Origin of the sequence: Pseudoxanthomonas sp. J31 (assembly GCF_000510725.1) — a bacterium.
Lineage (GTDB): Bacteria > Pseudomonadota > Gammaproteobacteria > Xanthomonadales > Xanthomonadaceae > Pseudoxanthomonas.
In genome coordinates this window covers 1-110,460 of the sequence record NZ_AZNZ01000007.1, presented here as the reverse complement: position 1 = coordinate 110,460, position 110,460 = coordinate 1, and the positions used below count along the sequence as shown (strand labels likewise).

Genomic DNA, 110,460 nt, shown 5'->3' with positions numbered 1-110,460 from the left:
GCCGTGCCAGCGCGCCAGCACGCGCTTGACGTTGCCGTCCAGGATCGGGAACGGATCGCCCCAGGCCTGGGCCAGGATCGCGCCGGCGGTGCTGCGGCCGATCCCGGGCAGGGCCAGCAGGGCCTCGAAGTCGCGCGGCAGGTCGCCGCCATGCAGTTCGACGCAACGCTGCGCGGCTGCGTGCAGGTTGCGGGCGCGGGCGTAGTAGCCCAGGCCGGCCCAGTGCGCCATCACCTGGTCGGTGGAGGCGGCGGCCAGGTCGGGCAGGGTGGGGAAGCTGTCGACGAAGCGCAGGAAGTACGGGATGACCGTGGCCACCTGGGTCTGCTGCAGCATGATTTCCGACAGCCACACCCGGTAGGGCGTGCGCGGGTGCTGCCAGGGCAGGTCGTGGCGGCCGTGGCGGTCGAACCAGGCTAGCAGCGGTGCGACGAAGCGGTCGGGCGTCTCAGCGGCCACGGCGCGGCTCCTGCGCGATGGCGCGCACGGCGGGGCAGGCAGGCGCCCGTCCCGCGCTCGCGGTCGCAGCGTGCATGCGCGGGCTCAGGCGCCCAGCGCCTCGGGCAGCAGCGCGTCGACGAAGGCGTCCGGATCGAACACGCGCAGGTCCTCCGGGCGCTCGCCGATGCCGGCGAAGCGGATCGGGATGCCGAACTCGCGCGCCAGGGCGAACACCACGCCGCCCTTGGCGGTGCCGTCGAGCTTGGTCACCACCAGGCCGGTCACGCCGACGGCGGCATTGAACTGGCGCAGCTGGTTGAGCGCGTTCTGGCCGGTGGTGCCGTCGATCACCATCAGCACCTCGTGCGGCGCGGCCGGGTCCAGCTTCTGCAGCACGCGCTTGATCTTGCCCAGCTCGTTCATCAGTCCGACCTGGGTGTGCAGGCGGCCGGCGGTATCGGCGATCAGCACCTGGGTGCCGCGCGCCTTCGCCGCCTGCAGTGCGTCGTAGGCCACCGAGGCGGCATCGGCGTTCTGGCCTTGCGCGATCACGGTCACGCCGTTGCGCTCGCCCCAGGCCTGCAGCTGGGCCACGGCCGCGGCGCGGAAGGTGTCGCCGGCAGCCAGCATCAGGCTGCGGCCTTCGTCCTTGAAGCGGCGGGCGAGCTTGCCGATGGTGGTGGTCTTGCCCACGCCATTGACGCCCACGGTCAGCAGCACGAACGGGCGGGTGGCCGGGTCGATCTGCAGCGGCACCGACACCGGCTTCAGCATCGCCACCAGCTCGGCGCGCAGCGCCGCCAGCAGCGCGGCCGAGTCGGCGAACTCACGCGCCTTCATGCGCTTGCGCAGCCCCTCCACCAGTGCGGTGGTGGCGGTGACGCCGACGTCGGCGGTGAGCAGGGCGGTCTCGATCTCGTCCAGCAGGTCGTCGTCGAGCTTCGGGTTGCGCGAGAACAGGCCGCCGATGCTGCGCGCAAAGGCGCTGTTGCGCAGGCGCTCGCGCCAACCCATGCGCCCGGGCGCGGCCGCCGGCTGCACGGCGGCGCCGCCGTCCACCGGCGTGCCGGCTTCGGCGGGCACCACGACGGCCTCGCCGGCCGGCGCCTGTTCCACCACTGCAGGGGCCACCGGGGTGGCGCCAGCCGCCGGGTCGACGGCATCGCCGCCGGTCGCCTCCGGCGCGGCGGGCACGGGTGCCGGGACCTCGGCGGGGGCTGCCGGAGTGGCGGCGTTCGGGGCCTGGGGGAACGCGGCGGCGAGCTCTTCGGCGCTGAAGCGGCTTCCGGATGGCGTGGCAGGGGCGCTTTCGGGCTTCTTTCGGCGGAAGAAACTGACCATTTCGCAGGGATGTCGGAGAATGTGCACATGCTAGCACCGCACCCCGTCACAGCTTCTGAAACCGGCCGCCGCCGGCCCCGTCCATGAGCCGCCGCATGCCGCCGCGTCCGGGTACCCGTGCCGCCGCCGCTCCCGGGGTGGTGCGGATCATCGGCGGCCGCTGGCGCGGCACGCGCCTGCCGGTGGCCGACGTCGCCGGCCTGCGTCCGACCTCCGATCGCGTCCGCGAGACCCTGTTCAACTGGCTGATGCCGGCGCTGCCCGGTGCGCGGGTGCTGGACCTGTTCGCCGGCAGCGGCGCACTGGGACTGGAGGCGCTCTCGCGTGGCGCCTCCAGCGCGGTGCTGGTGGAGCGCGACCGCGGCGCCGCGGCCGCGCTGCGCGCGAACGTCGCGCGGCTTGGGGCGCAGGCACGGGTGGTCGAGGCCGATGCCCTGCAGTGGCTGGGGTCCACCGATGCGGCCGGCGCCGGCCCGGTGGACATCGTGTTCGTCGACCCGCCGTTTTCGGCCGGCCTGTGGGACGCCGTGTTGCGCGTGCTGCCCCCGCTGATGGCGCCGGATGCATGGCTCTACGTGGAAAGCCCCGCGGGCAGCGAACCGGCGCCACCGCCGGGCTGGCACCTGCACCGCGAGCTGCGCACCTCGCAGGCCCGCGCGGCGCTGTATCGTGGCCGAGGCGCCGGGGGCGCTGATACACTCGGCGGCGCCAATCCGGCCCCCTGAAGACGACCCGAACCGTGGCCCATCGCCGCATTGCCGTCTATCCCGGCACCTTCGATCCGATCACCAACGGCCACATCGACCTGGTCGACCGAGCCGCGCCGCTGTTCGAGAAAGTCATCGTCGGCGTGGCCGAAAGCCAGGCCAAGGGCCCGACCCTGCCGCTGGAGCTGCGGGTGGGGCTGGCGCGCGAGGCGCTGGCGCGGCACCCCAACGTGGAGGTGCGCGGCTTCGACACCCTGCTGGCGCACTTCGTGCGCGAGGTCGGCGCCGGCGTGCTCCTGCGCGGCCTGCGCGCGGTGTCGGACTTCGAGTACGAATTCCAGATGGCGAGCATGAACCGCCACCTGATCCCGGAGGTCGAGACCCTGTTCCTGACCCCGGCCGAGCAATACAGCTTCATTTCCTCGTCGCTGGTGCGCGAGATCGCCCGTCTGGGCGGAGACGTCTCGGGCTTCGTGACCCCGGCTGTGGCCGCGGCGCTGAAGGCGGCACGGCGGGGCGATGGTTCCCAGTGACTTTACGAACCCAAGGGAGGATTTCCTGATGAACAAGACGATGCGCGCGCTCCTGCTCGCCAGCCTGGTGGCGTCCCCGCTGCTGCTGGCCGGCTGCGGCAACAAGGAAGAGGCGGTGGCCAACGAGGCCACCGAGGCGAAGAAGCTGGCCGCCCCGGCCCGCGACGACGACGCCGGCTGGAAGGCCTACCTGCCGCAGGTGGTGCAGGAGAACATGGGCACCATCACCAACAACCCGTTCCTGTACTACCTGCCGCCGGAGTCGGATCCGGAGTTCGAGGCCAAGTACGAGCGCCAGGTCGAGGCCGCCACCACCGCGATGAAGCGCGGCGTGCAGAAGGGCAACCTGCTGGCCTTCGGCTCGCCGGCGTCCTCGCGCATGGCCGGCCTGATCGAGACCGCGTTCGCCGACGTGCAGCCGGACTCGCTGAAGGGCGTGCGCATCGTGTTCATCGGCGACGCCTCGGACAACCCGCGCGTGCACGCCGTGGTCGCGCCGACCGGTGCCGACTACGTCTTCGTCGAGGCCAAGTAATTTCCCCGAGCCCGGCCGCGGCCACGCGGCCGGGCGCCGGCGGGAAGGTCTCCCTGCCCACGCGGGGCCGGTGCCGCCAGGTACCCCGGCCATGCCCCGGACCGCTGTGCGATGTCACTGAAGATCAACGAATTCTGCGTCAACTGCGATGTCTGCGAGCCGGCCTGCCCCAACCAGGCCATCTCGATGGGCGAGACGATCTACGTGATCGACCCGGCGCGCTGCACCGAGTGCGTCGGCCATTTCGACGAGCCGCAGTGCGTGGCGGTATGCCCGGTCGAGTGCATCGACCCAGACCCCGACCATCCGGAAAGCCAGGAGGCGCTGCTGGAGAAGCTGCGGCGCCTGCAGCGCGAGCATCCGGAACTGTATGCCCCGGAGGCTGCACCATGAGGCTGAGCGCGCGCCTGCTGGCACTGGCGTTCCTGTTCCTGTCCGCGGCCCCGGCCGCGCTCCTGGCCGCCGATGGCGGCGACGCGCCGCAGGCGGCGCGCCCGCCGGGCGCGGCCATCGCCAGCGCGCACGAGCTGGCCACCGCCGCCGGCTTCGAGGTGCTGGAGCAGGGTGGCAACGCGTTCGACGCGGCGGTCGCGGTCTCGGCCGCGCTGTCGGTGGTCGAGCCGATCAGTTCCGGCCTCGGCGGCGGCGGCTTCTTCCTGCTGCACGACGCGGCCAGCGGCCGCGATGTGTTCGTCGACGCGCGCGAGACCGCGCCGGCGGCGGCCACCCCCGAGCGCTACCGCGACGCCAACGGCAAGCTCGACCGCGACCGTTCCCAGAACGGTCCGTGGTCGGCCGCCATCCCCGGCCTGCCGGCGGGCCTGGTGCACGTGGCGGAGAAGTACGGCCGGCTGCCGCTGAAGACCAGCCTGGCGCCGGCGATCCGCCTGGCGCGCGAGGGCTTCCCGGTGTACGCGCGGCTGGAGCGTGGATACGCCGCGCGGCGCCAGGTGATGGAGCGCTATCCTGGCACCCGCGCCGTGTTCCTGGCCGGCGGCAAGCCGCCGGTGGAGGGCCAGCTGCTGCGCCAGCCCGACCTGGCGCGCACCCTGGAGGCGCTGGCCGAGCGCGGCTTCGACGGTTTCTACCGCGGCCCGGTGGCGAAGAAGCTGCTGGCCGGCGTGCGCGCCGAGGGCGGGCAGTGGACCGCCGAGGAGCTGGCCAGCTACCAGGTGCACGAGCGCGAGCCGCTGCGCTTCTGGTACCGCGGCTGGGAGATCGTGACCGCGCCGCCGCCGTCCTCCGGCGGCGTGGCCCTGGCGCAGATGCTGCAGGTGCTGGCCGGCTGGAACCTGTCCAGCCTGGACCCGGCGCAGCGCGCCCACCTGACCATCGAGTCGATGCGCCGCGCCTTCCGCGACCGCACCTTCTACCTGGGCGATCCTGGCTTCGTGCACGTGCCGGTGGAAGTGCTGGCCAGCCGCGACTACGCCGCCGGCCTGCGCTCCACCATCAATCCGCAGAAGGCCACCCCCAGCGACGTGTTCTCCGGCCTGCCCACGCCGCTGGAGGACGAGGAGACCACCCACTTCTCGATCATCGACGCCGAGGGCAACCGCGCCGCGGTCACGCAGACGGTGAACCTGCTGTTCGGCTCGGGCCTGGTGCCGCCGGGCACCGGCGTGCTGCTGAACAACGAGATGGACGACTTCGCCCTGCTGCCGGGCCAGCCCAACGCCTTCGGCGTGATGGGCTACGAGGCCAACGCGCCGGAGCCGGGCAAGCGCCCGCTCAGCTCGATGACCCCGACTTTCATGGTTTCGCCGGACCGCGTGGCGGTGCTGGGCACCCCGGGCGGCAGCCGCATCATCACCATGGTCCTGCTGGGCGTGCTCGGCTACGCCGACGGCCTGGACGCGCAGGCGGTGGCGGCGCTGCCGCGCTACCACCACCAGTGGCAGCCGGACGTGGTCGAGGCCGAGACCGGCGCATTCAGCCCGGAGGTGGCCGCGCGCCTGCGCGCCATGGGCCACACCCTGGACCTGCCGGACGGCGAGGTCTCCAGCGGCGCCTCCAGCCACTTCTGGGGCAACCTGCAGACGGTGATGTGGGATCGCCGCGGCAACGCGCTGCAGGGCGGAACCGACCCGCGCAACCCGGTGGGCAAGGCCGAGGTGCGCCTGGTGCGCGCGGCCGAAGCCGTGCCCTGAGCGGGCGCGGCCGAGTTCCGGATTCTTAACGGATGCAGCGCTAGCATTCGTTCATGAAACTCTGGTCCATCCGCGGCAATTCGCAAAAACTCGACGGCGGCTCCATGTTCGGCAACGCGCCGAAGGCGATGTGGGAGAAGTGGGCCCGCCCCGACGAGCACAATCGCATCGACCTGGCCTGCCGCGCGCTGCTGGCCAGCCCGCTGAACGGCAAGACGGTGCTGTTCGAGACCGGCATCGGCGCGTTCTTCGAGCCGAAGCTGCGCGAGCGTTACGGCGTGCAGGAAGACCGCCACGTGCTGGTGGAATCGCTGCGCGCGGCCGGTTTCGAGCACGAGGACGTGGACGCGGTGGTGCTCAGCCACCTGCACTTCGACCACGCCGGCGGCCTGCTGGCGCCGTGGACCGAGGGCAGGGCGCCGGAACTGCTGTTCCCCAACGCCACCTACCTGGTCGGCGCCGCGCACTGGGAGCGCGCGCGCAACCCGCACCCGCGCGACCGCGCCAGCTTCATCCCCGAACTGCCGGCGCTGCTGGAGGCCAGCGGCCGCCTGGAGATCGTCGACGGGCCGCACTCGCAGGCGCTGGGCCAGGCGGTGCGCTTCAGCTTCAGCGACGGCCACACCCCGGGCCTGATGCTGGCCGAGATCCTCGGCCCGGAACTGGTCGACGGCCAGCCGCACGGCGGCGTGGTGTTCTGCGCCGACCTGATCCCCGGGCGTTCCTGGGTGCACCTGCCCATCACCATGGGCTACGACCGCAACGCCGAGCTGCTGATCGACGAGAAGCGCGCCTTCCTCGAGGACAAGCTGGCGCGCAACGTGCACCTGTTCTTTACCCACGACCCGGGCTGTGCCCTGGCCCAGGTGGCGCGCGACGAGAAGGGCCGCTACCGCACCATCCACGAGGTCGCCGAACTGGTCGCGCGGCCGCTGGGCGCGCACAGCCTGGCAGCCTGAGCCGCCGCGCCGCATCCGCCGGCGGTCTACCGCCGCGCGCGCATCGCCGCTACCTTTCCGCCCGGGAGAAACGCCGCAAGGCAAAGGGGGAACGATGGAGGTAACGGCTTCGCGGCAGTGGATGCAGGCCTTGCTGGCCACGACACTGCTGGCGTTGGGGATCGGCTGCGACGCGGCCGGTCCGGGCGCGGCGCAGGCGCCGGTGCGCGCCAACCAGCTCGGCTATCCGCCGGCGGCCCGCAAGCTGGTGGTGGTGGAAACCTCCGCGCCGGCGCGGTTCCGGGTGGTGGCCGAAGGCCGGGACGAACCGCTGCTGCAGGGGCAGCTGCAGCCGGCCGGGCACTGGGAACCGGCCGCGCGCGACGTGGCCCTGGCCGACCTCAGCGCGCTCGCCACGCCTGGCCGCTACCGCCTGCTGGTCGATGGCATGGCGCCGTCCGACCCGATCGTGGTCGACGCCGGGGCCTATGCCGGCGTGGCCATGGGCGCGCTGAAGGGGTTCTATTTCCACCGCGCCAGCACGCCGCTGGCGCGCGGGCATGCCGGGCGCTGGGCGCGCAAGGCCGGGCATCCGGACGACAAGGTGCTGGTGCATGCCTCCGCGGCCTCGCCCGGGCGCAAGGCCGGCAGCCGCATCACGGCCCCGCGCGGCTGGTACGACGCCGGCGACTACGGCAAGTACGTGGTCAATTCCGGCATCACCCTGTGGACCCTGCTGGCGGCGTGGGAGCACTACCCGGAATTCTTCCGCGGCCGCGACGCCGGCATCCCGGAAAGCGGCGATGCGGTGCCGGACATCCTCGACGAAGCGCTGTGGAACCTGCAGTGGATGCTGGCCATGCAGGACCCGGCCGACGGCGGCGTGTACCACAAGCTGACCACGCTGCAGTTCTCCGCCATGGTGATGCCGCACCAGGACACCGCGCCGCGCTACGTGATGGCCAAGAGCACCGCCGCGACCCTGGACTTCGCCGCGGTGATGGCCATGGCCAGCCGCATCTACGCGCCGTACGAAGCGCAGTTCCCGGGCCTGGCGCGGCGCATGGCCGATGCCGCGCAGCAGGCCTGGGCCTGGGCCCTGGCCAATCCGCAGGTCGAGTACCGGCAGCCGGCGGACGTCGGTACCGGCGCCTATGGCGATGCCTACCTGGAGGACGAGTTCGCCTGGGCCGCGGCCGAGCTGTACCTGCTGACCGGCGAGCCCGGCTACTGGGAGGCATTCCACCAACGCGCCGGCGTGCCGGGCGTGCCCGGCTGGGCCGACGTGCGCGCGCTGGGCTGGATCTCGCTGGCCCAGCACCTGCCGCGGCTGCCGGACGACGCTGCCCGCGGACAGGTGCGCGAGGGCCTGCTGCAGGTCGCGCGCGGGCTGCAGGAGCGGGAGGCGCAGTCGCCGTGGAAGCTGGCCATGCGCGGCGAGGATTTCGTCTGGGGCAGCAATGCGGTGGTGCTCAACCAGGCGCTGCTGATGCTGCAGGGCTACCGCCTGGGCGGCGGGCGCGAATTGCTGGACGCCGCCCAGTCCCACCTGGACTGGGTGCTGGGGCGCAACCCGCTGGGCGTGTCCTTCGTCACCGGTTTCGGCCTGCGCACGCCGATGCACGTGCATGACCGCCTGTCGGTGGCCGACGGCGTGCGCGAGCCGGTGCCGGGCTGGCTGTCCGGCGGCCCGAACCCGGCGCAGCAGGACCGCCGCGACTGCCCGGTGTCGTATCCGTCGAAGCTGCCGGCGCTGTCGTGGCTCGACCACGAGTGCAGCTATGCCAGCAACGAGGTGGCGATCAACTGGAACGCGCCGCTGGTCTACGTGGCCGCGGCGGTGCAGGCGCTGACGCCGGTGGAAGAGTAGGGCGGATGCGCGGACGGCGGCCTGGTGGCCGCCGTCCCGGGTTTGCTGCATGGCCCGCGACGGGCCGGGGAGTGGCGCGCGAAGCCGCCGGATCCGGACGCCGGATCAGTCGACCCGGGTGCCGAAGATGCGGTCGCCGGCGTCGCCCAGGCCGGGCAGGATGTAGCCCTTGTCGTTGAGCCGCTCGTCGATGGCGGCGGTGTAGATCTGCACGTCCGGGTGCGCGGCTTCCACCGCCGCCAGGCCCTCGGGCGCGGCCACCAGGAAGATGCCCTTGATCCGGCGCGCGCCGGCGCGCTTGAGCATGTCGATGGTGGCGATGAGCGAACCGCCGGTGGCCAGCATCGGGTCCAGGATCAGCACGTCGCGCTCGTCCAGCCGGCCGGTCAGGCGTTCGAAGTAGGGGACCGGTTGCAGGGTTTCCTCGTCGCGCTGCAGCCCGACCACGCTCACGCGCGCGGCAGGAATCAGGGCGAGAACCCCAGGCAGCATGCCCAGCCCGGCCCGCAGGATCGGCACCAGGCTGATCTTGGCGCCGGCGATGCGTCGCACCTGCACCGGGCCGGCCCAGCCCTGGAGCGTCGCCTCCTCGGTGGCCAGGTCCGCCGTGGCCTCGTATGCCAGCAGGGTTGCCAGCTCGGTGACCAGTTCGCGGAAGCCCTTGGTACTCAGTTCGGCCGAGCGCAGCAGTCCGATCTTGTGCTGGACCAGCGGATGGTGGACTTCGACGGCTTTCATGGCGGGCCTGCAGGTATGGGGGCCTGGAAAGTCTGCAGCAAACGCGTCGATGCGGAAAGGCGAAGCCGGCGCTGCGCCGGCTCCACCCGGTGCGCGGCTCAGAACGCCATGCGCATCACCAGCTGGTAGCTGGGCCCGGCTTCCTCGGTCTCGAGCTCGTACTCGTCGTAGTCGCGGTCGAGCTGGTCCTCGAGGGTGTTGAACTTGTCGAAGAACTCGTCCTTGCTCGCGTCGAGCAGGTTGTTGGCCGACAGCCGCACCGAGAAGTTCCGGCCGAAGCGCTTCTCGACGAAGGCGTCCAGTTCCCCGCCGTACCGGATGATGGCTTCCTCGCCGAGGAACCGGGCGTAGGCGTCGCCCTGCTTGCGGTAGGTCAGGCCGAAGCTGGCGGCCAGGGCCGGCAGGTCCTGGATGAAGCCGATGTTGAAGGTGCTCTTGGCCTGGTCGTTGAAGCGCCGCCGGCCCATGAAGTCATCGACCCGGGAGTCGACCCATGAGTAGTTCAGGAACACGCCGGTGTCGTCCATGCCGAACGCGGACAGCGGGGTGGAGAGGTCGAACTCGAAGCCGTAGACCTTGCCGTCGCCGACATTGGCCGAGGTGAACAACCAGCTCTCGGCCTCGAACGGGTTGGCGGCGATGGCTTCGGCCTCGCTGGCGTAGTCGCCGTCGTCGACCATGTCGGCGATGTCGTCCTCGTAGTCCTCGACCGCCGCCTCGCTGGGCGCGCCGGTGTTGACCAGCTCGATCAGGTCCTTGACGTCGCGGTAGAAGAAGTTCAGGCCCACCACGCCGCGCCGGCCCAGGCGGTGCTCGAAGCCCAGGTCGATGCCATTGGCGGTCTCCGGCTCCAGTTCCGGGTTGCCGATGTAGTCGTTGTCGCCGAACTCGCCGTCCAGCAGGGCCGGGATCAGCTCGTTGAAGTTCGGGCGCTTGACCGTCTTGGCCAGCGACAGGCTGATGCGGTCGGCATCGGTCACGTCCCAGCGCAGGTTCACCGAGGGCAGCAACTGGTCGTAGTCCTTGTCGATGCGGCCCTCGCTTTCCTCGTCCTCGATGTACTCGACCTGGCCCCGGGTGGTCTCGTAGCGCAGGCCGGCTTCCCAGGCGAAGACCTCGCCGCGGCCGCTGAGCATGACGTACGGGTCCACGCGCTTCTCCTCGATCACCGAGGCCACGCTGCCGTCCAGGGCGTAGTCGGCCGGGAAGGCCGGCGCGGCCTGGCCTTCCTCGTCGGCCTCCCATTCGTAGCTGGTGACCAGGCTTTCGCGCTTCTTGTTGCGCACGTCGATGCCGAACTGCAGCTCGGCCCGGCCGAGCGGACGGGTATGCGCCAGGGTGAAGCCGGTCTCGCTGTCCTTGGCGTCGATGGCCTCGGCCTCGTAGACGGTCTCGTCCCACTCGGCGCCGTCGATGCTCCAGGTCTCGTCCCAGCCGGCCGCATCGCCGACGTAGACGTGCTCGCCCTCGGTGGTGCCTTCGTAATCCTCGAAACGGGCGTGGTCCAGGCTCAGCCGGGTGGTGCCGCCAGCCATGTCGAAGCGGTAGTCCAGGCCGATGCCGTAGTTCTTCTGGTCGTAGGGATTCAGGCCCGGCACCCGCTTGTTCTCGACCTCGTCGTCGTCCACTTCCTCCTCGAACGACACCTCGGTCACGTCGCGGTCGGTCTTGACGTAGAAGGCGTCGACGCCGAAGCGGCCGGTCTCGCCGACCTCGGCGGTGTAGCTCAGGTTGGCCGAGTAGTCGCGGCCGTCCTTGACCTCGGTCTGGTCCTCCCAGCTGACCTTCTCCTCCATCGTGTCGTCGGTGAAGCGGTAGGAGCGCTTGAACTTGGAGCGGTAGCGGTCCTGGACGTTGACCCCGGCCAGCAGCCGCCCGCCGAGCGCCTCGAACGAGGTCACCGCGCCGAAGGTCGGGTTCACCTCGCCGTCGTCCCAGCGGTTGGCGCCGATCCGCACGTAGCTGCCGTCGAACACGTAGGCGTCGCGCAGGACGATGTTGATCGCGCCGGCCATCGCGTCGCCGCTGCGGTTGGCGCTGGCGCTGCGCTTGATCTCGATGTGGTCGACCATCTCCGCCGGGATGCGGTCGACGTAGAACGAGCGGTCGTCGCCGGCGCCGGGCACCTTCTTGCCGTTGATCAGCACCTGGGTGTAGCCGCCGCCCAGGCCGCGCAGCTGGGCGCCGTCGTACTCCATGATGTCGCTGCCGACGAAGCCCACGCCGGGCACCCGCTTGAGCATGTCGCCGACGGTGTTGGGCTCGAAGCGCTGGAAGTATTCCAGGTCGTAGACCAGGGTCGGCTCGATGTCGGCGGCGCGGTTGCGGTAGGCGATCTCGCCCTGGACCACGACCGCGTCCAGCTGCTTGGGCTCGCCCGCGGCGGCGGCGTCCGGCCCCGGTGCCGGTGCCGGGGCGGCGAGCGCGGCGCACGGGGGCAGCAGGACCGCGCAGGCGAGGGCGCGCGAAAGGCAGATGGCGAGCGTGTTGCGTTTCATCGAAAGGAAGTTCCGTGGGTTGTAAATGAACGGAACTTTCACCGCCGGATATGGCGCCGGTGTGACACGTGGGCGGGCGATGACAGCGGCGTGTCGGTTCTCAGGATTGTCACAATCGTTTCATACGATGCGGCACCTGCCTTGGAACCATGCTGGGGAAACCATGAAGTTGCGCCTGTCTTCCTGCCTTTGGCTGGCTGCCATGCTGCCGCTGGCCGCCTGCTCGACTACGCCGACCGCCGCCGTGCCGGACCGCGAACCCGACCAGTACGATGCCGACGACGTCCTGCTGCGCGACCACCAGGTACCGCATGTGGTGGTGAAGGAAGCCTTCCTGACCCCGCCCACGCCGGAGGACAACATCGATTCGCCGGCCAGCTGGATCCAGGACGGCAAGCGGATGCTGGTCGCCAGCGCCAAGGCCACCGACCGGCTGGTGGTCTACGACGGCGACAACGGCCGGCGCCTGCGTACCGTCGGTGGTCCGGGCACGGGCCCGGGCCAGCTGGGCAGGCCCAACGGCGTGGCCACGATCGACGACCGCTACCTGTTCGTGGTCGAGCGCGACAACCGGCGGGTGCAGATGTTCTCCCTGCCGGACTTCGTTCCCCTGCTGAGCTTCGGCCAGGACGGGCTGCAGCAGCCCTACGGCCTATGGGTGCGCCACCGCGGCCAGGGCTACGAGGTACTGGTCAGCGACGCCTACATGGCCGGCGAGGACGCGCAGGGCGACGACATCGTGCCGCCGCTGGACCAGCTGGACCGGCGCTTCCGCCGCTACGAGGTGGTCCAGGCTGCGAACGGCTGGAGCGCGCGCGCCGCCGGTACCTTCGGCGACACCAGCGCCGCCGGCGCGATCCGGGTGCCGGAGTCGCTGTTCGGCGACGAGGCCCACGACCGCCTGCTGGTGGCCGAAGAGGACGTGCCAACCGGAACCCGCCTGCGCGAGTACGACCTGCAGGGTCGCTACCGCGGCCGCGACGTAGGCGCCAGCCAGTACCGGGCCCAGGCCGAGGGTATCGCCCTGCTGCGCTGTGCGGATGGCAGCGGCTGGTGGGTGGGCAGCGACCAGTTCGCCGACCGCACCGTGTTCCACCTGTTTGACCGCCGCAGCCTGGCGCACGCGGGCTCATTCGCGGGCGAGGTCACCGGCCTGACCGATGGCATCTGGCTGGACGAGCGCGGCGATGCGCGCTTCCCGCAGGGCGTGCTGTACGCCTCGCACCTGGACCAGGCCGTGGCCGCGTTCGACTGGCGCGATATCGCCGCGGCGCTCTCGCTGCCGGAGTGCCCGCGATGAGTCCGGCGGGCCGGCATGCATCGGCGGGTCTGCTGGCGCTGCTTCTGGCCGCGTGCCTGGCGCCGGTGGCCGTGGCAGGCGGGCCAGCGGTCCGCCATCCGCTGCACGTGGACCAGCCGGCAAAAGCGCCGGAGGAAGTGCTGCTGGCGGTGGAGATCCCCGCCGGCAGCGCGACCAAGTACGAGATCAACGACGAGGGCCTGGTCGAGGTCGACCGCTTCCTGTCGATGCCGGTGGCCTATCCGGCCAACTACGGCTCGATCCCGCGCAGCCTGGCCGGCGACGGCGATCCGCTGGACGCATTGGTGCTGACCCGCCAGCCGTTGCATCCGGGCACGCTGGTGCGGTTCCGCCCGGTGGCGGTGCTGCGCATGCGTGATCGCGGCGAGGAGGACGCCAAGATCGTCGGCGTGCCGGTGGACGCGGTGGATCCCGCTTTCGCGCCGATCCGCGACCTGGGCGACCTCGCACCGATGGAGCGAGAGCGGATCGAGGCCTTCTTCCGCGTCTACAAGCAGCTGCCCGCAGGCGCCGACACGGTGGAGCTTGCCGGATGGGGCGATGCCGGCGAGGCCCGTGCCACCGTCGCCGCAGCGCTGGCGCGCTACCTGGCGAAGTAGCCGGGTAGCCCGTCGACCCGGCCGGCGTCGCCGGCCGGGAAGCGTGGCTCAGGCCGCCGAGGCCTGCTCGCGGCGCGGGCCTTCGCGCAGGGCCCGGCCGACCATCGATACCAGCAGGTCCAGCTCTTCCTCGTCCATGGCGAAGTGCGGGGTGAAGCGCAGCGAGTTCTCGCCGCCGTGGATCACGTTGACCCCGTGCATGCGCAGCCATTCCTCGGTGGAACCGGCGCCATAGCACTTGAACTCTGGCGACAGCTCGCAGGAGAACAGCAGGCCGGTGCCCTGGACCTTGGTGATCAGCCCGCCCAGCTCGGCCTTCAGCGCCTCCAGCTTCTGCACGGCCTGGGCGCCGCGCTCGCGGATGTTCCGGCGCACCTGCGGGGTGAGCAGGCCCAGGGTGGCGCAGGCCACGTCCAGCGCACGTGGGTTGGTGGTCATGGTGTTGCCGTACACGCCCTTGCGGTACAGCGACGCCGCGTGCGCGGTCACCGCCAGCACCGACAGCGGGAACTGGGCGGCGTTGAGCGCCTTGGAGTAGGTCTCCATGTCCGGCGGGTCGATGCCCTCGAAGCCGGGGTAGTCGACGATGGACAGCACGCCGTGCACGCGCAGGCCGGCCTGGATCGAGTCCACCAGCAGCAGGCTGCCGTGGGCGCGGGTCAGTTCGCGCGCGGCGTTGTAGAACTCCACCGGCACCGCGCGGCCCGGGTCGCCTTCGCCCATCACCGGCTCCAGGAACACCGCCTCGATGAACCAGCCGTTGGCCTGGGCGTCGGCAAAGGCCTTGCGCAGGGCGGCGATGTCGTATGGCGGCACCACCAGCACCGAATCCTCGTTGCGGTAGCTGGCCAGGTGCTGGCGGTAGGTGCGGCGGGTGGAGTCCGAATACAGCGCCGGGCGGTCGGTGCGGCCGTGGAAGCTGCCCTTGACCACCAGGCGCTTGATGGTGGCGCCGGCGTGGCGCGCGCCCGGATCGGTCTGCAGCTTGGCGTTGATGTCGACGATGCGGCAGGCCAGGCCCACGGCCTCGGAGCCGGAGTTGAGGCACATGAAGCGCTCGAACGGGCAGCCGCCGCGGCTGTGCCCGATCTCGGCGCGCAGCGCCTGGACGAAGCGGCGCTGCGAAGGGCTCGGGGTCATGATGTTGGCCATGACCTGCGGCCGGCCCATCGCCTCCAGCACCTCCGGCGGCGCGTGGCCGAAGCCGAGCATGCCGTAGCCACCGGCGTCGTACAGCACCGCGCCCTTGAGGGTCACCACCCACGGGCCGCGCGCGGCCAGGGCGATGTACGGAGTCACGCAGTCATCGGCGTAGAAGTTGACGAAGCCTTCCTGCAGGGCGGCGATCTGCGCTTCCTCGTCCAGGTCCAGCAGGTCGGCCAGGTCCTGGCGCTGGCGGGCGTAGGCGGCGCCGGCGGCCTCGATCGCCGCGACCAGGTCCGGATGCCCGGCGGCCAGGCGTTCCAGGGTGGCGTCATCCAGGCCGGCGGTCAGGCGGGCGCCGGCATGGGCGCGCAGCGGGGCAAGGGGGGCGAGAACGGACATGGCAGGCCTCCGGTTCGGGCCGGGACGGCAGGGCGACAGGCTGTCGCTGGAGCCGGCCCCGGCGGGGCGGTGGTCGCCCGGCAGGATGCGCGGGGCGCGTTCACCCCCATCTTAAGGGGGCCGTATCGTCACTTGGCAGCGCTGATCAGGCGAATAAGCGGTAGGATTTCGTCGATCCGACGAAAAATGCTGTCGACATGAAACTATCTGCCGCCGACGAGCGCCTGCTGTCCCTGCTGCGCGAGAACGCACGCCAGTCCACCGCCGAGCTGGCGCGCCGGCTGGGGCTGTCGCGGACCACGGTGCAGAGCCGGATCGAGCGGCTGGAGAAGCAGGGGGTCATCCGCGGCTATTCGGTGCGGCTGGACGACGGCTACGAGCGCGACCGCATCCGCGCCCACATCCTCATCACCGTCTCGCCCAAGCGCATGCCGGCGGTGGTCAAGGCCCTGGCCGACATGCCCGAGGTGCGCGCGCTGCATTCGGTCAGCGGCGCCCACGACCTGGTGGCGCTGGGCGTGGCCGCCGACGTGGGCGCGATGGACGAGCTGACCGACCGCATAGGCGCGCTGGAAGGCGTGGAGCGCACCTCGTCCTCGATCATCCTGTCGACCAAGTTCGAGCGCTGAAGGCCGGCCGGGCGGGCGCGCGGCCGTACAATACCGGCCCCCCAAGCGCCGGCACTGCCTTGAAGAAGTCCGATTTCCACTACGACCTGCCCGAGGAACTGATCGCGCAGGCGCCCCTGGCCGAGCGCTCGGCCAGCCGGATGCTGGTGGTGCCGCCCGGCGAGGGCGACTTCGCCGACCTGCACGTGCGCGACCTGCCGGACCTGCTACAGCCCGGCGACCTGCTGGTGTTCAACGACACCCGGGTGATCCCGGCGCGCCTGTTCGGACAGAAGGAAAGCGGCGGCCGGGTCGAGATCCTGATCGAGCGCCTGCTGCCGGACGCGCAGGCGCGGGTGCAGATGCGCGCCAGCAAGTCGCCCAAGCCGGGTTCGCGGATCGTGCTGGACGGCGGCGGCCAGGCCGAGGTGCTGGGGCGCGAGGACGCGTTCTTCGTCGTGCGCTTCGAGGTCGGCGAGCCGCTGGAGCAGTGGCTGGCCCGGGTCGGGCGCCTGCCGCTGCCGCCGTACATCCAGCGCGAGCCGGACGCGGCCGACGCCGAGCGCTACCAGACCGTGTTCGCGCGCGAGGTCGGCGCCGTGGCCGCGCCCACCGCCGGCCTGCACTTCGACCACGCCCTGCTGCAGCGCCTGCGCGAGCGCGGGGTGGAGTTCGGCCACGTCACCCTGCACGTGGGCGCCGGCACCTTCCAGCCGATGCGGGTGGAGGACGTGCGCGAGCACACCATGCACAGCGAGTGGCTGAACGTCGGCGCCGAGCTGGTGGCCCAGGTGCGCCGCACCCGCGCCGCCGGCGGCCGGGTGATCGCGGTGGGCACGACCGTGGTGCGCGCGCTGGAAAGTGCCATGCGCGATGGGCAGCTGCAGCCGTTCGCGGGCGAGACCCGGATCTTCATCTTCCCAGGCTACAAGGTGCGCAGCGTGGACGCGCTGGTGACCAACTTCCACCTGCCGGAGAGCACCCTGCTGATGCTGGTCTCGGCCTTCGCCGGCAAGGAGCGGATCTTCGCCGCCTACCGCCACGCGGTGGAACGGCGCTACCGCTTCTTCTCCTACGGCGACGCGATGCTGCTGTGGGGCCTGAAGGACTGAGGTGGCGCCGGGGTCACAGCGGGCGCTTGCCCGGGTCGCCCTGGACCTCGCGCACCAGTTTCGGCACCAGGTAGCCGGACAGGCGCGCCGCCAGCTGCCGGTGCAGCGCGCGGGCGCGCTCGTCGTCGACCTCGAAGTGGGCCGCGCCCTGGATCCGGTCCAGCTGGTGCAGGTAGTACGGCAGCACCCCGGCGGCGTAGCCGCGCTCGCACAGCTCGGCCAGGGCGTCGACCGAATCGTTCACCCCGCGCAGCAGCACCGCCTGGTTGAGCAGCTGGGCGCCGGCGCGGCGCAGGCGCGCCAGGGCCTGGTCCACCGAGGCGTCGAACTCGTTGGCGTGGTTGGCGTGGACCACGAACGCCACCGGCCAGGGCAGGGCCGACATCCACTCCACGAAGGCCTCGTCGACGCGCTCCGGCAGCACCACCGGCAGGCGGCTGTGGATGCGCAGGCGGCGGATGTGCGGGATTGCCGCCAGCTGCGCGCTCAGTTCGGCCAGCTTGGGCGTGGCCAGCGACAGCGGGTCGCCGCCGGACAGGATCACCTCGTCGATGCCCGGATCGGCCGCGATCGCCGCCACCGCGCCGGCCCAGCCGTCGCGCGCGGCGGTCTCGTCGGCGTAGGGGAAATGGCGGCGGAAGCAGTAGCGGCAGTTGACCGCGCAGCTGCCGGTGGCCACCAGCAGGGCGCGGCCGCGGTATTTCTGGATCACGCCGTCGGCCTTCTTGGCCGCGCCGTCGCCGACCGCGTCCAGGGCGAAGCCGGGCACGATCCGCTCCTCGTCCACCACCGGCAGGACCTGGCGCAGCAGCGGGTCGTGCAGGTCACCGGGGCGCATGCGGGCAGCGAACCCGCGCGGCACGCGCATGGCGAACTGCGCCGCGGCGGCGTCGGAAATCCCGGCCGCGACCGCGTCCAGTCCGAGCATCGCCAGCAGCTCGCGCGGGTCGCGCACCGCCTCGCGCCACAGGCGCTGCCAGCGTGGGGTGGCGGGAACGGCGGCGGGGGCAGGCGCCGGCGCGGGGTCCGGCTGCATGGGCGTGGGGGCTGCGGGTATCATGTGCGGTCTGGAGGACGGCCCGCCGGCGACGGCGGGCGCCTACATTCTAACCGCCGCTTCCAACTGCCGGCCGCCAGGTGGCGGCCTCGCCATACCCAAGGAGTTCCCATGGCCTCTTACGGCATGAACGACGTCAAGAACGGGATGAAGATCCTGGTCAACAACGAACCCGCGATCATCACCGACACCGAGTACGTCAAGCCGGGCAAGGGCCAGGCCTTCACCCGCGTGAAGTACCGCCAGATCCGCACCGGCCGCGTGCAGGAAATCACCATGAAGTCGACCGATTCGGTCGAGGCCGCGGACGTCGTCGATACCGACATGCAGTACCTGTACAACGACGGCGAGTACTGGCACTTCATGCAGCCGGAGACCTTCGAGCAGGTCCAGGCCGACAAGAACGGCGTGGGCGATGCCGCCAAGTGGCTCAAGGGCGAGGAGCAGTGCGTGGTGACCCTGTGGAACGGCACCCCGATCCAGGTGACCCCGCCGAACTTCGTCGAACTGAAGATCGTCGAGACCGACCCGGGCGTGCGCGGCGATACCTCCGGCGGCGGCGGCAAGCCGGCCACCCTGGAGACCGGCGCCGTGGTCCGCGTGCCGCTGTTCGTCGGCCAGGACGAGGTGATCAAGGTTGACACCCGCTCCGGCGAGTACGTCTCCCGCGTGAAGTGACGATCCGGCCCGTGGCCGCCGCCGGCGGCCGCGGGCTTGCCGGATCGTCATCCCGGCGAAGGCCGCATCCGGCGCCTCTCGCCAGGCGCCCGCGACGCGGGTCCCGGATCGTCTTCCCCGCGAACGGCGCCGCCGCAGGCGGATGGCTTAGGCAGCGGGATTCCCGTGCCTTCCCGGGGCCCTGCGACGCGGGAACCCCAGGTTCCCGTCGTCCCGGCGCAAGCCGGAGCCAGTGGTCCTGGCTGGCACCAGGCGCGCAATCAGGCACCGACGGTGGCTTGCGGATCGGCTGCGCAGCTGCCCGACGGGCGCCAGTCCTTTGAAAGCCAATGGGCCCGGGTCTCACAGCCGTCCGGCTGCCGTGGGGCCCTTCGCCAGCGTGAAGCGACGTAGTGACGCATCCCGCCCGCGCTGGGATGATGTCCACCCGCAACAGGAATGAGTGAGCAGGAGCGCATGACCGATATTTCCCCCCAGGCCTGCGACCTTCTCATCGAAGCCGGCTGGGTCGTCCCGGTCGAACCGCACGGCGTGGTCCTGGAAGACCACGCCGTCGCCGTATCCGGCGGCAGGATCGTGGCCGTGCTGCCGACCGCCGAGGCGCGCGCGCGCTTCGCCGCGGCCGAGGTGGTGCAGCGCCCGGACGCGGCGCTGATCCCGGGCCTGGTCAACGCCCACACCCACAACCCGATGACCCTGCTGCGCGGCGTCGCCGACGACCTGCCGCTGATGACCTGGCTGCAGCAGCACATCTGGCCGGTGGAGGCCGCGGTGATCGGGCCGGACTTCGTCGCCGACGGCATGGCCCTGGCCATCGCCGAGATGCTGCGCGGCGGCACCACCTGCGCCAACGAGAACTACTTCTTCCCGGACGTGCAGGCCGCGGTCTACAGGAAGCACGGCTTCCGCGCCCTGGTCGGCCTGCCGGTGATCAATTTCCCCACCGCCTGGGCGCGCAGCGACGACGAGTACTTCGACAAGGCCGGCGAGGTCCACGACCAGTGGCGCGACGATCCGCTGATCGCCACCGCGTTCGCCCCGCACGCGCCGTACACCGTCAGCGACGCCAACTTCGAGCGGGTGCGGATGCTGTCCGACCAGCTCGACACCCAGGTCCACCTGCACACCCACGAGACCGCGCAGGAAATCGCCGACTCGCTGAAGGAATACGGCCAGCGCCCGCTGGCGCGGCTGGACCGCCTGGGCCTGGTCAACGACCGCCTGATCGCGGTGCACATGACCCAGCTGACCGAGGCCGAGATCCACCTGTGCGCCGAGCGCGGCGTGCACGTGGCCCACTGCCCCGAGTCCAACCTCAAGCTGGCCTCCGGCTTCTGCCCGGCCTGCGCCCTGCAGCGCGCAGGCGTGAACCTGGCGATCGGCACCGACGGCTGCGCCAGCAACAACGACCTGGACATGTTCGGCGAGCTGCGCACCGCGGCCCTGCTGGCCAAGGCCGTGGCCAACGACGCCACCGCCCTGGACGCAGCCACCACGCTGCGCGCCGCCACCCTCGGCGGCGCCCGCGCGCTGGGTTTCGGCGAGCGCATCGGCTCGATCGAACCGGGCAAGGAGGCCGACCTGGTGTGCGTGGACCTGTCGGCGCTGGAGGCCCAGCCGCTGCACCACCTGCTGTCGCAGCTGGTCTACGCGGTCGGCCGCCAGCAGGTGAGCGACGTGTGGATCGCCGGCCGCCGCAAGCTGGACGCGCGCGAGCTGGTGGACATCGACACCGCGGCCCTGATCGCCAACGCCCGCCAGTGGCGCCAGCGCATCGCCGCGCTCGGCCGCTGAATCCTGCAAACCGCGGCCGCGCCTCGCGCGGCCGTCGCGGCCGGCTGGCCTACAATGGCCGCCTCGCGGAGGAATGACGATGACGACCCACGCCGAAGCCGCCACCAGCGCCAACTACCACCAGGCCGAACTGGACAAGTTCGCCGCGCTGGCCAACCGCTGGTGGGACCCTGACGGCCCGCAGCGGGCCCTGCACGTGCTCAACCCGGTGCGCCTGGACTACGTCGCCAGCCGCGTGCCGCTGGCCGGCAGCACGGTGCTGGACGTGGGCTGCGGCGGCGGCATCCTCAGCGAAGCCCTGGCCCGCGCCGGCGCGCGCGTGACCGCCGCCGACCTGGCCCCGGAGCTGGTCAAGGTCGCGCGCCTGCACTCGCTGGAATCGGGCGTGCAGGTCGAATACCTGGTGCAGTCGGTGGAGGCGCTGGCCGGGGAACGCCCGGGCAGCTTCGACGCGGTGACCTGCATGGAGATGCTCGAGCACGTGCCGGACCCGGGTGCCATCATCGCCGCCTGCGCCAGGCTGCTGCGGCCCGGTGGCCGCCTGTTCCTGTCCACGCTCAACCGCACCCCGGCCGCGTTCGCGCTGGCCATCGTCGGCGCCGAGTACGTGGCGCGGCTGCTGCCCAAGGGCACCCACCGCTATGCCGACTTCATCAAGCCCTCCGAACTGGCGGCCTGGCTGCGCGATGCCGGCCTGCAGCTGGAGGACGTCAGCGGCCTGTTCTACGACCCGCTGCGCCAACGCGCGCGGCTGTCGCGGCAGACCTCGGTCAACTACCTGGCCTGCGCGGTGAAGCCGTGACGGCTGCGGTGGGGCAGGGCGGCGGGTTCCCGCCGGTGGCGCTGTTCGACCTGGACGGCACCCTGCTGGACAGCGCCCCGGACATGGTCGCCACCGCCAACCGCATGCTGGTAGCGCGCGGGCAGGGACCGGTGGATGCGGAGATGCTGCGCAAGCACGTGTCCAAGGGGGCGCGGGCCATGGTCTCGGTGCTGTTCCCGGATGCAGAGGGCGAGGCGCGCGATGCGCTGGTGGCCGAGTTCCTGGCGGTCTACCGCGAGGAGCTGGGCCGCCACAGCCGCCTGTTCGACGGCATCGAGCAGATGCTGGCCGCGCTGGAAGCCGCCGGTTCGCGCTGGGGCATCGTCACCAACAAGGCCGAGTACCTGGCCCGCGACGTGGTCGCCGGGCTGGGCTGGCAGGAGCGCTGCGCGGTGCTGGTCGGCGGCGACACCTACGCCGAGCGCAAGCCGCACCCGCTGCCGCTGCTGGAGGCCGCGCGCACGCTGGGCGCGGACCCGGCCGACTGCGTCTACGTCGGCGACGATGAACGCGACGTGCTGGCGGCCAAGGGCGCCGGCATGCCCTCGATCGCGGTGCTGTGGGGCTACCGCCTGGACGGCGAGGACCCGCTCACCTGGCAGGCCGACCGCGTGGCGGAACTGCCGCACGAACTGGTCGCGCCGGCCGCCTGGCCGCGCCGCTGACCCCACCGCCGGCGCCCGGCGCCGGCCCGCGGGCATGCCCGCCGGAGTTTCCATGAGCACACCCTCGGCCCTCGACAGTTTCCTGGACAAATGGCGGCAGCGCTGGCCGGAGTGGGCCGTGGCCGAGGTGTTCGTGCCGCAGGCCGAGCGCGGGCGCGTGCTGGCCTGGTTCGCCCTGCTGCAGGAATTCGACGACATCCTCAACATCGCCGGCGACCCGCTGCCGGCCGACGCCAAGCTGGGCTGGTGGGCCACCGAGCTGGCCGACTGGGCCGGGCACCGCTCGCGGCATCCGCTCGGGCGGATGCTGGAGCCGCTGCCGGCACCCTGGGAGCGACTGGCCGCGGCGCTGCCGGACCTGGTCGCCGCCCGTGCCCGCGCCGCCGATCCGCAGGCCGCGCTGGCCGCGCTGCAGGGCTATGCCGCGGCGGTGGCGGAAGTGGAGGCGGTGGTGCTGGGCGGGCCGGCCGCGCGTCCGCAGCAGCTGGCGGCGCAGGTGCTGGCCTCGCGCCTGGCCGAGGTCGGGCAGGCGGCGGTGCCGCTGAGCCTGCTGGGCGGGGAGGGCACGGCGGAGGCCGAGCGCGCCCAGCGGCAATGGGCCGCGGCCCTGCTGCAGGACTGGCCGGCACGGGTGGCCGGTGCCGCGCCGCGCCGGATCTGGGCGGTGCTGGCCCGCGGCCGGCTGCGGCCGCAGGCAGCCGGGCGCCGCGCCCAGGCGCATCCGCTGCGCATCCTCTGGGATTCCTGGCGCGCCGCACGCGGCTGAACCGGCGGTACCGGCCGGCACACTCCGTCCCGCCGCCGCGGCCGGGCCGGCCGGCCCCAGCCGTTACAATGCACGGCAACGACAGTCCGGTCCTTCCCGCTTCCACGGCCATTCGACGGCTGCCGCCGCGGCCAGGCCGGATGCTTCCCCGAACTTCCCCAGCCCTCCCATGTCCCTTCCCGCTCCCGATCTCTCCCGCGCCGGCGACCTGCTGCCGGACGTCGCCTACCAGCCGGCCGCGCTGGCCCGTCCGCTGGACTGGGTTGGCATGGAAGGCATCGCCATCCCGGTGCGCGTGCCCGACGGCGCCGGCGGCCATGTCCAGGTCGCGGCCCAGGCCGACCTGTCGGTGAACCTGCACCGCGCCGGCGAGCGCGGCATCCACATGTCGCGGCTGTACCTGCGCCTGCAGCAGGAGCTGGCCCGGCACGAGGTCACCCCGGCCGGCCTGCGCCACATCCTGCAGGACAGCGTCGAGTCCCAGGCCGGCCTGGCCACCCGCGCGCGCCTGCGCCTGCGCTACGAGGCGCTGCTGCTGCGCCGCGCCCTGCGCAGCGACAACGCCGGCTGGAAGCGCTACCCGGTGGAGATCGAGGCGCTGCTGGAGGATGGTCACCTGAAGCTGGTGCTCGGATTCTCCCTGGAGTACTCCAGCACCTGCCCGTGCTCGGCGGCGCTGTCGCGCCAGGCCAATGCCGCGCGCCTGCGTGCCGACTTCGGCGATGCCGAGGCGCTGCGGGTGGAGGAGATCGCGCAGTGGCTGTCGTCCGAGCGCGGCATGGCGGCCACCCCGCATGCGCAGCGCAGCGAGGCCAGGGTCCGCGTGGAGCTGCGCCCGCAGTTCGACGAACTGCCGCTGGTGGCCCTGATCGACGCCCTGGAGGCCTCGCTGGGCACCCCGGTGCAGACCGCGGTCAAGCGCGAGGACGAGCAGGCCTTCGCCGAGCTCAACGCCGCCAACCTGATGTTCTGCGAGGACGCCGCCCGGCGCGTGGCCTCGGTGCTGTCCGCCGACCCGCGGATCGAGCGCTACGAAGCCACGGTCTCGCACTTCGAGAGCCTGCACCCGCACGACGCGGTGGCCAGCGTGAGCGGCAGCGGCCCGGCCGCGTAAGCCTCGCCGGCACGCCGCGGCCTGCGTCAGGGCCGCACGCAAAGAAAAAGGGCGCGGCCGAGGCCGCGCCCTTTTTCGTCCAGCGGGTCAGAAGTTGACCGTAAACCGGGCGTTGATGCCGGTGTCGTTGGCCACGTCGGCATCGACATGGCTCAGGCCCAGGTCCAGCTGGCTGTTGGCCGAGAGGCGCGCGGCCGCGCCGATCTGGAGCAGCAGGGCCTCGTCGCGGATGGCCGGGCTGGCCACGTCGAACGCCTCGCCACCGTCGACCAGGCCCAGCCGGGCGTGCCGGACCTGGTCGCCGCTGGCATGGCGGTAGCCCAGGTTCGCGCGCAGGCTCAGCCAGGCATCGGACTGCTCGCTGCCGGCCAGGTGGGTGGCCAGGCGCAGGCCGACGGTGGACAGGTCCGCACGGGCCTCGGCGCCACGGCCGGCCAGGGCCGCCGCGCCGCCACGCTCGCTGAAGCCGTCGGTGTCGACTTCGACATGGGCGTACTGGACGTACGGCTCCAGTTCCAGCCGGCCCCTGGCGAAGCGGTAGCCGACATCGACGAACGTCTGGCTGCTGTCGGCGTCGTAGCGGCTGGCCAGGGCGTCGGAGTAGCCCCGGAAGGCGACCGTGCGGTTGATCTCGACTTCGTTCTGGCTGCGGGCATGGCCCAGCGACAGGCCGAAGCTGCCCCACGAGGTGCCGGCATAGACGCCGACGTGGGTGCTGCTGGCCTCGCCGCGCGAGCCGCGGCCACGCACGTTGAAGTCGGTGTCGCCGGTGCCGCCGAACACGCCGATGCGCCAGCCGGCGTCAAAGGCGTGGTCGATGCCCACCAGCACGGCGTTGCCGCTGTACCTGGCCCGCGCCGCGTTGCCGTCGGCGGCGATCTCGCCGCCCTGGTGCTGGATCTCCACCCAGGCGCCGGTATCCCGTCCGGCTTCCACGTCGAACGCGTTGCCGCCGGCCCGGCCCAGGGCCGCATCGCGGACCAGGCGGCTGCCTTCCAGCAGGACCTGCTGGGCGCTGGCGTGGATTTCGCCGGAGAGGCCGTCGAACGCGCCACGGGCCTCGGCGGCCGACAGCTGGGTGGTGGCACGCAGCAGGCTGCTGCTGTCCGGCAGCACGTCGAGCGAGGCGGCGATGGCCGACTGGTTCGGGGTGCCGGCGGCGGTGGCCAAGGCCGCGCCGCGGATCACGTCCACGCCAAAGGTGCCCGCGCCCTGCAGCAGCGAGACCGACAGGAACGGCGACAGGTTCGAGTTGTCGACCGAGGCGAAGTTGCCGACGATGCCGCCATCGGCGGTCAGCAGCTGGTACTGCTGGCCGAGCACGAAGGGCTGGCCCGCCTCGGAGCTGAGCACCAGGGTGCCGCCGTTGAGGGTGGCGGTGCCGGTGACGCGCAGTAGGTCGGCCTGGTCCGGCGGCAGCAGTTCGGCCACGAAGCGCGCACCGGCTTCGTGCACGTAGTTGCCGTCGATGGTCAGGGTGCCGATCGAGTTGCCCGGGGCGATGGTGCCGGCCACGCGGGTGTCGCCGAGGGTGCCGCTGCCGCCCAGGGTGCCGTTGGGCCCGACGTAGGTGGGGGCGCCGGAGACGGTGCCGTTCACCACGGCCATGCCGCCGACCACCTCGAGCGGGCTGCCGTCGAGCCTGCCGCTGCCGTTGATTCGCAGCATGCCGGCTCCGACCCGCACGTTCGCGGCGGCGCCGGAAATGGTGCCGTTCACCACGGCCTCGCCGCCGGCCACGTCCAGCGGGCTGTCGTTGAGGCTGCCGTTGAGCAGCAGGGTGCCGCCTTCGACGCGCACGTTGGAGGTGAGGTGGTTGTCGCCGTCGAACTCGAGGATGCCCGAGGTGACGGTGGCGCCGCCGAAGCTGTTGTCACCGGACAGGTGCAGCCAGCCGGCGCCGGACTTGGTCAGCCGGCCCGGGCCGCCGATGTCGTTGGTCCAGTCATCCCATGCGCCGCCTTCCCAGGTCTTGATGCCACCGGCGGCGGCGTTCATCACCACCTCGGTGTCCACGCGCAGCTGGCCGTAGCCTTCGATCGCCTTGCGCAGGTCCAGCAGGCCCCAACCATAGACCTCGTCCACGCCAGGCGCGCCCAGGTCGGTGGCGGTTGTCAGCATGACGTCGCGTACCTGGGCGGCGGTGAGGTACGGGAAGCGCTCCAGCAGCAGGCCCAGGGCGCCGGTCACGTGCGGGGCGGCCATGGAGGTGCCGGAACTGTACTGGTACGCCTCGTAGCCGGTACGGTCCTCGAGTTCGAAGCGCAGGTTGCCGTCGGAGTCGACCACCCAGTCGCCGGGCAGGGAGTCGGCGTTGTTGTTCGGGTCCACGCCCTCGGACAGCACGGTCGAGTAGATGTCGCTGCCCGGGGCCGCGATGCACCACTCGGCGGTGATGCCGCACTTCATCGAGCGGTTGCTCAGCTGGAGCTGGTCATTGAGGTTGACCACGCTGACCCAGTACTGCTCGATCTCCGGGAGGATCGCCGGAAGGGTGGCCGGCGCGGTCGCGTGCGGGCTGGCCACGCCGGGGACGGCGACGGTGTAGCTGGTGTTGCCCGCTGAGAACACCTGGATCATGCCCGAACGGAGCGAGGCATCCGCGATGGCCTGGAGGAACTCGCCTTCCTCGCTCTGCATGAGCAGCTCGGTGTAAAGCAGGGCGTCCCCCGGGGTGTAGACATGGTAGGTGTAGCCCCAGCTGTTGTTCATGGCGCGCACGCCCTGGGCGATGGCCTGGTCGTAGGCGTAGGCGATCGCGCTGGCGCTGGGCGAGGTGCCGCCTTCGAAGCATTCATCGGTGCCGAAGATGCAGGCATAGGTGAGCTGGGTCAGCGTATCGCCGAACAGGCGGGCGGCGCTGAGGTCGGCGCCGAAGGCGACGCCGTGCATGCCGCTGCCGTCACGATTGGCGGCGATGGTGCCGGCCACGTGCGTGCCGTGGGTATCGAACTCGAACAGGGTGTTGCCCGCAAGATGCTCGTACCCCGGATTGAGGTAGGGGGCCAGGTCCGGGGCGTAGTACGTGCCCGTGATCGCCGGCGTGTCGCCTTCCGAGTAGAAGCACGCGCCGGCGCTGTTCCACACCACGGCCTCCGCGCAACGGGTGCCGTCGCCCAGCAGGTCGGCCATCACCAGGGCGCGATGGTCCTTGCCGGCGAATTCGGAGTGATGGAACGCGGTGCCGGAGTCGACCAGGCCCAGGCGCACGCCGGCGCCGCTGAGGCCGCGCGCATAGGCGTACTGCGCGTTGATGGCGGCCAAGCCCCAGTCGGCCTCGAATTCATCGTCGACCCAGCCATCGGGGTCGGACGGGTTGGAGGGCGCAACCGCGGTCCAGCGGCGGCTGAAGGCGTCGCCCGGCAGCGGGGCCTGGGCGGGCGCCACGGCCACGGCCGGGTTCGAGGCACGGAAAGCGCTGGCGATCGCGGCCTTGGCGGCCTGCTGCTGCAGCGTATCCGGTCCGGCAGCAGTGGCGGGAACCGAGGCAAGGGAGGCGAGGCCAGTGGCGATGGCAAGGGCCAGCGCCGAGTGTCCACGGGCCCTGCGCCCGCGGGAGGAGAACGTCGTGTCCATTAAGGCCTCTGTGGAAGTCGCCTGGCCAGTGACCGGCCACGAGGCGAAATTAGCTTCAGGTCCGGTTCAGTCAATGACACGGATCTGTTCTTTGTGAAATTGATCACAAAAAATGGACTTGTATCCCTGACGCCGGAATGGGAATGAAGTATGAGTGGCAGCCCACGGAGGGCAGGATGGGGCCATGGTGTCGGAGCCGCGGCCCTGGCCGGCCGTGGTATCCAGCCTGGCGACACTGGCGGTCCATCGTTCGGCAGTGCCACGGGGGTATCGCCGCGGGGGCGGGCGCACATCGCGTAGGCATGCGTGTGTGAAGACGGGCTCCTGCGACGCGCCGGTGGTACGCGAGCCTGGATCAGGGCTGCTCAGCGCGGCGTGATCGTGATCCGGAACAGCACCGTGCTTGCGCGACCGGATTGCCTGACACGGATGACATGGACGCCCGGTGCTTCCGGGGCCTGGAGACTGATTTCCCCTCCGGCCTGGGCTTCCACATGCTCGCCAAAGGCTTCGACTACCGCGCCGACCGGGACGCTGACGGTGAAGGTCTCGCCGGCCGTGGCTGTACGGGGCACCCGCATCCCGGTATTGGGTACCAGCTGGCCGGGGGACGAACGGGGCGGTATCGGGTGGCGATGCGCAGGAAGTGGAGCACCGCCTGCGGGGGCGGACGGAGTGGGGGCGGTGGCCGGGGAGGAGGCCGCGCAGCTGCCGGTGCCGATTGCGGCAGAAAACGCGAACCACATGGCGAAACGGCGGCGGAACAGGTCCAAGGCGCGGACACCAGCGATGGTCTTGGAGGCGAAACGTACGTCGAATCCGCCGCCATGTCGCCCCCGTCAGTCGGATTGGCGCATCCGCCCGGGCACGGATGCACGTCGCGCCGCGGCGCGCCTGATGCTTCGATGCCGACGAACGCGCCGCCGCGCGCGACGCGGGTGAACCACCCGCGTTACGGCCGCTCAAGGACAAGCAGGGGGTCGATGCGCACGTCGAACCAGTTCATCCCCCAGTGCAGATGCGGCCCCGTCGCCCGCCCGGTGGCGCCGACCGCGCCGATCACCTGGCCCTGTTCGACCCGGTCGCCGACCTTCACGTCGATCCGCGACAGGTGCAGGAAGTTGGAGCTGATGCCAAAGCCGTGGTCCAGCAGCACGGTGCCGCCGGTCAGGTACAGGTCCGGGGCGGCGAAGGTCACCACGCCGGCGGCCGGGGCCTTGACCGGGGTGCCGTTGGGGGCGGCGATGTCCATCCCCGAATGCGGCGAGCCGGGCTTGCCGTTGTACACGCGCTGGTGGCCGAAGCGGCCGCTGATGCGGCCCTGTACCGGCCAGATGAAACGCTGGGCGAAGTCGGTGCGGTCGTCGTCGCGCTGGCGCGCGGCGCTGACCTGGGCCTGTTCGCGGGCGATGCGCGCGGCGATCTCCGGCGGCGGCTCGACCGTCTTCGGTGGCACTCCGTCCACCCGCTGCACCGGCCAGTCACGCGGGCTGACCGCGATCCGCTCGACGCTGCGCACGCCATCCGGGCGCACCACCGCGACCTCGACCGGCCCGGCCTCGTCGCGGCCGATGCCAAACACCACGGTGCCGTAGCCGGTGGTGCGCAGGACCCGTCCGGCGTACTCGACCCGGCTGCCCGGCGGCACCTTGCCGATCACCATCGCGCCCTGCGGCACGCTGGCCGGGAACACCACCCGGGTGTCGTCCCGGGCGGGGGCGGGCAGGGCAAGCAGGAGCAGCGCGGCCAGCAGCGCCCGCCGTGCGGCACCCAGGACCGGCCGCATCAGCGCTCGAACTCCAGGCGGCGGCCGGCGGGGGCGCCGACCAGCTCGCGGCCGTTCCACGCCAGCTGGCCGTTGACCCAGGTCGAGGCGATGCGCGAGCGGAAGGTGGTGCCCTCGAACGGCGACCAGCCGCACTTGGACAGCACATCCTCGCGGCGCACGGTCAGCGGGCTGTCCTCGACCAGCACCAGGTCGGCCCAGTAGCCCTCGCGCAGGAAGCCGCGCTCGGCGACGTCGAACAGCCGCGCCGGGGCATGGCTGGCCTTCTCCACTACCCGGGTGATGTCCAGCCTGCCCTCGTGCACCAGCTCGATCGCCGCCAGCAGCGCGTACTGCACCAGCGGCAGGCCGGAAGGCGCCTGCAGGTAGGGCTTCTGCTTCTCCTCCAGGGTGTGCGGGGCGTGGTCGGTGGCCAGCACGTCGATCACGTCGTCCACCAGGGCCTGGACCAGGGCCTGGCGGTCGGAGGCGTCCTTGATCGCCGGATTGCACTTGATGAAGTTGCCCAGCCGCGCGTAGTCGGCGCGGTCGAAGCGCAGGAAGTGGATGCAGGTTTCGGCGGTGATCTTCTTGCGCACCTTGCCGTCGGCGCCCAGCAGCGGGCCGCGCTCGAACAGGGCCAGCTCGTCGGCGGTGGAGATGTGCAGCACGTGCAGGCGGGTGCCGTGCCGGCGCGCCAGCTCCATGGCCAGGCGGGTGGACTTGATGCAGGCCTCGCGCGAACGGATGTCCGGGTGCATGGCGGCGGTCAGGCCGTCGGCGCCGTACTTTTCCTTGAACTCGGCCATCGTGCGGTCGATGGTCGGGGTGTCCTCGCAGTGGGTGATGATCGGGGTCGGGGCCTCGCGGAAGATCCCGTCCAGGGTCTCCGGGTCGTCCACCAGCATGTTGCCGGTGGAGGCGCCCATGAACACCTTGATGCCCGGCGCGGCCTTCGGGTCCAGCGAGCGCACCGCCTCGAGGTTGTCGTTGCTGGCGCCCAGGTAGAAGCCGTGGTTGCCCCAGGCGCGGCCGGCGGCCGCGGCGTACTTGGCTTCCAGCGCCGCCGCGTCCAGGGTCGGCGGGTTGGTGTTGGGCATGTCCATGAAGCTGGTCAGGCCGCCGGCCACGGCCGCGGCCGACTCGCTGGCGATGTCGCCCTTGTGGGTCAGGCCCGGCTCGCGGAAGTGGACCTGGTCGTCGATCATGCCCGGCAGCAGCCAGCGGCCGGCCGCGTCCACCACCTGCTCGCCGGCGCGCGCCTGCAGGCCGCTGCCGATGGCCGCGATGCGGCCGTCCTCGATGCGCAGGTCGCCCTCGGTCTGGCGGCCTTCGTTGACCAGGCGGGCATTGGTGATGAGGATGGAGGGCATCAATGGTGTCCTTGGCAGGAATCGTGCGGGCGGTCAGGGACGGGGTCGTAGCCGCCCGGATGGAGGGGGTGGCAACGGCCGATGCGGCGGGCGGCCAGCCAGCTGCCGCGCAGCGGGCCATGCCGCTCGATCGCCTGCATCGCGTATTCAGAACAGCTGGGCACGAACCGGCAACGCGGCCCCAGCATGGGACTGATGAAGCGCTTGTAAAAGCGCAGCATCATGATGAGCAGGCGTGTGATCACCGCCGCATGATACCCGCCACCCCGTGAGGTTGCCGCCCGGGATGGGGTGGGCTATAAAGGCGCGCTTTCCCGCTGAGGCGGGGAAAACTTCGGAGGAACCTTCGTACGTGGCTGCCAAGAAACCCGTGAAGAAGGCCGCCAAGCCGGCCAAGAAGCCTTCCCCCGTTGCCAAGGCGACAGGGAAGACCGCCAAGCCTGCCGCCAAGAAGGTGGCGGCCGGCAAGGTCGCCAAGCCCGCCAAGAAGGCGGTGGCGGTGGCGGTGGCCAAGGCGACCAAGGCCGCCAAGCCGGCGGCGAAGAAGCCCGCCAAGGTGGCTGCGGTGAAGAAGGCCGCGGCGCCGGCGAAGAAGGCTCCGGCGAAGAAGGTGGCTGCCAGCAAGGCCGCGCCCGCGAAGAAGGCGGCGGCAACCCGGACCAGCAAGCCCACCACCAAGGCCGCGGCGGCGAAGACCACCGCCCGGCAGGCGACCCCGGCCAAGGCTGCCAAGCAGGCCCCCCGCAAGGTCGCCACCCCGGCTGCTCCCAAGCCGGCCAGCAAGACCAAAACCCCCGCCGCCAAGTCCGCCAGGACGACCGCACCCGTTACCGCGACCGCCCAGCCGGAAACCCGCAAGGTCCACCAGGCACCGGTCGCCGCAACTCCGCAAGACAAGCCAGTGCCCGCACCGAAATCCCCCAGTTCCAACGCTCCGGCCAAGCCGGTCCCGACTCCCCCGGGTACCCCGGGCAAGGTCGCCGTCGCCGTGGTGTCCAAAAAGCCCGAGAATGTGAGCCCGGCCCCCACCCGCAGGAAGGTCGTGGAATACAAGATCGACGAAGCCACCGGACGTCCCATCCTTCCGGAAGGCTACAAGCCCTCGCCCGACGAGGAGTACATGAACCCGCTGCAGCTGGAGTACTTCCGGCAGCGGCTGCTGCAGTGGCGCGCCGACCTGGTCGAGGAGTCCAAGCAGACCATCGAGAACCTCAAGGACGAAGTGCGCGACATCGGCGACGAAGCCGAGCGTGCCACCCGCGAGACCGAGAACTCGCTGGAGCTGCGCACCCGCGACCGCTACCGCAAGCTGATCGGCAAGATCGACAGCACGCTCAAGCGCCTGGAGGCCGGCGACTACGGCTACTGCGTCGACACCGGCGAGGAAATCGGCCTGGAGCGCCTGGAGGCGCGCCTGACCGCCGAGCGCACCATCGATGCCCAGGAGCGCTGGGAGCACCTGCAGAAGCAGCAGGGCGAGTAAGCCCGCTCCCGCAAGCATGGCGACAAGGCCCGCCTCACGGCGGGCTTTGTTTTTCCAGTCCTCGCCGACGGGGTGGGCCGGCATGTGCGCGCGCCACTGCGCCCATGCCGCCGGACGCCCGCGTCCGGGGACGCGGGCCGGCGCTTCTCCAACGCCGCTGGCACCACGACCCTCACCTCCGCCCTGGAGCCGGACGCGGAGTCGCGCGATGCCATGCCCCGGTGCGGCGCGGCTCCGTCCGGAGTCCGCGGCACCCCACAGCGGTCGTCTCCGCCACCGCCGCGCGTCACCTGACGGCGGCCCGGCAAGGCCGTCGGTCCTGTCGGGCCATGCGGGGTGCGGGTAGGTCAGAGCTTGCGCAGATCCAGTCGCCGCAGCCGCGGCGCCTTTACCGCGGTGGTGGCGACCACGCCCAGGGTGACGCAGCCGCCCAGTACCACCGCCGGGACCAGGCCCAGCAGGCGCGCCATGGAGCCGGCGTAGAACGCGCCCAGTTCGTTGGACGAGCCGATGAAAATGCCGTTGATCGAGGCCACCCGCCCGCGCATGCCGTCGGGGGTGACCAGCTGCATGATGGTCGAGCGCAGCACCACCGACACGCCATCGCAGGCGCCGGACAGCAGCAGGAAGAACGCCGACAGCCAGAAGTGCCGCGACAGGCCGAAGCCGATGATGCAAAGCCCGAACCCGGCTACCGCCCACAGCAACAGGCGCCCGGCGTTGCGCCCGGGCACGTGCCGCGCCAGCACCAGGCCCACCGCCACCGCGCCCAGGGCCGGGGCCGCGCGCAGGATGCCCAGGCCTTCCGGGCCGTAGTGCAGGATCTCGCGGATGAAGGCCGGCGCCAGCGAGATCGCCCCGCCGAACAGCACCGCGAACAGGTCCAGCGCCTGTGCGCCGAGCATCACCTGGTTGCCGAACACGAAGCGCAGGCCCTCGCCGATGCTGGCGAACACCGGCGCGCGCGGCCCTTCCGCCGGCGGCTCGTCCACCCGCAGCGCCAGCAGCACCGCGCCGGCGGCCATTGCCAGCACCGCGGCCACGCCGTAGGCCACCGTCTTGCCAGCCAGCCCGACCAGCACGCCGCCCAGCGCCGGGCCGCACACCAGTCCGCCTTGGAACACCACGCTGCCGATGCTGGCGCCGCGCGCGAACTGGGCGCGCGGCAGCACCCGCGCGAACAGCGCGGTGTACACCGGGGTGAGGAAGGCGCGGACCAGGCCGGTCAGCACGATGGCCGCGTAGATCGGCCAGGTGGCGCCGGGGGCGATGCGCCCGGCCGCGACCAGCACCAGCAGCACCGCGGTGGCGCACAGCCCGGCGGTGGCCAGCGCACCCAGCCGGCGCTTGGGCAGGTGGTCGACCAGGTAGCCGGCGAACAGGGCCATGCCGATGTACGGCAGCACCTCGGCCAGGCCGACCAGGCCCAGGGCGAAGGTGTCGCGGGTCAGCTCGTAGACGTGCCAGCCGACCGTGACCGCGACGATCTGGTAGGACAGGATCGCGAACAGGCGGTAGCCGAGCAGGATCCGGAAACCACCTTCGCGCAGCGGCGAGCCGGGCGGGGTTTCCGGGACCGCCTCCACCTCAGGCCTGGCTGCGCGCGGTGTCGCGGATGAAGGCCAGCAGCGAGGCCAGGCCGTTGCTGCGGGTCGGCGACAGGTGCCTGGCAAGGCCGATGTCGGCGATGTAGTCCGGCTCGGTGGCCAGGATTTCCTCCGCCGGACGGCCGGAGTAGACCCGCAGGGCCAGGTAGATCAGGCCGGAGACGATGGCCGAGTCGCTGATCGCATGGAACTCCAGGCGATCGCGGTTGCCCTGCGGCACGATCCAGACCATCGACTGGCAGCCGTGCAGGCGGTGTTCCTCGGTCTTCCATTCCTCCGGGAACGGCGGCAGCTTGCGGCCCAGGTCGATCAGGTACTGGTAGCGCTCGGCCCAGTCGGCGAAGAACGCGAACTCGTCGCGGATGGCGGTCTGCGCCTCGGCGGCGGTGGGTTCGAGCGGGAAGGGGGAAGTGGTCACGGGTTTCTCTGTGGTTGTGGCGGGCCGTCCCTGGCGCGGCCGGGAGATTCCGGCCGCCAGCCCGGGGCAGTCCTGCCCGGGCACCAGGAAGCGGGTCAGGCCCGCTTCCAGCGCGGCCCCTGGGGCGTGTCCTCCAGCAGGATGCCTTCGGCCGCCAGCTGGTCGCGGATGGCGTCGGCGCGGGCGAAGTCGCGCGCCTTCTTGGCCGCGCTGCGCTCGTCCACCAGGGCCTGGATCCGGGCGTCGTCCTCGCCGGAGGCGCCGCGGTTGAACCAGGCTTCCGGCGCCTGCTGCAGCAGGCCCAGGGCCAGGCCGGCGCCCAGCAGCTCGGACTTCAGCCGCGCACGCTCGCCGGCGTCGGTCGCCTTGCGCGCCTCGCCGGCGATGCGGGCCAGCTCGGCCAGCGCCAGCGGGGTGTTGAGGTCGTCGTCCAGCGCCGCCTCGACCGCGGCGGGGATCGCCGGCTGTGCGTCCACGCCGGCCAGGTCGCGCAGGGTGCCGTACAGCCGGTCCAGGGTGCGCACCGACTGCTCGACCAGGGCGTCGGACCACTCCAGCGGCTGCCGGTAGTGGGCCGACATCAGCGCGTAGCGCAGTGCCTCCGGCGGGTGCGCGCGCACCAGGTCGTGGACCTTCTCGATGTTGCCCAGCGACTTGCTCATCTTGGCGCCGCCGAAGTTGAGCATGCCGTTGTGCAGCCAGAAGCGGGCGAACGGCGCGCCGCCGTGGGCGCACTGGCTCTGCGCGATCTCGTTCTCGTGGTGCGGGAACTGCAGGTCGATGCCGCCGGCGTGGATGTCGATGGTCGTGCCCAGGTGGGCCTCGGCCATGGCCGAGCACTCGATGTGCCAGCCCGGGCGGCCGCGGCCCCAGGGCGAATCCCAGCCGGGCAGGTCGTCGCTGGAGGGCTTCCACAGCACGAAGTCGCCCGGGTCGCGCTTGTACGGGGCCACCTCGACCCGGGCGCCGGCCAGCATCTCCTCGGTGTCGCGGCGCGAGAGGCGGCCGTAGTCGGCGAAGCTGGCCACCGAGAACAGCACGTGGCCCTCGGCGGCGTAGGCATGGCCGGCCTCGATCAGGCCCTGGATCATCGCGATCATGTGCGCGATGTGGCCGGTGGCGGTGGGCTCGATGTCCGGGGCGAAGTCGCCGGCCACGCCCAGCGCGGCCATGTCCTCGCGGTAGGCGGCGGCGAAGCGCTCGGTGATCGCCGAGATCGGCACGCCCTGTTCGGCCGCGGCGGCATTGATCTTGTCGTCCACGTCGGTGATGTTGCGCGCGTACTTCAGGGCGCCGTGACGCCGGCGCAGCAGCGCGGCCAGGACCCCGAACACCACCGGGCCGCGGGCGTTGCCGATGTGCACGTAGTTGTAGACCGTGGGCCCGCACACGTACATGGTGGGGCAGGCGGGGTCGAGTGGCTGGAAGGCTTCGACCTGGCGCGTCAGGCTGTTGTACAGGCGCAGGGACATCGGCACGGGATACCGGGGACGAGCCGCGCATTCTAGCCTGCGGACCGGGTGGCCGGCCCGCGGCCGCCGCGGGGGCGCGGCGGTTCAGCGGCGTTCAAGGCGCGATCCCTACACTGGAGCCTCCGTTCGCCCCCCACTGGTACCAATGCGACTGTCGTTGCAAATCCCCGTGCTGTGCCTGGCCTGCTCGTTCGGGCTGGCTGCGGGGGCCCAGGAGCCGGACAGCCGCAAGGGCGAACAGCCCGAAGCACCGGTCCGGGTCGTTCCCGCCGAGAACGTCCGCTTCGATTACGCCCAGGTGCTGCGGGTGGAGCCGGTCTACCAGACCCTGCGCGCCACCCGCACCGAGGAGCGCTGCGACGACGTCCCGGTGGTGGAGGTGCGTTCGCGGGCGAGCAAGGCCGGCGCTGAATCCCCGGGGGTGCTGGAGCGGATGGTGGAGTCGGTCAAGGGCATGTTCCGCGAGGAGACGCCGCGGGCCAAGCCGGACCCGGCCCCGGTCTCGGCCACGCCCCGCGGCGGCGCCAACTGCCGCCTGGTCCAGGTCGAGCGCCAGTTCCAGCGGCCGATCGCCTACGACGTGGACTACGTCTACAAGGGCACCAAGTACCGCTCGCGCCTGGCTGAGGACCCCGGCAACCGGCTGCGGATCCGGGTCTCGGTGACCCCCTGGGTGGGCGAGCCCGCGCATTCCCCCTGAGGCGGCCTGCGGACTTGCACGCGCCGCAGGTGCGTGCGACCATCACCGGCCCATGAATACCGACCTTCAGCCGCACGCTGCGAGCGCCGCCCGGATGGCCTCCGGGATGACCTCGCGTGCGCGCCGACCGGAATCCCACTTTTCCGCTGGGTGACCGGAGTGTCGTGCTGTCCGTTCGAGAACCCAGCCCCAGGCTGGGTTTTTTCGTTTCTGGCACGGCAACGGTTTCATGCGCAAAGGACTTTTCCCAGCTAAAGCATCACCCCACGCCGGCCCGCCGGCCACCACCGCAAGGGATCGATCGATGTCTCTCAAGCACTTCCTCAACACCCAGGACTGGAGCCGCCCGGACCTGGATGCGCTGCTCGCCGAAGCCGCCGCGTTCAAGCGCAACAAGCTGGGCAGCGAGCTCAAGGGACGCTCGATCGCGCTGGTGTTCTTCAACCCGTCCATGCGCACCCGCACCAGCTTCGAGCTGGGCGCCTTCCAGCTCGGCGGCCACGCCATCGTGCTGCAGCCGGGCAAGGACGCGTGGCCGATCGAGTTCGACCTGGGCACGGTGATGGACGGCGACACCGAGGAGCACATCGCCGAGGTGGCGCGCGTGCTGGCCCGCTACGTGGACCTGATCGGCGTGCGCGCCTTCCCCAAGTTCAAGGACTGGAGCTACGACCGCGAGGACCGCGTGCTCAAGGCCTTCGCGAAGTACTCGACGGTGCCGGTGATCAACATGGAGACGATCACCCACCCGTGCCAGGAGCTGGCCCACGCCCTCGCCCTGCAGGAGCACTTCGGCACCACCGACCTGCGCGGCAAGAAGTACGTCCTGACCTGGACCTACCACCCCAAGCCGCTGAACACCGCGGTGGCCAACTCCGCCCTGACCATCGCCACCCGCCTGGGCATGGACGTGACCCTGCTGTGCCCGACCCCGGAGTACATCCTCGACGAGCGCTACATCGGCTGGGCCAACCAGAACGTGGCCGAGAGCGGCGGCTCCTTCCGCATCAGCCACGACATCGAGGACGCCTACCGCGGTGCCGACGTGGTCTATGCCAAGAGCTGGGGGGCGCTGCCGTACTTCGGCAACTGGGAGCCGGAAAAGCCGATCCGCGACCAGTACAAGCACTTCATCGTCGACGAGGCCAAGATGGCCCTGACCAACAACGGCGTGTTCAGCCACTGCCTGCCGCTGCGCCGCAACGTCAAGGCCACCGACGCGGTCATGGACTCGCCCAACTGCATCGCCATCGAAGAGGCCGAGAACCGCCTGCACGTGCAGAAGGCGGTGATGGCCGCGCTGGTGCGCGGCCGGTGATTCGGGATTGGGGATTCGTGATTCGAAAGAGCGGGACCGGATCCCCCCTCCATTGCCTACTACTGATTTCTGAGAGAGACGCCCCCATGTCACAAGCTGCTTCCACCAATCCCGAATCCCGAATCCCGAATCCCGCGGCAGCCAGCCGCGACATCGTCCTGGCCTTCTCCGGCGGCCTGGATACCAGCTTCTGCGTGCCCTACCTGAAGGAGCAGGGCTGGAACGTGCACACCGTGTTCGCCGACACCGGCGGCGTGGATGCCGAGGAGCGCGCCTACATCGAGCAGCGCGCCGCGGAGCTGGGCGTGGCCAGCCATGTCACCGTCGACGGCGGGGCCGCGATCTGGAACGGCTTCGTCAAGCCGTTCGTGTGGGCGGGCGAGGGCTACCAGGGCCAGTACCCGCTGCTGGTCTCCGACCGCTACCTGATCGTCGACGCCGCGCTCAGGCGCGCCGCCGAGCTGGGCACCAACGCCATCGCCCACGGCTGCACCGGCATGGGCAACGACCAGGTCCGCTTCGACCTGGCGGTCAAGGCCCAGGGCGACTACCGCATCGTCGCCCCGATCCGCGAGATCCAGAAGGAACACACCCAGACCCGCGCCTACGAGCAGAAGTACCTGGAGGAGCGCGGCTTCGAGGTGCGCGCCAAGCAGAAGAGCTACACCATCAACGAGAACCTGCTGGGCGTGACCATGTCCGGCGGCGAGATCGACAAGTGGGAAGCCCCGGGCGAGGGCGCCCGCGCCTGGTGCGCGCCGCGCAGCGCGTGGCCGGCCGAGCCGCTGCGGGTGACCCTGAAGTTCGTCGAGGGCGAGGCGGTGGAGCTGGACGGCAAGCCGCTGGAGGGCGCGAAGATCCTGGCCCGGCTGAACACCATGTTCGCCCAGTACGGCGTCGGCCGCGGCATGTACACCGGCGACACCGTGATCGGCCTGAAGGGCCGCATCGTGTTCGAGGCCCCGGGCCTGACCGCGCTGCTGGCCGCGCACCGCGCGCTGGAGGAGACGGTGCTGTCCAAGCACCAGAACCGCTTCAAGCCGGAAGTGGCGCGCAAGTGGATCGAGCTGGTGTACGAGGGCTTCTACCACGACCCGCTGAAGACCGACCTGGAGGCCTTCCTCAAGTCCTCGCAGGCCAAGGTCAACGGCGAGGTGGTGCTGGAGACCCGCGGCGGCCGCGTCGACGCGGTGGCCGTGCGCTCGCCGCACATCCTCAACGCCAAGGGCGCCACCTACGCCCAGTCGGCCGACTGGGGCGTGGAGGAGGCCGAGGGCTTCATCAAGCTGTTCGGCATGAGCAGCACCCTGTGGGCCGAGGTCAACCGCTGACGTGAGCGAAGCGGCCGCCCGCATCCTGGTACGCAGCGCCGGCATGGACGACCTGCCGGCGCTGGCGGCGCTGTTCGACGGCTACCGCGTGTTCTACGGGCAGCCGTCGGACCCGACGCGCGCGGCGGCGTTCCTGCGCCAGCGCCTGGAGCGTGGCGACTCGCACCTGCTGCTGGCGGTGGACGCGCAAGGCAACGCCCTGGGCTTCACCCAGCTGTATCCGCTGTTCACCTCGGTCGGCACCGCGCCGATCGAGCTGCTCAACGACCTGTTCGTCGCGCCGCAGGCGCGCGGGCGGGGCGTGGGCCGGGCGCTGCTGCGCAGGGCCGCCGAGGACGCGCGCAAGCGCGGGGCGGTGCGGCTCGAGCTGCAGACCACGGTCGACAACGCCACCGCCCAGGCGCTTTACGCCAGCGAAGGCTGGGCGCGTGCGGACGGCTTCATCGGGTTCAGCAAGGGATTGTGACGATGACCCGACTGCGCATCAGCAACGACCGCAGCGAACTGGACCTCGACCTGATCCACCGTTTCCTGTCACGGGAGGCGTACTGGAGCCGCGGCATCCCGCGGGAGACGGTGGAGCGGGCGATCGCCGGCTCGCTGTGCTTCGGCGGCTACCTCGGGGACGCCGGCCAGGTGGCCTTCGCCCGCGTGGTCACCGACGGCGCCACCTTCGGCTACCTGGCCGACGTGTTCGTGCTGCCCGGGCACCGCGGGCGCGGCCACGGCAAGCAGCTGGTGGCCGCGGTGATGGAGCATCCGCAGCTGCGGGGCCTGCGCCGCTTCCTGCTGGCCACCTCCGACGCGCACGGCCTGTACGCGCAGTTCGGTTTCGCCGCGCTGGCGCGGCCGCAGACCCTGATGGAAATCCTCCGCCCGGACATCTACCAGTCCGCGGCCGCTTCCGCCTGACACACCGGACCCCATGACCGACCTGCTCCAATCCACCCTCGCGCACCTGGAAAAGCTGGTGTCCTTCGACACCCGCAACCCGCCGCGCGCGATTGCCGCCGAGGGCGGCATCTTCGACTACCTGCGCGCGAACCTGCCCGGCTTCCAGGTGCAGGTGGTGGACCACGGCGCCGGCGCTGTCAGCCTGTACGCGGTGCGCGGCAGGCCGAAGTACCTGTTCAACGTGCACCTGGACACGGTGCCGGACTCGCCGCACTGGAGCGCCGACCCGCACCTCATGCGCCGCCTGGACGACCGCGTGGTCGGCCTGGGCGTGTGCGACATCAAGGGCGCCGCCGCCGCCCTGGTGGCCGCGGCCAATGCCGGCGACGGCGACGCCGCGTTCCTGTTCTCCTCCGACGAGGAAGCCAACGACCCGCGCTGCATCGCCGCCTTCCTCGGGCGCGGCATCCCCTACGAGGCGGTGCTGGTGGCCGAGCCGACCATGGGCCAGGCGGTGCTGGCGCACCGTGGCATTTCGTCGGTGCTGGTGCGCTTCAAGGGCCGCGCCGGACACGCCTCCGGCCAGCAGGACGCGGCCGCCAGCGCATTGCACCAGGCCGTGCGCTGGGGCTGCCGCGCGCTGGACCACGTGCAGTCGCTGGCGCACGCGCGCTTCGGCGGCCTCACCGGCCTGCGCTTCAACATCGGCCGCATCGAGGGCGGGATCAAGGCCAACATGATCGCGCCGGAAGCCGAGCTGCGCTTCGGCTTCCGTCCGCTGCCGTCGATGGACGTGGACCAGCTGCTGGCCACTTTCGCCGGCTTCGCCGAGCCGGCCGCGGCGCACTTCGAGGAGACCTTCCGCGGCCCGAGCCTGCCCTCCGGCGACATCGCCCGCGCCGAGGAGCGCCGCCTGGCCGCGCGCGACGTGGCCGACGCCCTGGGCCTGCCGATCGGCAACGCCGTGGACTTCTGGACCGAGGCCTCGCTGTTCTCGGCCGGCGGCTACACCGCGCTGGTGTACGGCCCCGGCGACATCGCCCAGGCGCACACCGCCGACGAGTTCGTGACCCTGGACCAGCTGCGCGGCTACGCCGAGTCGGTCCACCGCATCATCAACGGCCCGCGCTGAGCGAACCCCTTTCCGCGCCGGCCCCGGGCCGGCCCTTCCTTCCCTCCGACATCCGACCGTGAACGTTCCCGCCACCCCGACCCAGATCCAGACCCGCCAGACCATCGTCCGCCTGCTGTCGAGCATGGCCAGCGCCAAGGAGATCAGCCAGTACCTCAAGCGCTTCTCCCAGGTCGACGCCAAGCGCTTCGCGGTGGTGAAGGTCGGCGGCGCGGTGCTGCGCGACGAGCTGGAGGACCTGACTTCCTCGCTGGCGTTCCTGCAGGAGGTCGGCCTGACCCCGATCGTGCTGCACGGCGCCGGCCCGCAGCTGGACGCCGAGCTGGCGGCGGCGGGGATCGAGAAGCAGACCGTCAACGGCCTGCGCGTGACCTCGCCGGAAGCGCTGGCGATCGTGCGCCGCGTGTTCCAGGCCTCCAACCTCAAGCTGGTCGAGGCGCTGCAGCGCAACGGCGTGCGCGCCACCTCGATCACCGGCGGCGTGTTCGAGGCCGACTACCTCGACCAGGCCACCTACGGCCTGGTGGGCGAGGTGAGGAAGGTCAACCTGGCGCCGATCGAGGCCAGCCTCAACGCCGGCTCGATCCCGGTGATCACCAGCCTGGGCGAGACCCCCAGCGGCCAGATCCTCAACATCAACGCCGACTTCGCCGCCAACGAGCTGGTGCGCGAACTGCAGCCGTACAAGATCATCTTCCTCACCGGCACCGGCGGCCTGCTCGACGAGAAGGGCAAGGTGATCGACTCGATCAACCTGTCCACCGAATACGAGCACCTGATCCAGCAGCCGTGGATCCACGGCGGCATGAAGGTCAAGATCGAGCAGATCAAGGACCTGCTGGACAGCCTGCCGCTGGAGTCCTCGGTGTCGATCACCCGCCCGGCCGACCTGGCCAAGGAGCTGTTCACCCACAAGGGCTCCGGCACCCTGGTGCGCCGCGGCGAGCGCGTGCTGCGGGTGGAGTCGTGGCGCGACCTGGACCGGGCGCGGATGAAGGCGCTGATCGAGTCCAGCTTCGGCCGCGAGCTGGTGCCGGACTACTTCGAGCGCACCGACCTGCTGCGCGCCTACGTCAGCGAGAACTACCGCGCGGCGGTGGTCCTGGTGCGCACCGAGGCCGGCACCTACCTGGACAAGTTCGCGGTGCTGGACGACGCCCAGGGCGAGGGCCTGGGCCGGGCGGTGTGGAACGTGATGCGCGAGGAAACGCCGGAGCTGTTCTGGCGCTCGCGCCACAACAACCAGGTCAACATCTTCTACTACGCCGAGTCCGACGGCTGCATCAAGCAGGAGAAGTGGAAAGTGTTCTGGTACGGCATCGGTGGCTTCGACCGGATCGAGCGTTGCGTGGCCCACTGCGGCACGCGCCAGCCCACCCTGGTCGGCTGACATGGCCGCGCCATCCCCCCAGGCCTGGCGCCACGCCCCGGTGCTGGCCGGGCGGCACGCGGTGCTCGAGCCGCTGCACGCCGGCCATGTCGACGGCCTGCGCGTGGCGGCAGAGGAAGGCGGCCTGCACCGGCTCTGGTACACCAGCGTGCCGGCGCCGGAGCAGGTCGAGGCCTACGTCGCCGCCGCCGTGGCCGCGCAGGAGGCGGGCCAGGCGCTGGCCTTCGCCGTGCGCGACGCCGCCGGCGAGGTGGTCGGCACCACCCGCCTGTACGGCCTGGACCCGCAGGTACCGCGGCTGGGCATCGGCTACACCTGGTATGCGCCGCGGGTGCAGCGCACCGGGGTCAACACCGAGTGCAAGCTGATGCTGCTGCAGCACGCCTTCGAGGTGATGGGCTGCGCCGCGGTGTTCTTCGAGACCAGCTGGTTCAACCACCGTTCGCGCCAGGCCATCGAGCGCCTGGGCGCGAAGCAGGAAGGCGTCCTGCGCAACCACAAGCGCCACGCCGACGGAACGCTGCGCGATTCCGTCGTGTTCTCCATCATCGACACCGAATGGCCGGGGGTGCGCAGCCACCTCCGGTTCCGACTGGATTCGCACGCATGAGCAGGAAGTATTCCATCGGCATCGTCGGCGCCCGCGGGCATACCGGCGCCGAGCTGATCCGCCTGGTGGCGGCCCACCCGCAGCTGGAGCTGGCGTTCGTGTCCTCGCGCGAGCTGGACGGCCAGCGCGTGGCCGACCACAACGACGCCTACCAGGGCGAACTGCGCTTCGAGAACCTGGCCCACGAACAGGTCGCGGCCAAGGGCGCGGACGTGGTGGTGCTGGCGCTGCCCAACGGCAAGTCCGGCGAGATCGTCGCCGGCATCGATGCCCAGGCCCCGGACACCCTGGTGGTCGACCTGTCGGCCGACCACCGCTTCGACCCGGCCTGGTACTACGGCCTGCCGGAGATCACCCGCGGCGGCTACCAGGGCCAGAAGCGGATCAGCAATCCCGGCTGCTACGCCACCGCGATGCAGCTGGCGATCTGGCCGATGCTCGAGTACCTGGCCGGCCCGCCGCAGTGCTTCGGCGTGTCCGGCTACTCCGGCGCCGGCACCACGCCCTCGGACCGCAACAACCCCGAGCTGCTGCGCGACAACCTGATGCCGTACGCGCTGGCCGACCACATCCACGAGCGCGAGGTCTCCGCGCAGCTGCGGGTCCCGGTGGAGTTCATGCCGCACGTGGCCCCGCACTTCCGCGGCATCACCATGACCGTGAACATGTGGCTGGCCGAGCCGCTCAAGGCCGACTGGGTGCGCGCGCGCTACGAGCAGCGCTACGCCGGCGAGCCGCTGGTGCAGGTGCTGGAGCATGCGCCGTGGGTGAGCCGCATCGCCGGCCGCCACGGCGTGGAGATCGGCGGCTTCACCGTGGCCCCGGGCGGCAAGCGCCTGGTGGTGGTGGCCACCCTCGACAACCTGCTCAAGGGCGCGGCCACCCAGGCCATGCAGAACATCAACATCGCGCTGGGACTGCCCGAGCTGGCGTCGATCCCGGCCTTCAAGGAGAGTGCCCATGGCTGAGCTGCTGTGGCAGAAGCCCGGCGTGGCGGTGGACGCGCAGATCCAGCGTTTCCTCGCCGGCGACGACGTGGTCCTGGACCGCGAGTTCTTCCTGCACGACATCGCCGCCAGCACCGCGCACGCCGAGGGACTGCAGCGCATCGGCATCCTCTCGGCCGAAGAGCTGGAAGGGCTCAAGCGCGAACTGGCGATCCTGGCCGAGGACTTCCGCAGCGGCGCCTTCGTGCTCGACGAGCGCTACGAGGACTGCCACTCGGCGATCGAGTCGCGCCTGACCGAGCGCCTGGGCGATGCAGGTCGCAAGATCCACACCGGCCGCAGCCGCAACGACCAGATCCTGGTCGCCACCCGGCTGTGGCTGAAGGAGAAGCTGGCGCGGGTGGCGCAGCTGTCGCGCGAGGTCGCGCGGGTGGCGTTGGACCGCGCCGCCGCCGAGAAGGACCTGCCGATCCCGGGCTACACCCACATCCAGCGCGCCGTGGTGTCCTCGGCCGGCATGTGGTGGGCCGGCTGGGCCGAGGCCTTCATCGACGACGCCATCCGCGCCGCCGACACGCTGAAGCTGGTGGACTGCAACCCGCTGGGCACGGCCGCCGGCTACGGCGTCAACCTCAGGCTGGACCGCGAACACACCACCGCCGCGCTGGGCTTCGCGCGCATGCAGGTCAGCCCGGTGTACGCGCAGCTGTCGCGCGGCAAGTTCGAGCTGGCCGCGCTGGAGGCCCTCGGCAGCGCGACCCTGGACCTGCGCCGCCTGGCCTGGGACCTGTCGCTGTACACCACCGCCGAGTTCGGCTTCGTCGCGCTGCCGCCGCAGTACACCACCGGCAGCTCGATCATGCCCAACAAGCGCAACCCGGACGTGATCGAGCTGATGCGCGCCACCCACGCCAGCGTGGCCGCCGCGCGCACCGAGATCGAGCAGCTGCTGTCGCTGCCCTCCGGCTACCAGCGCGACCTGCAGTCCTCCAAGGGCGCGATCGTGCACGGCTTCGCCCGCGGCCTGGCCGCGCTGGAACTGCTGCCGGCGCTGCTGGCCAACCTGGAGTGGCGCGGGGACAAGCTGCGCGCGGCGATCGACTCGGGCATGTATGCCACCGACGTGGCGGTCGAGGCCGCGATCGCCGGCGTGCCGTTCCGCGAGGCCTACAAGGCCGCCGCGGCCAGCGCCGACACCGCGGGGCAGGGGCGCACGCCGGAAGGCAGCCTGGCCGCGCGCACCTCGCCCGGCGCGGCCGCGGACCTGCGCCTGGCCGAGCTGGAAGCGCGCTGGGCCGCCCTGTAAGGGGCCGGCTGGCGCAGTGGTAGACGCGGGCGGCGCGCCGTCCGCGGAAGTGCAACGACGGTTTGCCGACAGGAAGGACGCACCATGAAGCACTACCTCGTCATCGCCATGCGCCGCCCGGGCTTCGACCCGGCCGTGGTCGCGCCGCACCTGGCGTACCTGGACGACCTGGACGCGCGCGGCCTGCTGGCCGCTTCCGGTCCGTTCGCCGACGGCAGCGGCGGCGCCTACGTGCTGCGCGGGCTCGCCAGCCTTGGCGAGGCCCAGGCCGTCGCCGCCGCCGATCCGCTGGCGCTGACCGGCAGTTCCAGCCTGGAGGCGCGCGAGTGGACCCTGGCCGCGCGGGGCAAGGGCCTGGCATGAGCGACGCGGCCCTGTCCCTGCACCTGCAACCGCTGCCGGCCTGGCGCCGTGCCGTGCTGAAGGTCGGCAGCAGCCTGCTGGCCGCCGATGGCGGCGGGCTGTCGCCGCGCTTCGCCCTGGGCCTGGCACAGTTCGTGTCCTCCTCGGTGCTGGCCGGGCGCGAGGTGGTGGTCGTGTCCTCCGGCGCGGTCGCCGCCGGCCGCGCCATCCTGCCGCGCGCGGCCGAGGCCGGCGCCGCCATCGCCCAGCGCCAGGCGCTGGCCGCGCTGGGCCAGGCACGCCTGATCGAGCTGTGGCAGCGCTTCTTCGAGCGCCCGGTGGCGCAGGTGCTGCTGACCCACGACGACCTGCGCAACCGCCGCCGCTACCTCAACGCCCGCGCCACCCTCAAGGAGCTGCTGGCGCTGGGCACGCTGCCGGTGGTCAACGAGAACGACACCGTCTCGGTGGACGAGCTCAAGCTGGGCGACAACGACAACCTGGCGGCGATCGTCGCGGCCCTGATCGATGCCGACGTGCTGTTCATCGCCACCGACATCGACGGCCTGTACGACGCCAATCCGCGCGGCAACCCGCAGGCCCGGCTGGTGCCCGAGGTGGCCGAGCTGACCGCGGAAGTGCTGGCCATGGCCGGCGGCAGCGGCAGCGCCGTGGGCACCGGCGGCATGCGCACCAAGCTGGAGGCCGCGGCCAAGGCCGGCGCGGCCGGCATCGACACGGTGCTGTTCAACGGCCGCCGCCCGGAGGTGGTGCGCGAGCTGGTCCACGACCGCCTGCATGGCACCCGCATCCGCGCCGCGCGCAGCCGCATCGCCGCGCGCAAGTACTGGCTGCGGCACGCGCCGGTGGAGCGGGGGGCGCGGATCGTGGTCGACGCCGGCGCCGCCGCCGCGCTGGCGGCCAAGGGCGCCTCGCTGCTGCCCGGCGGCGTGGTCGCGGCCGAGGGCGAGTTCCGCCGCGGCGACATGGTCGAGGTGGTGGTGCGCGGGGACGGCGGCGTGCGCGCCGTGGCCCGCGGCATCAGCCAGTACTCGGCGGTGGACGTGGCCCGCATCGCCGGCCGCCACTCGCGCGACATCGAGTCGATCCTGGGCTACAACTACGGCGGCAACGTGATCCACCGCGACGACCTGGTGCTGCTGCCGGCCTGAGCCGGCGCCAGCCCCGGCCGGCGCGGCATGGCCCGGACCGAACCAGGAGCAGGGAACGACCATGAGCGACATCAAGACCCAGGCACTGCAGGCGCGCGAAGCCGCGCTGGCCATCGCCCAACTGTCCACGGAAGGCAAGAACGCGCTGCTGCGGGCGATGGCCGATGCGCTGGAGGCCGACGCGGCCGCGATCCTGGAGGCCAACGCGCGCGACATCGAGGCGGCGGTGGCCAAGGGCGTGGGCGCTGCCATGCAGGACCGCCTGCGCCTGGACGACAAGCGCCTGCAGGGCGTGGCCAACGCGCTGCGCGAGGTGGCGGAACTGCCGGACCCGGTGGCCCAGGTGACCCGCGCCTACGACCGCCCCAACGGCATCCACGTCGAGCGCGTGCGCGTGCCGCTGGGCGTGATCGCGATGATCTACGAGGCCCGCCCCAACGTGACCGCCGACGCCGCCGCGCTGTGCCTGAAGGCCGGCAACGCGGTGATCCTGCGCGGCGGCTCGGAGGCGATCCATTCCAACACCGCCATCGCCGCCGCGCTCAAGCGCGCCCTGCGCGAGGCCGGGCTGCCGGAGGCGGTGGTCACCCTGGTCGAGGACCTGCGCCGGGAAACCATCCTCGAGCTGATCCAGCTCAACGACATCGTCGACCTGGTGATCCCGCGCGGCGGCGAGGGCCTGATCCGGTTCGTGGCCGAGCACGCGCGGGTGCCGGTGATCAAGCACTACAAGGGCGTGTGCCACCAGTACGTGGACGCGCCGGCCGACCTGGGCATCGCCCTGGAACTGCTGGTCGACGGCAAGGTCTCGCGCCCGGCCGCGTGCAACTCGCTGGAAACCCTGCTGGTGCACGCCGACGTGGCCGCCTCGTTCCTGCCGCGCGCGGCGCGCGAACTGCGCGGGCGCGGGGTCGAGCTGCGCGGCTGCGAGCGCAGCCGCGCGATCGTGCCGGACATGGTCGAGGCCACCGAGGACGACTACGCCGCCGAATACCTGGACCTGATCCTGGCGGTGCGCGTGGTCGATGGCCTGGAGCAAGCCATCGAGCACATCCAGCGCTACACCTCCGACCACACCGAGGTGATCGTCACCGCCGACGCCAGCCACGCCGAGCGCTTCGTGCAGGCGCTGCGCTCGGCGGTGGTGATGGTCAACGCCTCCTCGCGCTTCTCCGACGGCGGCGAGCTGGGCCTGGGCGCGGAGATCGGCATCTCCACCACGCGCCTGCACAGCTACGGCCCGATGGGCCTGGAGGCGCTGACCGTGGAGCGCTTCGTGGTCCGCGGCGAGGGCCAGGTGCGGCACCCGGACCTGCTGGCGCAGGCGGACGAGTAGGCCTTACCAGCGGTCCTCGAGGTGGCCCGGGCGGCACGCCGCCCAGGCGCCGCACAGCATCAGCAGCACGCACCCGGCCAGGAACGCGAACGAGGCGCCCCAGCCGTGGCTGCGCGCGTGCAGCAGGCCGAACAGCAGCGGGCCCAGGCAGCTGAGCGCGTAGCCCACGCCCTGGGTGAAGCCGGACAGCGCCGCCGAGCCGGCCGGCGAGCGCGTGCGCAGGTTCACCAGGGTCAGCGCCAGCGGGAAGGTGCCCGGGCCCAGGCCCAGCAGCGACACCCACAGCACCGGCGCGGCCAGCGGCGCCCAGTACAGCCCGGCGAAGCCGGCCAGGTGGCAGCCCGCGCACAGCAGGGCGATGGGGTAGGGATTGCGCAGGCGCGCGGCCAGCGCCGGCATCACCAGCGCGCTGGCCAGGCCCAGGGCCGAGAACAGCGCCAGCATGGTGCCGCCGAACGCGGCGCTGGCGCCGGCCTCGACCATCAGCCCCGGCAGCCAGGTGAACAGTGCATAGGTCACCAGCGAGGTCATGCCGAACATCAGCGCCATGCCCCAGCCCAGGGCGGTGCGCCAGACCCGGCCGCGGGCGGCCGCCGGCAGTTCCGGCGCCGCGTCGCCGGGCCGCACCGCCGCCTCGTACACCCGCGCCAGTTCGCTGCCGGGCTCGCGTTCGCGGCGCAGCACCAGCAGCCACGGCAGCAGCGCGGCCAGCGCCAGCAGCGTCCACAGGCCCAGCGACGCCCGCCAGCCGGCCGCGGTGGCCACCGGCACCGCCAGCAGCGCCGGCAGGATGGTGCCGACCTGCAGCACGGTGATGTACAGCGAGCTGAGCGTGCCCACGCGCTCGGGGAAGTAGCGCTTGACCAGTGGCGGCAGGATCACGTTGCCGATGCCCATGCCGGCCAGGGCCACGGCCGAGGCGGCCAGCAGGGCGGCGCTGGAGCCGCCCAGGGCGCGCCACAGCAGGCCGGCGCTGGCCAGGCCCATGGACAGCGCCGCGGTGCGTTCCAGGCCCAGCCGGTGCGCCAGGCGCGGGGTGCCGACGCCGGCGGCGGCGAAGGCGGCGGTGGGGACCATGCCCAGCAGGCCGGCGAAGGCCGGGCCGAAGCCGAACTCGCGGCCCAGCACGTCCAGCAGCGGGGTCAGCGAGGTGACCGCGGTACGCAGGTTGAACGCGGCCAGCACGATGCCGGCCAGCACCAGCGCGCGCCCGGAAGTCCTGGCCGCGCCTGCGGAAGGGGATGCATGCATGCGATGGCCTCGCGGCGGCTGCGGTTTTTCCGGATCCCGGAAAGCAAAAACCGGCGCCAGGCCGGTCTGCGTACCGCTTGAAGATTGGTCGGGGAGACAGGATTCGAACCTGCGACCTCTACGTCCCGAACGTAGCGCTCTACCAGCCTGAGCTACACCCCGACAGGGCGCGCATCATACTGGATATCGAAGCGGCTGGGCAAGGATTTCCCGAAAAATTTTTCACCTCACTCGCCGGGCTTGGCCGCGGTGGTCGGGGCGCCGGTCGCCGCGCGCCGCGCGAGCACCGCCTCGCGGTGCGCGATGTAGGCGTTGGCGGCCAGGATCACCAGCGCGCCGGCCAGGGTCCAGGCATCGATCGCCTCGTCGAACAGCAGCCAGCCGAACACCGCCACGATCGGCAGCTGCATGAAGCCGATCGGGGTCAGCGCCGAGACCTCGCCCAGCTTCAGTGCGCGCGTCCACAGCATGTGCCCGCCGGTGCCGAACATGCCGGCGGCCACCACCCACAGCCAGGCGGTGCCCTGCGGCCAGGTCCACACGCCCAGCGCCGGCACCAGCGACATCGGCACCCACAACAGGGTGGTCCAGATCACGATGCGGTCGGCCGGCTCGGTGGCCGACAGCTGCTTGATCTGGATGGCGACGATCGCCGACAGCAGCGCCGCCATCACCGCCACCAGGGTGCCGGTGCTGAAGCCGGTGGTGCCGGGGCGCACGATCAGCAGCACGCCGATGAAGCCCAGCACCACCGCGGCCCAGCGCCGCGCGCGCACGCGCTCGCCCAGCATCGCCGCCGCGGCGATGGTGGCGAACAGCGGGGTGGAGTAGGACAGCGAGATCGCCTGCGCCAGCGGCAGGTGGCCGATCGCCCAGAAGCCGGCCAGCATCGAGCAGATGCCGACCAGGCAGCGGAACAGGTAGCGCGGGAAGTGCTGCGTGCGCAGCAGCCCGGGGCCGTGGCGCAGCAGCAGCGGCAGCGCCGCCAGCAGGCCGAAGAAGTTGCGGAAGAACGCCACCTCGAAGGTGTGCAGGCTGGCCGAGGCCAGCCGGATCGCCACCACCATCAGTCCGAACAGCGCGGTGCTGCCCAGCATCAGCAGCGCGGCACGCAGCGGTACCGGAAGCGGGCGGCGCGCGGAAGACATCAGCTTCCCCAGTCCGCGCCGACCAGGCGTGGCTCCGGTTCCAGCGCCACCCCGAAGCGTTCCCGCACCGAGGCGGCGATGCGCCGGGCCAGGTCCAGCAGCTGCAGGCCGGTGGCGCGGCCGTGGTTGACCAGCACCAGGGCGTGGCCGGCGGACACCCCGGCGTCGCCGTCGCGGAAGCCCTTCCAGCCACAGGCGTCGATCAGCCAGCCGGCCGACAGCTTGCGGGTACCGGCCGCGTCGCCGGGGAATACCGGCAGCGCCGGGTGCGCGGCGCGCAGCGCCTCGGCCAGCGCCTGCGGCACGATCGGGTTCTTGAAGAAGCTGCCGGCGTTGCCGACCCGTGCCGGGTCCGGCAGCTTGCGCCGGCGGATGCGGATCACCGCCTCGGCCACCTCGCGCGGGCCGGGCGCGGAGGCGCCCATGGCGGCCAGCTCGTCGGCCAGTCCGGCGTAGTCCAGGCGCGGCGCGGCGGTGCGCGACAGCTCGAATTCCACCGCGGCCACGATCCAGCGCCCGGGCTGGCGCTTGAACGCGCTGTCGCGGTAGCCGAAGGCGCAGGCGGTGCGGTCCAGCCGCACCCAGCCACCGGCCTGCAGGTCCCAGGCCTCCACCGCGGCGATGTGCTCGCCGACCTCCACGCCATAGGCGCCGATGTTCTGGATCGGCGCGGCGCCGACGCTGCCGGGGATCAGGGCCAGGTTCTCCAGGCCGCGCAGGCCTTGCTCCACCGACCACATCACCAGGCCGTGCCACTCCGCGCCGGCCTCGGCGCGCACGCGCACGCGCCCGCCGTCGTCGTGCAGCAGTTCCACCCGGCGGCCGCCCATCACCAGCACCGCGCCAGGCGCGTCGCCGGCGAACAGCAGGTTGCTGCCGCCGCCCAGCGGCAGCAGCGGCAGGCCGCGCAGCTGGTCCAGGACCAGCGCCTCGGGCAGGGTGGTGCTGTCGTTGACCTGCAGCAGCCAGGGCGCGCGAGCGGGCACGCGGAAGGTGTTGCGCGCGGTGAGGTCCGCGTCGCGGACCAGCTGGTAGAGAGCAGTCATGCCGGCGGGATCATGCGTCGGCGGTGCCGCGGCTGGGGGCTTCCTTGCGCCGGCGCATCGCCTCCACGCATTCGGCCACCAGCTCCGGGCCGCGGTAGACCAGCCCGGTGTAGCACTGCACCAGGACCGCGCCGGCGGCCATCTTGGCCACCGCGTCGGCCCCGGAGAGGATGCCGCCCACGCCCACCAGCGGGATCGACTCGGGCAGGCGCGCGCGCAGGCGGCGCAGCACGAAGGTGGCCTGGTCCATCAGCGGCGCGCCGGACAGGCCGCCGGCCTCCTGCGCATGCGGCAGGCCCTGGACCCGGGCGCGGTCGACCGTGGTGTTGGTGGCGATCACGCCGTCCACGGCCAGGTCGGAGAGCACCCGCGCGGCGGCGTCGATGTCGTTGTCGCTCAGGTCCGGGGCGATCTTGACCAGCACCGGCACGCGCTTGCCGTGCTGCGCGGCCAGCCGCTCCTGCGCCTCGCGCAGGGTGCCGACCAGGCGCCGCAGCGCCTGTTCCTCCTGCAGCTCGCGCAGGCCGGCGGTGTTGGGCGAGGAGATGTTGACGGTGACGTAGTCGGCCAGCGGGTAGACGCGTTCCAGGCAGTACAGGTAGTCGCTGGCGGCGTCCTCGTTGGCGGTGTCCTTGTTCTTGCCGATGTTGATGCCCAGCAGGCCGCCCTTGCGTTGCGCGCGCTCGACGTTGCGCACCAGCACGTCCACGCCGTCGTTGTTGAAGCCCAGGCGGTTGATCACCGCCTGCGCCGCCGGCAGGCGGAACATGCGCGGCTTCGGGTTGCCGGGCTGCGGGCGCGGGGTCACGGTGCCGACCTCGACGAAGCCGAAGCCCAGCGCCAGCAGCGCGTCGATGTGGGCGCCGTTCTTGTCCAGGCCGGCGGCCAGGCCGACGGGATTGGGGAAGGTCAGGCCCAGCACGCGGGTCGGCAGCGGTGCGCTGCGGCGTGCCAGCAAGGCGATGGTGCCGCTGGCATGGGCCAGCTCCAGCGCCTTCAGGCCCAGGCCATGGGCGCGCTCGGCGTCGGCGCCGAACAGGAAGGGCCGGGCCAGGGAATAGATCGACATCAGCCCACCGAGGCCAGCCAGGCCACGCCGCCCAGGAACAGGAACACCACCATCAGGCCGAGCAGGCCCAGCACCACCGGCGCCCAGCCCAGGGCCAGGCCGACCAGGGCCATGCCGTCGCCGTCGAGGGTGCCGCCGGAACGGCGGATCTCGGAACGGGCCATGTGCCCGGTGACGATGGCCACCAGCGAACCCAGCAGCGGCAGCAGCGTCCAGCCGAGCAGGCCAGTGACGAGGCTGGTGACGGCCAGGGGGCTGGTCTTGGGGATCTGGTTCATTCGGTTTCCTGGGGGGTTCGGGGCGGCCGTGGCGGCGCGCAGGGGCGATTATTCCAGAAACCCGCGGCGCCGCCGCGGTTCAGGGCATGCGCCCGGTGCGCAGGGCATGGGCCCAGTCCGCGCGGCCCAGCTCCGCGGCCCGGTGCGCAGCGGCCTGGTGGTCGTACTCCACGGCCACCAGGTCGGCGTGCCAGCCGCCCCCGCGCCGCTCCAGCACGGCGTAGCGGGCGTGCGGGGTGCCGGTGCCGGACTGGTGGCGCACCGGGTACTCCGTATCGAATGCCGGCAGGCCGACGCTGCCGGGATTGCAGGCCAGGCGGCCGTCGTCCAGGCGCAGCTGGCGCGGGGTATGCGAATGCCCGCACAGCACCACCGCCGCGCCGGCGGCGTCGGGGTGGTCCAGGCGCGCAGCCACGGCGTGGGCGCTGGCCGCGACCAGCACCGGTGGGGCGATGTCGTCCAGCAGGTACTGCAGGTCGCTGCCCGGGGTGCCATGGCAGAGCAGCACCTCGTCCAGGCGCAGGCGCGGGGGCAGGGCGCGGATCCAGTCCAGCTGCGCGGCGGTGAGCGCCTGGCGGGCGTGGGCGTCGGAGGGGGCCAGCCCGGCCGGGTCGCCCAGCAGCTGGCGCTCGTGGTTGCCGGCGATGGTGGGCAGGTCCAGGGGGACCAGCCGCTCCAGGGTCTCGCGCGGCCACAGCGGGCCGGAGACGATGTCGCCGAGGTTCACGGTGAGGTCGCAGCCGCGGCGGGCGATGTCGGCCAGCACCGCCTCCAGCGCGGGCAGGTTGCCATGGATGTCGGAAATGGCGGCGATGCGCATCTCAGTCCGGGGTGCCGACGAAGATGCGCGTGTCGTAATCGAAATCGACGCGGCCGTCCACCGCGGTGGCGGCAAACAGCCCGTCCAGCGCGGCCATCATCGGCGCGTGCCGGGGATGGCCGGGGCGCGGGGCGTAGGAGGAGGACAGCAGGCGCCCGCGCAGCGCCTCCAGGTCCAGCCGCTGCGAATGCGGGAAGCGGGCCAGGCCGCGCAGGCCGCGGCCGAACCAGCGGCGCATGTGCGCGTCGTCGCCGTAGCGCTCGGACACGCTGGTGTAGTCCAGCCCGTACTCGCGCAGCAGGCGCTCGTAGCCTTCCAGGAAGGGCGTGCCGGCCAGCCGGCGCGAGTTCCAGTACACCGCCACCAGCCCGCCCGGGCGCAGGATGCGGCGCCATTCCGGCTTCACCGCCTGTTGGTCGAACCAGTGGAAGGCCTGCGCCGCCGAGACCAGGCCGACGCTGTCATCGTCCAGGGTGGTGGCCTCGGCGCGGCCATCGACCGCGCGGAAGCGCGGATGCTTGCCCAGCCAGTCGACCGCCGCCTGGCGCATGGCGGCGTTGGGCTCCACCGCGACCACCGGGTGGCCTGCATCGAGGAACAGTTTCGCGGAAATGCCGGTGCCGGCGCCGATGTCGGCCACCGGCCAGCCAGCGTCCACGCCGTGTTCCTCGCGCAGCCATTGCAGCAGCGCCGGCGGATAGCCAGGCCGGTAGCGGACGTAGTCGGCGACGCGGTCGCTGAAGCGGGTGGTGGGGCTGAGGTCTTCCGCCACTGGAACCTCCATGCCGGCTGCAACGGCCACGTGCCGGTTGCGGGGCGCGGCCCGGCCGGAATGCCGGAGCCGCGCGGTGCGACCGGCGGCGGCTTGGCCGCCGCCGGCGCGGGTGCCGCTTACAGGTCGAACTTGATGCCCTGGGCCAGCGGCAGGGCGTCGGAGTAGTTGATGGTGTTGGTCTGCCGGCGCATGTAGACCTTCCACGCATCCGAGCCGGACTCGCGGCCGCCGCCGGTGTCCTTCTCGCCGCCGAACGCGCCGCCGATCTCGGCGCCGGAGGTGCCAATGTTGACGTTGGCGATGCCGCAGTCGCTGCCGGCCGCGGACAGGAACTTCTCCGCCGCCTTCAGGTCCTGGGTGAAGATCGCCGAGGACAGGCCCTGGGGCACGCCGTTCTGCATCTCGATGGCCTCCTCCAGCGAGCCGTACTTCATCACGTACAGGATCGGGGCGAAGGTCTCGTGCTGCACCACCGGATCGCTGTTGTCCAGGCCGGTGATGATGGTCGGCAGCACGAAGTGGCCGGGGCGGTCCAGCTTGCGCCCGCCGGTGACCACGGTGCCGCCGGCGGCCTTGGCCTTCTCGATCGTGGCCAGGTACTGCTGCACGGCCTCGGCGCTGTTGAGCGGGCCCATCAGGTGGTTGGTATCCAGCGGATCGCCGATCTTGCCTTCGACCTGCTTGTAGGCCTTGACCAGGGTGTCGAGCACGGTGTCGTAGATGGATTCGTGCACGATCAGGCGGCGGGTGGTGGTGCAGCGCTGGCCGGCGGTGCCGACCGCGCCGAACACGATGCCCGGGATCGCCAGCTTCAGGTCCGCGCTCTCGTCCAGGATGATGGCGTTGTTGCCGCCCAGCTCCAGCAGGCAGCGGCCCAGGCGGCGGGCGACCTTCTCGTTGACGATGCGGCCGACCTGGGTGGAGCCGGTGAAGCTGATCAGCGGCACGCGGCGGTCCTCGACCAGCTTCTCCGACAGCGCGGTGCCGGCGTCGTTGATCAGGAAGAAGATGTCCGGGAAGCCGCCGGCCTTGAGCGCCTCGTTGCAGATCTTCATCGCCGCGATGGCGGTCAGCGGGGTCTTGTTGGACGGCTTCCAGATGCAGACGTCGCCGCAGATCGCGGCCAGGAACGCGTTCCAGCTCCACACCGCGACCGGGAAGTTGAAGGCCGAGATGATGCCGACCAGGCCCAGCGGGTGGTACTGCTCGTACATGCGGTGGCCGGGGCGCTCCGAATGCATGGTGTAGCCGTAGAGCATGCGGCTCTGGCCCACGGCGAAGTCGGCGATGTCGATCATCTCCTGCACCTCGCCGTCGCCTTCGGCCTTGGACTTGCCCATCTCCAGCGCGACCAGCGAGCCCAGCGCGTCCTTGTTCCGGCGCAGGGCCTCGCCGCACAGGCGGATGGCCTCGCCGCGACGCGGCGCCGGGGTGGTGCGCCAGGCCTTGAAGGCTTCCTGGGCGCGGGCGATCACCGCCTCGTAGTCGGCCTCGGTGGTGGCGTGGACCTCGGCGATCACCTCGCCGGTGGTCGGGTTGGCCGGGCGCAGCACGCCCGCGCCGGTGGCGTCGGACCAGCGGCCGTCGCCGAGGTAGGTGCCGGAATTGGTGGCGCCAAGGCCCAGGGCCTGGAGCAGCGATGCGGACATGGAATCTCCTGGAAGGTGGATGCAGGCCGGTGCGCGCCACGCTGGCGCGCACCGGCCGGATTGCGTGGGCCGATTCTAGCAATGGCGGCAGGCGCACCCTGGTGCACCGCGGCGTGCAATGCGCCCCTGCCCGGGTGGATTGGCCGCGCGCATGCGCCATGCGACAATCCGCCGTCCTGGCCCCGTAGCTCAGCTGGATAGAGCGTCCCCCTCCTAAGGGGAAGGTCGCACGTTCGAATCGTGTCGGGGCTGCCATCCTTCCCGCCCGCGCCATGGGCCCTGGCCTGCGGAACCCGCACCGCTGCGCCCGCGGCCTCCGCCATTGCATCACCGCCGGGCTGGCACGCCGCGCAGCGCATGTAGCAAGCTGTGTCTCCCTCCAGCCGGCGCCGATGCGATGAAGACCTACGAGGGCACCTGCCTGTGCGGCCAGGTCCGCGTGCTCGCGCGCGGGGAGCCGTTGCGCGTGGGCATCTGCCACTGCGCCAACTGCCGCCGGGAGAGCGGTTCGGCGTTCACCTGGTACGGGGTGTGGCCGGCCGAGCGCTTCGAACACGCGGGGCAGACCACGGAATTCCGCGGGCAGCGCGCCTGCAAGGCCTGCGCCTCGCCGGTGTTCTCGCTCGACGCGAAGGAAGCGGAGATCAAGCTCGGCGTGCTGGCGCAGGCCCCGTCCGGCCTGGTGCCGGGCTACGAGCTGTGGGTCAAGCGCCGCGAGCCGTGGCTGGCACCGGTGCCCGGGGCCGAGCAGTACGAGGAGGACCGCAGGTAGCGGTCCCGGGCGGGGCGCTGCCGGCGCAGGCGGGCCAGCCGCGCCGCGCGTGCGGCATGCGCCCGGAAACAGGGGCAAACGCAAGGAGGAAGATGCATGCAGGCCAGCTCGGAGTTCTTCGTGGGGTGGGGCACCCTGTCGCTGATCAACGCGGGCCTGGCGCAGGCCAAGGGCCGCAGCGGCCTGGGATGGTGGCTGGCGTCGCTGCTGCTGGGGCCGCTGGCGACGTTGCTGGTGGTGGTACTGGATCCGGTGGCGAAAGCGCAGCCGTGAATCGCCTGGCAGGCGTTGCCGACGCTGGTGCCGTACCCGGCCATGCGCGCTAACTGTTTCTTTGGCAACGGAAATTTTTCCGCGGATGTGGCGTTGCAGCACTTGACACGGCCCCTGTGCATCGTGTCCTCTTGACGGCCATGTCGAACCGCAACGCCACCGCCGTCCTCCTTCCGCCGCCGCGGCGGATGCGTGCGTGCGCGCCGGTCACCGGCATTACCACCGCGATTACCACCGCCACCGGTATTACCCGCCCGGTGCGGCCCGTCGTGTTCGTGTAACTGCGAAACCCACGGCCCCGCACCTGGATCAGGCGCGGGGCGACCCGCACCGATACGCGCGCTGGGCCTCACAACCGAGGTCTCCGATGTCGTCTGCCGCAGTCGCAAGTCCGTCCGAATCCCTCCCGCGCCCGTCCGCCGTCCGCACCGTCGTGCACAAGTTCGGCGGCACTTCCGTGGCCGATGCCGAGCGCTACCGCCACGTCGCCCGGCTGCTGCTGGCGCGCGACGAGGACATCCAGGTCACCGTGGTCTCGGCGATGAAGGGCGTCACCGACGCGCTGATCGCCCTGGCCCATGCCTCCGCGGCGGCGGGCGAGGGCGAGCCGGACTGGCACGACGCCTGGCACGACCTGCGCGCGCGCCACCGCAGCGCGGCCGTGGCCCTGCTGGCCGAGCACGCCGGCGACGCGGTGGAGTGGATCGACCAGCGCTTCGACGAGCTGGCGCGGGTGCTGGAGGCGGTGCACGTGCTCGGCAGCCTGCCGGAGGAAGTGCTGCAGCGGGTGCAGGGCCTGGGCGAGGTGTACTCGGCGCAGCTGCTGGGCATGCACCTGCGCGCGCTGGGCGAGGACTGCGCGGTGCTGGACGCGCGCGAGGTGCTGGTGGTCACCCACGGCGAACTGGGCGTGGACGTGGACTGGGCGCGCAGCGCGGAGAAACTGGCGCGTTGGCGCCAGGCCAACCCGCAGCGGCGGGTGGTGGCCACCGGCTTCGTGGCGCGCGACCGCAACGGCCGCGTCACCACACTCGGCCGCAACGGCAGCGACTTCTCCGGCGCGATCTTCGCCGCCCTGTTCGAGGCCGACGAGCTGCACATCTGGACCGACGTGGACGGCGTGCTTTCGGCCGACCCGCGGGTGGTGCCGGAGGCGGTGCAGCTGGAGTCGCTGAGCTACGACGAGGCCTGCGAGCTGGCCTACTTCGGCGCCAAGGTCGTGCATCCGCAGACCATGTACCCGGCGATCGAGCGCGGCCTGCCGATCGTCATCCGCAACACCTTCCAGCCCGAGCACCCGGGCACCCGGATCAGCGCCGGGCGCGATCCGACCCGGCCGGTGAAGGGCCTGACCCTGAGCCCGAACCTGGCCCTGGTGAACCTCGAAGGCACCGGCCTGATCGGCGTGCCCGGCACCGCCGAGCGCGTGTTCGCCGCGCTGCGCAACGCGCGGGTGTCGGTGGTGATGATCTCGCAGGGCTCGTCCGAGCACTCGATCTGCTGCGTGGTCCGCCAGGACGACGCCGAGCGCGCCCAGGCGGCGCTGCTCAACGCCTTCGCCCACGAGCTGGCGATCGGCCAGGTGCAGCGCGTGCAGCACGTGCCGGGCATCAGCGTGCTGGCCGCGGTCGGCGACGGCATGGCCGGGCAGCCGGGCATCGCCGCGCGCCTGTTCGGCGCGCTGGGCCGCGCCCAGGTCAACATCCGCGCCATCGCCCAGGGCTCGTCCGAGCGCAACATCTCGGTGGCGATCGACAGCGAGCAGGCCACCCGCGCCCTGCGCGCGGCGCATGCCGGGTTCTGGCTGTCGCCGCAGACCTTCGCGGTGGGCGTGATCGGGCCGGGCAACGTCGGCGGTGCCCTGCTGGACCAGCTGATGGCCGCGCGCGGCAAGCTGCTGGATAGGGCGCGGCTGGACCTGCGCCTGCGCGCGATCGCCTCGCGCAGCCGCCAGCTGCTGGATCCGCGCGGGATCGAGGGCGACTGGCGCGAGGCCTACGCCGCCGCTCGCGAGCCGCTGGACCTGGACCGCTTCACCGCGCACCTGCTGGATTCGCACCTGCCGCACATGGTGATCGTCGACTGCAGCGGCAGCCCGCAGGTGGCCGACCGCTACGCGCAGTGGCTGGCCGCCGGCATCCACGTGGTCACCCCGAACAAGCAGGCCGGCTCCGGCCCGCTGCAGCGCTGGCGCGAGATCCGCGCCGCCGCCCAGGCCAGCGGCGCGCGCTTCCGCTACGAGGCCACGGTCGGCGCCGGCCTGCCGGTGATCTCCACCCTGCGCGACCTGCTGGACACAGGCGACAAGGTCATCTCGATCGAGGGCATCTTCTCCGGCACCCTGGCCTGGCTGTTCAACCGCTACGACGGCAGCGTGCCGTTCTCCAGGCTGGTGGCCGAGGCGCGTTCGCTGGGCTACACCGAGCCGGACCCGCGCGACGACCTGTCCGGCACCGACGTCGGCCGCAAGCTGGTGATCCTGGCGCGCGAGGCCGGCTGCGAGCTGAGCATCGAGGACGTGCAGGTGGAGAGCCTGGTCCCGGCCGCGCTGCGCGAGTCCAGCGTGGACGACTTCATGGCGCGCCTGCACGAGGTCGATGCCGGCTTCGCCGCGCGGCTGGCGCGGGCGCAGGCCAACAACAGCGTGCTGCGCTACGTCGCGCGCCTGGATGCCCAGGGCAAGGCCTCGGTCGGCCTGGTCGAGGTGCCGCGCGACCACGCCTTCGCCAACCTGCGCCTGACCGACAACATCGTCCAGTTCACCACCCGCCGCTACTGCGAGAACCCGCTGGTGGTGCAGGGCCCCGGCGCCGGCCCGGAGGTGACCGCCGCCGGCGTGTTCGCCGACCTGCTGCGGGTGGCCGCCGGCCGCGGGGCGCGCCTGTGAGCGGCGACGCGATGCAGCGCCAGGCCACGGCCTTCGCCCCGGCCTCGGCCGGCAACGCCGCGGTGGGCTTCGACATCCTCGGCTTCGCCCTGGCCGGCGCCGGCGACACGGTCACCGTGCGCCGGATCGCCGAGCCGCAGGTGCGCATCCGCCAGATCCGCGGTGCCGCCCATCCGCTGCCGCTGGAAGCCTCGCGCAACACCGCCGGCGTCGCCCTGGAGGCGATGCGCCGGGCGCTGCAGCTGCCGTTCGGCTTCGAGGTCGAGATCGACAAGGGCATCGCCCTGGGCTCGGGCATGGGCGGTTCGGCCGCCTCGTGCGTGGGCGCGCTGGTGGCCGCCAACGCACTGCTGGACCGGCCGCTGACACGGCACGCGCTGTACCCGTTCGCGCTGGAAGGCGAGGCGGTGGCCAGCGGCGGCCGGCATGGCGACAACATCGGCCCGATGCTGCTGGGCGGGCTGGTGCTGGCCACCGCCGACCGCCTGGTGCGGATCCCGGTGCCGGAGGCGTGGCACAGCCTGCTGGTGCACCCGGAAGCGGTGCTGGAGACGCGCAAGGCACGCGAGGCCCTGGCCGGCAGCTATGCGCTGCCGGAGTTCGTGGCGCAGAGCGCGAACCTGGCACTGGTGCTGGCCGGCTGCCATGCCGGCGACGCCGCGCTGGTGCGCGCCGGCCTGCGCGACGTGCTGGTCGAGCCGCGCCGCGCCGCGCTGATCCCGGGCTTTGCCGCGGCCAAGGCGGCGATGCTGGACGGCGGGGCGATGGGTGCGAGCATTTCCGGCGCCGGTCCCAGCGTGTTCGGCTGGTTCGAAAGCCGCGCCAGTGCCGAGGCCGCGGCCCCGGCGGTGCAGGCGGCGTTCGCCGCCGCCGGCCTGGACAGCCAGGCCTGGGTGGCGCCGCTGGACAGCCCCGGCGCTACCCTGCTGTAACCGCCATGCGCGGCCGACGCCGGCCGCGCGTCCCCCATCCACCGCCGGCCGCGCCGCGGTCGCCCCAGGCCCCGACGGATCCATGATGAACTTCGTTTCCACCCGCAACGCCGCTCCCGCCGTCAACCTCAGCCAGGCCATTGCCGCCGGCCTCGCGCCCGACGGCGGCCTGTACGTGCCGCAGGCGCTGCCGGCGCCGCGCCAGCTGCGCCCCGGCGCCAGCCTGGCCGAGACCACCACCGCGCTGCTGGCGCCGTTTTTCGCCGGCGACGCGCTGGAGCCGGAGCTGGCGGCGATCTGCGCCGAGGCGCTCGATTTCCCGGTGCCGCTGGTGCCGCTGGCCACCCCGGGCGACCACGTCCTGGAGCTGTTCCATGGCCCCACCGCCGCGTTCAAGGACGTCGGCGCACGCTTCCTCGCCGCCTGCCTGGCGCGCATCCGCCGCGGCGCGGACCGTCCGCTGACCATCCTGGTGGCCACCTCCGGCGACACCGGCGCCGCGGTGGCCGCCGCGTTCCATGGCCAGCCGGGCCTGCGCGTGGTGGTGCTGTACCCGGACGGCCGGGTCTCGCCGCGCCAGGCGCACCAGCTCGGCTGCTTCGGCGGCAACGTCTCGGCGCTGCGGGTGGCCGGTTCGTTCGACGACTGCCAGGCCCTGGTCAAGCGCGCACTCAATGACGCCGAACTGCAGGCGCAGGTGCCGCTGAGTTCGGCCAACAGCATCAGCCTGGGCCGGCTGCTGCCGCAGATGAGCTACTACGCGCACGCATCGCTCAGCCACCACGCGGCGACCGGGCGCGAGCTCAACTTCGTGGTGCCCACCGGCAACCTCGGCAACGCCCTGGCCGGGATCCTGGCGCGCGCGCTGGGCGCGCCGCTGGGGCGGATCGTGCTGGCGACCAATGCCAACCGGGTCCTGCCGGAGTTCTTCGCCGGCGACGCCTACAGCCCGCGGCCCAGCGTGGCCACCCTCGCCAACGCCATGGACGTGGGCGCGCCCAGCAACTTCGAGCGCCTGCTGTGGCTTTACGGCGGCGACGAGGCCGCGCTGCGCGAGGGCTTCACCGCGATCTCGGTCGGCGACGACACCATCCGCGCCACCATCCAGGCCCGCAGCCAGAAGCACGGCGAGGTGTTCTGCCCGCATACCGCCACCGCGGTGCACGTGCTGCAGGAGCTGCGCGCCGACGGCACCGATGGCGACTGGGCGGTTGCCGCCACCGCGCACCCGGCCAAGTTCGAATCGGTGGTCGAGCCGCTGGTCGGGCATCCGGTGGAGGTGCCGCCGGCCCTGGCCGAGCTGCTGGCGCGCCCGGCCCAGGCCGAGCCGGTGCCGCCGGAGTACGAGGCCCTGCGCGCGCACCTGCTGCGCTGACACGACGGCCGGCGGCCCGGCGCGGGCCGCTGGCTAGAATGCCGCTTTCCGCCAGGGGCCGAACTGCATGCCGTACACCCCGATCGTGGCCACGCTCGGCTACGTGCTTTCGCCGGACCGCTCGAAGGTCCTGATGATCCACCGCAACGCGCGCCCGGACGACCACCAGCTGGGCAAGTACAACGGCCTGGGCGGCAAGATCGAGCGCGACGAGGACGTGCTTGCCGGCATGCGCCGCGAGATCCGCGAGGAGGCCGGCATCGAGTGCACCTCGATGCAGCTGCGCGGGACCATCAGCTGGCCGGGCTTCGGCAAGCACGGCGAGGACTGGCTGGGCTTCGTGTTCGTGATCGACGGCTGGACCGGCACGCCACTGCAGTCCAATCCCGAGGGCACGCTGGAGTGGGTGGAAATCGAACGCCTGGACGAGCTGCCGATGTGGGAAGGCGACCGCAACTTCCTGCCGCTGGTGTTCGACGGCGACCCGCGGCCATTCCACGGGGTGATGCCGTACCGCGACGGGCGCATGCAGTCCTGGAACTGGTCGCGCATGTGAGATGTTCCACGCCCCGCGCCGTTTTCCACACCGGATGTGGAAAGCAGCGGGAAAAGCGTGTGGATAAGCGCGCCGCGCGCTTGCGGCACAAGCATGTCAAGATGGGTGGCGAAATTTTCGCCAGCCCCCGCGGGGTCGGGGACGCGGTTTTCCACACCGCCTGTGGATGGTTCGCGGACAAGTATGTGGATAACCACCGCGACGCCTTGTGTGACGGACTCGTCAAGATCCCTGGCGAAAAATTCGCCACTGTCCCGCGGTGTGCGGATCGATGGTTCCGGTGTTCCACGGATCGCCAGGCGGTGGGTGGGCATGTGTTCGATCACGCGCGGCAACCGCTGCATCCGTGCGGCGCGCGGTAAAGCGCGCAGGCGCGGCGGGTTTACCGATGTGGCGTGGTGGGGTGCGTGCGGCCAGGCGCGCATGGTTGCGTGCCCGCGCAGCGTAAACGGTGCGCGGGCAGGGCGGGTTCACGGGCGACGGCGCGCGGCTACTGCGCGGTCCAGCCGCCGTCCAGCACCAGGCACTGGCCCGTGATGTTGCGCGCGGCCGGCGAGATCAGGAACGCGGTGGTGCCGGCCAGTTCGTCCATGCCGATGAACACGCCCTTGGGCATGGGCTTGAGCATCACCTGCGACACCACCTCCTCCTCGGAGATGCCGCGGGTGCGCGCCTGCGCCGCGATCTGGCTGTCCACCAGCGGGGTCTTCACATAGCTGGGGCAGATGGTGTTGATGGTGATGTCGGTGTCCGCGGTCTCCAGGGCGATGACCTTGGAGAAGCCGACCAGGCCGTGCTTGGCCGCCACGTAGGCGCTCTTGAACGGGCTGGCGACCAGGGCGTGGATGCTGCCGATGTTGACGATGCGGCCGTAGCCGCGCTCGCGCATGCCCGGCAGCACCGCGCGGGTCAGGCGGGCCACGCCGACCAGCATCACCTGCACCAGGAAGTCCCACTTCTCCGGCGGGAACTCTTCCAGCGGCGCGACGTGCTGCAGCCCGGCGTTGTTGACCAGCACCTCCACCGGGCAGGAGATCGAGGCCAGGGCCTGGGCCACGCTGGCGTCGGAGGTCACATCCAGCGCCACCGCCTCGGCCGAACCGCCGGCGGCGCGGATCTCCGCGGCGACCACGGCGGCCGCCTCGGCCGACAGGTCGCTGACGACCAGGTGGTGGCCCGCGGCCGCCAGCTCGCGGGCGATGCCGGCGCCGATGCCGCTGGCCGCGCCGGTGATGAGGATGTTGCGCATGGGCGTCTCCGGTGGCTCGCCACGACTTTAGCAAGCGCCCGCGGCGGCGGAAGCCCCGCCGCGCACCCGGCTTCGACCGCCGCGGGCGTATCCTGTGCGCCTCCCACGCAGGCCTTACGCATGTCCCGCCACTTCTCGATGCTGCGCGACTTCCAGCTCGCCGACTGGTTCACCCTGGCCAACGCCTTCTGCGGTACCGGCGCGGTGTTCGCGGCGATGCGCTTCCTCCAGGACGGCCGGGTGGGCGACCTGCTGGCCGGCATGGCGCTGATCCCCGCGGCCTTCATCTTCGATGCCCTGGACGGGCGCGTGGCGCGCTGGCGCAAGTCGTCCTCGACCCTGGGCCGGGAGCTTGACTCGCTGGCCGACGTGATCTCCTTCGGCCTGGCCCCGGCGGCGCTGGCCTACGCCTGCGGCATGCAGGGCGGCTGGGACTGGCTGGTGCTGTCGTACTTCGTCGGCTGCGGCGTCAGCCGCCTGGCGCGCTACAACGTCACCGCCGAGCAGCTGGCCGGCGAGGAGGGCAAGGTGAAGTACTTCGAGGGCACGCCGATCCCGACCAGCCTGGTGCTGGTGGTGGTGCTGGCGGTGGCCGCCTGGCAGGGCCGGATCGGCGCCGACCTGTGGTGGGGCCAGTGGCAGCTGGGGCCGTGGCAGCTGCACCCGCTGGTGCTGCTGTTCGCCCTGTCCGGCTCGCTCATGATCAGCAAGACCATCCATATTCCCAAGCCGTAAGGGCCGCGCGCGCCGCCGCTGCTAGAATCGGCGGCGACACCGGAGAGGCTCATGGCCAACGCATCTTCGCCCGGCGACCTCGATTCGCTGGCGCGCCAGTACTGGGATACCTGGAGCGGACTGCTCGGCGTTGGCCTGCGGCCGGAAGCGACGGAGGAGCCCGCGCCGGCCGCGTTCGACTGGTACGCGCGCATGCAGCAGCTGGCCGCGCAGTTCGCCGAGGGCGGCGGCAGCGCCGCCGAGATCGCCGCGGCCTGGAGGCAGATGCTGGGCGGGCAGGACGGCAGTCCCTTCGCCGGCGTATTCCAGGGCCTGCCCGGCGGCATGGGCGCGGCCGTGGCCGGCTGGCCCGACCAGGTGCGCCCGTTCGTCGAGGCCGTGCTGCGCCCGCTGCGGCAGCAGGCTTCCGAATGGTTTGGCCGTCCCGGCCTGGGCCCGGCGCGCGAGCACCAGCAGCGCCTGCAGGCGCTGGCCGCGGCCTGGCAGGAGTGGGAAGAGCGCAACGAGGCGTTCACCGCGCTGCTGTCGCGCATCGGCCAGGACGCCTTCGCCCGCTTCGAGCGCCTGCTGGAGCAGCGGCAGGAGAACGCCGAGCAGCAGCTGGCCAGCGCGCGGGCGCTGTTCGACCTGTGGATCGACGCCGCCGAGGAGGCCTGGGCCGAGGCTGCGCTCTCGGAGGAATACCAGCAGCAGTACGCGGCGCTGACCAATGCGCTGATGCGCGTGCGCCAGGGCCTGCAGCAGGAAGTCGAGCGCCTGGGCGCGCTGCTTGGCCTGCCCGGGCGCAGCGAGGTGGACGCGGTGCACCGCAAGGTCGCCGAGCTGGAGCGCAGCGTGCGCGAACTGCGCCGCGCCGCGGGACTGGCGCGCAACGCCGCTGCGGTGCCCGGCGCCACGCCGCGTGCGCCGCGCAAGGAAAAGGCCGCCGCGGCGCCGGCAGGCGCGGGCAGGCCAGCCGCGCGCAAGGCCACAGCCACCGGCGCCAAAGCCGGGGGCGACGCCAGGGCGCGCAGCGCGCAGCCCCCCAAGGCAGCCGCCAAGGCCTCCGCCAAGGCAACCCGCTCCGCCAGGCCGGCGGCGGCGAAGAAGGCTGTTGCCGCCAGGTCCGCTGCAGCGCCCAAGGCCAAAGCCTCCGCCAGGGCGAAGCCGGCCGTGGCAAAGAAAGCCGCGGCGAAGAAGGCTGTCGCGACGCCGAAGAAACCGGCCGCACGCAAGGCCGCCGCGACACGGACGCCGGCCCCCGCGGCCGCGTCGCCCCGGCCGGCCCAGGCACGCGCGCGCAAGGCGCAGCCGGCCGGCGGCGCGCAGGTGGTCTCGATCAAGGACTGGGTCAACCGCAACCTCGCCACCGGCAAGGCGGGAGGTAGCCGCGGAGGCCGTGGCGGATGAGCGGGCAGGGTGGTCCCTTCCGGTTCGACCCGCTGGCGCTGGCGCAGGAAGCCATGCAGTTCCAGCGCCGGCTGGCCCAAGGCCTGCAGGTGCTGGCACGGGTGGGCGAAGTGGACTACGGGGCCACCCGGCGCGAGGAGGTCTGGCGCGACGGCAAGACCGTGCTCTACCGCTTCGTCGGCGAGCGCGAGCCCAGCGGGCCGGCGCTGCTGATCGTCTACGCCCTGGTCAACCGCCCGTACATGGTCGACCTGCAGGCCGACCGCTCGCTGGTGCGCGGGCTGCTGGAGCTGGGCCTGGACGTGTACGTGCTGGACTGGGGCTACCCGGACCGCTCCGACCGCTACCTCACCCTCGACGACTACATCAACCGCTTCATCGACGGTGCGGTGGACCACCTGGTCGAAGCCATCGGCGGCCCGGTCAACCTGTTGGGCGTGTGCCAGGGTGGCGCGTTCTCGCTGTGCTACGCGGCGCTGCACCCGGAGAAGGTGCGCAACCTGGTCACCATGGTCACCCCGGTGGATTTCCAGACCCCGGACAACATGCTCTCCGGCTGGGTGCGCGGGCTGGACGTGGACCTGTTCGTGGACGCGCTGGGCAACATCCCCGCCGACCTGATGAACGCCAGCTACCTGATGCTCAAGCCGTTCCGCCTGAACCTGCAGAAGTACGTGGGCCTGGTGGACGCGCTGGAGGATCCGAAGGCGGTCGAGGACTTCCTGCGCATGGAGAAGTGGATCTTCGACTCGCCCGACCAGGCCGGCGAGGCCTTCCGCGAGTTCATCAAGCAGTTCTACCAGGGCAATGCCTTCATCAACCGCAACGCGCGCATCGGCGGGCAGCCGGTGGACCTGGGCTTCGTCGACATGCCGGTGCTGAACATCTACGCCGAGCAGGACCACCTGGTGCCGCCCTCGGCCTCGCGCGCGCTGGGCGGCCTGGTCGGCACCGACGACTACACCGAGCTGGGCTTCCGCGGCGGGCACATCGGCCTGTACGTCTCCAGCCGTGCCCAGCGCGAGGTGCCGGCGGCGATCCAGCGCTGGCTGGCGGCGCGGCAGGGCTGAGTCCCGCCGCCCGGCGCCGCCCGGCCAGACTTCGCGCCATCCCCGGAAGCCGACCATGAGCGCCACCGGCCATCCCGACCTCACCAAGCACTTCCCGCGGGCCGCGCGCCGTGCCCCCGGACGGGCACGGGCCAGCGCCTGCCTGCTGGCCCTGGCCCTGGTGCCAGCCGCGCTGGCCAATGCCGGGAGCGATGCCGAAATCCGCGCCCTGATCGCGGCGCTGGGCGACTCCGGCTGCCGCTTCCAGCGCAACGGCCGCTGGCACGAGGCCGCTGCCGCGCGCGAGCACCTGCAGCGCAAGTACGAGCATGCCCGCCGCCGCGGCCTGGAGGGTACGGCCGAGGAGTTCATCGAGCGTGCCGGCACCCGTAGCAGCCTGACCGGACGCCCGTACCGGGTGGCCTGCCCGGGCGAGCCTGAACGCCCGGCGGGCGAGTGGCTGCGGCAGCGCCTGCAACGACTGCGCGGCGACGCGGGGCAGCGCTAGACTCCGGCCAGGTACCATCGGAGTCGGCCATGAGTGCAACGTCCACGAGCGGCCTGGCCCGCTCACTCAACGACCGCATGATCGCCGGCGTGCTGGGCGGCATTGCCCGCCGTTTCGGCTGGAGTTCGACCTGGCTGCGGATCATCTACGTGGTCGGTTCGGTCGTATCCGCCGCCTTCCCGGGCGTGCTGGTCTACCTGATCCTGTGGCTGCTGATCCCGAACGAGTCCGATTGAGCCGCGCCGCCCGCGTCCTGCGTGGGCTTGCCCTGGTGCTGGGCGTGGTGTGGGCCTCGCCCTGGACGCTGCTGGGACTGCTGGCGGGGCTGGCGGGGCTGCCGCTGGGCGCGCGCCTCCGCCTTGCCCGACGCGAACGGGCGCTGCTGTTTGCCGGCTACCCCTGGGGACCGGGCGGGGCGATGACCCTGGGCAACGTCATCCTGTCCACCGGACCCGACCTCGACGCCAGCTGCGCCACCTACGAGCACCGCGCCGGCCGCTGCCGCCAGCGGCAGGTGCGCCTTGGCGACCACGAACGCGCCCACGTCTACCAGTACATGCTGCTGGGGCCGCTGTTCGTGCCGGTCTATTTCCTCTGCGGCGGGATTTCGGTGCGCAACCCGCTGGAGCGCGCCGCCGACCACTACGCCCTGCATGGCCATGGCTGGTGGCCGTGGCGCCGCTAAACGCCGGCTGACTGTCCCCTGCCTGCAACCACCGTGTCCCCGGGTGGAAACACGGTCTGGCTACGTTGGTTGCACGTGTTCCTAACGCCCAGGTGTCCACACTCCCCGGCCTGGTCGGACAAGAACAAGAAGAAGAGGAAAGGCCATGTCGTCGATAGTGCTTTACGTGGGCGGAAGCAAGGACGGGAAGCGGGGCTTCGTGCCCAACGGCTTCACCAAGTCCATGCTGGAGACCGCCGAACATGGACGCGAGATCTACGTCGAGCGGATGGTGCGCCTGGCCCGCTACGGGACGGTGCGGATCATGGCGCTGGAGAGCCTGTGCGAAGACCTGGTCGCACGGCTGGCCGGAAGGCATTTCGAGGCGGCCGCCCAGGCGGCCTGACCTCGGCCAGGGGGGGCGGCGGCCCCGCGAAGGCCGCCGCCCCCGGCGGCAGGGAAACCGGAGGGCCCGCGCAAGCGGGCCCTTTTCGTTGGGGGCAGGGTCCTGACGGCACGGCCGGGCCGGGTTCCGGCCTGGCGTGGCGCAAGGTGGGGCGGGGGCTGCGCGGCGGTGGTGCCGGTCGGGAGTGGGCCGCGACATGGTTCGCGCGCGGAAACGAGGACGCCCCGGCCGTCGGACCGGGGCGTCGCGTATCTGGTGCCGAAGGTGGGACTCGAACCCACACGGTTTTAAGGCCGGCGGATTTTGAGTCCGCTGCGTCTACCATTCCGCCACTTCGGCGCGGGCGCGCAGTATAGCGGACCGCGGGGCGGCTAAGCGGCCGGATCGGTACACAGCCGGCGCTCCTCGCGCCGGGTCCAGCCGGCCGGGCCGCTGGCCCCGTCCTCCGGCACGAATACGTGGCAGCGCAGCAGCGGGTGCTGGTAGACGTGCAGCGACACGGCCACCGCGTCGGCCTGCGGATTGCGGATGGCGTGGTATTCGTGCGGTGGGATCAGGCTACCGGCCGAGCCGGGCGCGGCCTCGATGTCGTCCACCGCCTCGAAGCGCCAGCGCTCGCCGTCGCGTTCGGCCGGTTCGTAGCGGGTGATGGCCAGCCGCCCGTGCCACACGCCCTCCACGCACCAGGCGCCGTCGTGGTCGTGGATATGGGTGCCCTGGCCGGGCCCCCAGGTCATCGCCACCACGCTGTAGCCCAGGTCCGGGCTGGTGTAGAGCTCGCGCCGGGCGTAGTGGTCGCAGATCGGCTGCAGCACCTGCGGCGGCAGGCCGACCTCGCGGTCGGCGAACAGCGCGACCAGGGTGCGGCGCAGGGCCGCGGTCACCGCCTGGCATTCGCCCAGCGCCACGGCCGCGTCCAGCGCGGCCACCATCTTGTGCTTGCCCGGGAAATCCACGCCCATCGCCTGCCGGAACGTACGCGGCGGCAGGGTAGCGGCGCGGACGTTAGAAGTATGTTTCGAAGGAAACGATCATAGCCGATCGAGGAAGCCGCGGACCGCCGGGCCGAAGCGCCCGAAATCCACCAGGAAGGCATCGTGGCCCTGCGGCGAGTCCATGCCCAGGAACTGTGCATCGGCGCCGCCGCGGGCCAGGCCCTCGGCCACTTCCTGCTGCTGCTGCACCGGGAACAGGATGTCGGTGCTGGCGCCGATCGCCAGCGCGCGCTCGATGCGGACCGTGGCCAGCCCGGCCAGCACGTCGCCGTTGCCGTACTCGGCCACGTCGAACCAGTCCATCGAGCGGCTCAGGTACAGGTAGCAATTGGGGTCGTAGCGGCGCACGAAGCGCCGGGCATGGCCTTCCAGGTAGCTTTCGACCTGGAATTCCAGGCCGAACGGGTCTTCCTCGCCATTGCCGTTGGCGAACGGCGAGCTCTGGTCCAGGCGCACGCGGCCGAAGCGGCCGTCCCATTCCAGCGCCGAGCGGTAGGTGATCACGCCCAGCTTGCGGGCGATGCGCATGCCCGACTCGGGCCAGGTGTCGTGGTCGTAGTTGCCGCCGTTCCAGTTCGGGTCCAGGCGGATGGCCTCGCGCTGCAGCGAGCGCACGGCGATGGAGAAGGGCAGGGCGCGCGCGCTGCCGGAGATGTTGATGTGGCTGCGGGCGATGCCCGGGTGGCGCAGCAGCAGCCCGAGCGCGGTCATGCCGCCCATCGAATTGCCGATCACGCAGGCCAGCTGGGCGATGCCCAGGCCGCGCACCACCGCGGCGGCGGCATCGGCCACGTCCTCGATCGACAGCTCCGGGAACGCCAGCCGGTAGGGCTGGCCGGTGGCCGGATCCAGCGAGGCCGGGCCGGTGGAGCCCTTGCAGCTGCCCAGCGCGTTGACGCAGATGACGAACCAGCGCCCGGTATCGATCGGCTTGCCGGGGCCGAGCATGGCTTCCCACCAGCCCGGCGCGGGATCGTGCGGGCCGGAGGCGGCATGCGCGTCCGGCGACAGGCCGGTGAGGATCAGCACCGCGTTGTCGCGGCCGGGCGCCAGGGTGCCCCAGGTTTCGTAGGCCACGCGTGCGCCGTGCAGCACGCCGCCGCGCTTCATCGGGAAGGGCGAGGGCAGCGCATGGAAGCGGCTGCCGGGCGGGATGAACTCGTATGCGGACGCCGATGCCATAGGCGGCGCAGTGTAACGGCATCGCCCGCGCGCCGCTGGCGCCGGTGACGGCTGAAACGATCCGCGCGGCCGCGCGGCGCTCAGGGTGCCGGCGCGCCGATGACCAGTTCGACCGCCTCGCCGGCCGGCAGGCGTACCCGCACCGGGGCCGATTCCACGTCGCCCTCGCCGCGGCTGGCGCTGCCGGCGGCGGAAATCCGCGCCAGCACCTCGACTTCCTGCAGCGCCGACAGCTTCTGCGTCGGCATCGGGCTGTCGCGGTCGTCCAGCACCACCTCCAGCGGCAGGTCGCGCACGCGGTGGCGCTCCACCGCCACCGGCATCGGCGGGCCGCCGGGCACGCGCGCCAGCACGAACACCACCGCCTCGCCGTCCGGCTGCGCGCGTGCGGCGTAATCCGGATCCAGCGCCACCTTCACCGTCAGGCCGGTGCCGGGCGCCGGCGCGGCCGGCGCATCCAGCGACGGCAGGCCGGCATCGGCGCGCGCCGCGTCGATCTGCAGCCGCAGGCTGCGCGCGGTGGCCTCGTCCACGCCCGGCAGCAGCGCTTCCCAGGTGCGCGCGGCCGCGGCGGCCTGGCCGGCCTGGCGCTGGGCCACGCCGATGAACCAGCCGGCGCGGGCATGCCCGGGCACCAGCTGGCGCGCGCGCTGCAGCCAGGCCACGGCCTGTTCGTCGAACAGGCGTTGCGGATGGGCCAGGGCGCGGGCCTCGGCGGCGTCGACCAGCAGGTCGGGTTCGTCGGGCGCGTAGTCCAGGGCGCGGGCATAGGCGTCGCGCGCGGCGGCGGCATTGCCCAGGGCGGCCTGGGAGCGGCCCAGCAGCACCCAGCCCTCGGGCTGGGCCGGATTGCGTTCCAGTTCGGCGGCCAGCTGCGCCACCGCGTCCTCCAGGCTTTGCGGCGCGTCCGCCGCGGCCACCGGCGCGCGCAGCGCCGCCGGCGTGCCTACCGCCAGGTACAGCCCGCCGGTGCCGGCGCACAGGGCCAGCGCGCCGACCGCGACCGCCAGCGGCCGGCCCAGCGGCCGCAGTACCCACAGCGCCACGGCCAGGACCACGGCCACGGCCAGCAGGGCGAACAGCAGCACGGAGGTGTTCACCATTCCTGCTCCGGGGGATCGTCGTCTTCGCGCGCGGGCGCGGCCTGGGCACGGCGGCGCACGATGCTCCACACCACCGCCGCGCCACCCAGCAGCACCAGGCCGGGACCGAACCACAGCAGCCAGGTATGGCGGTCCACCCTGGGCCGGTACAGCACGAACTCGCCGTAGCGTTCGACCAGGTGCTGCTTGATCTGGGCGTCGCTGCGGCCCTGGCGCATCAGCGCCAGCACCTCGCGGCGCATGTCCTGGGCGATCTGCGCGTTGGAGTCGGCCAGCGACTGGTTCTGGCACATCACGCAGCGCAGCTCGGAGGTCAGGGCGTGGAAGCGGGTTTCCTCGGCGGCGTCGCGGAAGCCCGGTGGTGCCTGGTCGCCGGCGGCCTGGGCGAAGGCGGCCGGCGCTTGCGCCAGGGCCAGCGCCGCGGCCAGCAGCAGGCACGGCGCGCGGGCGGCCATGGCGCTCACCGGCCGCGCTCCACCTGCTCCAGCGCCGGCAGCAGGCGTTCGGCCACGACCTGCTCGGTCAGCGGGCCGGTGTGCTTCCAGCGCACCACGCCGGCGCCGTCGACCAGGAAGGTCTCCGGCGCGCCGGCCACGCCCCAGTCCAGCACGTAGCGGCCCTCGTAGTCGGCCAGCACCACGAAGAACGGGTTGCCGAACTGTTCCAGCCAGCGCAGCGCGTCCTCCGGCTCGTCCTTCCAGTTGTAGCCGACCACGCGCACGCGGCGGGTCTCGGCGAAGCGGGTCAGCACCGGGTGCTCCTCGCGGCAGGCCACGCACCAGCTGCCCCAGACGTTGAGCACGTAGGGTGCGCCGCGCAGCTCGGCCGAGCCCATCTGCACCGAGGGGTCGTGCAGCACCGGCAGCACGAATTCCGGCGCCGGCTTGCCGATCAGGGCCGAGGGCAGCACGTCGCGGTCGGCGTCGCCGGAGCGCATCACCCCGTGCAGCATCAGTCCCAGCAGGCCAAGGAAGAACAGGGCGCCGATCACCACGGCGACCACCGGCAGGCCCTGCGGTTTGTGCGGAGTGTTCATGCGGTCTTCTCCTTGGTGGCGCGGCGGAAGCGGCGGTCGCCGGCGGCCACCAGGCCGCCGAGCGCCATCAGCGCCGCACCGCCCCAGATCCAGCGTACGAACGGCTTGACGTGCACGCGCACCGCCCAGGCGCCGTCGCCGAGCGACTCGCCCAGGGCGACGTAGACGTCGGCGGCCAGCCCGGGGCGGATGCCGGCCTCGGTCATCACCTGGCCGCCGCTGGCATAGGCGCGCTTCTCCGGGTGCAGCAGGGCCAGCGGGCGGCCATCGCGCAGCACCTGCACGTGGCCGCGGTCGGCCAGGTAATTGGGGCCGCGCAGCCGGTCCACGCCCTCGAAGCGGAAGGCATAGCGGCCGAGCTCCAGGGCCTGGCCCGGCTTCAGCGCCACTTCGCGCTGCACGTTCTGCGCCTCGACCAGCAGGGCCCCGACCACGAACACGGCCAGGCCCAGATGGGCCAGGACCATGCCCCACATCTCGGCGGTCAGGCGGCCGCTGTTGCGCAGCCGCGCCCAGACGAAGCGCAGCGTGCCCAGCCCGACCCAGGCCGCGCCGGCGACGCCGGCCGCGGTCTTCCAGCTGCCCTGCGGCGCGGCGAAGTACGCCACCGCGCCGGCGACCAGGGCCAGGCCCAGCCACGGCAGCAGCAGCGCCGCGACCTTGGAGGCCTGGTCGCGCTGCCAGCGCACCAGCGGGCCCAGCGGCACCAGCGCCAGCAGCGGCGCCATCAGCACGAAGAACAGCAGGCCGAAGTAAGGCGGGCCGACCGAGATCTTGCCCAGCTCCAGCGCATCGGCCAGCAGCGGGTACAGCGTGCCCAGCAGGATCATCGCGCACGCGCTGGCCAGCAGCAGGTTGTTCAGCAGCAGCAGGGTCTCGCGCGAGGCCGGGCGGAAGCCGGCGCCAGGGTCCAGGCGCCCGGCGCGCAGCGCGTACAGCAGCAGCGAGCCGCCGATCACCAGGCCCAGGAACACCAGGATGAACAGGCCGCGGGATGGATCGGCGGCGAAGGCATGGACGCTGGTCAGCACGCCCGAGCGCACCAGGAAGGTGCCCATCAGCGACAGCGAGAACGCGGCGATGGCCAGCAGCAGGGTCCAGCCGGGGAAGCTGCCGCGCTTCTCGGTCACCGCCTGCGAGTGGATCAGCGCGGCGCCCACCAGCCAGGGCATGAACGCGGCGTTCTCCACCGGGTCCCAGAACCACCAGCCCCCCCAGCCCAGCTCGTAGTACGCCCACCAGCTGCCCAGGGCGATGCCCACGGTCAGGAACGCCCAGGCGACGTTGGTCCACGGCCGCACCCAGCGCAGCCAGCGCGCATCGATGTGGCCATCGAGCAGGGCGGCGATGGCGAAGGCAAACGGCACCGAGAACCCGGCCCAGCCGACGTACTGCATCGGCGGGTGGATGATCATCCCGGGGTCCTGCAGCAGCGGGTTGAGGTCGCGGCCCTCGGCCGCCGCCGGCAGCAGGCGCTCGAACGGGTTGGAGGTGAAGATCAGGAAGGCGAGGAAGCCGCAGGCGACGATGCCCAGCACCCCCAGCACCCGCGCCACCACCGCCTGCGGCAGGGCGCGGGAGAAGGCCGCCACCAGCGCGTTCCAAACGCACAGCACCAGCACCCACAGCAGCAGCGAGCCCTCGTGCGAGCCCCACACCGCCGTGTAGCGGTAGACCATGGGCAGCAGCGAGTTGGAATTGGTGGCCACGTAGCGGACCGAGAAGTCCTGCGACACGAAGGCCCAGGTCAGCAGGGCGAAGGCGCCGCCGACCAGGGCCAGCATCGCGTAGCTGGCCGGGCGGGCCACGGCCATCAGCCGCGGTTCGCCGCGGTGGGCGCCGGCCAGCGGCAGCAGCGCCTGCAGCGCGGCCACCAGCAGCGCCAGGGCCATCAGCACCTGGCCCAGTTCAGGCAGCATGGCTGCCTCCTGCGGCATGACAGGAAGCTTGCGTTCCCCGGGCGGACGTCCCGACGCGGGCCAGGGCCATCACTGCTGTTCGGTCCCGGGTGCCGGCACCTGCACCTCGTGCTTCTGGTGCGCCACGCCCATCTTGTCGGCCACTTCCTTGGGCATGTAGGTCTCGTCGTGCTTGGCCAGCACGTTCTCGGCCACGAACACGCCGTCTTCCATGCGCCCGGTGGCCACCACCGCCTGGCCCTCGCGGAACAGGTCGGGAAGGATGCCGGTATAGCGCACCGGCAGCTGCGCATCGCCGTCGGTGACGCGGAAGCTGGCTTCCATGGAGCCGGCGGCGCGCTGGAACGAGCCCTTCTCGACCATGCCGCCGAGCCGGAAGCGGGCGCGTTCGCCGGCCTCGCCCCGCAGCACTTCGGCCGGGGTGTACAGGTAGGCGACATTGCGCTGGAGGGCCATGGCGACCAGGGCGGTGACCAGGCCGGAGGCCAGCACCACGACCAGCACCAGCAGCAGCCGGCGGCGGCGTTGCGGATTCATCGGGTCAACTCCACGTCCACCGGGCGGGCGGACGACTTGCGGTCGCGGCGCGCGCGCAGGCGCGCGGCGCGCAGCTGGCGCCGGACCTGCAGCCGCGGCGCGAGGAAATCCCACAGGAACACGGCGGCGAACACGGCGTACGCGCCGACCACGTAGGGCAGGTAGCTCATGCGTCGCCTCCGGCCAGCTTGCGCACCCAGTCCTTGCCGGCCTCGCGCCGCAGGTTGTCGGCGCGCGCGCGCGCCAGCAGCGAGCCGGCGAACCAGAACTTGGTGCCGGCCACCATCCACCACAGCGGCGCCATCATGCTCGGATCCATGCTGGACTGGCCGAACACGCGGATGGTCTGGCCCTGGTGCAGCGAATCCCACCACTCCACCGAGTAGCGGATGATCGGCAGCAGGGCGACGCCGACGATGGCCAGCAGTCCGGCGGCGCGGGCCGAGGCACGGCGGTCGTCGCCGGCGTGGTACAGGCCGATCACGCCCAGGTACAGGAACAGCAGGATCAGCTCGGTGGTCAGGCGCGGATCCCAGTCCCACCAGGTACCCCACATCGGCTTGCCCCAGATCGAGCCGGTGGCCAGGGTGATCACGGTGAAGCCGGCGCCGATCGGCGCGCAGGCCATGGCCAGCACCTCGCACAGCTTGATCCGCCAGACCAGGCCGATGGCCGCATAGAGGGCCATCAGCGCGAACACGAACAGGCTCATCCAGGCCGAGGGCACGTGGATGTAGAGGATCCGGGCGCTGTCGCCCTGCTGGTAGTCGGCCGGCACCTGGAACAGCGCCAGCCAGGCGCCCACGGCCAGGGTCAGCAGCGCCGCGCCCCAGCACCACGGGGCCCAGCGCGCCGCGAAGCGGTCGAAGTACGGCGGTGAGCCGAGGAGGTGGAACCAGCGGATCACCGGGTTCATGGAAGGGGTCGCATCGCTCGCAGTTGGCGCCGGCGGGCGGAAGCCTGCCGGACGGGCTCGTTCAGGGCATTTTTCCAGACTGGCCCCCATGGGCCAAGCCGGACGCATGGACAAAATGTCCACCCCGACGGGCGCATCCGGCGCTGCGGGGCGGTTCGGTACGCGGACCATGCTGCGGCCCGTGGCGACATTCTGCCTTGATCAGGCGCAATGCGCCGGTTCAGCCCTGGGCGATGCGGATCGCCGCGGCCGCGGCCAGTGGCGCCAGCACCGCGCTGGCGACCAGGCCGGCGCCCATCAACAGCAGCGCGCCGGTGGGGTCCAGGCCCTGCGCGGCGGCGGCCACGCTGCCGGCGCCGAACACCAGGACCGGCACGTACAGCGGCAGCGCCAGCAGGGCGACCAGGATGCCTGAGCGCTTCAGCCCCACGGTCAGGGCGGCGACCACCGCGCCCAGCAGGCTCAGGATCGGCGTGCCCAGCAGCAGGGTCAGCATCAACACCGGCAGCTGCGCCCGCGGCAGGTACAGGAACTCGCCCAGCACCGGCACCACCAGCAGCAGCGGCACGGTGGTGGTCAGCCAGTGGCCGAAGGTGCGCACCGCCACCAGCCAGGGCAGCGGTAACGGCGCCAGCAGCCACTGCTCCAGCGAGCCGTCCTCGGCATCGCCGCGGAACAGGCTGTCCAGCGACAGCAGGCCGGCCAGCAGTACCGCCACCCAGATCGCATAGGGGGCGACGTGGTCGCGCAGGATCTCGCGCCCGCCGCCCATGGCCAGGGCGAACATCACCACCACCAGCAGGGCGAACAGGGCCGGCTGCAGGGCGTCGCCGCGGCGGCGCCAGACCAGGCGCAGGTCGCGCAGCAGCAGGGCGCGGGCCGACTGGCGCAGGCCGGGTACGGCGCTCATGCCTGGCCTCCCAGCAGCAGCATGCGGGTGCGCACCGGCGGCGCGGCATAGGCGCCGTGGGTGGTGACCAGGGCGGCCCCGCCATCGCGCAGGTGCGCGGAAATCATGCGGTTGACCAGGTTGATGCCGTCCAGGTCGAGGTTGGCGTAGGGCTCGTCCAGCAGCCACAGCGGCGCCGGCGACAGCCACAGCCGGGCCAGGGTCACGCGCTTCTTCTGCCCGGCCGACAGCTGCCGGGCCGGGGCGTCCTCGTAGCCGGCCATGCCCGTGATCTCCAGCGCCGCCTCGATCTGCTGGCCCTCGCGGCGGCCGTGCAGGCCGCACAGGAAGCGCAGGTTCTCCAGCACCGTCAGTTCGCCCTTCAGCGCCGGGAGGTGGCCCAGGTAGGCCACGGCGCGGGCGCGCAGCTCGGGCGAGGCGGGCTTGCCCTGGACCAGGACCTGGCCGGCGTCTGCGCGCAGCAGCCCGGCCAGCACCCGCAGCAGGGTGGTCTTGCCCACGCCGTTGCCGCCTTGCACCAGCAGCGCCTCGCCGGCATCGACGGCGAAATCCAGCGGGCCGAACACCGGCTCCTCGTTGCGGGCGAACGCCAGGCCATGGGCGGCCAGCAGCGGGGCGTGGGCGGTATCGGTCATCGCCGCGCATTGTAGCCGCGGGCGCTGGCGTGGCACTTGCCCGCACGCATTGCGTGGAGATGGCGCGTCCGGTAGCAAGCCGCCGGTCCTCTACCCACGGAGGAAGGCCAGGGGGCGGGATGCCGGGGTGTGGGCTGCGCCGGGGGACCGGCCCTCTCCTCCGATTCCCTCGTAGTGGGAGGGAGGGCGCCTACGGGGCTGGGACGACCCACTTCACGCAGCCCGTGTCGATGCCCTCCAGTCCTTCCGCCGGCGGCGCGAGGTACATCCGCAGCCTGACTGCCTCGCCAGCCCGCCAGTGCAGCACGCCCGCCTGGCCGAAGCGGCGGGCGAGGGCATCGGTGTCGGCGGTGGACAGGTCGGCGACCAGCCACCCCGGCTCCGGCCAGTTGCCTTCGGCGTCGCTGGCGAGGGTGGGCAGGCGGCGCAGGCCGAGGGCATCCAGCTCCGCCTGCAGGACGGCGTCGGCCTGGCGGTTGTCCGCCTCGGGGCGCGGCCGCGAGCCGGGGTTCCAGGCAGTGATCACGGTCCAGCAGGTGGCCGGCAGGGCCGCGGCCAGCGCCGGCGGGGCGCGGTGTCCGGGCCGGAGCAGGCAGCTTCCGCCCGGGGCCAGGACCTCGTAGCGGGCGTCCAGGTAAGCCGCCAGCAGTTCCCCCGGGGCAGGCGGCGTGGCGGGAATGTGCTTATGCGCCATGGCCCATCATCCCCCGGCGGCCGCATTGCGTACACTCGCCCCTCCACGCGACTCCCCCGACGCCGAGATGCCAGTACAGATCCCGCCGACCAAGCTGCCCCGGGTGGGCACCACCATCTTCACCGTGATGTCGCAGCTGGCGGCCGAGCACGGGGCGGTCAACCTGGGCCAGGGTTTCCCGGACTTCCCGGTGCCGCAGCGGCTGGTGGACGAGCTGGACCGGGCCATGCGCGAGGGCCACAACCAGTACGCGCCGATGACCGGCGCGCCGGTGTTGCGCCAGGCGATCGCCGCCAAGGTACTGCGCTGCTACGGCGCGCAGGTTGATCCGGACGGCGAGATCACCGTCACCAGCGGCGCCACCGAAGCCATCTTCAATGCCATCCACGCGGTGGTGCGCCCGGGCGAGGAAGTAATCGTGCTCGACCCGGCCTACGACTGCTACGAGCCGGCAATCGAGCTGGCCGGTGCGCGCGCCGTGCACGTGCCGCTGGACCCGGCCACCTTCGCCGTGGACTGGGAGCGGGTGCGTGCCGCGGTCACGCCGAAGACCCGGCTGCTGATGATCAACAGCCCGCACAATCCCTCCGGCGCCATGTTCAGCGCCGACGACATGCGCGAGCTGGCCGCGCTGCTGGACGGCACTCGCATCCTGCTGGTGTCCGACGAGGTCTACGAGCACATCGTGTTCGACGGCCGCCGCCACGAGTCCGTGCTGCGCTGGCCGCAGCTGCGCGAGCGCGCCTTCGTGGTGTCCAGTTTCGGCAAGACCTACCACTGCACCGGCTGGAAGGTGGGCTATGCCATCGCCCCGCCGGCGCTGAGCGCCGAGTTCCGCAAGGTCCACCAGTACAACGTGTTCTGCACCTTCGCCCCGGCCCAGCACGCGTTCGCGGCGATGATCCGCGACGAACCGGAGCACGACGAGCAGCTGGGCGCGTTCTACCAGGCCAAGCGCGACCGCTTCCGCGAGCAGCTGCTGGGCACCCGGCTCAAGCCGCTGCCGGTGCCGGGCGGCTACTTCCAGCTGGTGGACTATTCGGAGGTCAGCGACCTGCCGGACCACGAGTTCGTGAAGTGGCTGACCATCGAGAAGGGCGTGGCCGCGATCCCGCTGTCCCCGTTCTACGAGAACCCGCCCCCGGGCCAGCGCCTGGCCCGCCTGTGCTTTGCCAAGAACGAGGCAACGCTGGACGCGGCAATCGAGCGCCTCCAGGCACTGTGATTGGGGATTGGTGATTCGTGATTCGAAGGAGCGGAACCACATGATCGCTATCTGTCCGACACCCCCAGCAAGTCGCCCTTTCGCCAATCACTAATCATCAATTACGAATCACGAGCCCAGCAATGCAGGATTTGCGCATCTCCCTCGTCCAGGGCGACACCCGCTGGCACGATCCGGCGGCCAACCGCGAGTACTACGGGGCGCTGGTGGCGCCGCTGGCCGGGGCCACCGACCTGGTGGTGCTGCCGGAGACCTTCACCAGCGGCTTCTCCAACGAGGCGATCGACCGCGCCGAGGGCATGGACGGACCGACCGTGGCCTGGATCCGGGAGCAGGCGGCCAGGCTGGGGGCGGCGGTCACCGGCAGCGTGCAGCTGCGCACGGAGGAGGGCGTGTTCAACCGCCTGCTGTGGGCCACGCCCGACGGCGCGCTGGCGCACTACGACAAGCGCCACCTGTTCCGCTACGCCGGCGAGCACAGGCGCTATGCGCCGGGGCGGCAGCGCCTGACCGTGGAGTGGAAGGGCTGGCGGATCAATCCGCAGGTCTGCTACGACCTGCGCTTCCCGGTGTTCTGCCGCAACCGCTACGGGGTGGAGCGGCCGGACGGGATGGATTTCGACCTGCAGGTGTTCGTCGCCAACTGGCCCGCGCCGCGCGCGCATGCCTGGAAGACCCTGGCGCGGGCGCGGGCGATCGAGAACCTGTGCTACGTGGCCGCGGTCAACCGCGTCGGCCGCGACGGCAACGGCCTGGAGTACAGCGGCGACAGCGCGGTGATCGACTTCCTCGGCCAGGACCAGGTCGAGGCCCATGGCCGCGAGCAGGTGCTGACCACCACGCTCTCGGCCGCGGCCCTGGCCGCGCATCGCGAGCACTTCCCGGCCATGCTCGACGCCGACCCGTTCGAACTGCGCGACCCGGCCCGCTGAACCGCGGCCGACGGATGGCGGCCCCGGTGCACGGCACGGCGACGGAAGCCTGCTATATGCTCCGGCGCACGATCCTTCCGGAGGCTGCCATGATCCGACGTCCGCGTTCCGCTTCCCGTTTCCTGGCCACCGCCCTGGCGCTTGGCCTCGGCGTGCTGGCACTGCCCCAGGCACAGGCCGGCGAGGTGGACTGCAAGCTGCGCTTCAACCTGGAAGGCTGGTCGGTGTTCTACAAGACCGCCACCGGCACCGGCGTCATTACCTGCGACAACGGCGCCAGCCGCGCGGTGAGGATCACCGCCAAGGGCGGCGGCCTGACCTTCGGCAAGTCGAAGATCGAGAACGGCGTGGGCGAGTTCTCCGGCGTCAACAGCATCGCCGAGACCCTGGGCACCTATGCCGCGGCCGAGGTGCACGCCGGCGCGGCGAAGTCCAGCAAGGCCCAGGTCATGACCAAGGGCGATGTTTCCCTGGCGCTGGCCGGCACCGGCAAGGGCTGGGACCTGGGTGTCGCGTTTGGCAAGTTTGTGATCGAGTGATTCGGGATTCGGGATTCGGTGAGCCCGGGTCCGGAGGGCCGCCGGGCTGGCGGAGTGGTCGCGATCGCTCTTCTGATGCGCTCGTGATGCGCAGGCGATAACCGGGCAGGAACCGGTTCCGCATCGGCCGCGAGCGGAGTTTCCAGGCCCCGGAAACGGACCTGCCCGCGCTGGGCGGGCAGGTGGGTGCGGCTCCGTGGAGCCGCGATCGGACCAGCGGGGCTTAGCCCTGGCGCGGGCCGCGGCCGCCACGGCCGCCGCCGCCCGGACGGCCGCCGCCACCGGGGCGCTTGGCGCGGTTGCCGGCGTTGCCGCGTGGGCCGCGGTCCTGGCCCGGGGTGGCGTGGTCGGAGGGGAAGTGCACGGCGTTGCCCGGATGGCCATAGGGACGCGCCGCCTTGCGCGCGCCCTGGCCGGCGCCCGGCTTGCCGGAGCGCTTGCCGCCCGGGCCGGCGTTGCGGTGGCCGCTGGGGCCGGTGGCCACGCCCTCGGGCACGTACCAGGTGCGGAATGCGGCCGGGTTGCCGTCCGGCAGCGGCTTCAGCGCGCCCTTCTGCTTGCGCTGCTTGAACGGCTTCTGCGACTGCTTGGCCGCCATCTCGCCGCTGACGGTGAGGCCGCCGTGCGGCTTCTTGCCGCCGCGGCCGCCGCGACGGTCCTCGCGCACGTGGTCGAAGCGGCGCAGTTCGCGGCCCTCGTCGGCGGTGTTGTGGCCGTTGACGTAGGCCTGCCCGCCCTGGCGCACGTGCAGCGCGGTCTTGGCCGCGCGGCGCTGGCCAATCACCGGCTGCAGGGTCAGGGTGGAGGGCGCGTTGGCGTCCAGGCCCAGCTCGCGGCGCAGGGCGTCGACCTGCTCCTGCGGCAGTTCCTGCGACTGCCCGCGCAGCAGCTCGCGCGGCAGGCTGATGTTGCCGTAGCGCACGCGCTTGAGGCGGCTGACCTGGCAGCCCTGCGATTCCCACAGGCGGCGCACTTCGCGGTTGCGGCCTTCCTTGACCACGACCTTGAACCAGTCGTGCGAGTCGGTGCCGCCGATGCGCTCGATCTGGTCGAACTTGGCCGGGCCGTCCTCCAGGGCCACGCCGCGGGCGAGGCGGTCGACCACGTTGTCCGGCACGCGCTCCTGGCCTTCCGGTGCGCGCACGCGCACCACGTACTCGCGCTCGACCTCGTGCGAGGGATGCATCATCGCGTTGGCGATCTCGCCGTCGGTGGTCAGCAGCAGCAGGCCGGTGGTGTTGATGTCCAGGCGGCCGATCGCGATCCAGCGCGCGCCCTTGAGCCGCGGCAGCGACTCGAAGATGGTCGGGCGGCCCTCGGGATCCTCGCGGGTGGTCACTTCGCCTTCGGGCTTGTTGTAGACCAGCACGCGCGCCGGCTCGGTCAGGGCCGAGGCCACGAAGGCCTTGCCGTCGAGTTCGACGCGGTCGCCGCTGCGGATGCTCTGGCCGACCTGCGCGACCTCGCCGTTGACCTTCACCAGGCCGTCGGCGATGCGCTGCTCCAGCGCGCGGCGCGAGCCGAGGCCGGCCTGGGCCAGCACCTTGTGCAGGCGCTCCTCGATCTTCGCGGCCGGGGCGGCGTCCTCGCTGCGCTTGAGCGAGAGCTTGCCGAGGGTCTTGCGTGGGGTTGTTTCAGTCATGGGTATTGCTCCGGCCTTCGGTATCGTCCGGGGCCTGGGTTGCGGGACCGGCGGCCGTATCGGCGGCCTCCGGCGAGTGGGGGGTGTCCTGGGCGGCGGCATCGGCCGCGCCTGCATCGGTTGCCGCCTGGGCGTTGGCGCCGGCCTGGCCCTCGGCGGGGTTCGCGTCCGCGTCCTGCGGCTGCGCCCCGGCGTCGCCGGCGTCGTTGGCGGAGACGCCGGCCGCGGCCGGGGCTGCGTCCGGATCCAGCGGCAGTTCCGGTTCCAGCTCGCCGATGTCCTTCAGTTCGGACAATGGCGGCAGTTCGTCCAGCCGCTTTAGGCCGAAGTAGTCCAGGAACTGCTTGGTGGTGCCGTACAGGGCCGGGCGGCCCGGCACGTCGCGGTGGCCGACCACGCGGATCCACTCCCGTTCCTCCAGCGCCTGGATGATGTTGCTGCTCACCGCCACGCCGCGCACCTGCTCGATCTCGCCGCGGGTGATCGGCTGGCGGTAGGCGATCAGCGCCAGGGTCTCCAGGGTGGCGCGGGTGTAGCGGGTCTTGCGCTCGGTCCACAGGCGGGCCACCCAGGGGTGGACCTCGGCCTTGACCTGGAAGCGGAAGCCGGAGGCAACCTCCACCAGCTCCACGCCGCGGTCGGCGCAGGCCTCGCGTAGCTGTTCCAGCGCCGTTTCCACGGCCCCCGGCGGGATCGGTTCGTCCTCCGGGAACAGGCCGCGCAGCTGCGCCAGCGGCAGGGGCTGGTTGGCCGCCAGCAGGGCAGCCTCGACGATGCGGTTGATCAGCGCCTGGTCCATGAATCTCGCAGGATCGGTTGAAGGGTGGGGCGGGCTTACTCTTCCGCCGCGGCGGAGGAGTCGTCGCCCTCGTCGAACTCGCTGTGGAATTCGAGCGGGGCATTGGTGTTGCCGACCGCCAGCGACTTGACGTAGATCGGCGCCAGCGGTGCGTCCTGGACGATGTCCAGCAACTGCTCCTTGGCCAGCTCGAGCATGGCCAGGAAGGTCACCAGCACGCCCAGGCGGCCTTCCTCGGGGGTGAACAGCGACTCGAAGCGGTGGAAGCGGCCGTCGTCCAGCCGCTGCAGCACCTCGCCCATGCGCTGGCGGACGCTCAGCGCCTCGCGCCGGATGGCGTGGCCGCTGAACAGCTCGGCCCGGCGCAGCACGTCGTGCAGGGCCAGCAGCATCTCGCGCAGGTCCACCGGCGGCGGCAGGCGGATGGCCTGGCGGTCCGGCACGTGGGCCTGCACCGGCAGGGTGTCGCGTTCCATGCGCGGCAGCGCGTCCAGGTCCTCGGCCGCCTGCTTGAAGCGCTCGTACTCCTGCAGGCGGCGCACCAGCTCGGCGCGCGGGTCGGCTTCCTCGCCGTCCTCGTTCACCGGCCGCGGCAGCAGCATCCGTGACTTCACCTCGGCCAGGATCGCGGCCATCACCAGGTACTCGGCGGCCAGTTCGAAGCGCAGGTCCTGCATCACGTTGATGTAGTCCACGTACTGCCGGGTGATCTCGGCGACCGGGATGTCCAGGATGTCCAGGTTCTGGCGGCGGATCAGGTACAGCAGCAGGTCAAGCGGGCCCTCGAACGCGTCGAGGATGACTTCCAGCGCATCCGGCGGGATGTACAGGTCCTGCGGGATCTGCAGCAGCGGCTGCCCGTGCACGATCGCCAGCGGCATTTCCTGCTGCTGCGGTGCGGACGGCTGCTGCGGCGTTTGCAGGGTCGCGTCTTGCGCGGGTTCGGAACTCATCTGCTCGGAAAGCCATGCCCGGGTAGGGGCGCACGCAGCGCCCCGGGGCGGGAACGCGGTGCCACCTGCGGATGGCGGACGTCGCCGTGGGGACGGGACGGGCGCCTGTAAGCACATCAATACAGGCCCAGGTCGCGCGGGGCGGCGGCCGGGTGCCGGGGAGGTCGTCTGCGTGGCGGTTCGCGGTCAGCGGATCGGTCGTCGGTCGGCCGGGTGTGGAGCGGGATACCGCGCCCGGATTCCCCTGTACGGGCTGGCAGCCCTTGCAGTCTGGAGCCGACGGGCCGCTGCTTCACGGCCGCATGTGGTGCCAAGGGTAAGCGCTGCCCGGCGGCGTGTCCAGCACCGCGGTGCATGGCCGGACAGGCGGCAGATACAATCCGGGCCAACGCGTGCGGGAGCCAGCCATGTGGTACGTGATCGAGGGACATGACGCCGAGGGCGCGCTGCCGCGCCGGCGCCAGGCGCGACCGGCGCACCTGGCGCGGCTGCAGGCCCTGCGCGAGGCCGGGCGCCTGCTGGTGGCCGGGCCTTGCCCGGCGATCGATGCCGAGGACCCGGGCCCGGCCGGCTTCAGCGGCAGCGTGGTGATCGCGCAGTTCGACTCGCTGCAGCAGGCGCGTGCCTGGGCCGGGGCCGATCCCTACGTCGAGGCCGGGGTCTACGCGCGCGTCGAGGTGCGGCCGTTCCTGCCGGTCCTGCGCTGAGGAACGCGCCGCGGAACCTTGACGCCGCCTTGGCGTCCCGCATGGAAACGTTTACATTCGCGTCACGTTTCCGCGCAGGAGCCGTCCGATGGTACGCCCGGTCGTCACGATCCGCGATGTCGCCCGCGAGGCCGGGGTCTCGGTGGCCACCGTCTCGCGCGCGCTCAACGGCCACGCCAACGTGGCCGAGCCGGTGCGCAAGCAGGTCGAGGCGGTGGCGCAGCGCCTGCGCTACAGCCCGCACGGCGCCGCGCGCAGCCTCAGCAGCCGCAGCACCCAGACCATCGGCGTGGTGCTGCCGGACCTGCATGGCGAGTTCTTCTCCGAGCTGATCCGCGGCATCGGCGCCGGCGCGCGCGCGCGCCGCAAGCACATGCTGCTGTCCAGCTACCACGGCGACCCCGAGCAGCAGGCCGCGGCGTTGCGCGCGATGCGCGGGCGGGTCGACGGCCTGCTGGTGATGTCGCCGTTCGCCGACCAGCCCGGGTTCCTCGAGGAGAACCTGCCGCCATTGCCCGCGGTGCTGGTCAACACCCACCAGGCCGAGCCGGCCTGGCCGGCGTTCGAGGTGGACAACCACGCCGGGGCGATGGCGATGACCGCGCACCTGCTCGCGCTGGGCCACCGCCGCATCGCCTTCATCGCCGGCCCGGAGCCCAACTACGACGCGCAGGAACGCCTGCGTGGCTTCCGCGAGGCCATCGCCGCGCATCCGGGCGCGAGCGGATGCGAGTACCCGGGCGATTTCGACGAGGCTTCGGGGCACCGCGCGGGGCAGGCGATCCTCGCCGCGGGCGAGCGTCCGCAGGCGGTGTTCGCGGCCAACGACATGATGGCGCTGGGCTGCCTTTACGCATTCGCGCAGGCCGGCGTACGGGTGCCGCAGGACATCGCGCTCGCAGGCTTCGACGACATCCCGCTGGCGCGTTTCGTTCACCCGTCCTTGACCACGATGCGAGTGAGTATCGCGCAACTCGGAGGACGCGCAGTGGAGCGCCTGCTCGACCAGATCGAAGCCGGCGCGGACGTGGCCGGACCCGCATCGGGCGAGGTGGCGGACCGGCACGTGCTGGCACCGGAACTGGTGGTGCGCGCATCCAGCGGGGGCCCGGAGCATCCCGCGTCCGGCACCGGTCCGGGCTAGACGAACGAAGGCCTGACCGCATCAGGCCCATCCATCCTGGGAGGGAGCGATGAAACGCATTGGAACCGATCGGCCCGCGCGCAGCCTGCTGAGCCTGGCGTTGGCAGGCTGCCTGGCGCTGGGTAGCGGCGCGGCGCTGGCGCAAAGCTCGGCCGCGACCATCCGCGGCCACGTGCATGCCGATTCCGCGCCCGCGGCCGGCGCCACCGTCACCGCGGTCAACACCGCCACCGGCCTGCGGCGCAGCGTGCGCGTGTCCGGCGAGGGACGCTACACCCTGGCCGGCCTGCCGCCGGGCACCTATCGCGTGGAGGTCGACGCCAACGGCCAGACCGCCTCCCGCGAGCTGACGGTGCAGGTTGGCCAGACCGCGACCGTGGACCTGGGTGTGGGCGGCCTGCCGGAGGGCGCGCCGACCGGCGAGGCGACCACCCTGGAGGCGGTGCAGGTCACCGCGCAGGCCGCGGTGGAGACCCGCACCTCGGAGGTGGCCAGCTACGTCACCCAGAAGCAGATCCAGGCGCTGCCGCAGAACACCCGCAACTTCCTCGCCTTCGCCGACACCGCGCCGGGCGTGCAGTTCATCACCGACGCCAGCGGCAACACCCGGATCCGCTCCGGCGCGCAGAGCGCCAACGCGGTCAACGTGTTCATCGACGGCGTGGGCCAGAAGAACTACGTGACCACCGGCGGCATCAGCGGCCAGGACACCAGCCGCGGCAACCCCTTCCCGCAGTCGGCGATCGGCGAGTACAAGGTCATCACCCAGAACTACAAGGCCGAGTTCGACCAGCTCAGCAGCGCGGCGATCGTGGCCGCCACCCGCTCCGGCTCCAACGAGTTCGAGGGCAGCTTCTTCTGGGACCGCACCAGCACCGAGTGGCGCTCGCGCAGCCGCTTCGAGGAGCGCGAGGGCGCGACCAAGGCCGAGAGCAAGCAGGAGCAGTATGGCGTCAGCTTCGGCGGCCCGATCATCCGCGACGTGGCCCACTTCTTCCTCGCCTACGAGGCCAAGGAGTACCAGACCCCCCGCAACTTCCTGCTCGGCCGCGGCTACACCCCCGACCAGTTGCCGCCCGACCTGCGCGAGCAGTACGGCACCGGCACCTACACCTCGCCGTTCAAGGAGGACCTGTACTTCGCCAAGGTCGACTGGCTGTTCGGCGAGAACCACTACTTCGAGCTCACCGCCAAGTACCGCGACGAGAGCGAGACCATCCAGGTGCAGGACCAGCGCCTGCCGCCGGCGGCCACGCTCAACACCAACGAGGAGACCCGGGTCGACCTGCGCTACCAGCTGACCGCGGGCGACTGGCTCAACGACGCCCACATCACCTACGAGGACGCGTTCTGGAGCCCGTTGCCGGCCAACTTCGTGCCCGGCTACTACCTCAGCGACGGCAACTGGACCGACACCATCGTCCGCAGCGGCGGCAGCGACAACTACCAGGACAAGGGCCAGAAGGGCTGGTCCTTCCAGGACGACCTCACCTACAGCGGCTGGGACGGCCATACGCTGAAGATGGGCATCAAGTACAAGAAGGTCGACCTGAAGACCCTGGAGCAGAACAAGTACAACCCGGTCTTCTACTACGACATCAACGAAAGCCTGGACGTGCCGGTGCACGTGGAGTTCGGCGCGCCGGTCGCCGGGTTCGGCAACGGCACCGCCTCCTCCGGCAACAAGCAGTTCGGCATCTACATCCAGGACGACTGGGAGGTCAACGAGCACCTGACCGTCAACCTGGGCGTGCGCTGGGACTACGAGCAGACGCCCAGCTACGAGGACTACGTCACCCCGCAGCAGGTGGTGGACGCGCTGCGCGCCTCCAACGCCGCGCTTCCGGGCTCCAGCGTGGACGTCGAGGACTACATCAGCACCGGCAACAACCGCAAGGCGGACAAGGACAACTGGGCCCCGCGCCTGGGCTTCTCCTGGGACTTCTTCGGCGACCAGCGCCACGTGCTGTTCGGCGGCGCCGGCCGTTCCTACGACCGCAACCTGTTCGACTACCTGCAGAACGAGATCTCCAAGGCCAGCTGGGGCCAGTACACCTACGACTTCGACACCCCGGCCCACCCCTGCGACACCGCCACCGGGGCGACCTGCCGTGCCTGGGACCCGCGCTACCTGGATCCGGAGTTCCTGCGCGCCTCGGCCAGCGTGGCCGGCGCGCGCGAGGTGTTCCTCAACCACAACGACCTGGAGGTCCCGTACTCGGACCAGTTCAGCCTCGGCATCCGCGACACCTGGGCGCTGGGCGGGCACGACTGGAGCACCGAGCTGACCTTGTCCTACGTGCGCAGCCACGACGGCATCGCGTTCCTGCTGGGCAACCGCCGCGACGACGGCAGCTTCTTCCCCTCCGATCCGCCGGACGCGACCGATCCGCCGCCGTGGGGCATCGGCTTCGCCCCGTTCTCCAACCTGATCCTGGCGCAGAACGCGCTGGAGACCCGCACCCGCTCGGTCTACCTCAAGGTGGAGAAGCCGTACACCAACGCCTCGCCGTGGGGCGTGACCCTGGCCTACACCTGGACCGATTCGGAGCAGAACAGCCCGGTCGACGGCTGGCCGGGCGCATTCAACGCCGAACGGATCGAGGATTACGGCTGGTTCCCGGGCAAGGTGCCGGAGAACCGGGTGGTGCTGACCGGCATCTGGGACGGCCCCTGGGGCACGACCTTCTCCGGCAAGGGCACCTGGGCCGACGCCACCCCGCGCTACTACCAGAACTGCAACGTCTCCGCCTGGGCGTACTGCTACTACGACAGCTACACCCCGGACGAGGAGTTCAAGCAGCTGGACGTGGCGCTTGAGAAGGTCTGGGACACCGGCGGCGGAATCAGCTTCCGCGTGCGCGGCGACGTGCTCAACGTGTTCAACTGGTCCAACTACGACGGCTACGAGGACTGGCGCGGAGGCGCGGGCGAGCCGCAGAATCCGGCCTGGGGCACGCCGTTGTCGATCGCCTTGCCGACGCGCACGTTCAAGCTGACGCTCGGGATCGACTGGTGAGCGCCGGCGCGCCGCCGCCGGCCTGCCTGCACCGGGGCGGCGGCGCGCACGGCATGGAGCGGATCCGGTCCCGCCGCCGGCGGCAATGAGGAGAGAGCGGTCTTGAAACGGTGGTACTGGCAACGCTGCATCGTCCCCCTGGCGGGCCTCCTGTTGCTGCTGGCCGGATGCCGGCAGGAAACGCCGCCGCCGCCGGCCGAGCTGCCGCCGCCGCCCAAGCCCGACGTGATCCTGATCGAGCCCGTGCTCCCCGAACGCCCGCCGCGGCCGGAACTGCCGCCGCTGTTCCGCGACATCGAGCGGCGCACGTTCCAGTTCTTCTGGGACACCACCAACGAGCAGAACGGGTTGACCCCGGACCGCTATCCCTCGCGCCCGTTCGCCAGCGTGGCCTCGATCGGCTTCGCCCTGACCGCGTACCCGATCGGCATCGAGAACGGCTGGGTCAGCCGCACCCAGGCGGTGGACCGCACCCTGACCACGCTGCGCTTCCTGCGCGACATCCCGCAGGGGCCCCAGGCCACCGGGCGCGGTGCGTACAAGGGCTTCTACTACCACTTCCTCGACATGCAGAACGGCCACCGCTACGACAGCTGGGTGGAGCTGTCCAGCGTGGACACCGCGATCCTGATGATGGGCGTGCTGTTCGCCCAGGCCTACTACGAAGGCGACGACCCGCGCGAACAGGAGATCCGCAAGCTGGCCGACCAGCTCTACCGCCGGGTGGACTGGAAGTGGCTGCAGGTGCGCCCGCCGCTGATCTCGATGGGCTGGTTCCCCGAGAGCGGGTTCATCCAGCACGACTGGATGGGCTACAACGAGGCCATGCTGCTGTACATCCTGGCCCTGGGCTCGCCGACCCACGCGGTCGAGCCGGAGGCCTGGACGGTGTGGACCCGCACCTACAACAACGACTGGGGCGTGTACTACGGCCAGGAGTACCTGAGCTTCGGCCCGCTGTTCGGCCACCAGTACAGCCATGTCTGGATCGACTTCCGCGACATCCAGGACCAGTACATGCGCGAACGCGGGATCGACTACTTCCTCAACAGCCGCCGCGCGGCGCTGGCCCAGCGCGAGTACGCCATCGCCAACCCGATGAAGTGGAAGGACTACGGCGAGAACGTCTGGGGCCTGACCGCCGGCGACGGCCCGCAGAACACCCGCCAGATCTACCGCGGCGAGGAGCGCGAATTCCGCCACTATTCCTCGCGCGGCGCCGGCCTGCGCGAGAACTTCGACGACGGCACCATCGCCCCGACCGCGGCGATCTCCTCGATCGTGTTCGCGCCGGAGGTGGTGATCCCGGCCACGGAGGAGATGCTCCGCCGCTACGGCGACTACCTGTACTCCAGCTACGGCTTCCTGGACTCGTTCAACCCCAGCTTCAACTACGACATCCCGCTCAAGACCGGGCGCATCGTCCCCGGCAAGGGCTGGGTGGCCAGCGACTACATCGGCATCGACCAGGGGCCGATCCTGGCGATGATCGCCAACTACCGCAACGAGTTCGTGTGGTCGGTGATGAAGAAGAGCCCGTACATCCGCACCGGCCTGGAGCGTGCCGGCTTCCGCGGCGGCTGGCTGGCGCCGGAGGACGAGGACGAGGGCATGGAAGCCGACCGCCGCGCCGCCGACGCGCGCGCGCTGGGCATGGCCGAGTCGCGCGCGGCGGCCGCCGAGGCCCAGCGCAAGGAGCAGCAGCGCAGGGAAGAGCCGGCCGCGGCCAACCGCGCGCAGCCGCCGAGGCAGTGATGGCCACGCCGCGGCTGCTGCGTGCCTGCCTGCTGCCGTTGCTGGCGCTGCTGCTGGCCGGTTGCGGCGGCGACCCGGCCGCGCAGCCGGTGCGCTTCTGGGCGATGGGCCGCGAGGCCGAGGTGGTAAGCGTCCTGGTCGAGGAGTTCGAGCGCGAGAGCGGGATCGAGGTGGAGATCCAGCAGATCCCCTGGACCGCCGCGCACGAGAAGCTGCTGACCGCGTTCGCCGCCGACGCGATGCCGGACGTGTGCCAGCTCGGCAATACCTGGATCCCCGAATTCGCCCAGCTGGGCGCACTGCAACCGCTGCAGGCGCGGGTGGATGCCTCGGCCAGCATTGAACCGGCCGACTACTTCCCGGGCATCTGGGACACCGCCGTGGTCGACGGCCAGCTGGTGGGCGTGCCGTGGTACGTGGACACGCGCCTGCTGTTCTACCGCAAGGACCTGCTGCGCGAGGCCGGGGTTGGACAGCTGCCACGCACCTGGGCCGAGTGGGAGCAGGCCATGGCCGCGGTCAAGCGCCACCTGGGGCCCGGGCGCCACGCCATCCTGATGCCGCTCAACGAATTCGAGCAGCAGCTGTCGCTGGCGCTGCAGCAGGACGACCCGCTGCTGCGCGACGACGACACCCGCGGCAACTTCTCCAGCCCCGGCTTCCGCCGCGCGCTGGCGTTCTACGCCAACGTGTTCGAGCAGGGCTGGGCGCCGAAGGTCTCCGAGACCCAGATCTCCAACGTCTGGGACGAATTCTTCCGTGGCTCCTACGCGTTCTACCTGTCCGGGCCCTGGAACATCCGCGAGTTCCGCCGCCGCCAGCCGCCGCAGCTGGAAGGGCAGTGGGGCACGATGCCGCTGCCGGGGCCGCACGGCCCGGGCGCGGGCATCGCCGGCGGCACCAGCCTGGTCCTGTTCCGTGGCTCGCCGCGTTCGGAACAGGCCTGGAAGCTGGTGGAGTTCCTTTCGCGCCCGGACATCCAGCAGCGCTTCCACGCCTTGATCGGCGACCTGCCGCCGCGCCGCAGCGCCTGGGAACACCCGGACCTGGCCGGCGACCCGCTGGCCGCCGCGTTCCGCGACCAGCTGGAGCGCGCGAAGCCGGCGCCCAAGGTGCTGGAGTGGGAGCGCATCGCCCAGGAGATGCGCCTGGTCACCGAGCGGGTGGTGCGCGGCGGCCTGGCCCAGGACGCGGCCGCGCGCGAGCTGGATGCGCGGGTCGACGGCATCCTCGCCAAGCGGCGCTGGATCCACGAACGCGCCGCCGCGCAGGGGGCGGGGCGATGAGCGCGCGCCTGGCCGGATGGCTGTTCGTGGGCCCGGCGCTGCTGGTGCTGGGCCTGTTCTTCGCCCTGCCGGTGCTGTCGGCGCTGGCGCTGAGCCTGACCGACTTCGACCTGTACGCGCTGGCGGACATGCGCAACCTGCGCTTCGTCGCCCTGGACAACTACCTGGAGCTGTTGCGCACGCCGCTGTTCTGGAAGGCGCTGTGGAACACCACCTATTTCGTGGTGTTGGGCGTGCCGTTGTCGGTGGCGGTGTCGCTGGGCGCGGCACTGCTGCTCAACGCCCCGGCTGCGCGGCTGCGCGGCCTGTTCCGCACCGCGCTGTTCGCGCCGGTGGTCACCACCCTTGTGGCGGTGGCGGTGATCTGGCGCTACCTGTTCCATACCAGCTACGGCCTGGTGAACTGGGCGCTGGGCCACCTGGGCATCGACCCGGTCGACTGGCTGGGCGACCCGCGCTGGGCGATGCCGACCATCATCCTGTTCGCGGTGTGGAAGAACTTCGGCTACAACATGGTGATCTTCCTCGCCGGCCTGCAGGCCATCCCGCGCGACCTGTACGAGGCCGCGCGCATCGACGGCGCCTCGCGCTGGCAGCAGTTCCTGCACATCACCCTGCCGCAGCTGGGGCCGGTGCTGCTGGTGGTCGGGGTGATCACCGTGTCCGGCTACTTCCAGCTGTTCGCCGAGCCCTACGTGATGACCCGCGGCGACCCGCTGCAGAGCACGGTCAGCGTGCTGTACTTCATGTTCGAGGAAGGCTTCAAGTGGTGGAACCTGGGCCGCGCCTCGGCCGTGGCCTTCCTGCTGTTCGTGGTGATCCTGGCGGCGACCACGCTGATGCTGCGGCTCGGCCGCCGCAGGGGGATGGTGTGAGCGCAGGGCAGTCCATCGGGCGCGAGGTCGGGCAGTCGCGCCTGCACGCGCTGCTGGTCAACGGCGCGTTGTTTGCGCTGGCGCTGGTGAGCCTGGCTCCGCTGCTGTGGATGCTCTCGGTGTCGTTCATGCCCACCGGCGAGGCCGCGCGTTTCCCGCCGCCGTTGCTGCCCTCGGAGCTGAGCGGGGAGAACTACCGGGCGCTGTTCGGCCGCACCGGCATGGGCCGCAACTTCCTCAACAGCCTGCTGGTGGCCGGCGCGATCACCATCGGTTCGCTGCTGGTGAACACCCTGGCCGGCTATGCCTTCGCCAAGCTGCGCTTCCGCGGCCGCGACCGGCTGTTCCAGCTGCTGCTGGCGGCGCTGGTGGTGCCGGCGCAGGTGGCGATGCTGCCGCTGTTCCTGCTGATGAAGCAGCTGGGCCTGGTCAACAGCTACGCCGGCGTGGTGCTGCCGGCGCTGGCCAGCGTGTTCGGCATCTTCCTGGTGCGGCAGTACGCGCGCTCGATCCCCGACGAGCTGCTGGAGGCGGCGCGGATCGACGGGGCGGGGGAGTGGCGGATCTTCTTCTCCATCGTCCTGCCCATGCTCAAGCCGGTGCTGGTGACGCTGGCGATCTTCTCCTTCATGGCCGCCTGGAACGACTTCATGTGGCCGCTGATCGTGCTCACCGACCAGGAGCACTACACCCTGCCGGTGGCCCTGGCCACGCTCTCGCGCGAGCACATCATGGACGTGGAACTGATGATGGCCGGCGCGGTGGTCACGGTGCTGCCGGTGCTGCTGCTGTTCCTGCTGCTGCAGCGCTACTACATCCAGGGCCTGCTGCTGGGCAGCGTCAAGGGATAGGAGGTTCGTCGATGGTGCCTGTGGCGATGCGTGGAGCCATCCTGCTGTCGGGCGCACTGGCGCTGCATCCCGCCGTCGCCGGCGCGCAGGCGCGGGTGCTGGACGGGTTCGAGGATCCGGCGCCGTGGAGGGTGGTCGCGTCCGACCAGGTCAGCGGTGCGATCCGCCGCGTCGAAGGCGCCCGGGGCGGGGCCCTATGCCTGGACTACGACTTCAACGGTGTGTCCGGCTACGCCGGCATCCAGCGCGACCTGCCGCTGGAGTACCCGGACAACTACCGCTTCTCCTTCCACCTGCGCGGCGATTCCCCGGCCAACGACCTGCAGTTCAAGCTGGTCGACGCCAGCGGCGACAACGTGTTTTGGGTCAACCGCCCGCGCTACGACTTCCCGGCCGACTGGACCGAGGTGCGCTACCGCACCCGCCACATCGACAAGGCCTGGGGCCCGGATCCGGATCGCGTGCTCCGCCGCAGTGCCAAGGTCGAGTTCACCATCTACAACAATGCCGGCGGCCGCGGCAGCGTCTGCTTCGACGAGCTGGCGCTGGAACCGCTGCCGCCGGATCCGGCCACCCCGCCGGCGGCCGTTGCGGTGGAGGCCAGCACTGCCGCCGCCCGCGCCGTGCACGCCATCGACGGCGACCGCGGCACGGCCTGGGAGGCCCGCGGCCGCCAGCGCCTGTTGCTGGACCTGGGCCAGGAGCGCGAGTTCGGTGGCCTGGTGCTGCGCTGGGCCGATGCCCGCCGGCGCCCGCAGCGCTACGCGGTGGAACTGGAAGATGCCGACGGCCAGTGGCGCACGGTGCGCACGGTCGAGCAGGGCCGCGGTGACAGCGACTGGTTGGCGCTGCCGGAAGCGGAGGCGCGGCGGATCGCGCTGCGGCTGGAAGGCGGACGCTACGCCCTGGCCGAGGCGCAGGTGCAGCCGCTGGAGTTCTCGGCCCATCCCAATGATTTCATCAAGGCCCTGGCCCGCGAGCTGCCGCGCGGCTGGCTGCCGCGCGGTTTCAGCGGCGAGCAGCCCTACTGGACCATCATCGGCGTCGATGGTGGCAGCGAGCAGGGCCTGCTCGGCGAGGACGGCGCGGTCGAGCTGGCGCGTGGCGGCTTCAGCATCGAGCCCTTCGTGCTCGAAGGCGGCCGGCTCGTCGGCTGGGCCGACGTGAAGCCGGTGCAGCGCCTGCCCGGCGAGGGGCTGCCCATGCCGGAGGTGGAGTGGACCGCGGCCGGCGAAGGCGGCGATGCGCCGGCGCTGCAGGTTTCCGCCTTCGCCCATGGCCAGGCGGGCGACTCGCGCGTGGTCGCGCGCTACCGCCTGCGCAACCCGCATCCACAACCACGCGAGTACGTGCTGGCGCTGGCGGTGCGGCCTTTGCAGGTCAATCCGCCGGCGCAGTTCCTCAACACCATCGGCGGCGTCAGCCCGATCAGCTCGCTGGCCATCGACGGCGCCACCGTGTCGGTGGACGGCCGGCCGCGGGTCTACGCGACCCGGCCACCGGACCAGGCCTTTGCCACGCCGTTCGACGCCGGGCTGGACGTGCAGCGCCTGGCCTCCGGCGACATCCCTGCCGCATCCGCGGTGGAGGATCCGACCGGCCTGGCCTCGGGCATGCTGCTGTACCGCTGGCGGCTGGCCCCCGGCGAGGAACGCGAGGTCGCCCTGGTGGCGCCGCTGGACGGCGAAACTGCTCCGCCGCCCGGTTTCGACGCCGCGCGTGCCGCCGAAGAAACCGCTGCGCGCTGGCAGGAACTGCTGGGCCAGGTGGAGCTGCGGCTCCCGGCGGAGGGCCGCGACTTCGCCGCCACCGTGCGCACCGCGCTGGCGCACATGCTGGTCTCGCGCGTCGGCCCGCGCCTGCAGCCGGGCACGCGCTCGTATTCGCGCAGCTGGATCCGCGACGGGGCGATGATCTCCGAAGGCCTGCTGCGCCTGGGGCGGCCCGAGGTCGTGCGCCAGTACCTGGAGTGGTACGCGCCCTACCAGTTCGAGAACGGCAAGGTCCCGTGCTGCGTCGACGCGCGCGGCAGCGACCCGGTGCCGGAGAACGACAGCCACGGCGAGCTGGTGTTCAACATCGCCGAGTACTGGCGTTACACCGGCGACCGCGAATTCCTGCAGCGGATGTGGCCGCACGTGCGCGGTGCGTTCGACTACATGGAACGGCTGCGCGCCAGCGAGCGCACAGAGGAGAACCGCAGGCGCGACCCGGCCTTCTACGGGATGATGCCGGTGTCGATCAGCCACGAGGGCTATTCGGCCAAGCCGATGCACTCGTACTGGGACAACTTCTGGGCCCTGCGCGGCTACAAGGACGCGGTGGAAGTGGCCCAGGCGCTGGGCTTGCGCGAGGAGGCCCGGCGCATGGCCGCCGCGCGCGACCAGTTCCGCGCCGACCTCGCCGCATCGCTGCGCGCCGCCACCGCCCGCCATGGCATCGACTACCTGCCCGGCGCCGCGGAACTGGGCGACTTCGACCCGACCTCGACCACCATCGCGCTGGCCCCGGGCGGCGAGCAGGACTGGCTGCCGCGCGAGCTGCTGGAGAACACCTTCGAGCGCTACTGGCAGCAGTTCGTCGAGCGCCGCGACGGCCGCCGCGAATGGAAGGACTACACGCCCTACGAGTGGCGCAACGTGGCCGCCTTCGTGCGCCTGGGCTGGCGCGACCGCGCCTGGCAGGCGGTGGAGTACTTCTTCGCCGACCGCGCGCCGCCGCCCTGGAACCAGTGGGCCGAGGTGGTCTCGGCCACGCCGCGCAAGCCGTTCTTCGTCGGCGACCTGCCGCATGCCTGGGTGGCCTCGGACTTCGTGCGCTCGGCGCTGGACATGTTCGCCTACCACCGCGAGCGCGACGACAGCCTGGTGCTGGCCGCCGGCGTGCCGCTGGACTGGCTGGAAGGCGAGGGCATCCAGGTGCGCGGCCTGCACACCCCCCACGGCCGCCTCGGCTACGCGCTGCGCCGCCGCGACGGACAGCTGCAGCTGGACGTGGCCGGCGACGCAGGGCTGCCGCCGGGCGGGCTGGTGCTGCCCTGGCCATACGCGGGCCATCCCGGACGGACGACGATCGATGGCCGCCCCGCCAAGTGGACCGGTGGCGAGCTGCGCATCACCCGGCCCGGGGCAGAGGTAAGGATCGAGGTGGCCGGTCCGTAACCGTCGGCAACAAAAAAGCCGGGCATTGCCCGGCTTTCCTGGTGTCGAGGTGAGGCGGCTCAGGCCGCGCGCGCCGCGGCAACAATCCCGGCGGCCTTGGCCGCGCTGGCCTCGACCTTGTCCCACTCGCCGGCCTTGAGCCAGTTCTTCGGCACCATCCACGAGCCGCCCACGCAGACCACGTTCGGCTGGGCCAGGAACTCGGCCGCGGTGTCTTCGGTGATGCCGCCGGTGGGGCAGATCTTCAGCTCGGCCAGCGGGCCGGCCAGGCCCTTGAGCATGGCCAGGCCGCCGACCGCGTTGGCCGGGAACAGCTTGCACACGCGGAAGCCGCGCGCCATCAGCGACAGGAATTCGGTCGGGGTCGCACCGCCGGGCACGGCCGGGATCGGCGCCCTGGCCAGCGCGTCGGCCAGTTCGGCCGGGGTGCCCGGGGTGACCAGGAAATCGGCGCCCAGCTCGATGCACTTCTGCATCTGCTCGACCGTGGTCACCGTGCCCATGCCCACGGCGATGCCGGGCAGTTCCTTCTTGAGCGCCACCAGCGCATCCAGCGCGCAGGGGGTGCGCAGGGTCAGTTCGATCGCGGTCAGTCCGCCCTTGAGCAGCGCGGCGGAAAGCTTGCGCGCCTCGTCGACGCTGTCGGCGGTGACCACCGGCAGGATGCCGGCCTGGCTCAGCAGCTGTTCGGCCTTGGCCTGGGTCTGGTCGATGCTCATGGAATCGGTGGCTCCGTAAGTGCGGGGTCGCGGCCACGGGCCGCGCGTGCATGGGGTGGGCCGCCGCGGGCGCGGCGGCGGTAGCTCAGTTGTCCTTCTCGGCGTGCGGCGCCAGCGCCGCCTCGGCCGTGCTGCCCAGTTCGTACTCGGCGTCGTAGTCCCAGGCGCTGCCGTCGTGCGCCGGCGGGCCACAGGAGATCGAGGTTGCGCCCTGGTCGGCCGGACCGACGTTGGCGCGGTTGTAGGCGAACAGGTTGCGGCCCAGGTCGTGCGCCGCGCGGCTGGTGTTGGGTGCCACCTCGCGGGCGTTCCACTCGGCCGCGTCGACCAGTACTTCGAGCACGCCGGCCTCGCTGTCCAGGCGCACGATGTCGCCGTCGCGGATCTTGCCGATCGGGCCCCCGCGCGCCGCTTCCGGGGTGACGTGGATCGCCGCCGGGATCTTGCCTGATGCGCCGGACAGGCGGCCGTCGGTGACCAGCGCCACCTTGCGGCCCTGGTTCTGCAGCATGCCCAGCAGCGGCGCCAGCGAGTGCAGCTCGGGCATGCCATTGGCGCGCGGGCCCTGGTAGGTGACCACCGCGACGAAGTCGTGCGGCAGCACGCCGGCGGCGTGCAGCTTGTTGAGCTTCTGCGGGGCGTCGACCACCACCGCCTGTGCCTCGACGCAGCGGTGCTCCGGCTTGACCGCCGACAGCTTGATCAGGGCGCGGCCGATGTTGCCGCGGAGCAGGCGCAGGCCACCCTGGCTCTCGAACGGCGCGGCCACGGTGCGCACCACGCTCTCGTCGCCGGAGGCCGCCGCCGCGGGGGCCGAGCCCAGCACGCCGTTCTCCAGGCGCGGCTCGCGGGTGTAGGCGCGCATGCCTTCCGGCACCACGGTCTGCAGGTCGTGCATCAGGCCCGCGTCCAGCAGCTCGCGGAACACGAACGGCACGCCGCCGGCGGCCTGGAAGCGGTTCACGTCGGCCTCGCCATTGGGGTACACGCGCGCCAGCAGCGGCACCACCTGCGAGATCTGGTCCATGTCGTCCCAGGTCAGGACGATGCCGGCGGCGCGGGCCACGGCGATCCAGTGGATGGTGTGGTTGGTCGAGCCGCCGGTGGCCATCAGCGCGACGATGGCGTTGACGATGGCGCGCTCGTCGATCAGCCGGCCCAGGGGACGGTAGTCATCGCCCAGCGCGGTCATCTGCAGCACCCGGCGCACGGCTTCCTCGTCCAGCGCCTTGCGCAGCGGCGTGCCCGGGTTGATGAACGAGCTGCCCGGCAGCTGCACGCCCATGGCCTCCAGCAGCACCTGGTTGGAGTTGGCCGTGCCGTAGAAAGTGCAGGTGCCCGGGGAGTGGTAGGACTGAGCCTCCACCTCCAGCAGTTCCTCGCGGGTGGCCTCGCCGGCGGCGTAGCGCTCGCGCACCTCGGCCTTCTTCTTGTTGGGGATGCCCGAGGGCATCGGGCCGGCCGGCACGAACAGCGCCGGCAGGTGGCCGAAGGCCAGGGCGCCGATCAGCAGGCCCGGCACGATCTTGTCGCAGATGCCCAGGTACAGGGCCGCGTCGAAGGCGTCGTGGCTCAGGCCGATGGCGGTGGCCTGGGCGATCACGTCGCGCGAGAACAGCGACAGCTCCATGCCGCCGCGGCCCTGGGTGACGCCGTCGCACATCGCCGGCACCCCGCCGGCCACCTGCGCGGTGGCACCCAGCTCGCGGGCCAGGGCGCGGATCCGCTCCGGGTAGTGCTCGTACGGCTGGTGCGCCGAGAGCATGTCGTTGTAGGCGGTGATGATGCCCAGGTTGGGCGTCGCCGAGCCGCGCAGGCGGGCCTTGTCGTGCTCGCCGCAGGCGGCGAACACGTGGGCCAGGTTGGCGCAGCTGAGCGGGGTGCGGTTGGGGCCGTTGCGCACCGCCTCGTCGATGCCGGCCAGGTAGGCGGCGCGCGAGGGGGCGCTGCGCTTGCGGATGCGCTCGGTGACGGCTTCGATCTTCGGATGCAGGCTCATGTCGTACCAGGAAGTGGCGGAGCTGGCGCCGTCGCCGGCGCGGGCTGCAGGGACGGGGCGGCGGGCCCGGGGCGTGTCGCCCCGGTATCAGAGAGGTGCGGGCGGCGGGCCTCGCATCAAGGACACCAGTGTACGCGCAGTGGGCTGGCGCTCAGGCCCAGCACCGCGCGGATCGGCATTTCGCGCACGTCGTCGCCGGCCAGGGCACGCTCCAGCACCTCGCGTTTGGCCTCGCCGCGCAGCAGCAGCAGGTGCCGGCGGCAGCGGGCCAGGCCGGCGCGGGTGAGGGTGATGCGCGTGGTCCACTCGGCCGCGACCGGGCAGCCGGTGGCGTCGAGCACGGCGTAGTCGGCCTGCGCGGCCAGCGCCGCGTCCAGGTCCACCGAACCGGGGAACAGCGAGGCGGTGTGGCCGTCGTTGCCCATGCCCAGCACCGCCACGCATGGATCCTGCGCGTTGGCCGATTCGCGGTTGGCGGCTTCCACGCATTCGGCGGCCGACAGCCCCTCGCGTACCAGCGGCTCGAAATGCAGGCCGGGCGCGCGCTCCAGCAGGCTCTCGCGGATCAGCCTGGTGTTGCTGGCCGGATGGTCGGCGGGCACGAAGCGGTCGTCGACCAGGCCGACGCTCACCTTCGACCAGTCCAGCGGCGCCTGCGCCAGCCGGGTGTAGGCCGGCGCCGGGGTGGTGCCGCCGGAGAGCAGGGCGCGGGCACGGCCACGGGTGGCCAGGTCGGCGGCCAGCGCGGCCTGGAGGTCGGCGGCGATCGCCTCGCCCCAGGCGTCCACGCCGGCGTGTTCGAGCCATTCGATGCGCGGATCGGCGATCACGCCAGGCCCTCCCGGCGGACCATGTCCACCGCGTAGGCGGCCGCGCCGAGCAGGCCGGCATGCGGATGCAGCACCGCCAGCGAGGGCACGCGGGCCATGGTCGGCGAGAACCGGCCCTTGTATTCGAAGCGCTGGCGGAAGCCGGAATGGCGCAGCGAGTCCAGCATCTTCGGCACCAGGCCGCCGGTGAGGAACACGCCGTCCCAGGCGCCCAGGGTCAGCACCAGGTCGCCGGAAATGGCGCCGAACACCGCGCAGAACACGTCCACCGCGCGCATGCACAGCGGGTCGCCGGCGGCGGCGCGGGCAGTGACGTCCTTGGGCTCGAGCAGGCCCGGGTCGACCCCGGCGATCTCGCACAGGGCGCGGTGGATGTTGACCAGGCCGGGGCCGCAGATCAGGCGCTCGTTGGAGACGCGGCCGAACTGCGCCGACAGGATTTCCAGGATGCGGATCTCCTCCGGCGTGCCCGGCGGGAAGCTGACGTGGCCGCCCTCGGTCTCCAGCGGGTAGCAGCGGCCGTCGCGCACCACCAGCCCGCCCACGCCCAGGCCGGTGCCCGGGCCGAGCACGGCGTAGGTGCGCGGCTCGCCCAGCGGCGCCGGGGTCCAGGACACGCCGCCGATCGGCACCACGTCCTCGGCCCGGTACAGGCTGATGGCCATGGCCTGGGCGGCGAAGTCGTTGATCAGGTAGACCTGCTCGAAGCCCAGCATCTCGCGGGTGCGCGGGCGCGAAATCACCCACGGATGGTTGGTGATGCGCGCCTCGTCGCCGTCAACCCGGCCGGCGACGGCGAACACGCCGCGGTGGGCGCTGGCCTGGGCCTGGTCGAGGTAGTGGCGCGCGGCCTCGGCCAGCGACGGGAACTGGGCCACCGCGAACTCGCGCACGCTGTCCTCCAGCAGCGGGACCGGGGCGCCTGGGTCGGCCAGGGCGAAACGCGCGTTGGTGCCGCCGATGTCGGCGATCAGGAACAGTTCGGCCATGGTCAGCGGGCGTCGCGTGCCGGACGCGCGACGGCGTCGAAGCTTTCAGGCAGGAACACGGCCGCGTCCTCCGGACCCCAGCTGCCGGCCGGGTAGGGCTGCAGCGGCGAGTTGTCGGCGCGCCAGGCGTCGACCACGCTGTCGATCCAGGCCCAGGCGGCCTCGACCTCGTCATTGCGCACGAACAGGGCGTGGTTGCCGTGGAAGGCATCCAGGAACAGGCGCTCGTAGGCGATGCGGCGGTTCTGGCCGGTCTCCGAGGACAGCTGCAGTTCCAGCGGATGCAGCTCCAGGGTGCCCCATTCCGGGCCGGCCAGGCTGCTCATCAGGCCCAGCTCGATGTCCTCCTGCGGCTGCAGGCGGAAAGTCAGGCGGTTGGGCACGGCGTTGTTGCGGTCCGGGCGCTCGAACAGCCAGTGGGTGACCGGCTTGAGGGTCACGGTGACCACGGTTGAGCGCTCGGCCATGCGCTTGCCGGTGCACAGGTGGAACGGCACCCCGGCCCAGCGCCAGTTGTCGATGTGCGCGGTGACGCCGACGAAGGTTTCGACATCGCTGTCATCCGGCGGCGCGTAGCCCTGCACCGGCTCACCGTTGATGGTGCCCGCGGTGTAGCGGCCGCGCACGCTGTGGCGGCGCGCCTCGGAGGCGCAGAACGGGCGCAGGGCGCGCAGCACCTTGACCTTTTCGTCGCGGATGCGGTCGGCCTGCAGCGAGGCCGGCGGCTCCATCGCCACCAGGCACAGCAGCTGCAGGATGTGGCTCTGGACCATGTCGCGCAGGGCGCCGGAGCGGGCGTAGTAGGAGTTGCGCCCGTCCACGCCCTCGCTCTCGGACACCAGGATGTGCACCGAGTCGATGTAGTTGCGGTTCCACACCGCCTCCAGCAGGGCGTTGCCGAAGCGCAGCGCCAGCAGGTTCTGCACCGCCGCCTTGCCCAGGTAGTGGTCGATGCGGAAGATCCGGTCCTCGTCGATCAGCTTGCCGATCGTGCCGTTGATCTCGCGCGCCGAGGCCAGGTCGGCGCCGATCGGCTTCTCCAGCATCAGCCGGCTGGGCGCGGCGAACGCGCCGCCCAGGGCCAGGCCCTCGCAGGTGCTGATGTACAGGCCCGGCGGGATCGACAGATAGCTCACGCACGGGCGGTCGGTCATGTCGCGCACCGCCTCGGCCACCGAGGCCGGGGTGCGCATGTCCACCGAACGGTAGTCCACGCGCTGCAGGAACGCCTCCACCAGGTCCGGCGAGGGCGTGTAGTGGCCCAGGTTGGCGAAGCGCTCGCGCAGGATCGCGCGGAACTTCTCCGTGTCGTGCGGCGACAGCGCCATCGCGCGCACGCGGAAGCCCTCCGGCAGGAGGCCGTCGCCCATCAGGCGCAGGAGCGAGGGGAACAGGTAGCGCTGTGCCAGGTCGCCGGTGGCGCCGAACAGCAACAGGGTGTCATGCATCCGGTGGGCTTCCGTGGGGTGGGGCATTGGTTCGGTGGATTCTCTTCGGATCGCACCCGCCGGGCAGCGGGTGGAAGGTGGCAGGTGACCGCAGGTAATGCGTGAAACTTCCGAAATATGGCCGCCCCCTTGGGCAATGTCCAGTGGGCGGGAAAGTGTCCACGGAAACGGTTCGTCGCATGCTGCTGCGTATGTTGCGGCGGCACCCGCTGGCCCGGCCGCGAGGACGCGGCATGGGAACCCGCCACGTCGCCTGCACCGCCGGCCGTGACATCATCGCGGCCTCGGTCCGCGCCCGGCGCGGGCTGGTTGAATACGTATGCGGAGATGCCGATGGCGGACGTCCAGCTGGAACAGGTGCGCAAGGTCTACGGCAACGGCCACGTGGCCGTGCACGAGGCCTCGTTCACGATCGGCGATGGCGAGCTGGTGGTGCTGGTCGGGCCTTCGGGCTGCGGCAAGTCCACCCTGCTGCGCATGATCGCCGGGCTGGAGGAAATCACCTCCGGCACCCTGCGCATCGGCGGGCGGGTGGTCAACGACGTGGCGCCGCGCGACCGCGACATCGCCATGGTGTTCCAGAGCTACGCGCTCTATCCGCACATGACCGTGGCCGGGAACCTGGCGTTCGGCCTGAAGCTGCGCGGCGCCACGCGCGCCGAGGTCGAGCGCCGGGTCGCCTCGGCGGCCGGGATGCTGGGCCTGGAAGGCATGCTGGACAAGCGTCCGGCCGAGCTGTCGGGTGGCCAGCGCCAGCGCGTGGCCCTGGGCCGCGCCCTGGTGCGCGAGCCGGCGGTGTTCCTGCTGGACGAGCCGCTGTCGAATCTGGACGCCAAGCTGCGCCACGGCACGCGCACAGAGATCGCGCGCCTGCACCAGCGGCTGGGCGCCACCATGGTCTACGTCACCCACGACCAGGTCGAGGCCATGACCCTGGGCCAGCGCATCGTGGTGCTGGATGGCGGCCGGGTGCAGCAGATCGATACCCCGATGGCGCTGTACGACCGCCCGGCCAACCTGTTCGTGGCCGGCTTCCTCGGCAGTCCGGCGATGAACGTACTGCGCGGCCGCCTGCATGCCGGGGGCGGCCTGCGCCTGGAGATGGCGCAGGGCGCGCCGGTTCCGCTGCCCGGGGTGGAGGTGCCGCCGGCTTGGCTGGAGCAGGAGGTGGTGCTGGGCATCCGCCCCGAACACCTGCTGCCGGTGCGGGCGGGGGCGGGCCTGGAGGCGCGGGTCGAGGTGGTCGAGGCGGTGGGCAGCGAGGCCTACCTGCACCTGGACTTCGGCGGGCAGGCGCTGGTGGCGCGGCTGCCCCCGAGCGACCTGCCGGCGCCCGGCGACCGCGTGCGCCTGCGCCCGGACCCGGCGCGCGTGCATTTCTTCGATCCCCGCGATGGCCGCCGCCTGGTGGCCTAGCGCCGGCCCGCGCGAACTCAGGGGGCGGCGACTTCCGCGAATGGCTCGACCGTGGCCGGTGCCCCCGCGGCCGCCAGCGGCGCGTCCGCCAGTTCCAGCGGCAGCACCGCCAGCGCCAGGCGCGGTGCCTGGCCGGCCGCCGCCACCACGTTGCCGATGGCGCGCCCGTCCTGCGCGACCTCGGCGCCGGCCTCCGCCGCATCGCCCGCACGCAACAGCACCAGCTGGCGCTTGGCCTTGCCCAGGAAATGGGTCCTGGCCACGATTTCCTGGCCCGGATAGCAGCCCTTGCTCACGCTGAAGGCGCGCAGCCGCTCCAGCCCGAGCTGCTGCGGGGTCCACTGCTCGGCCTGGGACGCGGGCAGGCGCGGGATCCCGGCGCGCAGGTCGGCGACGTCCCAGGCGGCGACCGCCTCCGCGTACGCCGGGGCAGGGGAGGTGCCAATCCGCAGCACGCGGCCCGGGGCGATGCCCAGGCGCAGCCCATCGGGGGCGTCCTCGGCGCCTTCCAGTACGCCGGGTGCCGGCTGCGCCGCGCCGAACGCGCCGGCCACGTGCAGGTCCGCGCGCGGCGCCAGCACCACCTTGCGCCGGAACACGAAGCGGCGCAGGGCATCGCCGACCAACGTCGCATTGGCATCCGGCAGCAGCATGCGCAAGCTTCCGTCGCCGGTGCGCAGCAGGGCGAACAGGGCGATTACCCGGCCCTTGGGGTTGAGCCAGGTGCTCCACTGCCAGTGCCCGGTCGCCAGCGCCCGTACGTCGCTGGCGAACTGGGCATGCGCGAAGACCGCCGCGTCGGGGCCTTCCAGGGCGAGGACGGACCACCCGTCCAGCGCGAAAAACTCCCGGAGATTCAAGGGGCTTGGTAGGGGCTGGTTGTCAGGCACGTTAACCCCGGCTTAAAATTTTGCGCTTGCAAAGGACTATCCATGATAGGTCATAGCCCCGTGGTTCCAGAGGACGAAGACGCGCCGGAAGCCGCGCCGTCGCTCGACAAGGACGCCGCGAAGGCGCCGCCGCGCGAGATCGGCGGGCGAGAGGGTCCGGAACCGACCCGCTACGGGGACTGGGAGAAGAACGGACGCTGCATCGATTTCTGATGCGAAGGCAGCGCCCCAGGAGCCACGCGGGCGGTTTGCCCGCACAGCCGAGACTACGAGCCAGCGAATGAGCAGCCGCGAACGCCCCCTGTCACCCCACCTGCAGGTGTACCGCTGGCAGGTCCAGATGGTGACCTCGATCCTCCACCGCGCCACGGGCATCGTCCTGGCCGGCGGCGCCCTGGTCCTTGCCGGTGGCCTGCTGGCGCTGATGCTCGGCCCGGACAGCTGGGCCTGCTTCAGCGACCATGCCGGCGCCTGGTACGGCCAGGTGTTCCTGTTCGGCTGGACCTGGTGCTTTGCCTACCACCTGTGCAACGGCATCCGCCACATCGCCCAGGACTTCGCGCACGGGTTCAGCATCCCGGTGTTCGTGCGCAACAGCTGGCTGTCGATCATCGGCAGCCTGGTGATCACCGCGATCGTGTGGGCTTTTGCGCTGAACGGAGGTGCCGCGTGAGCCGTTACCGTACCCCCCTGAAGAACGTGCGCGGCCTGGGTGCGGCCAAGGCTGGCACCGAGCACTTCGTGCACCAGCGCCTGACCGCCACCGCGCTGGCGTTCCTGTCGCTGTGGTTCGTGTACTTCGTCGTGAGCCTGGCCGGCAGCGACTACCTGGCCGCCACCGAGGCCGTGTCCAAGCCCTGGAACGCGGTGCTGCTGGTCGGCTTCCTGGTCGCCATGTTCTGGCACGCCCAGCTGGGCCTGCAGGTGGTCCTGGAGGACTACGTCCACAATTCCCTGCTGGCCCTGGCGCTCCAGGTCAGCGTGAAGTTCATCGCGGTGCTTGGCGCGATCGTCAGCATCTTCGCCGTGGCCCGCATCGCGCTGGCCGGCTGACCGCGCAAAGGAAACAGACCCGATGTCCGCTTACAAGATCACCGAACACAAGTACGACATGGTCGTCGTCGGCGCCGGTGGCGCCGGCCTGCGCGCCACCTTCGGCCTGGCCCAGAAGGGCCTGCAGACGGTGTGCCTGACCAAGGTCTTCCCGACCCGTTCGCACACCGTCGCCGCCCAGGGCGGCATCTCCGCCGCCCTGGGCAACATGGGCGAGGACGACTGGCGCTACCACTTCTACGACACCATCAAGGGCTCGGACTGGCTGGGCGACCAGGACGCCATCGAATACATGTGCCGCGAGGCGATCCCGGCCATCATCGAGCTGGAGCACTACGGCGTGCCGTTCTCCCGCACCGAGGACGGCAAGATCTACCAGCGCCCGTTCGGCGGCATGACCACCCGCTTCGGCGAGGGCCCGCCGGCGCAGCGTACCTGCGCGGCCGCCGACCGCACCGGCCACGCCATGCTGCACACCCTGTACCAGCAGTCGCTGGCGCACAACGCCCGGTTCATGATCGAGTACTTCGCGCTCGACCTGATCTTCGACAACGAGGGCGTGTGCCGCGGCGTGCTGGCGCTGGACATGGCCGAGGGCACGCTGCACCTGTTCCGCGCCCACGGCGTGGTGCTGGCCACCGGCGGCTACGGCCGCGCCTACTTCAGCGCGACCTCCGCCCACACCTGCACCGGCGACGGCGGCGGCCTGGTGATGCGTGCCGGCCTGCCGATGCAGGACATGGAGTTCGTGCAGTTCCACCCGACCGGCATCTACGGCGCCGGCTGCCTGATCACCGAGGGCGTCCGCGGCGAGGGCGGCATCCTGCGCAACGCCAACGGCGAACGCTTCATGGAGCGCTACGCCCCGCACTACAAGGACCTGGCCTCGCGCGACGTGGTGTCGCGCTCGATGACCATCGAGATCCGCGAGGGCCGCGGCGTCGGCGAGCACAAGGACCACATCCTGCTCGACCTGACCCACCTGGGCCCGGAGGTGATCGACGAGAAGCTGCCGGGCATCGCCGAGAGCGCCCGCATCTTCGCCGGCGTCGACGTGCACAAGGAGCCGATCCCGGTCATCCCGACCGTGCACTACAACATGGGCGGCATCCCGACCAACTACCACGGCGAAGTGGTGCGCAAGGTCGGCGACGACCCGGATGCGGTCGTGCCGGGCCTGTACGCGATCGGCGAGGCAGCCTGCGTGTCGGTGCACGGCGCCAACCGCCTGGGCTCCAACTCGCTGCTGGACCTGGTGGTGTTCGGCCGCGCGGTGGCCAACCGCTGCGCCGAGACCATCAAGAAGGGCGCCCCGCACAAGCCGCTGCCGTCCGACGCCTGCGACAAGGCGCTGGCCCACCTGGACAAGCTGCGCCACGCCAACGGCGACACCCCGACCGCGGTCATCCGCGACCGGATGCAGCGCACCATGCAGGCCGACGCCGCGGTGTTCCGCACCAGCAAGACGCTCAAGGAAGGCTGCGAGAAGATGGCGCAGATCTACGACAGCTTCCAGGACGTCCGCGTCTCCGACCGCTCGCTTGTCTGGAACTCCGACCTGATCGAAACCTACGAGCTGCACAACCTGCTGCTCAACGCCGTCGCCACCATCAACTCGGCCGAGCAGCGCAAGGAAAGCCGCGGCGCCCACGCGCACGAGGACTATCCGGAGCGCGACGACGCCAACTGGCAGAAGCACACCCTGGTCACCGTGGACGCGGAGACCGGCAAGACCAGCTTCGACTACCGTCCGGTGCACATGTACACCCTGACCAAGGATGTGGATGTGGTGCCGCCCAAGCCACGCGTGTACTGAGCCAGGGCCAGAGACAGACCAATGGCAGAGTTTGCACTCCCCAAGAATTCCCGCATCACCAAGGGCAAGCACTATCCCGCGCCGGCCGGCGCGAAGAACGTGCGCACCTTCAAGGTGTATCGCTGGAGCCCGGACGACGGCGCCAACCCGCGCACCGACACCTACGAGATCGATCTCGACAAGTGCGGTCCGATGGTCCTGGACGCGCTGATCAAGATCAAGAACGAGATCGACCCGACCCTGACCTTCCGGCGTTCCTGCCGCGAGGGCATCTGCGGCTCGTGCGCGATGAACATCGACGGCACCAACACGCTGGCGTGCACCCGCGCCATCGCAGACTGCCGCAAGGCCGAGGTGCCGATCTACCCGCTGCCGCACATGAACGTGGTCAAGGACCTGGTCCCGGACCTGACCCACTTCTACGCGCAGTACGCCTCGATCAAGCCCTGGATCCGCACCCAGACGCCGCCGCCGCCGGACCGCGAGCGCCTGCAGTCGCCTGAGGACCGCAAGAAGCTGGACGGCCTGTACGAGTGCATCCTGTGCGCCTGCTGCTCGACCAGCTGCCCGAGCTACTGGTGGAACGGCGAGCGCTACCTGGGCCCGGCGATCCTGCTGCAGGCCTACCGCTGGATCGTGGACTCGCGCGACGAGGACACCGGTGCGCGCCTGGACGACCTCGAGGACCCGTTCAAGCTGTACCGTTGCCACACCATCATGAACTGCGCGCGGACCTGCCCGAAGGGCCTGAACCCGGCCCTGGCGATCGCGGAGATCAAGAAGCTGATGATGGCCCGCCGCGCCTGACCTGGCGGTCTGCGCAGCCATGGAAAGCCCGGCCCCACGGCCGGGCTTTTTCTTTGCGCCGTTCCAGCGGCGGCGCGGCTCCGTCGAAGGGCCCTCCTGCGTGAACAATCCCGCCTTGGCCCGGTGCCTTGCAGGCGTACCGGCGTCCCGCGGGAGTCCCGAGGCGTCGACGCCTGCGTGCAGGGGGCAGGCGCAGGCATGGCCCCGAGCCTGGAAGCGCCCGGTCCAGGTAGCAGCTCTCCCGTTCCGGCCATCGCGTCGTGGGACGCGCCGCTCCGGCATCTGTCCTTCACTGGCAGGCGAGGGCGGATGTTTCATTCCCGATGACCATGATTGCGCTCCCATGCCCGGTACCGGGACTGCAAGATGCCCGGCATAAGCTGCAGGTGCATCGCGACGCTTCTTCCGCCTTTGCGTCTGGCGCCCTCGGGAGGGCCAGGCCGCAGCAGGACCCGCCCAGTGAGACCAGTGCCCGCAGGCATGCGGGCACCAACGCTGCCGCGTGCGGGGGAGACGCCGGCCTGCGCCTTGCCGGCCGGCGTTGAAGGCGTGGCAGAAGTGGCTGCAGGCCGTGCCTGTGATGAACGGGCGATGCAGCATGAAAAAATTTTCGCGAAAGGCCTTCCCAAAAATTTTCGATAGGCGCACAATGCGCGCCCTCCCGACGACACCACGGTGTTGCCGGGGGGTCCGGGAGAACGGAGTGGCTTCAACACGAAGTGCTTGCGGATTTCTGGAAGTCGCCTATACTGGGCGGCTCGCTCACCAAGGACGCTTCGGCGGGTTGGTGAGGGGTTTGGAAAACGACCTCTTCACGAGGTGTTGACGAAACCCAAACGGGC

The 110,460-nt window shown here is 71.7% G+C and carries 105 protein-coding genes, 3 tRNA genes and 1 pseudogene (1 of these 109 only partly in view); 63 read left to right on the top strand and 46 right to left on the bottom strand.

Annotated elements, in window-relative coordinates; all coding sequences use genetic code 11:
- Positions 1–459 carry the beginning of an A/G-specific adenine glycosylase gene (mutY, locus tag PSEJ31_RS0109405; RefSeq protein WP_028915310.1) on the bottom strand. 603 nt of this gene lie to the left of the window's left edge, so only the first 459 of its 1,062 coding nucleotides appear in the window; the start codon lies at positions 457–459; its stop codon lies off the left edge, out of view.
- Between the two features lie 84 nt (positions 460–543).
- On the bottom strand, positions 544–1,782 hold the full coding sequence (gene ftsY, locus PSEJ31_RS0109400; protein ID WP_028915309.1) for a signal recognition particle-docking protein FtsY: 1,239 nt from the start codon (positions 1,780–1,782) through the stop codon (positions 544–546).
- 83 nt (positions 1,783–1,865) lie between these two features.
- Here ftsY and rsmD point away from each other — a divergent pair, with 83 nt between their 5' ends.
- The 7 genes from rsmD to PSEJ31_RS0109365 all read left to right on the top strand — a co-directional run bounded on the left by rsmD (position 1,866) and on the right by PSEJ31_RS0109365 (position 8,515).
- A complete protein-coding gene (gene rsmD, locus PSEJ31_RS0109395; protein WP_028915308.1) occupies positions 1,866–2,507 on the top strand; it encodes a 16S rRNA (guanine(966)-N(2))-methyltransferase RsmD in 642 nt (213 codons plus the stop codon).
- Positions 2,504–3,022: a pantetheine-phosphate adenylyltransferase gene (coaD, locus tag PSEJ31_RS0109390; RefSeq protein ID WP_037034931.1), complete on the top strand. Its 519-nt coding sequence runs from the start codon at positions 2,504–2,506 to the stop codon at positions 3,020–3,022. Before rsmD ends, coaD begins: the two co-directional genes overlap by 4 nt.
- A 28-nt stretch (positions 3,023–3,050) precedes the next feature.
- Positions 3,051–3,557 carry a hypothetical protein gene (locus PSEJ31_RS0109385; RefSeq protein ID WP_019398485.1) on the top strand — a complete coding sequence of 169 codons (507 nt, stop codon included), beginning with the start codon at positions 3,051–3,053 and terminating at the stop codon, positions 3,555–3,557.
- Between the two features lie 111 nt (positions 3,558–3,668).
- Positions 3,669–3,950: a YfhL family 4Fe-4S dicluster ferredoxin gene (locus tag PSEJ31_RS0109380; RefSeq protein ID WP_019398484.1), complete on the top strand. Its 282-nt coding sequence runs from the start codon at positions 3,669–3,671 to the stop codon at positions 3,948–3,950.
- Positions 3,947–5,707 carry a gamma-glutamyltransferase gene (gene ggt, locus PSEJ31_RS0109375; protein ID WP_019398483.1) on the top strand — a complete coding sequence of 587 codons (1,761 nt, stop codon included), beginning with the start codon at positions 3,947–3,949 and terminating at the stop codon, positions 5,705–5,707. Before PSEJ31_RS0109380 ends, ggt begins: the two co-directional genes overlap by 4 nt.
- A 53-nt stretch (positions 5,708–5,760) precedes the next feature.
- Positions 5,761–6,666, top strand: coding sequence for an MBL fold metallo-hydrolase (locus PSEJ31_RS0109370; RefSeq protein ID WP_028915307.1), 906 nt, complete (start codon positions 5,761–5,763; stop codon positions 6,664–6,666).
- 121 nt (positions 6,667–6,787) lie between these two features.
- Positions 6,788–8,515, top strand: coding sequence for a glycoside hydrolase family 9 protein (locus tag PSEJ31_RS0109365; RefSeq protein WP_028915306.1), 1,728 nt, complete (start codon positions 6,788–6,790; stop codon positions 8,513–8,515).
- A 105-nt stretch (positions 8,516–8,620) separates the two neighbouring features.
- Here the strand turns inward: PSEJ31_RS0109365 and upp are convergent, their stop codons facing one another.
- A complete protein-coding gene (gene upp, locus PSEJ31_RS0109360; RefSeq protein ID WP_028915305.1) occupies positions 8,621–9,253 on the bottom strand; it encodes a uracil phosphoribosyltransferase in 633 nt (210 codons plus the stop codon).
- A gap of 98 nt (positions 9,254–9,351) precedes the next feature.
- A complete protein-coding gene (locus PSEJ31_RS0109355; protein ID WP_028915304.1) occupies positions 9,352–11,751 on the bottom strand; it encodes a TonB-dependent receptor in 2,400 nt (799 codons plus the stop codon).
- 163 nt (positions 11,752–11,914) lie between these two features.
- Between PSEJ31_RS0109355 and PSEJ31_RS0109350 the strand changes: the two genes are divergently transcribed.
- A complete protein-coding gene (locus PSEJ31_RS0109350) occupies positions 11,915–13,051 on the top strand; it encodes a phytase (protein ID WP_028915303.1) in 1,137 nt (378 codons plus the stop codon).
- Positions 13,048–13,671, top strand: coding sequence for an inorganic diphosphatase (locus PSEJ31_RS0109345; RefSeq protein ID WP_019398390.1), 624 nt, complete (start codon positions 13,048–13,050; stop codon positions 13,669–13,671). Before PSEJ31_RS0109350 ends, PSEJ31_RS0109345 begins: the two co-directional genes overlap by 4 nt.
- A gap of 48 nt (positions 13,672–13,719) precedes the next feature.
- Here the strand turns inward: PSEJ31_RS0109345 and PSEJ31_RS0109340 are convergent, their stop codons facing one another.
- Positions 13,720–15,216: an aminotransferase class III-fold pyridoxal phosphate-dependent enzyme gene (locus PSEJ31_RS0109340; RefSeq protein WP_028915302.1), complete on the bottom strand. Its 1,497-nt coding sequence runs from the start codon at positions 15,214–15,216 to the stop codon at positions 13,720–13,722.
- A gap of 197 nt (positions 15,217–15,413) precedes the next feature.
- Here PSEJ31_RS0109340 and PSEJ31_RS0109335 point away from each other — a divergent pair, with 197 nt between their 5' ends.
- Positions 15,414–15,845: an Lrp/AsnC family transcriptional regulator gene (locus PSEJ31_RS0109335; protein ID WP_019398388.1), complete on the top strand. Its 432-nt coding sequence runs from the start codon at positions 15,414–15,416 to the stop codon at positions 15,843–15,845.
- A 59-nt stretch (positions 15,846–15,904) separates the two neighbouring features.
- The gene (gene queA, locus PSEJ31_RS0109330; protein WP_028915301.1) at positions 15,905–16,936 is read left to right on the top strand and encodes a tRNA preQ1(34) S-adenosylmethionine ribosyltransferase-isomerase QueA; all 1,032 of its coding nucleotides are present in this window, start codon (positions 15,905–15,907) and stop codon (positions 16,934–16,936) included.
- A 13-nt stretch (positions 16,937–16,949) separates the two neighbouring features.
- Here the strand turns inward: queA and epmB are convergent, their stop codons facing one another.
- Positions 16,950–17,996, bottom strand: coding sequence for an EF-P beta-lysylation protein EpmB (epmB, locus tag PSEJ31_RS0109325; protein WP_026010473.1), 1,047 nt, complete (start codon positions 17,994–17,996; stop codon positions 16,950–16,952).
- Positions 17,997–18,104: 108 nt separating this feature from the next.
- On the opposite strand from epmB, the gene efp reads away from it, so the two are divergent.
- The 6 genes from efp to folE2 all read left to right on the top strand — a co-directional run bounded on the left by efp (position 18,105) and on the right by folE2 (position 23,833).
- Positions 18,105–18,671: an elongation factor P gene (efp, locus tag PSEJ31_RS0109320; protein WP_026010472.1), complete on the top strand. Its 567-nt coding sequence runs from the start codon at positions 18,105–18,107 to the stop codon at positions 18,669–18,671.
- A gap of 456 nt (positions 18,672–19,127) precedes the next feature.
- A complete protein-coding gene (locus PSEJ31_RS0109310) occupies positions 19,128–20,465 on the top strand; it encodes a TRZ/ATZ family hydrolase (protein ID WP_028915300.1) in 1,338 nt (445 codons plus the stop codon).
- 79 nt (positions 20,466–20,544) lie between these two features.
- Complete coding sequence (ubiG, locus tag PSEJ31_RS0109305) at positions 20,545–21,267, top strand: bifunctional 2-polyprenyl-6-hydroxyphenol methylase/3-demethylubiquinol 3-O-methyltransferase UbiG (protein ID WP_019398383.1); 723 nt, start codon at positions 20,545–20,547, stop codon at positions 21,265–21,267.
- Complete coding sequence (gene gph / locus PSEJ31_RS0109300) at positions 21,264–21,953, top strand: phosphoglycolate phosphatase (RefSeq protein WP_037034929.1); 690 nt, start codon at positions 21,264–21,266, stop codon at positions 21,951–21,953. Before ubiG ends, gph begins: the two co-directional genes overlap by 4 nt.
- Positions 21,954–22,005: 52 nt before the next feature.
- Positions 22,006–22,719 (top strand): squalene/phytoene synthase family protein, encoded by a 714-nt coding sequence (locus tag PSEJ31_RS0109295; RefSeq protein ID WP_028915299.1) that lies wholly within the window; start codon positions 22,006–22,008, stop codon positions 22,717–22,719.
- 169 nt (positions 22,720–22,888) lie between these two features.
- Positions 22,889–23,833, top strand: coding sequence for a GTP cyclohydrolase FolE2 (folE2, locus tag PSEJ31_RS0109290; protein WP_028915298.1), 945 nt, complete (start codon positions 22,889–22,891; stop codon positions 23,831–23,833).
- A gap of 87 nt (positions 23,834–23,920) precedes the next feature.
- On the opposite strand, the gene PSEJ31_RS0109285 is transcribed toward folE2, so the two are convergent.
- The 5 genes from PSEJ31_RS0109285 to yidD all read right to left on the bottom strand — a co-directional run bounded on the left by PSEJ31_RS0109285 (position 23,921) and on the right by yidD (position 30,792).
- Positions 23,921–27,409: an autotransporter domain-containing protein gene (locus PSEJ31_RS0109285; protein ID WP_028915297.1), complete on the bottom strand. Its 3,489-nt coding sequence runs from the start codon at positions 27,407–27,409 to the stop codon at positions 23,921–23,923.
- A gap of 365 nt (positions 27,410–27,774) precedes the next feature.
- Entirely contained in the window at positions 27,775–28,182 is a 408-nt protein-coding gene (locus PSEJ31_RS17105) for a hypothetical protein (protein ID WP_125108257.1), read from the bottom strand.
- Positions 28,183–28,361: 179 nt separating this feature from the next.
- Positions 28,362–29,195 carry a M23 family metallopeptidase gene (locus PSEJ31_RS0109275; protein ID WP_028915296.1) on the bottom strand — a complete coding sequence of 278 codons (834 nt, stop codon included), beginning with the start codon at positions 29,193–29,195 and terminating at the stop codon, positions 28,362–28,364.
- Positions 29,195–30,547, bottom strand: coding sequence for a dihydroorotase (locus PSEJ31_RS0109270; RefSeq protein ID WP_028915295.1), 1,353 nt, complete (start codon positions 30,545–30,547; stop codon positions 29,195–29,197). The genes PSEJ31_RS0109275 and PSEJ31_RS0109270 overlap by 1 nt, the downstream gene beginning before the upstream one ends.
- Entirely contained in the window at positions 30,547–30,792 is a 246-nt protein-coding gene (yidD, locus tag PSEJ31_RS0109265; protein WP_026010529.1) for a membrane protein insertion efficiency factor YidD, read from the bottom strand. Before yidD ends, PSEJ31_RS0109270 begins: the two co-directional genes overlap by 1 nt.
- A gap of 107 nt (positions 30,793–30,899) precedes the next feature.
- Between yidD and dksA the strand changes: the two genes are divergently transcribed.
- Entirely contained in the window at positions 30,900–32,030 is a 1,131-nt protein-coding gene (gene dksA / locus PSEJ31_RS16555) for an RNA polymerase-binding protein DksA (RefSeq protein ID WP_084220844.1), read from the top strand.
- Between the two features lie 347 nt (positions 32,031–32,377).
- Here dksA and PSEJ31_RS0109250 read toward each other — a convergent pair whose 3' ends face one another.
- The 3 genes from PSEJ31_RS0109250 to cysS all read right to left on the bottom strand — a co-directional run bounded on the left by PSEJ31_RS0109250 (position 32,378) and on the right by cysS (position 35,533).
- Positions 32,378–33,616 (bottom strand): MFS transporter, encoded by a 1,239-nt coding sequence (locus PSEJ31_RS0109250; RefSeq protein ID WP_028915293.1) that lies wholly within the window; start codon positions 33,614–33,616, stop codon positions 32,378–32,380.
- A gap of 1 nt (position 33,617) precedes the next feature.
- Positions 33,618–34,055, bottom strand: a complete 438-nt coding sequence (locus PSEJ31_RS0109245) for a SufE family protein (protein ID WP_019398680.1) — start codon at positions 34,053–34,055, stop codon at positions 33,618–33,620.
- A gap of 95 nt (positions 34,056–34,150) precedes the next feature.
- On the bottom strand, positions 34,151–35,533 hold the full coding sequence (cysS, locus tag PSEJ31_RS0109240; RefSeq protein ID WP_186828163.1) for a cysteine--tRNA ligase: 1,383 nt from the start codon (positions 35,531–35,533) through the stop codon (positions 34,151–34,153).
- 139 nt (positions 35,534–35,672) lie between these two features.
- Here cysS and PSEJ31_RS0109235 point away from each other — a divergent pair, with 139 nt between their 5' ends.
- The 13 genes from PSEJ31_RS0109235 to PSEJ31_RS0109175 all read left to right on the top strand — a co-directional run bounded on the left by PSEJ31_RS0109235 (position 35,673) and on the right by PSEJ31_RS0109175 (position 48,005).
- The gene (locus PSEJ31_RS0109235; protein ID WP_026010527.1) at positions 35,673–36,227 is read left to right on the top strand and encodes a hypothetical protein; all 555 of its coding nucleotides are present in this window, start codon (positions 35,673–35,675) and stop codon (positions 36,225–36,227) included.
- Positions 36,228–36,531: 304 nt separating this feature from the next.
- Positions 36,532–37,545 carry an N-acetylornithine carbamoyltransferase gene (locus tag PSEJ31_RS0109230; protein WP_019398677.1) on the top strand — a complete coding sequence of 338 codons (1,014 nt, stop codon included), beginning with the start codon at positions 36,532–36,534 and terminating at the stop codon, positions 37,543–37,545.
- Between the two features lie 86 nt (positions 37,546–37,631).
- Positions 37,632–38,876, top strand: coding sequence for an argininosuccinate synthase (locus tag PSEJ31_RS0109225; RefSeq protein ID WP_028915292.1), 1,245 nt, complete (start codon positions 37,632–37,634; stop codon positions 38,874–38,876).
- 1 nt (position 38,877) lies between these two features.
- On the top strand, positions 38,878–39,342 hold the full coding sequence (locus tag PSEJ31_RS0109220; RefSeq protein ID WP_028915291.1) for a GNAT family N-acetyltransferase: 465 nt from the start codon (positions 38,878–38,880) through the stop codon (positions 39,340–39,342).
- Positions 39,336–39,788 carry a GNAT family N-acetyltransferase gene (locus tag PSEJ31_RS0109215; RefSeq protein WP_028915290.1) on the top strand — a complete coding sequence of 151 codons (453 nt, stop codon included), beginning with the start codon at positions 39,336–39,338 and terminating at the stop codon, positions 39,786–39,788. The genes PSEJ31_RS0109220 and PSEJ31_RS0109215 overlap by 7 nt, the downstream gene beginning before the upstream one ends.
- 13 nt (positions 39,789–39,801) lie before the next feature.
- Positions 39,802–40,902 (top strand): acetylornithine deacetylase, encoded by a 1,101-nt coding sequence (locus PSEJ31_RS0109210; RefSeq protein WP_028915289.1) that lies wholly within the window; start codon positions 39,802–39,804, stop codon positions 40,900–40,902.
- 58 nt (positions 40,903–40,960) lie between these two features.
- The gene (locus tag PSEJ31_RS0109205; RefSeq protein ID WP_028915288.1) at positions 40,961–42,292 is read left to right on the top strand and encodes an acetylglutamate kinase; all 1,332 of its coding nucleotides are present in this window, start codon (positions 40,961–40,963) and stop codon (positions 42,290–42,292) included.
- A 1-nt stretch (position 42,293) separates the two neighbouring features.
- On the top strand, positions 42,294–42,902 hold the full coding sequence (locus PSEJ31_RS0109200) for a GNAT family protein (RefSeq protein WP_028915287.1): 609 nt from the start codon (positions 42,294–42,296) through the stop codon (positions 42,900–42,902).
- A complete protein-coding gene (gene argC, locus PSEJ31_RS0109195; protein ID WP_019398670.1) occupies positions 42,899–43,870 on the top strand; it encodes an N-acetyl-gamma-glutamyl-phosphate reductase in 972 nt (323 codons plus the stop codon). The genes PSEJ31_RS0109200 and argC overlap by 4 nt, the downstream gene beginning before the upstream one ends.
- A complete protein-coding gene (gene argH / locus PSEJ31_RS0109190; RefSeq protein WP_028915286.1) occupies positions 43,863–45,155 on the top strand; it encodes an argininosuccinate lyase in 1,293 nt (430 codons plus the stop codon). The genes argC and argH overlap by 8 nt, the downstream gene beginning before the upstream one ends.
- Positions 45,156–45,239: 84 nt before the next feature.
- Entirely contained in the window at positions 45,240–45,518 is a 279-nt protein-coding gene (locus PSEJ31_RS0109185; protein WP_019398668.1) for a YciI family protein, read from the top strand.
- Complete coding sequence (gene proB / locus PSEJ31_RS0109180) at positions 45,515–46,669, top strand: glutamate 5-kinase (protein WP_028915285.1); 1,155 nt, start codon at positions 45,515–45,517, stop codon at positions 46,667–46,669. The genes PSEJ31_RS0109185 and proB overlap by 4 nt, the downstream gene beginning before the upstream one ends.
- A 61-nt stretch (positions 46,670–46,730) precedes the next feature.
- Positions 46,731–48,005 carry a glutamate-5-semialdehyde dehydrogenase gene (locus tag PSEJ31_RS0109175; RefSeq protein WP_028915284.1) on the top strand — a complete coding sequence of 425 codons (1,275 nt, stop codon included), beginning with the start codon at positions 46,731–46,733 and terminating at the stop codon, positions 48,003–48,005.
- Positions 48,006–48,008: 3 nt separating this feature from the next.
- On the opposite strand, the gene PSEJ31_RS0109170 is transcribed toward PSEJ31_RS0109175, so the two are convergent.
- From PSEJ31_RS0109170 to PSEJ31_RS0109130, 9 genes are all read right to left on the bottom strand, one after another.
- Complete coding sequence (locus tag PSEJ31_RS0109170) at positions 48,009–49,256, bottom strand: MFS transporter (RefSeq protein WP_028915283.1); 1,248 nt, start codon at positions 49,254–49,256, stop codon at positions 48,009–48,011.
- A gap of 85 nt (positions 49,257–49,341) precedes the next feature.
- Positions 49,342–49,418 (bottom strand) — tRNA-Pro (locus PSEJ31_RS0109165).
- Positions 49,419–49,483: 65 nt separating this feature from the next.
- Entirely contained in the window at positions 49,484–50,404 is a 921-nt protein-coding gene (locus tag PSEJ31_RS0109160; RefSeq protein WP_019398664.1) for a DMT family transporter, read from the bottom strand.
- A complete protein-coding gene (murB, locus tag PSEJ31_RS0109155) occupies positions 50,404–51,450 on the bottom strand; it encodes a UDP-N-acetylmuramate dehydrogenase (RefSeq protein ID WP_028915282.1) in 1,047 nt (348 codons plus the stop codon). Before murB ends, PSEJ31_RS0109160 begins: the two co-directional genes overlap by 1 nt.
- Before the next feature lie 10 nt (positions 51,451–51,460).
- A complete protein-coding gene (locus PSEJ31_RS0109150; RefSeq protein ID WP_028915281.1) occupies positions 51,461–52,513 on the bottom strand; it encodes a quinone-dependent dihydroorotate dehydrogenase in 1,053 nt (350 codons plus the stop codon).
- A 5-nt stretch (positions 52,514–52,518) separates the two neighbouring features.
- Positions 52,519–52,797 carry a DUF4190 domain-containing protein gene (locus PSEJ31_RS0109145; protein ID WP_019398661.1) on the bottom strand — a complete coding sequence of 93 codons (279 nt, stop codon included), beginning with the start codon at positions 52,795–52,797 and terminating at the stop codon, positions 52,519–52,521.
- Positions 52,798–52,876: 79 nt separating this feature from the next.
- Complete coding sequence (locus PSEJ31_RS0109140; protein ID WP_028915280.1) at positions 52,877–53,617, bottom strand: metallophosphoesterase family protein; 741 nt, start codon at positions 53,615–53,617, stop codon at positions 52,877–52,879.
- Position 53,618: 1 nt separating this feature from the next.
- Positions 53,619–54,401 (bottom strand): class I SAM-dependent methyltransferase, encoded by a 783-nt coding sequence (locus PSEJ31_RS0109135; protein WP_198006213.1) that lies wholly within the window; start codon positions 54,399–54,401, stop codon positions 53,619–53,621.
- Between the two features lie 107 nt (positions 54,402–54,508).
- Positions 54,509–56,041 carry an aldehyde dehydrogenase family protein gene (locus tag PSEJ31_RS0109130; protein WP_028915279.1) on the bottom strand — a complete coding sequence of 511 codons (1,533 nt, stop codon included), beginning with the start codon at positions 56,039–56,041 and terminating at the stop codon, positions 54,509–54,511.
- Between the two features lie 178 nt (positions 56,042–56,219).
- Here PSEJ31_RS0109130 and PSEJ31_RS0109125 point away from each other — a divergent pair.
- The 8 genes from PSEJ31_RS0109125 to PSEJ31_RS0109090 all read left to right on the top strand — a co-directional run bounded on the left by PSEJ31_RS0109125 (position 56,220) and on the right by PSEJ31_RS0109090 (position 62,836).
- Positions 56,220–56,296 (top strand) — tRNA-Arg (locus PSEJ31_RS0109125).
- Between the two features lie 142 nt (positions 56,297–56,438).
- Positions 56,439–56,813 carry a GFA family protein gene (locus PSEJ31_RS0109120; protein ID WP_028915278.1) on the top strand — a complete coding sequence of 125 codons (375 nt, stop codon included), beginning with the start codon at positions 56,439–56,441 and terminating at the stop codon, positions 56,811–56,813.
- Between the two features lie 96 nt (positions 56,814–56,909).
- Positions 56,910–57,086 carry a hypothetical protein gene (locus PSEJ31_RS17100; RefSeq protein ID WP_019398656.1) on the top strand — a complete coding sequence of 59 codons (177 nt, stop codon included), beginning with the start codon at positions 56,910–56,912 and terminating at the stop codon, positions 57,084–57,086.
- Between the two features lie 140 nt (positions 57,087–57,226).
- Complete coding sequence (locus PSEJ31_RS16905) at positions 57,227–57,367, top strand: hypothetical protein (protein WP_019398655.1); 141 nt, start codon at positions 57,227–57,229, stop codon at positions 57,365–57,367.
- 86 nt (positions 57,368–57,453) lie between these two features.
- On the top strand, positions 57,454–59,973 hold the full coding sequence (gene thrA / locus PSEJ31_RS0109105; RefSeq protein ID WP_028915277.1) for a bifunctional aspartate kinase/homoserine dehydrogenase I: 2,520 nt from the start codon (positions 57,454–57,456) through the stop codon (positions 59,971–59,973).
- Positions 59,974–59,984: 11 nt separating this feature from the next.
- Positions 59,985–60,905: a homoserine kinase gene (locus tag PSEJ31_RS0109100; RefSeq protein WP_050992165.1), complete on the top strand. Its 921-nt coding sequence runs from the start codon at positions 59,985–59,987 to the stop codon at positions 60,903–60,905.
- A gap of 82 nt (positions 60,906–60,987) precedes the next feature.
- On the top strand, positions 60,988–62,280 hold the full coding sequence (gene thrC / locus PSEJ31_RS0109095) for a threonine synthase (RefSeq protein WP_028915276.1): 1,293 nt from the start codon (positions 60,988–60,990) through the stop codon (positions 62,278–62,280).
- 67 nt (positions 62,281–62,347) lie between these two features.
- Positions 62,348–62,836, top strand: a complete 489-nt coding sequence (locus PSEJ31_RS0109090) for an 8-oxo-dGTP diphosphatase (RefSeq protein WP_019398651.1) — start codon at positions 62,348–62,350, stop codon at positions 62,834–62,836.
- Between the two features lie 490 nt (positions 62,837–63,326).
- On the opposite strand, the gene PSEJ31_RS0109085 is transcribed toward PSEJ31_RS0109090, so the two are convergent.
- Entirely contained in the window at positions 63,327–64,085 is a 759-nt protein-coding gene (locus tag PSEJ31_RS0109085) for a 3-hydroxybutyrate dehydrogenase (protein WP_019398650.1), read from the bottom strand.
- 120 nt (positions 64,086–64,205) lie between these two features.
- Between PSEJ31_RS0109085 and PSEJ31_RS0109080 the strand changes: the two genes are divergently transcribed.
- The 7 genes from PSEJ31_RS0109080 (at position 64,206) to PSEJ31_RS0109050 (ending at position 68,836) form a co-directional block, all read left to right on the top strand.
- A complete protein-coding gene (locus tag PSEJ31_RS0109080) occupies positions 64,206–64,820 on the top strand; it encodes a CDP-alcohol phosphatidyltransferase family protein (protein ID WP_019398649.1) in 615 nt (204 codons plus the stop codon).
- A 51-nt stretch (positions 64,821–64,871) separates the two neighbouring features.
- Positions 64,872–66,209: a class III poly(R)-hydroxyalkanoic acid synthase subunit PhaE gene (gene phaE / locus PSEJ31_RS15925; RefSeq protein WP_051403707.1), complete on the top strand. Its 1,338-nt coding sequence runs from the start codon at positions 64,872–64,874 to the stop codon at positions 66,207–66,209.
- Complete coding sequence (locus PSEJ31_RS0109070; RefSeq protein ID WP_019397665.1) at positions 66,206–67,279, top strand: class III poly(R)-hydroxyalkanoic acid synthase subunit PhaC; 1,074 nt, start codon at positions 66,206–66,208, stop codon at positions 67,277–67,279. Before phaE ends, PSEJ31_RS0109070 begins: the two co-directional genes overlap by 4 nt.
- 55 nt (positions 67,280–67,334) lie before the next feature.
- The gene (locus PSEJ31_RS0109065; RefSeq protein ID WP_084220842.1) at positions 67,335–67,766 is read left to right on the top strand and encodes a DUF5329 domain-containing protein; all 432 of its coding nucleotides are present in this window, start codon (positions 67,335–67,337) and stop codon (positions 67,764–67,766) included.
- Positions 67,767–67,795: 29 nt separating this feature from the next.
- Entirely contained in the window at positions 67,796–68,002 is a 207-nt protein-coding gene (locus PSEJ31_RS0109060) for a PspC domain-containing protein (protein WP_037034920.1), read from the top strand.
- 17 nt (positions 68,003–68,019) lie between these two features.
- A complete protein-coding gene (locus PSEJ31_RS15920; protein WP_125076941.1) occupies positions 68,020–68,451 on the top strand; it encodes a hypothetical protein in 432 nt (143 codons plus the stop codon).
- 145 nt (positions 68,452–68,596) lie between these two features.
- A complete protein-coding gene (locus PSEJ31_RS0109050; RefSeq protein ID WP_037034918.1) occupies positions 68,597–68,836 on the top strand; it encodes a hypothetical protein in 240 nt (79 codons plus the stop codon).
- 253 nt (positions 68,837–69,089) lie between these two features.
- Here the strand turns inward: PSEJ31_RS0109050 and PSEJ31_RS0109045 are convergent.
- From PSEJ31_RS0109045 to PSEJ31_RS0108985, 13 genes are all read right to left on the bottom strand, one after another.
- A tRNA-Leu gene (locus PSEJ31_RS0109045) sits at positions 69,090–69,175 on the bottom strand.
- Between the two features lie 32 nt (positions 69,176–69,207).
- Positions 69,208–69,798 (bottom strand): cysteine dioxygenase family protein, encoded by a 591-nt coding sequence (locus PSEJ31_RS0109040; protein ID WP_028915274.1) that lies wholly within the window; start codon positions 69,796–69,798, stop codon positions 69,208–69,210.
- Between the two features lie 69 nt (positions 69,799–69,867).
- The gene (locus PSEJ31_RS0109035; RefSeq protein ID WP_028915273.1) at positions 69,868–71,013 is read right to left on the bottom strand and encodes a homoserine O-acetyltransferase; all 1,146 of its coding nucleotides are present in this window, start codon (positions 71,011–71,013) and stop codon (positions 69,868–69,870) included.
- Between the two features lie 80 nt (positions 71,014–71,093).
- Positions 71,094–72,116: a cytochrome C biogenesis protein gene (locus tag PSEJ31_RS0109030; RefSeq protein WP_084220841.1), complete on the bottom strand. Its 1,023-nt coding sequence runs from the start codon at positions 72,114–72,116 to the stop codon at positions 71,094–71,096.
- Positions 72,110–72,571 carry a cytochrome c-type biogenesis protein gene (locus tag PSEJ31_RS0109025; protein WP_083852385.1) on the bottom strand — a complete coding sequence of 154 codons (462 nt, stop codon included), beginning with the start codon at positions 72,569–72,571 and terminating at the stop codon, positions 72,110–72,112. Before PSEJ31_RS0109025 ends, PSEJ31_RS0109030 begins: the two co-directional genes overlap by 7 nt.
- 5 nt (positions 72,572–72,576) lie before the next feature.
- Positions 72,577–73,152 carry a DsbE family thiol:disulfide interchange protein gene (locus PSEJ31_RS0109020; RefSeq protein WP_019397674.1) on the bottom strand — a complete coding sequence of 192 codons (576 nt, stop codon included), beginning with the start codon at positions 73,150–73,152 and terminating at the stop codon, positions 72,577–72,579.
- Entirely contained in the window at positions 73,149–75,071 is a 1,923-nt protein-coding gene (locus tag PSEJ31_RS0109015) for a heme lyase CcmF/NrfE family subunit (protein WP_028915271.1), read from the bottom strand. Before PSEJ31_RS0109015 ends, PSEJ31_RS0109020 begins: the two co-directional genes overlap by 4 nt.
- Positions 75,072–75,140: 69 nt before the next feature.
- Positions 75,141–75,608 (bottom strand): cytochrome c maturation protein CcmE, encoded by a 468-nt coding sequence (gene ccmE, locus PSEJ31_RS0109010; RefSeq protein WP_019397676.1) that lies wholly within the window; start codon positions 75,606–75,608, stop codon positions 75,141–75,143.
- Positions 75,605–75,778 carry a heme exporter protein CcmD gene (gene ccmD / locus PSEJ31_RS0109005; RefSeq protein WP_028915270.1) on the bottom strand — a complete coding sequence of 58 codons (174 nt, stop codon included), beginning with the start codon at positions 75,776–75,778 and terminating at the stop codon, positions 75,605–75,607. Before ccmD ends, ccmE begins: the two co-directional genes overlap by 4 nt.
- A complete protein-coding gene (locus PSEJ31_RS0109000; protein WP_028915269.1) occupies positions 75,775–76,524 on the bottom strand; it encodes a heme ABC transporter permease in 750 nt (249 codons plus the stop codon). The genes ccmD and PSEJ31_RS0109000 overlap by 4 nt, the downstream gene beginning before the upstream one ends.
- Before the next feature lie 220 nt (positions 76,525–76,744).
- Positions 76,745–77,434 (bottom strand): heme exporter protein CcmB, encoded by a 690-nt coding sequence (ccmB, locus tag PSEJ31_RS0108995; RefSeq protein ID WP_028915268.1) that lies wholly within the window; start codon positions 77,432–77,434, stop codon positions 76,745–76,747.
- The gene (ccmA, locus tag PSEJ31_RS0108990; RefSeq protein WP_028915267.1) at positions 77,431–78,069 is read right to left on the bottom strand and encodes a heme ABC exporter ATP-binding protein CcmA; all 639 of its coding nucleotides are present in this window, start codon (positions 78,067–78,069) and stop codon (positions 77,431–77,433) included. Before ccmA ends, ccmB begins: the two co-directional genes overlap by 4 nt.
- 190 nt (positions 78,070–78,259) lie before the next feature.
- Positions 78,260–78,763 (bottom strand): DUF3293 domain-containing protein, encoded by a 504-nt coding sequence (locus PSEJ31_RS0108985; protein ID WP_028915266.1) that lies wholly within the window; start codon positions 78,761–78,763, stop codon positions 78,260–78,262.
- Between the two features lie 67 nt (positions 78,764–78,830).
- Here PSEJ31_RS0108985 and PSEJ31_RS0108980 point away from each other — a divergent pair, with 67 nt between their 5' ends.
- The 3 genes from PSEJ31_RS0108980 (at position 78,831) to PSEJ31_RS0108970 (ending at position 81,459) form a co-directional block, all read left to right on the top strand.
- Positions 78,831–79,988, top strand: coding sequence for a pyridoxal phosphate-dependent aminotransferase (locus PSEJ31_RS0108980; protein WP_028915265.1), 1,158 nt, complete (start codon positions 78,831–78,833; stop codon positions 79,986–79,988).
- Positions 79,989–80,110: 122 nt separating this feature from the next.
- Positions 80,111–80,920, top strand: coding sequence for an amidohydrolase (locus PSEJ31_RS0108975; RefSeq protein WP_019397683.1), 810 nt, complete (start codon positions 80,111–80,113; stop codon positions 80,918–80,920).
- 89 nt (positions 80,921–81,009) lie between these two features.
- Positions 81,010–81,459 carry a hypothetical protein gene (locus tag PSEJ31_RS0108970; RefSeq protein ID WP_019397684.1) on the top strand — a complete coding sequence of 150 codons (450 nt, stop codon included), beginning with the start codon at positions 81,010–81,012 and terminating at the stop codon, positions 81,457–81,459.
- Positions 81,460–81,682: 223 nt separating this feature from the next.
- Here the strand turns inward: PSEJ31_RS0108970 and rluB are convergent, their stop codons facing one another.
- The 3 genes and pseudogenes from rluB to PSEJ31_RS0108955 all read right to left on the bottom strand — a co-directional run bounded on the left by rluB (position 81,683) and on the right by PSEJ31_RS0108955 (position 84,853).
- Positions 81,683–83,101: a 23S rRNA pseudouridine(2605) synthase RluB gene (rluB, locus tag PSEJ31_RS0108965; protein WP_019397685.1), complete on the bottom strand. Its 1,419-nt coding sequence runs from the start codon at positions 83,099–83,101 to the stop codon at positions 81,683–81,685.
- 16 nt (positions 83,102–83,117) lie between these two features.
- Positions 83,118–83,900 (bottom strand): annotated as a pseudogene (scpB, locus tag PSEJ31_RS15915) (SMC-Scp complex subunit ScpB); the annotation flags it as partial.
- Between the two features lie 35 nt (positions 83,901–83,935).
- A complete protein-coding gene (locus PSEJ31_RS0108955; RefSeq protein ID WP_019397687.1) occupies positions 83,936–84,853 on the bottom strand; it encodes a ScpA family protein in 918 nt (305 codons plus the stop codon).
- Between the two features lie 407 nt (positions 84,854–85,260).
- Here PSEJ31_RS0108955 and PSEJ31_RS0108950 point away from each other — a divergent pair, with 407 nt between their 5' ends.
- The 8 genes from PSEJ31_RS0108950 to PSEJ31_RS0108915 all read left to right on the top strand — a co-directional run bounded on the left by PSEJ31_RS0108950 (position 85,261) and on the right by PSEJ31_RS0108915 (position 97,651).
- The gene (locus tag PSEJ31_RS0108950; RefSeq protein WP_019397688.1) at positions 85,261–85,560 is read left to right on the top strand and encodes a YciI family protein; all 300 of its coding nucleotides are present in this window, start codon (positions 85,261–85,263) and stop codon (positions 85,558–85,560) included.
- 88 nt (positions 85,561–85,648) lie between these two features.
- Positions 85,649–86,704, top strand: a complete 1,056-nt coding sequence (locus tag PSEJ31_RS0108945) for a LacI family DNA-binding transcriptional regulator (RefSeq protein WP_028915264.1) — start codon at positions 85,649–85,651, stop codon at positions 86,702–86,704.
- A 49-nt stretch (positions 86,705–86,753) separates the two neighbouring features.
- Positions 86,754–89,723, top strand: coding sequence for a TonB-dependent receptor (locus PSEJ31_RS0108940; RefSeq protein ID WP_028915263.1), 2,970 nt, complete (start codon positions 86,754–86,756; stop codon positions 89,721–89,723).
- Between the two features lie 102 nt (positions 89,724–89,825).
- Positions 89,826–91,478 carry a glucoamylase family protein gene (locus PSEJ31_RS0108935; RefSeq protein WP_026010315.1) on the top strand — a complete coding sequence of 551 codons (1,653 nt, stop codon included), beginning with the start codon at positions 89,826–89,828 and terminating at the stop codon, positions 91,476–91,478.
- A complete protein-coding gene (locus PSEJ31_RS0108930; protein ID WP_019397692.1) occupies positions 91,478–92,764 on the top strand; it encodes a sugar ABC transporter substrate-binding protein in 1,287 nt (428 codons plus the stop codon). Before PSEJ31_RS0108935 ends, PSEJ31_RS0108930 begins: the two co-directional genes overlap by 1 nt.
- Positions 92,761–93,639 carry a sugar ABC transporter permease gene (locus PSEJ31_RS0108925; protein ID WP_028915262.1) on the top strand — a complete coding sequence of 293 codons (879 nt, stop codon included), beginning with the start codon at positions 92,761–92,763 and terminating at the stop codon, positions 93,637–93,639. Before PSEJ31_RS0108930 ends, PSEJ31_RS0108925 begins: the two co-directional genes overlap by 4 nt.
- A 14-nt stretch (positions 93,640–93,653) precedes the next feature.
- On the top strand, positions 93,654–94,490 hold the full coding sequence (locus PSEJ31_RS0108920; protein WP_026010316.1) for a carbohydrate ABC transporter permease: 837 nt from the start codon (positions 93,654–93,656) through the stop codon (positions 94,488–94,490).
- 26 nt (positions 94,491–94,516) lie between these two features.
- Positions 94,517–97,651: a discoidin domain-containing protein gene (locus PSEJ31_RS0108915; protein WP_051403706.1), complete on the top strand. Its 3,135-nt coding sequence runs from the start codon at positions 94,517–94,519 to the stop codon at positions 97,649–97,651.
- Between the two features lie 59 nt (positions 97,652–97,710).
- Here PSEJ31_RS0108915 and eda read toward each other — a convergent pair whose 3' ends face one another.
- The 5 genes from eda to zwf all read right to left on the bottom strand — a co-directional run bounded on the left by eda (position 97,711) and on the right by zwf (position 103,636).
- Positions 97,711–98,370, bottom strand: coding sequence for a bifunctional 4-hydroxy-2-oxoglutarate aldolase/2-dehydro-3-deoxy-phosphogluconate aldolase (eda, locus tag PSEJ31_RS0108910; RefSeq protein ID WP_028915260.1), 660 nt, complete (start codon positions 98,368–98,370; stop codon positions 97,711–97,713).
- An 85-nt stretch (positions 98,371–98,455) separates the two neighbouring features.
- Complete coding sequence (gene edd / locus PSEJ31_RS0108905) at positions 98,456–100,369, bottom strand: phosphogluconate dehydratase (RefSeq protein WP_028915259.1); 1,914 nt, start codon at positions 100,367–100,369, stop codon at positions 98,456–98,458.
- A 116-nt stretch (positions 100,370–100,485) separates the two neighbouring features.
- Positions 100,486–101,199 carry a 6-phosphogluconolactonase gene (gene pgl, locus PSEJ31_RS0108900; RefSeq protein ID WP_028915258.1) on the bottom strand — a complete coding sequence of 238 codons (714 nt, stop codon included), beginning with the start codon at positions 101,197–101,199 and terminating at the stop codon, positions 100,486–100,488.
- Positions 101,196–102,188, bottom strand: coding sequence for a glucokinase (glk, locus tag PSEJ31_RS0108895; protein ID WP_019397699.1), 993 nt, complete (start codon positions 102,186–102,188; stop codon positions 101,196–101,198). The genes pgl and glk overlap by 4 nt, the downstream gene beginning before the upstream one ends.
- A 2-nt stretch (positions 102,189–102,190) precedes the next feature.
- Entirely contained in the window at positions 102,191–103,636 is a 1,446-nt protein-coding gene (gene zwf, locus PSEJ31_RS0108890) for a glucose-6-phosphate dehydrogenase (protein WP_028915257.1), read from the bottom strand.
- 333 nt (positions 103,637–103,969) lie between these two features.
- Here zwf and ugpC point away from each other — a divergent pair, with 333 nt between their 5' ends.
- The gene (gene ugpC, locus PSEJ31_RS0108885; RefSeq protein WP_028915256.1) at positions 103,970–105,052 is read left to right on the top strand and encodes a sn-glycerol-3-phosphate ABC transporter ATP-binding protein UgpC; all 1,083 of its coding nucleotides are present in this window, start codon (positions 103,970–103,972) and stop codon (positions 105,050–105,052) included.
- Positions 105,053–105,069: 17 nt separating this feature from the next.
- Here ugpC and PSEJ31_RS15910 read toward each other — a convergent pair whose 3' ends face one another.
- Positions 105,070–105,912 carry a hypothetical protein gene (locus PSEJ31_RS15910; protein WP_019397702.1) on the bottom strand — a complete coding sequence of 281 codons (843 nt, stop codon included), beginning with the start codon at positions 105,910–105,912 and terminating at the stop codon, positions 105,070–105,072.
- Positions 105,913–106,002: 90 nt separating this feature from the next.
- Between PSEJ31_RS15910 and PSEJ31_RS16550 the strand changes: the two genes are divergently transcribed.
- The 5 genes from PSEJ31_RS16550 to PSEJ31_RS0108855 all read left to right on the top strand — a co-directional run bounded on the left by PSEJ31_RS16550 (position 106,003) and on the right by PSEJ31_RS0108855 (position 109,618).
- Positions 106,003–106,155, top strand: coding sequence for a DUF1674 domain-containing protein (locus PSEJ31_RS16550; protein ID WP_232211008.1), 153 nt, complete (start codon positions 106,003–106,005; stop codon positions 106,153–106,155).
- A gap of 67 nt (positions 106,156–106,222) precedes the next feature.
- Positions 106,223–106,615 carry a succinate dehydrogenase, cytochrome b556 subunit gene (sdhC, locus tag PSEJ31_RS0108870; RefSeq protein ID WP_019397703.1) on the top strand — a complete coding sequence of 131 codons (393 nt, stop codon included), beginning with the start codon at positions 106,223–106,225 and terminating at the stop codon, positions 106,613–106,615.
- Complete coding sequence (gene sdhD / locus PSEJ31_RS0108865) at positions 106,612–106,995, top strand: succinate dehydrogenase, hydrophobic membrane anchor protein (protein WP_019397704.1); 384 nt, start codon at positions 106,612–106,614, stop codon at positions 106,993–106,995. Before sdhC ends, sdhD begins: the two co-directional genes overlap by 4 nt.
- A gap of 22 nt (positions 106,996–107,017) precedes the next feature.
- Positions 107,018–108,811 carry a succinate dehydrogenase flavoprotein subunit gene (gene sdhA, locus PSEJ31_RS0108860; protein WP_019397705.1) on the top strand — a complete coding sequence of 598 codons (1,794 nt, stop codon included), beginning with the start codon at positions 107,018–107,020 and terminating at the stop codon, positions 108,809–108,811.
- Positions 108,812–108,832: 21 nt separating this feature from the next.
- Positions 108,833–109,618: a succinate dehydrogenase iron-sulfur subunit gene (locus tag PSEJ31_RS0108855; RefSeq protein ID WP_019397706.1), complete on the top strand. Its 786-nt coding sequence runs from the start codon at positions 108,833–108,835 to the stop codon at positions 109,616–109,618.
- The last annotated feature ends 842 nt before the right edge of the window (positions 109,619–110,460 follow it).

Bases quoted from the DNA above. Each gene is read 5' to 3' on its own strand.
- ccmA (WP_028915267.1), bottom strand. From the start codon at position 78,069: ATGACCGATACCGCCCACGCCCCGCTGCTGGCCGCCCATGGCCTGGCG.
- ggt (WP_019398483.1), top strand. From the start codon at position 3,947: ATGAGGCTGAGCGCGCGCCTGCTGGCACTGGCGTTCCTGTTCCTGTCC.
- rluB (WP_019397685.1), bottom strand. From the start codon at position 83,101: ATGACTGAAACAACCCCACGCAAGACCCTCGGCAAGCTCTCGCTCAAG.
- PSEJ31_RS0109145 (WP_019398661.1), bottom strand. From the start codon at position 52,797: ATGAACCAGATCCCCAAGACCAGCCCCCTGGCCGTCACCAGCCTCGTC.
- PSEJ31_RS0109210 (WP_028915289.1), top strand. From the start codon at position 39,802: ATGACCGACCTGCTCCAATCCACCCTCGCGCACCTGGAAAAGCTGGTG.
- PSEJ31_RS0109355 (WP_028915304.1), bottom strand. From the start codon at position 11,751: ATGAAACGCAACACGCTCGCCATCTGCCTTTCGCGCGCCCTCGCCTGC.
- PSEJ31_RS0109080 (WP_019398649.1), top strand. From the start codon at position 64,206: ATGTCCCGCCACTTCTCGATGCTGCGCGACTTCCAGCTCGCCGACTGG.
- PSEJ31_RS0109000 (WP_028915269.1), bottom strand. From the start codon at position 76,524: ATGAACCCGGTGATCCGCTGGTTCCACCTCCTCGGCTCACCGCCGTAC.
- PSEJ31_RS0109200 (WP_028915287.1), top strand. From the start codon at position 42,294: ATGGCCGCGCCATCCCCCCAGGCCTGGCGCCACGCCCCGGTGCTGGCC.
- edd (WP_028915259.1), bottom strand. From the start codon at position 100,369: ATGAGCCTGCATCCGAAGATCGAAGCCGTCACCGAGCGCATCCGCAAG.
- PSEJ31_RS0109140 (WP_028915280.1), bottom strand. From the start codon at position 53,617: ATGCGCATCGCCGCCATTTCCGACATCCATGGCAACCTGCCCGCGCTG.
- PSEJ31_RS0108950 (WP_019397688.1), top strand. From the start codon at position 85,261: ATGTGGTACGTGATCGAGGGACATGACGCCGAGGGCGCGCTGCCGCGC.
- PSEJ31_RS0109160 (WP_019398664.1), bottom strand. From the start codon at position 50,404: ATGTCTTCCGCGCGCCGCCCGCTTCCGGTACCGCTGCGTGCCGCGCTG.
- zwf (WP_028915257.1), bottom strand. From the start codon at position 103,636: ATGCATGACACCCTGTTGCTGTTCGGCGCCACCGGCGACCTGGCACAG.
- PSEJ31_RS0109085 (WP_019398650.1), bottom strand. From the start codon at position 64,085: ATGCGCAACATCCTCATCACCGGCGCGGCCAGCGGCATCGGCGCCGGC.
- PSEJ31_RS0109345 (WP_019398390.1), top strand. From the start codon at position 13,048: ATGAGTCCGGCGGGCCGGCATGCATCGGCGGGTCTGCTGGCGCTGCTT.
- PSEJ31_RS0108940 (WP_028915263.1), top strand. From the start codon at position 86,754: ATGAAACGCATTGGAACCGATCGGCCCGCGCGCAGCCTGCTGAGCCTG.
- eda (WP_028915260.1), bottom strand. From the start codon at position 98,370: ATGAGCATCGACCAGACCCAGGCCAAGGCCGAACAGCTGCTGAGCCAG.
- PSEJ31_RS0108985 (WP_028915266.1), bottom strand. From the start codon at position 78,763: ATGGCGCATAAGCACATTCCCGCCACGCCGCCTGCCCCGGGGGAACTG.
- PSEJ31_RS0109295 (WP_028915299.1), top strand. From the start codon at position 22,006: ATGAGCACACCCTCGGCCCTCGACAGTTTCCTGGACAAATGGCGGCAG.
- PSEJ31_RS0109285 (WP_028915297.1), bottom strand. From the start codon at position 27,409: ATGGACACGACGTTCTCCTCCCGCGGGCGCAGGGCCCGTGGACACTCG.
- PSEJ31_RS0109135 (WP_198006213.1), bottom strand. From the start codon at position 54,401: ATGGAGGTTCCAGTGGCGGAAGACCTCAGCCCCACCACCCGCTTCAGC.
- PSEJ31_RS0109070 (WP_019397665.1), top strand. From the start codon at position 66,206: ATGAGCGGGCAGGGTGGTCCCTTCCGGTTCGACCCGCTGGCGCTGGCG.
- PSEJ31_RS0109230 (WP_019398677.1), top strand. From the start codon at position 36,532: ATGTCTCTCAAGCACTTCCTCAACACCCAGGACTGGAGCCGCCCGGAC.
- PSEJ31_RS0109060 (WP_037034920.1), top strand. From the start codon at position 67,796: ATGAGTGCAACGTCCACGAGCGGCCTGGCCCGCTCACTCAACGACCGC.
- sdhC (WP_019397703.1), top strand. From the start codon at position 106,223: ATGAGCAGCCGCGAACGCCCCCTGTCACCCCACCTGCAGGTGTACCGC.
- ccmE (WP_019397676.1), bottom strand. From the start codon at position 75,608: ATGAATCCGCAACGCCGCCGCCGGCTGCTGCTGGTGCTGGTCGTGGTG.
- argH (WP_028915286.1), top strand. From the start codon at position 43,863: ATGGCTGAGCTGCTGTGGCAGAAGCCCGGCGTGGCGGTGGACGCGCAG.
- PSEJ31_RS0108925 (WP_028915262.1), top strand. From the start codon at position 92,761: ATGAGCGCGCGCCTGGCCGGATGGCTGTTCGTGGGCCCGGCGCTGCTG.
- PSEJ31_RS0109170 (WP_028915283.1), bottom strand. From the start codon at position 49,256: ATGCATGCATCCCCTTCCGCAGGCGCGGCCAGGACTTCCGGGCGCGCG.
- PSEJ31_RS0109335 (WP_019398388.1), top strand. From the start codon at position 15,414: ATGAAACTATCTGCCGCCGACGAGCGCCTGCTGTCCCTGCTGCGCGAG.
- PSEJ31_RS0109225 (WP_028915292.1), top strand. From the start codon at position 37,632: ATGTCACAAGCTGCTTCCACCAATCCCGAATCCCGAATCCCGAATCCC.
- PSEJ31_RS0109130 (WP_028915279.1), bottom strand. From the start codon at position 56,041: ATGTCCGCATCGCTGCTCCAGGCCCTGGGCCTTGGCGCCACCAATTCC.
- upp (WP_028915305.1), bottom strand. From the start codon at position 9,253: ATGAAAGCCGTCGAAGTCCACCATCCGCTGGTCCAGCACAAGATCGGA.
- ugpC (WP_028915256.1), top strand. From the start codon at position 103,970: ATGGCGGACGTCCAGCTGGAACAGGTGCGCAAGGTCTACGGCAACGGC.
- PSEJ31_RS0108980 (WP_028915265.1), top strand. From the start codon at position 78,831: ATGCCAGTACAGATCCCGCCGACCAAGCTGCCCCGGGTGGGCACCACC.
- thrA (WP_028915277.1), top strand. From the start codon at position 57,454: ATGTCGTCTGCCGCAGTCGCAAGTCCGTCCGAATCCCTCCCGCGCCCG.
- PSEJ31_RS0109015 (WP_028915271.1), bottom strand. From the start codon at position 75,071: ATGCTGCCTGAACTGGGCCAGGTGCTGATGGCCCTGGCGCTGCTGGTG.
- rsmD (WP_028915308.1), top strand. From the start codon at position 1,866: ATGAGCCGCCGCATGCCGCCGCGTCCGGGTACCCGTGCCGCCGCCGCT.
- epmB (WP_026010473.1), bottom strand. From the start codon at position 17,996: ATGATACCCGCAGCCCCCACGCCCATGCAGCCGGACCCCGCGCCGGCG.
- argC (WP_019398670.1), top strand. From the start codon at position 42,899: ATGAGCAGGAAGTATTCCATCGGCATCGTCGGCGCCCGCGGGCATACC.
- PSEJ31_RS0109380 (WP_019398484.1), top strand. From the start codon at position 3,669: ATGTCACTGAAGATCAACGAATTCTGCGTCAACTGCGATGTCTGCGAG.
- glk (WP_019397699.1), bottom strand. From the start codon at position 102,188: ATGGCCGAACTGTTCCTGATCGCCGACATCGGCGGCACCAACGCGCGT.
- PSEJ31_RS0109235 (WP_026010527.1), top strand. From the start codon at position 35,673: ATGCGACTGTCGTTGCAAATCCCCGTGCTGTGCCTGGCCTGCTCGTTC.
- phaE (WP_051403707.1), top strand. From the start codon at position 64,872: ATGGCCAACGCATCTTCGCCCGGCGACCTCGATTCGCTGGCGCGCCAG.
- PSEJ31_RS0109370 (WP_028915307.1), top strand. From the start codon at position 5,761: ATGAAACTCTGGTCCATCCGCGGCAATTCGCAAAAACTCGACGGCGGC.
- PSEJ31_RS0109175 (WP_028915284.1), top strand. From the start codon at position 46,731: ATGAGCGACATCAAGACCCAGGCACTGCAGGCGCGCGAAGCCGCGCTG.
- PSEJ31_RS0109090 (WP_019398651.1), top strand. From the start codon at position 62,348: ATGCCGTACACCCCGATCGTGGCCACGCTCGGCTACGTGCTTTCGCCG.
- PSEJ31_RS0109270 (WP_028915295.1), bottom strand. From the start codon at position 30,547: ATGCCCTCCATCCTCATCACCAATGCCCGCCTGGTCAACGAAGGCCGC.
- PSEJ31_RS0109275 (WP_028915296.1), bottom strand. From the start codon at position 29,195: ATGCGGCCGGTCCTGGGTGCCGCACGGCGGGCGCTGCTGGCCGCGCTG.
- proB (WP_028915285.1), top strand. From the start codon at position 45,515: ATGAGCGACGCGGCCCTGTCCCTGCACCTGCAACCGCTGCCGGCCTGG.
- ubiG (WP_019398383.1), top strand. From the start codon at position 20,545: ATGACGACCCACGCCGAAGCCGCCACCAGCGCCAACTACCACCAGGCC.
- PSEJ31_RS0109120 (WP_028915278.1), top strand. From the start codon at position 56,439: ATGAAGACCTACGAGGGCACCTGCCTGTGCGGCCAGGTCCGCGTGCTC.
- PSEJ31_RS0108855 (WP_019397706.1), top strand. From the start codon at position 108,833: ATGGCAGAGTTTGCACTCCCCAAGAATTCCCGCATCACCAAGGGCAAG.
- PSEJ31_RS0109100 (WP_050992165.1), top strand. From the start codon at position 59,985: ATGCAGCGCCAGGCCACGGCCTTCGCCCCGGCCTCGGCCGGCAACGCC.
- PSEJ31_RS0109310 (WP_028915300.1), top strand. From the start codon at position 19,128: ATGACCGATATTTCCCCCCAGGCCTGCGACCTTCTCATCGAAGCCGGC.
- ccmD (WP_028915270.1), bottom strand. From the start codon at position 75,778: ATGAGCTACCTGCCCTACGTGGTCGGCGCGTACGCCGTGTTCGCCGCC.
- murB (WP_028915282.1), bottom strand. From the start codon at position 51,450: ATGACTGCTCTCTACCAGCTGGTCCGCGACGCGGACCTCACCGCGCGC.
- PSEJ31_RS16905 (WP_019398655.1), top strand. From the start codon at position 57,227: ATGTCGAACCGCAACGCCACCGCCGTCCTCCTTCCGCCGCCGCGGCGG.
- efp (WP_026010472.1), top strand. From the start codon at position 18,105: ATGGCCTCTTACGGCATGAACGACGTCAAGAACGGGATGAAGATCCTG.
- PSEJ31_RS0108915 (WP_051403706.1), top strand. From the start codon at position 94,517: ATGCGTGGAGCCATCCTGCTGTCGGGCGCACTGGCGCTGCATCCCGCC.
- PSEJ31_RS0109065 (WP_084220842.1), top strand. From the start codon at position 67,335: ATGAGCGCCACCGGCCATCCCGACCTCACCAAGCACTTCCCGCGGGCC.
- PSEJ31_RS0109340 (WP_028915302.1), bottom strand. From the start codon at position 15,216: ATGTCCGTTCTCGCCCCCCTTGCCCCGCTGCGCGCCCATGCCGGCGCC.
- thrC (WP_028915276.1), top strand. From the start codon at position 60,988: ATGATGAACTTCGTTTCCACCCGCAACGCCGCTCCCGCCGTCAACCTC.
- PSEJ31_RS0109025 (WP_083852385.1), bottom strand. From the start codon at position 72,571: ATGGCCGCCCGCGCGCCGTGCCTGCTGCTGGCCGCGGCGCTGGCCCTG.
- PSEJ31_RS0109030 (WP_084220841.1), bottom strand. From the start codon at position 72,116: ATGGTGAACACCTCCGTGCTGCTGTTCGCCCTGCTGGCCGTGGCCGTG.
- folE2 (WP_028915298.1), top strand. From the start codon at position 22,889: ATGTCCCTTCCCGCTCCCGATCTCTCCCGCGCCGGCGACCTGCTGCCG.
- PSEJ31_RS0109040 (WP_028915274.1), bottom strand. From the start codon at position 69,798: ATGGGCGTGGATTTCCCGGGCAAGCACAAGATGGTGGCCGCGCTGGAC.
- PSEJ31_RS0109020 (WP_019397674.1), bottom strand. From the start codon at position 73,152: ATGAACACTCCGCACAAACCGCAGGGCCTGCCGGTGGTCGCCGTGGTG.
- PSEJ31_RS0108930 (WP_019397692.1), top strand. From the start codon at position 91,478: ATGGCCACGCCGCGGCTGCTGCGTGCCTGCCTGCTGCCGTTGCTGGCG.
- PSEJ31_RS17100 (WP_019398656.1), top strand. From the start codon at position 56,910: ATGCAGGCCAGCTCGGAGTTCTTCGTGGGGTGGGGCACCCTGTCGCTG.
- PSEJ31_RS0109365 (WP_028915306.1), top strand. From the start codon at position 6,788: ATGCAGGCCTTGCTGGCCACGACACTGCTGGCGTTGGGGATCGGCTGC.
- sdhA (WP_019397705.1), top strand. From the start codon at position 107,018: ATGTCCGCTTACAAGATCACCGAACACAAGTACGACATGGTCGTCGTC.
- ccmB (WP_028915268.1), bottom strand. From the start codon at position 77,434: ATGAGCGCCGTACCCGGCCTGCGCCAGTCGGCCCGCGCCCTGCTGCTG.
- PSEJ31_RS0108945 (WP_028915264.1), top strand. From the start codon at position 85,649: ATGGTACGCCCGGTCGTCACGATCCGCGATGTCGCCCGCGAGGCCGGG.
- PSEJ31_RS0109035 (WP_028915273.1), bottom strand. From the start codon at position 71,013: ATGGCATCGGCGTCCGCATACGAGTTCATCCCGCCCGGCAGCCGCTTC.
- PSEJ31_RS0109050 (WP_037034918.1), top strand. From the start codon at position 68,597: ATGTCGTCGATAGTGCTTTACGTGGGCGGAAGCAAGGACGGGAAGCGG.
- PSEJ31_RS0109185 (WP_019398668.1), top strand. From the start codon at position 45,240: ATGAAGCACTACCTCGTCATCGCCATGCGCCGCCCGGGCTTCGACCCG.
- PSEJ31_RS0108975 (WP_019397683.1), top strand. From the start codon at position 80,111: ATGCAGGATTTGCGCATCTCCCTCGTCCAGGGCGACACCCGCTGGCAC.
- PSEJ31_RS0109385 (WP_019398485.1), top strand. From the start codon at position 3,051: ATGAACAAGACGATGCGCGCGCTCCTGCTCGCCAGCCTGGTGGCGTCC.
- PSEJ31_RS0109350 (WP_028915303.1), top strand. From the start codon at position 11,915: ATGAAGTTGCGCCTGTCTTCCTGCCTTTGGCTGGCTGCCATGCTGCCG.
- PSEJ31_RS0108955 (WP_019397687.1), bottom strand. From the start codon at position 84,853: ATGAGTTCCGAACCCGCGCAAGACGCGACCCTGCAAACGCCGCAGCAG.
- PSEJ31_RS0108970 (WP_019397684.1), top strand. From the start codon at position 81,010: ATGATCCGACGTCCGCGTTCCGCTTCCCGTTTCCTGGCCACCGCCCTG.
- ftsY (WP_028915309.1), bottom strand. From the start codon at position 1,782: ATGGTCAGTTTCTTCCGCCGAAAGAAGCCCGAAAGCGCCCCTGCCACG.